Annotated in this window: 115 protein-coding genes, 3 tRNA genes and 1 pseudogene (2 of these 119 only partly in view); 37 read left to right on the top strand and 82 right to left on the bottom strand. The window is 69.2% G+C overall.

Translation table 11 applies throughout. The annotated features are described in order from the left end of the window. The 20 genes from AC1DS4_RS07590 to AC1DS4_RS07685 all read right to left on the bottom strand — a co-directional run. A protein-coding gene (locus tag AC1DS4_RS07590; protein WP_477624075.1) for an MCE family protein crosses the window boundary here: on the bottom strand, positions 1-358 show its 5' end (the start). 614 nt of this gene lie to the left of the window's left edge; the window shows 358 of its 972 coding nt (coding positions 1-358); its start codon is at positions 356-358; its stop codon lies off the left edge, out of view. Continuing rightward, entirely contained in the window at positions 355-1,404 is a 1,050-nt protein-coding gene (locus AC1DS4_RS07595; RefSeq protein ID WP_477632334.1) for an MCE family protein, read from the bottom strand. Before AC1DS4_RS07595 ends, AC1DS4_RS07590 begins: the two co-directional genes overlap by 4 nt. Then, complete coding sequence (locus tag AC1DS4_RS07600; protein ID WP_477632333.1) at positions 1,401-2,720, bottom strand: MCE family protein; 1,320 nt, start codon at positions 2,718-2,720, stop codon at positions 1,401-1,403. Before AC1DS4_RS07600 ends, AC1DS4_RS07595 begins: the two co-directional genes overlap by 4 nt. Before the next feature lie 3 nt (positions 2,721-2,723). Then, a complete protein-coding gene (locus AC1DS4_RS07605) occupies positions 2,724-3,551 on the bottom strand; it encodes an MlaE family ABC transporter permease (RefSeq protein WP_477613532.1) in 828 nt (275 codons plus the stop codon). Between the two features lie 16 nt (positions 3,552-3,567). After that, a complete protein-coding gene (locus AC1DS4_RS07610; RefSeq protein ID WP_477613533.1) occupies positions 3,568-4,338 on the bottom strand; it encodes an MlaE family ABC transporter permease in 771 nt (256 codons plus the stop codon). Continuing rightward, a complete protein-coding gene (locus AC1DS4_RS07615) occupies positions 4,339-5,337 on the bottom strand; it encodes an ABC transporter ATP-binding protein (RefSeq protein ID WP_477613534.1) in 999 nt (332 codons plus the stop codon). A 176-nt stretch (positions 5,338-5,513) separates the two neighbouring features. Beyond that, a complete protein-coding gene (locus AC1DS4_RS07620) occupies positions 5,514-5,789 on the bottom strand; it encodes a hypothetical protein (protein ID WP_477632332.1) in 276 nt (91 codons plus the stop codon). 260 nt (positions 5,790-6,049) lie between these two features. Continuing rightward, entirely contained in the window at positions 6,050-7,261 is a 1,212-nt protein-coding gene (locus tag AC1DS4_RS07625) for a hypothetical protein (protein WP_477632331.1), read from the bottom strand. Beyond that, positions 7,258-7,989 carry an ABC transporter ATP-binding protein gene (locus tag AC1DS4_RS07630; RefSeq protein WP_477632330.1) on the bottom strand — a complete coding sequence of 244 codons (732 nt, stop codon included), beginning with the start codon at positions 7,987-7,989 and terminating at the stop codon, positions 7,258-7,260. The genes AC1DS4_RS07625 and AC1DS4_RS07630 overlap by 4 nt, the downstream gene beginning before the upstream one ends. Before the next feature lie 223 nt (positions 7,990-8,212). Next, positions 8,213-8,599, bottom strand: a complete 387-nt coding sequence (gene rplL / locus AC1DS4_RS07635; protein WP_477613539.1) for a 50S ribosomal protein L7/L12 — start codon at positions 8,597-8,599, stop codon at positions 8,213-8,215. An 86-nt stretch (positions 8,600-8,685) separates the two neighbouring features. Then, on the bottom strand, positions 8,686-9,354 hold the full coding sequence (gene rplJ / locus AC1DS4_RS07640) for a 50S ribosomal protein L10 (protein ID WP_477613540.1): 669 nt from the start codon (positions 9,352-9,354) through the stop codon (positions 8,686-8,688). 293 nt (positions 9,355-9,647) lie between these two features. Beyond that, complete coding sequence (locus AC1DS4_RS07645; RefSeq protein ID WP_477632329.1) at positions 9,648-10,427, bottom strand: hypothetical protein; 780 nt, start codon at positions 10,425-10,427, stop codon at positions 9,648-9,650. Positions 10,428-10,580: 153 nt separating this feature from the next. Then, positions 10,581-11,300, bottom strand: coding sequence for a 50S ribosomal protein L1 (gene rplA, locus AC1DS4_RS07650; RefSeq protein ID WP_477613542.1), 720 nt, complete (start codon positions 11,298-11,300; stop codon positions 10,581-10,583). A gap of 126 nt (positions 11,301-11,426) precedes the next feature. Continuing rightward, positions 11,427-11,861, bottom strand: coding sequence for a 50S ribosomal protein L11 (rplK, locus tag AC1DS4_RS07655; protein WP_056924021.1), 435 nt, complete (start codon positions 11,859-11,861; stop codon positions 11,427-11,429). Between the two features lie 92 nt (positions 11,862-11,953). Beyond that, positions 11,954-12,871 carry a transcription termination/antitermination protein NusG gene (nusG, locus tag AC1DS4_RS07660; protein WP_477624236.1) on the bottom strand — a complete coding sequence of 306 codons (918 nt, stop codon included), beginning with the start codon at positions 12,869-12,871 and terminating at the stop codon, positions 11,954-11,956. A 59-nt stretch (positions 12,872-12,930) separates the two neighbouring features. After that, positions 12,931-13,200: a preprotein translocase subunit SecE gene (gene secE, locus AC1DS4_RS07665; RefSeq protein WP_477613544.1), complete on the bottom strand. Its 270-nt coding sequence runs from the start codon at positions 13,198-13,200 to the stop codon at positions 12,931-12,933. 59 nt (positions 13,201-13,259) lie between these two features. Next, positions 13,260-13,332: transfer RNA gene (locus AC1DS4_RS07670), tRNA-Trp, on the bottom strand. Between the two features lie 200 nt (positions 13,333-13,532). Next, entirely contained in the window at positions 13,533-16,118 is a 2,586-nt protein-coding gene (locus AC1DS4_RS07675; RefSeq protein ID WP_477632328.1) for an AAA family ATPase, read from the bottom strand. Between the two features lie 179 nt (positions 16,119-16,297). Then, the gene (locus tag AC1DS4_RS07680) at positions 16,298-16,438 is read right to left on the bottom strand and encodes a hypothetical protein (protein ID WP_477624067.1); all 141 of its coding nucleotides are present in this window, start codon (positions 16,436-16,438) and stop codon (positions 16,298-16,300) included. After that, entirely contained in the window at positions 16,435-16,740 is a 306-nt protein-coding gene (locus tag AC1DS4_RS07685; protein ID WP_477632327.1) for a DUF4242 domain-containing protein, read from the bottom strand. The genes AC1DS4_RS07680 and AC1DS4_RS07685 overlap by 4 nt, the downstream gene beginning before the upstream one ends. A 270-nt stretch (positions 16,741-17,010) precedes the next feature. On the opposite strand from AC1DS4_RS07685, the gene AC1DS4_RS07690 reads away from it, so the two are divergent. The 5 genes from AC1DS4_RS07690 (at position 17,011) to AC1DS4_RS07710 (ending at position 22,359) form a co-directional block, all read left to right on the top strand. Then, positions 17,011-18,312, top strand: coding sequence for an aspartate aminotransferase type Ic (locus AC1DS4_RS07690; RefSeq protein WP_477632326.1), 1,302 nt, complete (start codon positions 17,011-17,013; stop codon positions 18,310-18,312). A gap of 107 nt (positions 18,313-18,419) precedes the next feature. Continuing rightward, on the top strand, positions 18,420-19,751 hold the full coding sequence (locus AC1DS4_RS07695) for an MFS transporter (protein WP_477632325.1): 1,332 nt from the start codon (positions 18,420-18,422) through the stop codon (positions 19,749-19,751). Further along, positions 19,748-20,761 carry a TolB family protein gene (locus AC1DS4_RS07700; protein WP_477624063.1) on the top strand — a complete coding sequence of 338 codons (1,014 nt, stop codon included), beginning with the start codon at positions 19,748-19,750 and terminating at the stop codon, positions 20,759-20,761. Before AC1DS4_RS07695 ends, AC1DS4_RS07700 begins: the two co-directional genes overlap by 4 nt. A gap of 52 nt (positions 20,762-20,813) precedes the next feature. Beyond that, on the top strand, positions 20,814-21,311 hold the full coding sequence (locus AC1DS4_RS07705) for a DUF5709 domain-containing protein (RefSeq protein ID WP_477624062.1): 498 nt from the start codon (positions 20,814-20,816) through the stop codon (positions 21,309-21,311). Positions 21,312-21,330: 19 nt separating this feature from the next. Then, complete coding sequence (locus AC1DS4_RS07710) at positions 21,331-22,359, top strand: adenosine deaminase (RefSeq protein WP_477624061.1); 1,029 nt, start codon at positions 21,331-21,333, stop codon at positions 22,357-22,359. A gap of 80 nt (positions 22,360-22,439) precedes the next feature. On the opposite strand, the gene AC1DS4_RS07715 is transcribed toward AC1DS4_RS07710, so the two are convergent. The 18 genes from AC1DS4_RS07715 to AC1DS4_RS07800 form a co-directional block, all read right to left on the bottom strand. After that, positions 22,440-23,516, bottom strand: a complete 1,077-nt coding sequence (locus AC1DS4_RS07715; RefSeq protein WP_477624060.1) for a UDP-N-acetylmuramate dehydrogenase — start codon at positions 23,514-23,516, stop codon at positions 22,440-22,442. A 10-nt stretch (positions 23,517-23,526) separates the two neighbouring features. Further along, positions 23,527-23,949: a MaoC family dehydratase gene (locus AC1DS4_RS07720; RefSeq protein WP_477624059.1), complete on the bottom strand. Its 423-nt coding sequence runs from the start codon at positions 23,947-23,949 to the stop codon at positions 23,527-23,529. A 2-nt stretch (positions 23,950-23,951) separates the two neighbouring features. Continuing rightward, positions 23,952-24,398, bottom strand: coding sequence for an FAS1-like dehydratase domain-containing protein (locus tag AC1DS4_RS07725; RefSeq protein ID WP_477613554.1), 447 nt, complete (start codon positions 24,396-24,398; stop codon positions 23,952-23,954). 108 nt (positions 24,399-24,506) lie between these two features. After that, positions 24,507-24,677, bottom strand: coding sequence for a 50S ribosomal protein L33 (gene rpmG / locus AC1DS4_RS07730; protein ID WP_270887403.1), 171 nt, complete (start codon positions 24,675-24,677; stop codon positions 24,507-24,509). A gap of 130 nt (positions 24,678-24,807) precedes the next feature. Beyond that, positions 24,808-24,881, bottom strand: a tRNA-Met gene (locus tag AC1DS4_RS07735). Between the two features lie 32 nt (positions 24,882-24,913). Then, positions 24,914-24,986: transfer RNA gene (locus AC1DS4_RS07740), tRNA-Thr, on the bottom strand. Between the two features lie 138 nt (positions 24,987-25,124). Beyond that, positions 25,125-26,324 carry an acyl-CoA dehydrogenase family protein gene (locus AC1DS4_RS07745; protein WP_477624058.1) on the bottom strand — a complete coding sequence of 400 codons (1,200 nt, stop codon included), beginning with the start codon at positions 26,322-26,324 and terminating at the stop codon, positions 25,125-25,127. A 50-nt stretch (positions 26,325-26,374) separates the two neighbouring features. After that, positions 26,375-26,824 (bottom strand): type II 3-dehydroquinate dehydratase, encoded by a 450-nt coding sequence (aroQ, locus tag AC1DS4_RS07750; protein ID WP_477624057.1) that lies wholly within the window; start codon positions 26,822-26,824, stop codon positions 26,375-26,377. 157 nt (positions 26,825-26,981) lie between these two features. Continuing rightward, on the bottom strand, positions 26,982-27,692 hold the full coding sequence (locus AC1DS4_RS07755; RefSeq protein WP_477632324.1) for an SRPBCC family protein: 711 nt from the start codon (positions 27,690-27,692) through the stop codon (positions 26,982-26,984). A 4-nt stretch (positions 27,693-27,696) separates the two neighbouring features. After that, entirely contained in the window at positions 27,697-28,551 is an 855-nt protein-coding gene (locus AC1DS4_RS07760; RefSeq protein ID WP_477632323.1) for an FAD binding domain-containing protein, read from the bottom strand. Then, a complete protein-coding gene (locus AC1DS4_RS07765; RefSeq protein WP_477632322.1) occupies positions 28,548-31,034 on the bottom strand; it encodes a xanthine dehydrogenase family protein molybdopterin-binding subunit in 2,487 nt (828 codons plus the stop codon). Before AC1DS4_RS07765 ends, AC1DS4_RS07760 begins: the two co-directional genes overlap by 4 nt. Then, on the bottom strand, positions 31,031-31,528 hold the full coding sequence (locus AC1DS4_RS07770) for a (2Fe-2S)-binding protein (protein WP_477624053.1): 498 nt from the start codon (positions 31,526-31,528) through the stop codon (positions 31,031-31,033). Before AC1DS4_RS07770 ends, AC1DS4_RS07765 begins: the two co-directional genes overlap by 4 nt. A 97-nt stretch (positions 31,529-31,625) precedes the next feature. Then, a complete protein-coding gene (locus tag AC1DS4_RS07775; RefSeq protein ID WP_477632321.1) occupies positions 31,626-32,843 on the bottom strand; it encodes an XdhC family protein in 1,218 nt (405 codons plus the stop codon). Then, complete coding sequence (locus tag AC1DS4_RS07780) at positions 32,836-33,981, bottom strand: vWA domain-containing protein (RefSeq protein ID WP_477632320.1); 1,146 nt, start codon at positions 33,979-33,981, stop codon at positions 32,836-32,838. Before AC1DS4_RS07780 ends, AC1DS4_RS07775 begins: the two co-directional genes overlap by 8 nt. Then, the gene (locus AC1DS4_RS07785; protein ID WP_477624050.1) at positions 33,978-34,868 is read right to left on the bottom strand and encodes an AAA family ATPase; all 891 of its coding nucleotides are present in this window, start codon (positions 34,866-34,868) and stop codon (positions 33,978-33,980) included. Before AC1DS4_RS07785 ends, AC1DS4_RS07780 begins: the two co-directional genes overlap by 4 nt. Before the next feature lie 48 nt (positions 34,869-34,916). Then, positions 34,917-35,489: a nucleotidyltransferase family protein gene (locus AC1DS4_RS07790; protein ID WP_477632319.1), complete on the bottom strand. Its 573-nt coding sequence runs from the start codon at positions 35,487-35,489 to the stop codon at positions 34,917-34,919. Positions 35,490-35,542: 53 nt separating this feature from the next. Then, positions 35,543-35,815, bottom strand: a complete 273-nt coding sequence (locus tag AC1DS4_RS07795; RefSeq protein WP_477613565.1) for a hypothetical protein — start codon at positions 35,813-35,815, stop codon at positions 35,543-35,545. A gap of 73 nt (positions 35,816-35,888) precedes the next feature. Then, on the bottom strand, positions 35,889-41,414 hold the full coding sequence (locus tag AC1DS4_RS07800; protein WP_477632318.1) for an ATP-binding protein: 5,526 nt from the start codon (positions 41,412-41,414) through the stop codon (positions 35,889-35,891). A gap of 197 nt (positions 41,415-41,611) precedes the next feature. On the opposite strand from AC1DS4_RS07800, the gene paaA reads away from it, so the two are divergent. The 7 genes from paaA to AC1DS4_RS07835 are packed head-to-tail and all read left to right on the top strand — an operon-like array spanning position 41,612 to position 47,671. Next, entirely contained in the window at positions 41,612-42,586 is a 975-nt protein-coding gene (paaA, locus tag AC1DS4_RS07805; protein WP_477632317.1) for a 1,2-phenylacetyl-CoA epoxidase subunit PaaA, read from the top strand. Further along, positions 42,583-42,897, top strand: coding sequence for a 1,2-phenylacetyl-CoA epoxidase subunit PaaB (gene paaB / locus AC1DS4_RS07810; protein WP_477613568.1), 315 nt, complete (start codon positions 42,583-42,585; stop codon positions 42,895-42,897). The genes paaA and paaB overlap by 4 nt, the downstream gene beginning before the upstream one ends. 11 nt (positions 42,898-42,908) lie before the next feature. Next, a complete protein-coding gene (gene paaC, locus AC1DS4_RS07815; protein ID WP_477632316.1) occupies positions 42,909-43,934 on the top strand; it encodes a 1,2-phenylacetyl-CoA epoxidase subunit PaaC in 1,026 nt (341 codons plus the stop codon). A gap of 2 nt (positions 43,935-43,936) precedes the next feature. Beyond that, positions 43,937-44,512 (top strand): 1,2-phenylacetyl-CoA epoxidase subunit PaaD, encoded by a 576-nt coding sequence (paaD, locus tag AC1DS4_RS07820; RefSeq protein ID WP_477632315.1) that lies wholly within the window; start codon positions 43,937-43,939, stop codon positions 44,510-44,512. Next, on the top strand, positions 44,513-45,613 hold the full coding sequence (gene paaE, locus AC1DS4_RS07825; protein ID WP_477624044.1) for a 1,2-phenylacetyl-CoA epoxidase subunit PaaE: 1,101 nt from the start codon (positions 44,513-44,515) through the stop codon (positions 45,611-45,613). A 28-nt stretch (positions 45,614-45,641) separates the two neighbouring features. After that, positions 45,642-46,820, top strand: a complete 1,179-nt coding sequence (locus AC1DS4_RS07830; RefSeq protein WP_477613572.1) for a thiolase family protein — start codon at positions 45,642-45,644, stop codon at positions 46,818-46,820. Beyond that, the gene (locus AC1DS4_RS07835; RefSeq protein WP_477624042.1) at positions 46,817-47,671 is read left to right on the top strand and encodes a 3-hydroxyacyl-CoA dehydrogenase family protein; all 855 of its coding nucleotides are present in this window, start codon (positions 46,817-46,819) and stop codon (positions 47,669-47,671) included. The genes AC1DS4_RS07830 and AC1DS4_RS07835 overlap by 4 nt, the downstream gene beginning before the upstream one ends. Here the strand turns inward: AC1DS4_RS07835 and AC1DS4_RS07840 are convergent. Continuing rightward, on the bottom strand, positions 47,659-48,285 hold the full coding sequence (locus tag AC1DS4_RS07840) for a TetR/AcrR family transcriptional regulator (protein WP_477624041.1): 627 nt from the start codon (positions 48,283-48,285) through the stop codon (positions 47,659-47,661). The two genes, AC1DS4_RS07835 and AC1DS4_RS07840, sit on opposite strands and share 13 nt — an antisense overlap. Positions 48,286-48,313: 28 nt before the next feature. Then, the gene (locus AC1DS4_RS07845; protein WP_477632314.1) at positions 48,314-49,549 is read right to left on the bottom strand and encodes a D-arabinono-1,4-lactone oxidase; all 1,236 of its coding nucleotides are present in this window, start codon (positions 49,547-49,549) and stop codon (positions 48,314-48,316) included. Positions 49,550-49,623: 74 nt separating this feature from the next. Here AC1DS4_RS07845 and AC1DS4_RS07850 point away from each other — a divergent pair, with 74 nt between their 5' ends. Then, a complete protein-coding gene (locus tag AC1DS4_RS07850; RefSeq protein ID WP_477632313.1) occupies positions 49,624-50,091 on the top strand; it encodes an SRPBCC family protein in 468 nt (155 codons plus the stop codon). A 1-nt stretch (position 50,092) separates the two neighbouring features. Here AC1DS4_RS07850 and AC1DS4_RS07855 read toward each other — a convergent pair whose 3' ends face one another. The 4 genes from AC1DS4_RS07855 to AC1DS4_RS07870 form a co-directional block, all read right to left on the bottom strand. Then, positions 50,093-51,076: an NAD(P)H-binding protein gene (locus AC1DS4_RS07855; protein ID WP_477632312.1), complete on the bottom strand. Its 984-nt coding sequence runs from the start codon at positions 51,074-51,076 to the stop codon at positions 50,093-50,095. A 91-nt stretch (positions 51,077-51,167) separates the two neighbouring features. Beyond that, on the bottom strand, positions 51,168-52,730 hold the full coding sequence (locus AC1DS4_RS07860; RefSeq protein ID WP_477632311.1) for a GntP family permease: 1,563 nt from the start codon (positions 52,728-52,730) through the stop codon (positions 51,168-51,170). Then, positions 52,727-53,272, bottom strand: coding sequence for a gluconokinase (locus AC1DS4_RS07865; RefSeq protein ID WP_477613579.1), 546 nt, complete (start codon positions 53,270-53,272; stop codon positions 52,727-52,729). Before AC1DS4_RS07865 ends, AC1DS4_RS07860 begins: the two co-directional genes overlap by 4 nt. Before the next feature lie 77 nt (positions 53,273-53,349). Beyond that, entirely contained in the window at positions 53,350-54,243 is an 894-nt protein-coding gene (locus AC1DS4_RS07870) for a helix-turn-helix transcriptional regulator (protein WP_477613902.1), read from the bottom strand. A 110-nt stretch (positions 54,244-54,353) separates the two neighbouring features. Between AC1DS4_RS07870 and AC1DS4_RS07875 the strand changes: the two genes are divergently transcribed. The 4 genes from AC1DS4_RS07875 to AC1DS4_RS07890 are packed head-to-tail and all read left to right on the top strand — an operon-like array spanning position 54,354 to position 58,187. Then, a complete protein-coding gene (locus tag AC1DS4_RS07875) occupies positions 54,354-55,403 on the top strand; it encodes an alcohol dehydrogenase catalytic domain-containing protein (RefSeq protein WP_477632310.1) in 1,050 nt (349 codons plus the stop codon). After that, positions 55,400-56,896, top strand: a complete 1,497-nt coding sequence (locus tag AC1DS4_RS07880) for an MFS transporter (RefSeq protein ID WP_477632309.1) — start codon at positions 55,400-55,402, stop codon at positions 56,894-56,896. The genes AC1DS4_RS07875 and AC1DS4_RS07880 overlap by 4 nt, the downstream gene beginning before the upstream one ends. After that, on the top strand, positions 56,893-57,777 hold the full coding sequence (locus tag AC1DS4_RS07885) for an aldo/keto reductase (RefSeq protein ID WP_477632308.1): 885 nt from the start codon (positions 56,893-56,895) through the stop codon (positions 57,775-57,777). Before AC1DS4_RS07880 ends, AC1DS4_RS07885 begins: the two co-directional genes overlap by 4 nt. An 11-nt stretch (positions 57,778-57,788) precedes the next feature. Continuing rightward, the gene (locus tag AC1DS4_RS07890) at positions 57,789-58,187 is read left to right on the top strand and encodes a (R)-mandelonitrile lyase (RefSeq protein WP_477613583.1); all 399 of its coding nucleotides are present in this window, start codon (positions 57,789-57,791) and stop codon (positions 58,185-58,187) included. A 50-nt stretch (positions 58,188-58,237) separates the two neighbouring features. Here AC1DS4_RS07890 and mmsB read toward each other — a convergent pair whose 3' ends face one another. From mmsB to AC1DS4_RS07925, 7 genes and pseudogenes are all read right to left on the bottom strand, one after another. Continuing rightward, positions 58,238-59,656 carry a multiple monosaccharide ABC transporter permease gene (gene mmsB, locus AC1DS4_RS07895; protein WP_477613584.1) on the bottom strand — a complete coding sequence of 473 codons (1,419 nt, stop codon included), beginning with the start codon at positions 59,654-59,656 and terminating at the stop codon, positions 58,238-58,240. Position 59,657: 1 nt separating this feature from the next. Then, positions 59,658-61,190, bottom strand: coding sequence for a multiple monosaccharide ABC transporter ATP-binding protein (gene mmsA / locus AC1DS4_RS07900; RefSeq protein WP_477632307.1), 1,533 nt, complete (start codon positions 61,188-61,190; stop codon positions 59,658-59,660). 189 nt (positions 61,191-61,379) lie between these two features. Further along, positions 61,380-62,327 (bottom strand): annotated as a pseudogene (locus tag AC1DS4_RS07905) (substrate-binding domain-containing protein); the annotation flags it as partial. A gap of 84 nt (positions 62,328-62,411) precedes the next feature. Next, positions 62,412-63,911 carry an L-arabinose isomerase gene (araA, locus tag AC1DS4_RS07910; protein ID WP_477632305.1) on the bottom strand — a complete coding sequence of 500 codons (1,500 nt, stop codon included), beginning with the start codon at positions 63,909-63,911 and terminating at the stop codon, positions 62,412-62,414. After that, complete coding sequence (locus AC1DS4_RS07915) at positions 63,908-64,606, bottom strand: L-ribulose-5-phosphate 4-epimerase (protein WP_477632304.1); 699 nt, start codon at positions 64,604-64,606, stop codon at positions 63,908-63,910. The genes araA and AC1DS4_RS07915 overlap by 4 nt, the downstream gene beginning before the upstream one ends. Beyond that, complete coding sequence (araB, locus tag AC1DS4_RS07920; RefSeq protein WP_477632303.1) at positions 64,603-66,273, bottom strand: ribulokinase; 1,671 nt, start codon at positions 66,271-66,273, stop codon at positions 64,603-64,605. The genes AC1DS4_RS07915 and araB overlap by 4 nt, the downstream gene beginning before the upstream one ends. 139 nt (positions 66,274-66,412) lie before the next feature. Next, positions 66,413-67,426: a LacI family DNA-binding transcriptional regulator gene (locus AC1DS4_RS07925; protein WP_477632302.1), complete on the bottom strand. Its 1,014-nt coding sequence runs from the start codon at positions 67,424-67,426 to the stop codon at positions 66,413-66,415. Positions 67,427-67,608: 182 nt separating this feature from the next. Between AC1DS4_RS07925 and AC1DS4_RS07930 the strand changes: the two genes are divergently transcribed. After that, positions 67,609-67,764 (top strand): DUF6131 family protein, encoded by a 156-nt coding sequence (locus AC1DS4_RS07930; RefSeq protein WP_477613591.1) that lies wholly within the window; start codon positions 67,609-67,611, stop codon positions 67,762-67,764. Positions 67,765-67,920: 156 nt separating this feature from the next. Further along, positions 67,921-68,370, top strand: a complete 450-nt coding sequence (locus tag AC1DS4_RS07935; RefSeq protein ID WP_477624029.1) for a hemerythrin domain-containing protein — start codon at positions 67,921-67,923, stop codon at positions 68,368-68,370. Between the two features lie 48 nt (positions 68,371-68,418). Here the strand turns inward: AC1DS4_RS07935 and AC1DS4_RS07940 are convergent, their stop codons facing one another. The 6 genes from AC1DS4_RS07940 to AC1DS4_RS07965 all read right to left on the bottom strand — a co-directional run bounded on the left by AC1DS4_RS07940 (position 68,419) and on the right by AC1DS4_RS07965 (position 73,188). Further along, positions 68,419-69,237 (bottom strand): hypothetical protein, encoded by an 819-nt coding sequence (locus tag AC1DS4_RS07940; RefSeq protein ID WP_477632301.1) that lies wholly within the window; start codon positions 69,235-69,237, stop codon positions 68,419-68,421. Then, positions 69,237-70,466: an Nramp family divalent metal transporter gene (locus AC1DS4_RS07945; protein WP_477624027.1), complete on the bottom strand. Its 1,230-nt coding sequence runs from the start codon at positions 70,464-70,466 to the stop codon at positions 69,237-69,239. The genes AC1DS4_RS07940 and AC1DS4_RS07945 overlap by 1 nt, the downstream gene beginning before the upstream one ends. A 16-nt stretch (positions 70,467-70,482) precedes the next feature. Further along, positions 70,483-70,926, bottom strand: coding sequence for a hypothetical protein (locus AC1DS4_RS07950; protein WP_477624026.1), 444 nt, complete (start codon positions 70,924-70,926; stop codon positions 70,483-70,485). A 133-nt stretch (positions 70,927-71,059) separates the two neighbouring features. After that, the gene (locus AC1DS4_RS07955) at positions 71,060-72,013 is read right to left on the bottom strand and encodes a TIGR03557 family F420-dependent LLM class oxidoreductase (RefSeq protein ID WP_477624025.1); all 954 of its coding nucleotides are present in this window, start codon (positions 72,011-72,013) and stop codon (positions 71,060-71,062) included. 51 nt (positions 72,014-72,064) lie between these two features. Further along, the gene (locus AC1DS4_RS07960) at positions 72,065-72,868 is read right to left on the bottom strand and encodes a sigma-70 family RNA polymerase sigma factor (RefSeq protein ID WP_477624024.1); all 804 of its coding nucleotides are present in this window, start codon (positions 72,866-72,868) and stop codon (positions 72,065-72,067) included. A 122-nt stretch (positions 72,869-72,990) separates the two neighbouring features. Next, positions 72,991-73,188, bottom strand: a complete 198-nt coding sequence (locus tag AC1DS4_RS07965) for a hypothetical protein (RefSeq protein ID WP_477624023.1) — start codon at positions 73,186-73,188, stop codon at positions 72,991-72,993. A gap of 563 nt (positions 73,189-73,751) precedes the next feature. Here AC1DS4_RS07965 and AC1DS4_RS07970 point away from each other — a divergent pair. The 7 genes from AC1DS4_RS07970 (at position 73,752) to AC1DS4_RS08000 (ending at position 79,536) form a co-directional block, all read left to right on the top strand. Further along, entirely contained in the window at positions 73,752-74,639 is an 888-nt protein-coding gene (locus AC1DS4_RS07970) for a DUF72 domain-containing protein (protein ID WP_477632300.1), read from the top strand. A gap of 100 nt (positions 74,640-74,739) precedes the next feature. After that, on the top strand, positions 74,740-75,678 hold the full coding sequence (locus AC1DS4_RS07975) for a hypothetical protein (RefSeq protein WP_477624021.1): 939 nt from the start codon (positions 74,740-74,742) through the stop codon (positions 75,676-75,678). Next, on the top strand, positions 75,675-76,094 hold the full coding sequence (locus tag AC1DS4_RS07980; protein WP_477624020.1) for a phage holin family protein: 420 nt from the start codon (positions 75,675-75,677) through the stop codon (positions 76,092-76,094). The genes AC1DS4_RS07975 and AC1DS4_RS07980 overlap by 4 nt, the downstream gene beginning before the upstream one ends. Next, positions 76,091-76,669, top strand: a complete 579-nt coding sequence (locus AC1DS4_RS07985) for a DUF3618 domain-containing protein (RefSeq protein WP_477613602.1) — start codon at positions 76,091-76,093, stop codon at positions 76,667-76,669. Before AC1DS4_RS07980 ends, AC1DS4_RS07985 begins: the two co-directional genes overlap by 4 nt. 123 nt (positions 76,670-76,792) lie before the next feature. Further along, positions 76,793-77,092, top strand: coding sequence for a hypothetical protein (locus AC1DS4_RS07990; RefSeq protein ID WP_477613603.1), 300 nt, complete (start codon positions 76,793-76,795; stop codon positions 77,090-77,092). Positions 77,093-77,590: 498 nt separating this feature from the next. Continuing rightward, positions 77,591-78,202, top strand: coding sequence for a polysaccharide deacetylase family protein (locus tag AC1DS4_RS07995; protein ID WP_477624019.1), 612 nt, complete (start codon positions 77,591-77,593; stop codon positions 78,200-78,202). A gap of 47 nt (positions 78,203-78,249) precedes the next feature. Then, complete coding sequence (locus AC1DS4_RS08000) at positions 78,250-79,536, top strand: YncE family protein (RefSeq protein ID WP_477633420.1); 1,287 nt, start codon at positions 78,250-78,252, stop codon at positions 79,534-79,536. 182 nt (positions 79,537-79,718) lie between these two features. Here AC1DS4_RS08000 and AC1DS4_RS08005 read toward each other — a convergent pair whose 3' ends face one another. Both AC1DS4_RS08005 and AC1DS4_RS08010 read right to left on the bottom strand, forming a co-directional pair. Then, the gene (locus tag AC1DS4_RS08005) at positions 79,719-80,381 is read right to left on the bottom strand and encodes a hypothetical protein (protein ID WP_477624017.1); all 663 of its coding nucleotides are present in this window, start codon (positions 80,379-80,381) and stop codon (positions 79,719-79,721) included. A gap of 191 nt (positions 80,382-80,572) precedes the next feature. Next, on the bottom strand, positions 80,573-81,427 hold the full coding sequence (locus tag AC1DS4_RS08010) for a universal stress protein (RefSeq protein ID WP_477624016.1): 855 nt from the start codon (positions 81,425-81,427) through the stop codon (positions 80,573-80,575). A 215-nt stretch (positions 81,428-81,642) separates the two neighbouring features. Here AC1DS4_RS08010 and AC1DS4_RS08015 point away from each other — a divergent pair, with 215 nt between their 5' ends. The 4 genes from AC1DS4_RS08015 (at position 81,643) to AC1DS4_RS08030 (ending at position 85,103) form a co-directional block, all read left to right on the top strand. Continuing rightward, the gene (locus tag AC1DS4_RS08015) at positions 81,643-82,074 is read left to right on the top strand and encodes a hypothetical protein (protein WP_477624015.1); all 432 of its coding nucleotides are present in this window, start codon (positions 81,643-81,645) and stop codon (positions 82,072-82,074) included. Positions 82,075-82,227: 153 nt separating this feature from the next. Beyond that, a complete protein-coding gene (locus AC1DS4_RS08020; RefSeq protein ID WP_477624014.1) occupies positions 82,228-83,217 on the top strand; it encodes a universal stress protein in 990 nt (329 codons plus the stop codon). Positions 83,218-83,429: 212 nt separating this feature from the next. Further along, positions 83,430-84,002, top strand: a complete 573-nt coding sequence (locus tag AC1DS4_RS08025; protein WP_477613607.1) for a DoxX family protein — start codon at positions 83,430-83,432, stop codon at positions 84,000-84,002. Positions 84,003-84,371: 369 nt separating this feature from the next. Then, positions 84,372-85,103 (top strand): sulfite exporter TauE/SafE family protein, encoded by a 732-nt coding sequence (locus AC1DS4_RS08030; RefSeq protein ID WP_477624013.1) that lies wholly within the window; start codon positions 84,372-84,374, stop codon positions 85,101-85,103. A gap of 29 nt (positions 85,104-85,132) precedes the next feature. On the opposite strand, the gene AC1DS4_RS08035 is transcribed toward AC1DS4_RS08030, so the two are convergent. Next, positions 85,133-86,302, bottom strand: a complete 1,170-nt coding sequence (locus AC1DS4_RS08035; protein ID WP_477624012.1) for an alpha/beta hydrolase family protein — start codon at positions 86,300-86,302, stop codon at positions 85,133-85,135. A gap of 138 nt (positions 86,303-86,440) precedes the next feature. Between AC1DS4_RS08035 and AC1DS4_RS08040 the strand changes: the two genes are divergently transcribed. From AC1DS4_RS08040 to AC1DS4_RS08055, 4 genes are all read left to right on the top strand, one after another. After that, positions 86,441-87,523, top strand: a complete 1,083-nt coding sequence (locus tag AC1DS4_RS08040; RefSeq protein WP_477624011.1) for a sugar phosphate isomerase/epimerase family protein — start codon at positions 86,441-86,443, stop codon at positions 87,521-87,523. 3 nt (positions 87,524-87,526) lie between these two features. Then, positions 87,527-87,934: a C-glycoside deglycosidase beta subunit domain-containing protein gene (locus AC1DS4_RS08045; protein ID WP_477624010.1), complete on the top strand. Its 408-nt coding sequence runs from the start codon at positions 87,527-87,529 to the stop codon at positions 87,932-87,934. Positions 87,935-87,942: 8 nt separating this feature from the next. Continuing rightward, positions 87,943-88,977, top strand: coding sequence for a restriction endonuclease subunit R (locus tag AC1DS4_RS08050; protein WP_477624009.1), 1,035 nt, complete (start codon positions 87,943-87,945; stop codon positions 88,975-88,977). A gap of 151 nt (positions 88,978-89,128) precedes the next feature. After that, entirely contained in the window at positions 89,129-89,395 is a 267-nt protein-coding gene (locus tag AC1DS4_RS08055) for a hypothetical protein (protein ID WP_477624008.1), read from the top strand. A gap of 8 nt (positions 89,396-89,403) precedes the next feature. Here the strand turns inward: AC1DS4_RS08055 and AC1DS4_RS08060 are convergent, their stop codons facing one another. From AC1DS4_RS08060 to AC1DS4_RS08085, 6 genes are all read right to left on the bottom strand, one after another. Then, a complete protein-coding gene (locus AC1DS4_RS08060; RefSeq protein WP_477624007.1) occupies positions 89,404-90,318 on the bottom strand; it encodes a fumarylacetoacetate hydrolase family protein in 915 nt (304 codons plus the stop codon). Between the two features lie 3 nt (positions 90,319-90,321). Next, on the bottom strand, positions 90,322-91,272 hold the full coding sequence (locus AC1DS4_RS08065) for a VOC family protein (protein WP_477624006.1): 951 nt from the start codon (positions 91,270-91,272) through the stop codon (positions 90,322-90,324). Further along, a complete protein-coding gene (locus AC1DS4_RS08070; RefSeq protein WP_477624005.1) occupies positions 91,269-92,369 on the bottom strand; it encodes a fumarylacetoacetate hydrolase family protein in 1,101 nt (366 codons plus the stop codon). Before AC1DS4_RS08070 ends, AC1DS4_RS08065 begins: the two co-directional genes overlap by 4 nt. Positions 92,370-92,459: 90 nt before the next feature. Beyond that, positions 92,460-93,590, bottom strand: a complete 1,131-nt coding sequence (locus tag AC1DS4_RS08075; protein ID WP_477624004.1) for an FAD-dependent monooxygenase — start codon at positions 93,588-93,590, stop codon at positions 92,460-92,462. A 129-nt stretch (positions 93,591-93,719) separates the two neighbouring features. Further along, positions 93,720-94,562, bottom strand: a complete 843-nt coding sequence (locus AC1DS4_RS08080; protein WP_477624003.1) for a carbohydrate ABC transporter permease — start codon at positions 94,560-94,562, stop codon at positions 93,720-93,722. A gap of 9 nt (positions 94,563-94,571) precedes the next feature. Next, the gene (locus AC1DS4_RS08085; RefSeq protein WP_477624002.1) at positions 94,572-95,507 is read right to left on the bottom strand and encodes a carbohydrate ABC transporter permease; all 936 of its coding nucleotides are present in this window, start codon (positions 95,505-95,507) and stop codon (positions 94,572-94,574) included. 266 nt (positions 95,508-95,773) lie between these two features. Between AC1DS4_RS08085 and AC1DS4_RS08090 the strand changes: the two genes are divergently transcribed. From AC1DS4_RS08090 to AC1DS4_RS08100, 3 genes are all read left to right on the top strand, one after another. Further along, a complete protein-coding gene (locus AC1DS4_RS08090) occupies positions 95,774-96,760 on the top strand; it encodes a sugar phosphate isomerase/epimerase family protein (RefSeq protein ID WP_477624001.1) in 987 nt (328 codons plus the stop codon). Positions 96,761-96,778: 18 nt separating this feature from the next. Next, positions 96,779-97,165, top strand: a complete 387-nt coding sequence (locus tag AC1DS4_RS08095) for a C-glycoside deglycosidase beta subunit domain-containing protein (RefSeq protein ID WP_477624000.1) — start codon at positions 96,779-96,781, stop codon at positions 97,163-97,165. A gap of 127 nt (positions 97,166-97,292) precedes the next feature. Further along, the gene (locus tag AC1DS4_RS08100; protein WP_477623999.1) at positions 97,293-98,198 is read left to right on the top strand and encodes a LysR family transcriptional regulator; all 906 of its coding nucleotides are present in this window, start codon (positions 97,293-97,295) and stop codon (positions 98,196-98,198) included. An 85-nt stretch (positions 98,199-98,283) separates the two neighbouring features. Here the strand turns inward: AC1DS4_RS08100 and AC1DS4_RS08105 are convergent, their stop codons facing one another. The 16 genes from AC1DS4_RS08105 to AC1DS4_RS08180 all read right to left on the bottom strand — a co-directional run. Continuing rightward, a complete protein-coding gene (locus AC1DS4_RS08105; RefSeq protein ID WP_477623998.1) occupies positions 98,284-99,570 on the bottom strand; it encodes an ABC transporter substrate-binding protein in 1,287 nt (428 codons plus the stop codon). A gap of 209 nt (positions 99,571-99,779) precedes the next feature. Beyond that, positions 99,780-100,775, bottom strand: coding sequence for a sugar phosphate isomerase/epimerase family protein (locus AC1DS4_RS08110; protein ID WP_477623997.1), 996 nt, complete (start codon positions 100,773-100,775; stop codon positions 99,780-99,782). Continuing rightward, entirely contained in the window at positions 100,772-101,170 is a 399-nt protein-coding gene (locus tag AC1DS4_RS08115) for a C-glycoside deglycosidase beta subunit domain-containing protein (RefSeq protein WP_477623995.1), read from the bottom strand. The genes AC1DS4_RS08110 and AC1DS4_RS08115 overlap by 4 nt, the downstream gene beginning before the upstream one ends. 28 nt (positions 101,171-101,198) lie before the next feature. Next, complete coding sequence (locus tag AC1DS4_RS08120) at positions 101,199-101,972, bottom strand: TIM barrel protein (RefSeq protein ID WP_477623994.1); 774 nt, start codon at positions 101,970-101,972, stop codon at positions 101,199-101,201. A gap of 74 nt (positions 101,973-102,046) precedes the next feature. Continuing rightward, positions 102,047-103,036 (bottom strand): sugar phosphate isomerase/epimerase family protein, encoded by a 990-nt coding sequence (locus tag AC1DS4_RS08125; RefSeq protein ID WP_477623993.1) that lies wholly within the window; start codon positions 103,034-103,036, stop codon positions 102,047-102,049. Beyond that, positions 103,033-103,995, bottom strand: coding sequence for a sugar phosphate isomerase/epimerase family protein (locus tag AC1DS4_RS08130; RefSeq protein WP_477623992.1), 963 nt, complete (start codon positions 103,993-103,995; stop codon positions 103,033-103,035). The genes AC1DS4_RS08125 and AC1DS4_RS08130 overlap by 4 nt, the downstream gene beginning before the upstream one ends. Then, on the bottom strand, positions 103,992-104,795 hold the full coding sequence (locus AC1DS4_RS08135; RefSeq protein WP_477633418.1) for a TIM barrel protein: 804 nt from the start codon (positions 104,793-104,795) through the stop codon (positions 103,992-103,994). The genes AC1DS4_RS08130 and AC1DS4_RS08135 overlap by 4 nt, the downstream gene beginning before the upstream one ends. Further along, a complete protein-coding gene (locus AC1DS4_RS08140; protein WP_477623990.1) occupies positions 104,792-105,571 on the bottom strand; it encodes a nuclear transport factor 2 family protein in 780 nt (259 codons plus the stop codon). The genes AC1DS4_RS08135 and AC1DS4_RS08140 overlap by 4 nt, the downstream gene beginning before the upstream one ends. After that, on the bottom strand, positions 105,568-107,115 hold the full coding sequence (locus tag AC1DS4_RS08145) for a GMC oxidoreductase (RefSeq protein ID WP_477623989.1): 1,548 nt from the start codon (positions 107,113-107,115) through the stop codon (positions 105,568-105,570). The genes AC1DS4_RS08140 and AC1DS4_RS08145 overlap by 4 nt, the downstream gene beginning before the upstream one ends. Then, positions 107,112-107,309 carry a hypothetical protein gene (locus AC1DS4_RS08150; RefSeq protein WP_477623988.1) on the bottom strand — a complete coding sequence of 66 codons (198 nt, stop codon included), beginning with the start codon at positions 107,307-107,309 and terminating at the stop codon, positions 107,112-107,114. Before AC1DS4_RS08150 ends, AC1DS4_RS08145 begins: the two co-directional genes overlap by 4 nt. Positions 107,310-107,311: 2 nt before the next feature. After that, a complete protein-coding gene (locus AC1DS4_RS08155; RefSeq protein WP_477623987.1) occupies positions 107,312-108,319 on the bottom strand; it encodes a sugar phosphate isomerase/epimerase family protein in 1,008 nt (335 codons plus the stop codon). Between the two features lie 17 nt (positions 108,320-108,336). After that, the gene (locus AC1DS4_RS08160; RefSeq protein WP_477624235.1) at positions 108,337-109,479 is read right to left on the bottom strand and encodes a Gfo/Idh/MocA family protein; all 1,143 of its coding nucleotides are present in this window, start codon (positions 109,477-109,479) and stop codon (positions 108,337-108,339) included. Between the two features lie 35 nt (positions 109,480-109,514). Then, positions 109,515-111,032 (bottom strand): GMC oxidoreductase, encoded by a 1,518-nt coding sequence (locus tag AC1DS4_RS08165; protein ID WP_477623986.1) that lies wholly within the window; start codon positions 111,030-111,032, stop codon positions 109,515-109,517. 22 nt (positions 111,033-111,054) lie between these two features. Then, complete coding sequence (locus AC1DS4_RS08170; RefSeq protein WP_477623985.1) at positions 111,055-111,969, bottom strand: thioredoxin family protein; 915 nt, start codon at positions 111,967-111,969, stop codon at positions 111,055-111,057. A gap of 120 nt (positions 111,970-112,089) precedes the next feature. Beyond that, positions 112,090-112,731, bottom strand: coding sequence for a TetR/AcrR family transcriptional regulator (locus AC1DS4_RS08175; RefSeq protein WP_477623984.1), 642 nt, complete (start codon positions 112,729-112,731; stop codon positions 112,090-112,092). 9 nt (positions 112,732-112,740) lie between these two features. Beyond that, positions 112,741-112,840, bottom strand: partial view of a sugar phosphate isomerase/epimerase family protein gene (locus tag AC1DS4_RS08180; protein ID WP_477623983.1) — the final stretch only. 1,010 nt of this gene lie beyond the right edge of the window; only the last 100 of its 1,110 coding nucleotides appear in the window; the start codon falls outside the window, past its right edge — the gene reads right to left on this strand; the stop codon is at positions 112,741-112,743.

Consider the following 112,840-nt stretch of genomic DNA (forward strand, 5'->3'; position numbering starts at 1 on the left):
GCTGGCCACCACCGGCGGGCTCCAGGGCGAGGAACTTCGAACCCAGCAAGGTCCGCATCCGGATGCTGGCACCGGTCCGGGTGCCGAAGGCTGCCGGTTCGGTGACCTTGAAGTCGACGACCACGTGGTTGCCCGCGAGGTCGACCTTCTCCACCTTGCCGACCTTGACCCCGGCGATCCGCACGTCGTCGCCCTTGATCAGGCCGCCCGCCTCGCTGAACGAAGCGCGGTAGTGGTCGCCGCCCCCGAGGAACGGGATGCTCTGGACGTTGAACGCGAGGAACAGCACCAGCGCGATGGACGCCAGCCCGGCAGCGCCGATCGGGACGGGGTTGCGCTCGCGGAAGGGGGTACTCATGACGAGCACCTCGCTGCGGAGAGCCCAGCCGGCTTGTCGACCGGGATCTTGATGGCCGGGGCACCCTTGGTCGGCGACGGCACGACGATCGTCCCGCTGAAGTCGCACATGTAGAAGTTGAACCAGGAGCCGTAGGTCGCGGTCCGCGTGATCGTGTTGATCTTGCCCGGCGAGGTCGACAGGAACTTCTCGAAAACGGCGGTGTTCGACGGCTTGTTGAGGTTCGTGCTGAGCGCACGGAGGTTGCTGATGTCCGCCTTGATCGAGGGACGGGTGACCTTCAGCAGGTCGGCAGTCTCCGCGGTCAGGGAGTTGATGTTGGTCAACGAGGCACCGATCGTCGTGCGGTCGGCGGCCAGGCCGGAGATGAAGCGCTGGAGCTGGTCGATCAGCGCCTTGAGGGCGGAGTCGTGGGCATCCACGGTGCCGAGCACCGCGTTGAGGTTGGAGATGGTCCGACCAATGACCTCGTCGCGGTCCGCGAGGGTCGAGGTCAGCGACGCCGTCTTGGACAGCAGCGAGTTGATGTTGCCGCCCTCGCCCTGAAGGACGCTGATGATGTTGGCCGACAGCTCGTTGACGTCCTTGGGCGACAGGGCCGCGAACAACGGCTTGAAGCCGTTGAACAAGACCGTGAGGTCCAGCGCGGACTGGGTGTGGTCCAGTCCGATCGTGGCCCCGTCCTTCAGGGGCGTGGCACTGCCGACGTCCTGGGTGAGGGCGATGTAGCGCTCACCGATGAGGTTGCGGTACTTGATGGTCGCCTTGGTCCCTTGCGTGAGCACACTGGTCTTCAGCACGTTGAACTCGACGTCCGCGTGCACGCGGTCGCTGGCGACCTTGATGGACTTCACCTCACCCACGCGCACGCCGGCGATCCGCACCTCCTGGCCCGGAGCGAGGCCGGTCACGTCGTTGAACATGCCGCGATACGTCGCCTTGTCACCGAACTGGGTGTTGGAGATGGTGGCCGCGAGGGTGCCCGTGGCGAACAGCGTCGCCGCCACGAAGATCAGGAACTTCACCAGGCTGGATCGGGTGCTCACTGTTGGTTCACCACCGTTCCGCGCAGCATCGGGCCCGCGAGGAGCGTCGTGATGGCTGAGGGGCGACCGTCTCGCGATAGGAGAGCGGCCACGACGGCCTGTTCCTGCTCGGTTCCGGCCAGACCGGAGTCGGCCTCAGCGATGCTCTGCCCCGACAGCCCGGAGAACATCGACGGCAACGCACTGCCCGCCGCCCGCGAGCCCGAGTGGTTGGTGCCGTCACTGAAGTGGTTGCCCTTCCAGGGGTTCGCCTGGGTGCCGACGCGGCCTGGCAGGCCCTGGCAGCTCGGGGCACGCCGCTCGCCCCACCGGGGTTCCTCGCCGGGCTTGTAGCCCTGGCGCTGCTGGGTGACCTCGACCGTGATGTGGAAGGTCTTGTCCCGCCAGGCCTGGTCGATCCGCGGCAGCCAGTTCACCATCGCCGTGGCGACACAGGGGTACTGCGATGAGTACTTCGCCAGCACCTCGACGGTCGGTCGCTGCACGCGACCCACCTGGATGATCCGCTGGCCATTGGCGTCCAGGAAGTCCGCGGTCGTGTTCGCGAAGCCCGCCGTCCCCGCCAGGAAGCCGGCCAGCTCGTCCTTCTTGGCCACGATCGTCGTGCTCGTGGTGATCAACGCCGTCGCCGCGCGCACGAGATCCGGCGCCGCCACGGCATACGTGGAGGCAAGGTCGGCCAGCCCGCTGATGTCCGCCTTGATCACGGGCAGCTTGGGGTTGATCTCCTTGAAGTAGCTGTCGACCAGGACCAGGTTCTGGCCGAGGCGGGTCCCCCGCCCGTCCAGCGCCGACGCCAGCGCGTTCAACGTCATCGCCAGCTTCTCCGGCTGCACGGTGCGCAGCAACGGCAACAGGTCGTCGAAGACCTTCTCGAGCTCGATCGCCACCGACGTGCGGTCCTGACCGATGGTGTCGCCCTTGGCGATGTGCCGCCCCACGGCACCGGTCGTCGGCGTCACCAGGTCGACGTACCGCTCACCGAACAACGTCTTCGGGAGCAGGCGGGCCGACACGTTGGCCGGGATCAGGTCGACCATCTCCGGCTTCAGGGCCAGCTTGAGCGTCGCGCCGTTGCCGGTGGTCTCGATCGACCGCACCTCACCGACGATCAACCCACGGATCTTGACGTCGGACGCCGTCTGCAGCTGGGACCCGATCCGGTCGGTCAGCAGGTTGACCATCACCACGGGGGTGAACCGCTTCTGGAACGACGCCACCGACAGACCGATGAGCAGGCCCACGATGACGATGAAGCCGACCCCGTAGGCACGGTTGCCCAGGCGTGACATGAAACCGCTCGACGAGTCAGCCATGCGCTAACCCGCGATCCGTACGGTCGTCGTGGCGCCCCACACCGCCAGGGAGAAGAAGAAGTCCACGATGTTGATGGCGACGATGGAGGTCCGCACGGCCTTGCCGACGGCAACGCCCACGCCTGCCGGACCTCCGGACGCGTTGTAGCCGTAGTAGCAGTGGATGAGGATGATCACGACCGCGAACACCATCACCTTGAGGAACGAGAAGAGGACGTCGATCGGCGGCAGGAACAGGTGGAAGTAGTGGTCGTAGGTGCCGGCCGACTGCCCGAAGTAGTGCACGACGATGAAGCGGGTCGCGCCGTAGGACGAGAGCAGGCCCAGGACGTAGAGCGGGACGACCGCCACGAAGCCGGCGATCATCCGGGTCGTCACGAGGAACGGCAGCGAGGGGATCCCCATGACCTCGAGTGCGTCGACCTCCTCGGAGATGCGCATCGCACCGAGCTGGGCGGTGAACCCACACCCGACCGTCGCCGCGAGCGCCAGCCCCGCGACCAGCGGGGCGATCTCGCGGGTGTTGAGGTAGGCGGAGACGAAGCCGGTGAGGGCGCCGGTCCCGAGCTGGTTCAGCGAGGAGTAGCCCTGGAGGCCGACCTGGCTCCCGGTGAAGAAGGCGAGGAAGGCGATGACCCCCACGGTGCCTGCGATGACGGCGAGGGCACCCGAACCGAGCGAGACCTCCGCCAGCAGCCGCAGGATCTCCTTCTTGTAGCGGCGCAGGGTGCGCGGGCTCCAGGCGAGCGAGCGGACGTAGAACCGCATCTGCTCACCGAGGCTGTCGAGCGCCTCGACAGGCCGACCCGCGAGGTCCAGGACTTTGCTCACTGGGACTGCACCTCCTTCAGATCTTCTGGGGGACGACTTGGAAGTACACGGCGCTGGCGACGAAGTTCACGACGAACAGGAACATGAAGGTGATGACCACGCTCTGGTTCACTGCGTCGCCGACGCCCTTGGGGCCGCCGCCCGCGGTGAGGCCCTTGTACGAGGCCACGACCGCGGCGATGAAGCCGAAGATGAGGGCCTTGATCTCGCTGGTCCACAGGTCCGCCAGCTGGGCGAGCGCGGTGAACGAGGCGATGTAGGCGCCGGGGGTGCCGCCCTGGATGATGACGTTGAAGAAGTAGCCACCCGCGACGCCGACGACCGACACCAGCCCGTTGAGCAGCAGCGCGACGACCATGGCAGCCAGCACCCGGGGCACGACGAGGCGCTGGATGGGGCTGATCCCGAGGACCTCCATCGCGTCGATCTCCTCGCGGATCTTGCGCGAGCCGAGGTCTGCGCAGATCGCCGACCCGCCGGCACCGGCGATCAGCAGGGCCGTCACGATGGGTGAGGCCTCACGGATGACGGCGAGCACCGAGGCCGCTCCGGTGAAGGACTGGGCGCCGAGCTGGCGGGTCAGGGTGCCGAGCTGCAGGGCGATGACCGCACCGAAGGGGATGGAGACCAGGGCCGTCGGGACGATCGTCACCGAGGCGATGAACCAGCACTGCTGGATGAACTCCTTGGTCTGGAACGGCCGCTTCGGCAGGGACCGTCCGACGTCGAGGACGAGCGCGAAGAGCGATCCGCTCTGGCGCAGCGCACCAATAGCTGGATTGCCCATCTAGATCGCCGCCTCAGCAGACTGAGTGGGCTCGGTGTGGCGGACACCGGGAACGCCGGCGTTGTGCGACTGGAACGACCCGGGGGGCGGCGTGATGCCGTTCGCGCGGCACCAGTCCCCCGCCGGACGCTCGCCGCGGCGGGGGGTGCCGTCGCTGGTGCCGAGCTGGAGCGGGATGGGCGGCAGGGGCGGCAGCTCCTGGCCGGACTTCGCCTCGGCCGCGAGCTCGTCGGCGTCCTTCTCCTCGGACATGCCGATGGGGCCGATCGTCTGGGCGTTCAGGAACTGGCGCACCACCGGCTCCTCCGAGCTCAGCAGCATCTCGCGCGGCCCGAACATGGCGAGGTGCTTGTGGTACAGCAGCCCGATGTTGTCGGGCACCGTGCGCGTCGAGTTGATGTCGTGGGTGACGATGAGGAAGGTCGCGTCGATCTGCGCGTTGAGGTCGATGAACAGCTGGTTGATGTAGGACGTGCGGACCGGGTCCAGGCCGGAGTCCGGCTCGTCGATCAGCAGGATCTCGGGGTCGAGCACCAGCGCACGGGCCAGGCCGGCCCTCTTGCGCATGCCACCCGAGATCTCGCCGGGCAGCTTGGACTCGGCGCCGGTCAGCCCGACCAGGTCCATCTTCTCGAGGACGATGGTGCGGATGTCCGACTCGGACTTCTTGGTGTGCTCACGCAGGGGGAACGCCACGTTGTCGTAGAGGTTCATCGAGCCGAACAGTGCGCCGTCCTGGAACAGCACCCCGAACAGCTTGCGCACCTCGTAGAGCTCGCGCTCGCGCATCTGGGTCAGGTCGCGGTCCTGGATCCAGATCGCGCCCGCCTCCGGCTTGAGCAGGCCGACCAGCGTCTTGAGGAACACAGACTTGCCGGTACCCGACGGCCCCAGCATCACGGAGATCTCGCCCGCAGGAAGGGTCAGCGAGACGTCGTTCCAGATCACCTGCGACCCAAATCGCTTGGTCAGGCCTTCGACCCTGATCTCAACGCCCACAGCTCCACCTCGTCGTGAATGTCCACGCCCGCCACACATGGCGGGCCCCGGTTCGCAGGGCTCAACGAGGCGGGCAAGCCGAAGTTACGCCCCGGTATGCCACGGCAGCCGGTGCACACGCGGCATACGGGCGCTTTTCTGGCATGCGAAAGCGGGCCCGACTGGGTGGGTTGGAGTCAGCGATGGCGTGGGGTCAGGACGACGAAAGCGACCGCACACGCGGCATAGAGTGCTAGCGCGGCGGCCAGGGGGAGTCTCCCGACGGTCCGGCTGATCGGAGCCAGAGCGGTCATGAACTCGAGGCCGACGGAGACCATGCCAAGCCCCAGCACCACGGCCGGCCCCTGGTTGACTGTGATTGTGGGCGCGACGACCCCGCCCGCCGCCAACAGCACGAACCACGTGAGGAAGGCGGCGTTCGCGTAGAAGGCGTGGTCAACCGTGGCCGTCAAACCAAGCAATGTCGTGGTCAGGCCCAGACTCCAGGCACGGACCTGCCGTGCGCGCACCGCACCGCCCCCGAGCGCCCCGAACGCGCCTCCGAGTGGCACCACCGCGAAAGCCACTTGGAGCGCGGCCAACGGCCAAACCAGTGGGAGGGGCTGCCTCAGCGCCGACACCACATGACTCCCCGCCGCCACCGCTGCGAGGGCCGTGCACACGACTCCCAGCCCCGCAGCTTTCGCTCGGTGCGCCTTCGCGAGTGTTCCGATCACGTGAGGTCGCCGCGCATGACGTGGCACGACAGGATCGCCTCGAAGGCTGAGGTGACGTCCGAGGGAACCGGCTTGGGTGGGGTTTGTCCGACGAGTACTGCGACCAACCAGCCTTGGACGACGTCCTGCGCATCGAGGAGGGGGCCAGCCTCCTTCGCGGAGTAGAGCTCGGCACACTGGTGTGGCCGGGCCAGCGCGCGTGCCGTCGCCTGGGGAGAGTAGCCCTGCGCCGTCAGGTTCGCGGGGTCGAAGTCCAGCGGGGCCGCGGATCCCAGCTTCGCGTACTGGTCGAGTCGAGCGACGGTGAAGCGTTGGGGAGCGACGAACTGAGTCCCGTCCAGCGTGTGGTAGCTGTCGGCCAGAGACGTCTGGACGGGCTCGAGCAGCGGCAGTCGAGATGTGGGTCCACACACAGCAGGGTGCCGGCCAACGCACCGCACCTGTTCCGTGGAGACCTCGTAGACCTGGCTGTCCAACGGCCACGCGGCAGGCAGGACCACAGCCACGGCGACGACAGGGGCGAGGAGAACCCACAGGAAGCTCCTCGGTCGACGCACCGCGGTCAGCCAGCTGGAGGCGAGAACCAGACCACCGCCCAGGACCAGCAGTCCGGCGAGCGAGAGCATGGCCCGCGATGGCGTCCGCTGCAGGCCAGTCAACGTCCCGTACGTGGTGACCGCCTCGAACGGGCCGCGGCCAAACGGTGCCGCGATGACAAGCGTGGCCAGCACTGCCAGCACGGCCGCCGGCGCGGCCAGGAAGCCGTCGACCACGAGGCCGACGCACGCCCCCACCAACGACGAGACAAGGATCGGGAGGAGCACCTCGGCATACACCCAGTAGTCCGTCGGACCGACTCCGCCGCGGCGGAGCACGGCGACGGCGACGGCCAGCCAGGTCAGCACGTACGCGGCACCAGCGCAGAGGGCCACGGCGAGCGCGGGCGCCAGCGCCTGGCTCCCGCGCCGCGCCGAGGCCTTGGCCAGCTCGGCCACGGTCGGTCGATACCGTCTCGCGGTGTCGTGGGCCGCGGCGGCGGCAACCAGCGGGCAGGCGATGATCACGCTGGCGGCCGACAGTCTCGTGCCCCAGTCCCACTCGACCTGCCAGTGGCCTTGGCTGAAGACAGTGGTGAGGGTGAAGCCCGCCAGGGCCACGGCCACCGGAGCCCCCGCACCGCGACGGATCCACAGTGCGATGCCGTTCACGCCGGGACCGGCTCCTCGATGACGCGGAAGAAGCCTGACTCGATCGCGCTGCGCCGAGACCCGGCCGGGGCGAGGTCCGCGAGGTCCGCGACCGTGCCGGAGAAGCGAAGTCGACCGGCGTGGATCACCAGGACGTCGCCTGCGAGGTCGGCAACGTCTTCCACGACGTGGCTGCTCAGAAGCACCGTGCAGTCCAACCCCCTGATCAGCTCGACCATTGCCCTTCGCTGAGCCGGATCGAGACCCGTGGTCGGCTCGTCCAGGAGAAGCACCTCCGGCTCTGATGCAAGGGCCTGGGCGAAGGCCACCCGGCGAACCATGCCTCCAGAGAGGCTCGACAGTCGGCGAGCGGCGACGTCGGCGAGGCCCACAGCCGCCAGGCATTCGTCGGCACGCGACTGGGCCTTTCTCGTGGGCAGGCCCTTGAGCCACGCGAGGTACGACACCACTTCCCGGGGCGTCAGCCGACCCGGGAAGCTCGCCCCTTGAGGCATCAGCGCCACGAGCGGGAGGGCCTCGCGTCGGGTCGCCCGCGCATAGAGGTCCCTCCCGCCGACAGCGACCGATCCGGAGGTGGGTTCGAGGATGCCCGCGGCGCACGACAGGAGCGTGGACTTGCCGGCGCCGTTGACCCCCAGCAGGGCCGTCACGCCACGCCCCAGAGTGAACGAGACCTCGCTGAGGGCGGTCTCCCGCCCGTAGGCGTGTGTGACGTCCTGCACCTGCATGACGGACCGGCTAGGGGTAGCGAGATAGTCATCCGAGCAGGGATCGCTCAGCGTCACCGTCTTCAAGCGCAAGACCTCTCTCCAAGACCGTGTCGTCTGACCTTGAGACTCGAGAGAGGGCCGGGCGTGACGCGGCCTGCCGGGCGGACACGCGGAAGCGGGCCCGACCTGGTGGTCGGACCCGCTTCGCAGCAGTGCTGGTGCTCCCCGAGGGGAGCTCAGATCACTTGAGGGTGACGGTGGCGCCGGCGGCCTCGAGGGCCTCCTTGGCCTTGTCGGCCGCAGCCTTGTCAACCTTCTCGAGGACGGGCTTGGGGGCGCCGTCGACGAGGTCCTTGGCTTCCTTCAGGCCGAGGGAGGTCAGCGCGCGGACCTCCTTGATGACCTGGATCTTCTTGTCGCCAGCAGCCTCGAGGACGACGTCGAACTCGTCCTGCTCCTCGGCGGCAGCGGTGTCGCCACCGGCCGGGGCGCCGGCCGCGGCAACGGCCACGGGGGCAGCAGCGGTGACGTTGAAGGTGTCCTCGAACTGCTTCACGAACTCAGAGAGCTCGATGAGGGTCATTTCCTTGAAGGCCTCAAGGAGCTCGTCGGTGGAGAGCTTCGCCATGATGGGCGTCCTTTCTAATTCTTGGTATGCCGTGAGTGGCGTCTTGGTGTGTGAGCGGGCTCGGTGCGGGGTTGCCCCCGACCGGGTCAGCTCTCGTCGCCACCCTCGGCGACGTCTGCGGTTGCCTCGGCCACGGGGGCCTCGGCGGACGCGTCGGCTGCGGGAGCCTCGGCGGTGTTGTCGTCAGCCTCGGCAACCTCGGCCTCGGCGGCGGGAGCGGCGGCAGCAGCCACCGGGCCCTCGGCCTCGACCTTGGCGCGCAGCGCGTCGACGACCCGAGCGGTCTGCGACAGCGGTGCGGCGAAGAGGTAGACAGCCTGGCTGAGCGACGCCTGAAGGGCACCGGCCAGCTTGGCCAGGAGAACCTCGCGGGACTCGAGGTCCGCGAGCTTCGTGATCTCCGCGGGAGTCAGGGCCTTGCCGTCGAGGACGCCGCCCTTGATCACGAGGAGGGGGTTCGCCTTGGCGAAGTCACGCAGGCCCTTGGCGGCCTCGACCGGGTCGCCATCGACGAATGCGATGGCGGACGGTCCGACGAGCTGGCCGTCGAACGCCGTGACTCCGGCGTCCTTGGCAGCAAGCTCGGTGAGCGTGTTCTTCACGACGGCGAAGGTGGCGTTTCCGCGCAACGAGTTGCGGAGATCGGTGATCTGCTTCACCGAAAGCCCGCGGTACTCGGTCAGCACGGCCGCGCCGGAGTTGCGGAACTTGTCCGACAGCTCGGCGATGGCGGCAGCCTTGTCAGCCTTGGCCATGGGGCCTCCCTTCCGTGTGTTCGACCGTCCGGAGCTGGAGGCCACACGGAAAGAGCCCCATGCACAGGGCACGGGGCTCGCACGCGGGCAGGCTCTGGGAGCCGGCACTGCGGGTGAATCGTGGCCTGCGCTGGACGCCCACCGGAGTGGAACCTTCGGTCACGTGCTGCCTATTGCGGTGGCACGCGACAACCGAGCGGTCTTTGGTCAGGGTCCAGAGTACGGGTGGGCGGGCCCCCGACCAAATCGCGGTCTCCCGGCGCCCCCCGGCACCGCCCGGTCGACCCGTCGGCTCACGGGACCTTGAAGGTGCCCACCTGACTGGCGGGTGGTGCGGTGATGGTGACCGGCTTCCCCCAGCCGCCGAACGTGCCGCCGACGGTCTGTCCCTCGACCTCGACAGTCATCGAGACGGGCCTGTCCTTGGCGTCCAGGACGTAGCGGGTGGTGACCGGGGCCATCGACGGCACCGCGCCCTGGCCGGCTTCGCCGAGGAGCTTGGCCGGGTCGATCGACACCTCGTAGGTCGTCCCGGTGGCCGACGAGCTCACGACCGTGGCCTCCGCGCCGACCATCGCGTCGGCGAACTGGCGGGGACTGCCCATCTGGCCCAGCATCCCGGAGAACAGCTGGCTGGACGGGTCCTTGGCCTTGGGGTCGATCTTCACCCAGGGCTTGGTCGAACCGGGCAGGCCCTTGATGTAGAGCACGCCGTCGATCGACACGATCTCCATCCGGACGCCCTCGAGCGCCATGACCATCCGCTGGCGCATCGTGCCCTTCCTCATGATGAAGGAACCGCTGGCCGTGCCCCCGGCGCCGACGTTCATGGTCATCGTGCCGGAGCCGGCCTTCACCATCGCCGCGAGCATGCGAGTACCGAGGTCGCCCCCGTCGACCGTGGTGCCAACAGCGAGACCGGCAGCGGAGGCAGAGCTCGACGCGGTGGTCGAGCTGCTCGAGCTGGTCGACGGTGTCGAGCCGGCGTTCGACACGGCAGGCGTGGTGCTGCCGCAGGCGCCGAGCGCGAGGGTCGCGGCAAGGGCGAGGGCGGCGCACGAGATGGTCTTCACAAGAATCCCCCAGGACGGGCACGTGGGGCACGTCCCCGACGGCTGCGTCCACGCTACCCCGACAGCCACGCCCGGCGCCGGGATTCGGGCAGACGAGMGCCCGCCCCCGGKGCGGGKGGCGGGCTCTCGGCAGGACTGCGGCGAGGCTGGGACTCAGGCGGTGGCCTCGTCCTCGACCAGCAGGTTGCGGGTGCGGGTGTAGTCCAGCGGGATGCCGGGGCCCATCGTCGTCGACAGGGTGGCCTTCTCGATGTAGCGGCCCTTGGAGGAGGACGGCTTCAGGCGCAGGATCTCGTCCAGCGCGGTCGCGTAGTTCTCGACCAGCGACTTCTCGTCGAAGGAGGCCTTGCCGATGATGAAGTGGAGGTTCGCGTGCTTGTCGACACGGAACTCGATCTTGCCGCCCTTGATGTCGGTCACGGCCTTGGCCGTGTCCATCGTGACCGTGCCGGTCTTCGGGTTGGGCATGAGACCACGCGGGCCCAGGACCTTGCCGAGACGACCGACCTTGCCCATCATGTCCGGCGTCGCGACGACCGAGTCGAAGTCGAGCCAGCCGCCGGCAACCTTCTCGAGCAGCTCGTCGGAACCGACGAAGTCGGCGCCGGCCTCACGGGCGGCCTCGGCCTTGTCGCCGTTGGCGAACACGAGGACGCGGGCGGTCTTGCCCGTGCCGTGTGGCAGGTTGACGGTGCCACGGACCATCTGGTCGGCCTTGCGGGGGTCAACGCCGAGTCGCATCGCGACCTCGACCGTCTCGTCGTACTTGGCCTTGGCGGACGCCTTGGCGAGGCGGACGGCCTCGAGGGGGGCGTAGCTCTTGGTCGCGTCGATCTTGTCCGCGGCCTCGCGGTAAGCCTTGCTGCGCTTCATTTCTGCTCCTTGGTCTTTCAATGGTGCTGCCTGGGTGTTTCGGTGGAGTTGTGGTCTGTACGGACCAGCGCGGTCCTGCCACGTACCCCGGTATGCCGCGTGGGCGGCATACCGGGGTTGTTTCCCTTAGAGGGTGGTGTCGATGCCCATGCTGCGGGCGGTGCCGGCGATGATCTTCATCGCCTGGTCGATGTCGTTGGCGTTCAGGTCTTCCATCTTCTGCTCGGCGATGGCGCGGACCTGGTCGGCCGACAGCTTGGCGACCTTGGTCTTGTGCGGCTCGCCGGAACCCTTGGGCACACCCGCGGCCTTCTTGATCAGCTCGGCGGCCGGCGGCGTCTTGGTGATGAAGGTGAAGGAACGGTCTTCGTAGACCGTGATCTCCACGGGGATGACGTTGCCGCGCTGGGACTCGGTCGCAGCGTTGTACGCCTTGACGAACTCCATGATGTTGACGCCGTGCTGGCCGAGGGCCGGACCGACGGGCGGGGCGGGCGTGGCCGCGCCGGCCTGGATCTGCAGCTTGATGAAGCCGGAGATCTTCTTGCTCTTGGGAGGCATTGCTGTGTTCCTTCTGTTGTGGTGGGCCTACGCCGTGGGCGATGACCCGGTTGCATGCTCCCGGGGTGCCGGGAACAGGTGCTGTCGTGCGCTCAGATCTTGGCGACCTGGTTGAACGACAGCTCGACCGGGGTCTCCCGGCCGAAGATGGAGACGAGCACCTTGAGCTTCTGGGTGTCGGGGTTGATCTCGGAGATCGTCGCGGGAAGGGTCTCGAACGGCCCCTCCATGACGGTGACGGACTCGCCGACCTCGAAGTCGACGACCGCGGCTTCCTTGGCCTTGCCCGCGCCACCCCCGGCGGCGCCGGCAGTCGCCGGGCTCTCCAGGTCGGCCGGAGCGAGCATGGTGAAGACCTCGTCGAGGCTCAGCGGCACCGGCTGGTGGGCGTTGCCGACGAAGCCGGTGACGCCGGGCGTGTGGCGCACGGCGCCCCACGACTCGTCGGTGAGGTCCATGCGGACGAGCACGTATCCGGGCATCCGGACGCGGCGCACGAGCTTCTTCTGGCCGTTCTTGATCTCGGTGACCTCTTCCATGGGCACCTCGGCCTCGAAGATGAAGTCCTCCATGTTGAGGGAGGTCGTGCGGTTCTCGAGGTTGGCCTTCACGCGGTTCTCGTAGCCGGCGTAGGAGTGCACGACGTACCAGTCGCCGAACTTGGCGGCGAGGGCGTCCTTGAACTCCTGCACGGGGTCGGCCGGCGGGGCGTCGACGTCCTCGGTCAGGGCGTCGGAGTCGTCAGCCGAGTCGCCCTCGGTGGCGTCGGCCGGCGCGTCGTCGTCGGAGGCCGCGTCGTTGGAGGCTGCGTCGTCGGAGGCTGCGTCTCCGGAGAACGTCAGGCTCGACACCTGCGGCTGGTGGGCCTCGCTGTCGGCGGCGTCGGTCTCGTCGCGCTCGACCTCCAGGTCGGACTGGGGGTCGGCGTCCTCTGCGGCAGCACCGTCAGCCGCGACCTCATCGGTCTCGGGCTCGGCGTTCTCGGTGGTCCACTGGTCGGACACGCTGATGACCTACTTCCTTCTGGTATTCGCCGGGTGACCCCGGGGTGTCTGTGGCAGGACGGCGGTCAGCCGCCGAAGACCCACAGCACGAGCTTGGTGAAGCCGAAGTCCACGGACGCGACCAACGCCATCACGAACGTCACGAACACGATCACGACGATCGTGTAGTTGACCAGTTCGGACCGCGTCGGCCGGACGACCTTGCGGAGCTCGTCGAGGATCTGGCTGACGAAGAGGGACATCGAGCGGAAGAACCGCGAAATCGGGTTGCCGCCCTTGTCACTCTTGCGGCCGGTGCGACCAGAGCCGCGGGTGTCCGCGCTCACGTCCGTCACGATGCCTCTGCTTTCACTCATGTATGCCGTGACCGGGTCCGGTCACAGGTCCTGCTACGCAGGGCAGGAGGGACTCGAACCCCCAACCGCCGGTTTTGGAGACCGGAGCTCTACCAATTGAGCCACTGCCCTACGGAACTCTCCGCGGGGGCGGTGGGTTCCGGGAGGCTGACCTGACCCGTTCGCGGGCATGCCAGAAGCATGGCCAATGTCAACCGAGGAGAAAGCATACGTGAGGCCCGCTGCCGAACGCGAACTCGCCGGTGAGGCCCGCGAGCGCGACTCCTGCCACCCACCCGCGGCGCGCCGCCGCCGACGCGGTGGCGGCACCTCTAGACCAGGCCCAGCTCCGAGGCTCGCCGCACGACGTCGCGCCGTGTCCCCAGCCCCAGCTTCGTGAGCACGGCGGAGACGTGGTGGTCGGCAGTGCGCGGGGAGATGTAGAGCTTGTCCGCGAGCTCGGCGTTCGTGAGCCCCAGCGCCACCAGTCGGGCGACGTCGAGCTGGCGGGAGGTCAGCCCGGACGGGTTGGCGACGGTGGTCGCGCGCCGACGCGCGGGCACCCTGGACAGGCCGCGCTCGCGCAGCACGCCACGGGCCCGGTCCGCGGCTGCCCACGCACCCATCGTCTCGAGGTCGGTGAGGGCACCGACCGCCACCTGCTCGTCGGGCGACCCGATCCGCGCCAGCGCGGACTCGTAGGGCGCTCCCAGGGTCCGCCACTGCTCCGCCGCCTCCTCGTACCTCCCGTCCAGCTCCAACGCACTCGGCTCCGCGACCACGGCTCCGGCCAGTGCGTCGCCGACGGCGTCGGGGTCCAGCCGGTGCAGCCACACGGCGAGGCGCCCGGTGGACCACTGCACCCCGGGCAGCCTGCCCACCTCACGCAGCAGGGCACCGGCCTCGTGCACCACGGCGTCGGCGGCGGCCGGCGCCGGTTCGTGCGTGTCCAGCAGCCAGGCCCGCTCCGCCTCGGCCGCCATCACGGCCAGCAGCGCCAGGGGCTCGTGCATCTGCTCGGCGAGGATGCGCGCCTGCCCCAGGTGGTCCTCGCTCTCCCGCGCGGCCTCGCCGCGACGGAGGGCCACCAGGCCCGCCACCAGGTGCGGCCACAGGCTGGCGATCGGCGCCCCGCCGTCGAGCACGGTCCGCGCGTCCTCGAGGCCGGCCTCCCACCGACCGCGCTCGAACTGCAGCCGCGACCGCACCCCGGTCTGCCACTGCTCGCAGATCGGGATGTCACGGTCGACGGTGAAGGGGATGGACTGCTCCAGTAGCCTCTCGGCGTCGCGGAACCGTCGCTGCTCCACGTCGATGGCGACCAGCTGGGACCACCCGGTCGAGGCCGTCTCGTCGAAGAGCCGCGCGGCCGCGTCATGGACCAGCGTGAGCAGCCGGTCCCGCGCGGCGAGGTCGTCGCCCATCAGGAGGTCGCCGGCGGTGCCGAGGATCTCCGATCGCACCAAGAGCTCGTCATCCGACCGCTCCTGCGCCAGCGAGCGGGTGACCGCCCTGCCCTCCGCGGTGGCGTCGGCGTCGTTGCGACGGAACGCCAGCAGCATCTCCAGGGACAGCGCTGCCCCGTATGCCGGGGCGTCGCGGTGTCCCAGGGCCAGCTCGACGTGGTGCTCGGCCGCGGACCTCCGGGCCGAGTAGTACTCGATGAGGGCGCGCCTGCTGTGCGCTGCCGCGACTCCGTCGTCGTCGCGGGCCTCCGCCCACAGGCGGGCGGCCTCGGTGATCGAGGAGACGGCTTCGGACAGCCGGCTCACCATGTACTGCTGGAAGCTGAGCCGCTCCAGCAGCGCGGCCCGCTGGGCCTGGTCGCCTCCGGGGGCTGCACGAGCCAGCTCCAGGAACGAGACGGCCTCGCGGTGCGACCCAGCCTGCGCAGCCTCGGCGGCTGCCCGGTCGGCGTAGGCGCGCGTCCGCTCGGAGTCACCTGCCGCATGGGCGTGGTGGGCCAGCACGGCCGCATCGGCGCCCACGCCCTCCAGAGCATCGAGCACCCGCGCGTGCAGCCGGGCGGCCACCCCGGGCGCGATGGAGTCCTCGACGGCCCGGCGTGCCAGCTCGTGGCGGTATCCGACGCCGCGACGCGACCGTTCCAGGAGACCCGTGGCCTCGAGCCTGCGCAGCTGGGGCATGTCGATGGCCAGCCTGGGCAGCACGCGGTCGTCGAGGGAGTCAGGGGCCGTGGCGATCACCTGGAGCACCTCCAGGTCGGCGCCGCCGACCGCGCTCGTGCTGGCGAGCACGGCGTCGCGGACCGACGTGGGCAGCTCCTCCCCCGGGTGCCGGGCGATCTCGGTGACGAAGAAGGGGTTGCCGCCGGTCAGCGCGAGCACCGACGGCGGGTCGATCCCCGTGCCCTCGAGGACCGCGCGGATGGCGCCGATCGACAGACCCTTCAACGTGATGGTGCTGCCGGCGTCGAGCCGGGCGATGTCACCGAGCAGCGGACGGAGGGCATGGTCGGGTCCGACCTCGGCGTCGCGGTAGGTGAGGAGGACGACGAGGGGCAGGGTCTCCACGCGTCGGGCCACGAAGCGCAGCACCTCGACCGACGCCTCGTCCACCCACTGGGCGTCCTCGATGACGAGGGTGGTCGGCTCACCCGCCACCGCGCCGAGCAGCCGTTCGGCCAGCGGCACCGGTGACCCCGGGTCCGCCCCCACCTCGACCCCGAGGTCGGCCAGCACGTCACGCAGCGGCCCGAGCGGTCGCGGGGTCTCCAGGGGATCGCAGAGCCCCCGCGCGACCCGGGTCCACCGTTGCCCTGTTGTCGCCACCCTGACGAGGGCGGACTTGCCGGCGCCAGCCTCCCCGGCCACGGCGACCACGCACCCTTGGGTGCGGCTGCGCTCCAGGGCCGCACGCAGATGCTCCAGCTGCGGCTCCCGCTCCACGAGCTCCACCCCGACAGGGTACGAGCCGCCGGTTGCGTCCCGAAAGCCCTCCGAGCCGGCCGGACGACTCGGGGTGGTGGGCCTGTGGGCGCCGGGAGACGCCGACCGGGGACGGGCGGGCTGGGTGGCCGTTCCGTCCCCGGTGGCGGTGCCGCGACGGTCAGGGCGACCGACGACGGCGAGGCGGGTCACCGGGATTCGGCCCGGCGCCGGCGACGGACGTCGAGGACGATCCGGCGGGCGCTGCGCGGTCCGACCGGCCGCATCGCCCCCCTCCGGCCTGCGTCGGCCACGTCGTTGAGGAAGACATGCATCTGGGCGTCGATCATGCCGTCGCCCCCGCTCGTGCGCGTTCGAGCTCGGCCGCGGTGTGTGACCCGAACTCGGCCACGACCTCGGCGACCACCTCGCACGGAAACCCGCCCCGGCGGGCGTGCTCGCGGACGGTCTCGGCGTCCTCGGCCTCGTGGACGCAGTAGATCTTGTCGCCCGCGACGTAGCTGGTCACCCAGGTGTAGGGCACTCCCAGCGACTCCACGGCCGCGTTGGACGTCCGGGAGATCTCGGCGAGCTGCTCGTGCGTGAGCTCACTTGCACCCTGGACGTGGCGCTCGATCAGAAAACGCTTCATTGGACTGTTCCTTCTTCTCGTGAGGTGCAACGGCCTCGTGCCGCCGCCCTCCAAGAGTCCGGTCGGGAGTGCCTCCCGGGCATCGGTACCCACTGCCCATCTGTCCTCCGCTCACCTGCCCACGTTCCCGACCCGCCCGGCGCCCCGACCCGCGTGGCGCCCCGACCCGCCCGGCGCCCCGCCCCGGCTGCCGCACCCCGCCCCGCCCGCGGTGACCGGGCTGCGGACGGTGCCTTCGCGGCATACCGGGGCTCTGGGAGCATGGGAGGCGTGACCGAGCAGACCGCCACCGCCACCACCCCCCTCGCCGAGCGTTCACCGCAGGAGCTCGAGGCCTTCGCCGCCGAACAGCAGGAGGCGTATGCCGCGCTGAAGGCGCGCGGCCTGTCACTGGACCTCACGCGTGGCAAGCCCGCCGCGGCCCAGCTCGACCTGGCCGACGACCTGCTCAGCCTGCCCAAGGGCGTCAAGGACGCGAGCGGCGTCGACACCCGCAACTACGGCGGGCTCGAGGGGATCAAGGAGCTGCGCGAGATGTTCGCCGAGCTGCTGTGGGTGGAGCCCGAGCAGGTCGTGGCCGGCGGCAACTCCAGCCTGGTGATGATGCGCGACGTGCTGGTCGACCTGTGGCTGCACGGGGCCGTCGACAGCGAGCGCCCCTGGAGCCAGGAGGAGAAGGTCACCTTCATCTGCCCGGTACCCGGGTACGACCGGCACTTCACCCTGCTCGAGTGGTTCGGCATCGACATGGTGACCGTGCCCATGCACGAGGACGGGCCCGATGTCGAGGCCGTGGCGAGGTTGGCGGCGAGCGACCCGAGCATCAAGGGCATGTGGCTGGTGCCGACCTACGCCAACCCGACCGGGTCTGTCGTCACCCAGGAGATCGCCGCCCGGCTGGCCGCGATGGAGACGGCCGCACCCGACTTCAAGATCTTCTGGGACAACGCCTACGCGTTCCACCACCTCACCGAGGACGAGGCCAAGAGCGCCGACATCCTCACCCTGGCTGCCGCCGCCGGACACCCGCACCGGCCGATCATGTTCGCCTCGACCTCCAAGATCACCCTGGCCGGCGCCGGTGTCGCGTTCCTGGCCGGGTCGGTCGAGACCGTGAAGTGGTACACCGGCCACCTGGGCAAGGGCGCGATCGGCCCCGACAAGGTCAACCAGCTGCGGCACGCGCAGTTCTTCGGCTCACCGCAGGGCGTCCGCGACCACATGGCCAAGCACCGCAAGGTCATCGCCCCGAAGTTCGCCGAGGTCGAGCGGATCCTGACCGAGCGGCTCGGCGGCCTGGGGGTCGCGACCTGGACCCGGCCGACAGGGGGCTACTTCGTCAGCCTCGACGTGCTCGACGGCACCGCCTCCCGAGTGGTGCAGCTGGCCAAGGAGGCCGGGATCGCCCTCACACCCGCCGGTGCCTCGTTCCCCCACGGGACCGACCCCCGCGACCGCAACATCCGCCTCGCCCCGACCTTCCCCCCGCTGGAGCAGGTCAGCGAAGCCATGGAGGCCGTGGCCACCTGCGTCCTGCTCGCCTCCGTGGAGAAGGTGCGCGGCGAGGGGTGATGGCTGGGCGCCGCCTGTGAATCACGCAAAAGCTCCGGCGGTGCCCGCACGGCATACCTAGAATTGGCGGAACTGGCCGGGCCGACTCCGGCGCCGAGGGGGCGCGCGTGTATCTCAGCGACCGGCCGCGGGACGCGGCCGGCACCGAACGCCCCGCTGCCGCGCCCGAGAGCGGGCTCACGAACGAGCCCACGAGCGGGCCCACGAGCCCGTCCACGCGCACGTCCACGACAGGGCGCCGCGTGGGGTCGACCGTCATCCTGCTCGGCTTCGTCAGCCTGCTCACCGACATCTCGTCGGAGTCGCTGTCGGCGGTGCTGCCGCTCTACCTGACCGCCGTCCTCGGCCTGTCGCCACTGGCGTACGGCTTCGTCGACGGGCTCTACCAGGGGGTCAGCGCGCTGGTCCGGATCCTCGGTGGATGGCTGTCGGACCGGGCGGACAGGCCCAAGTGGATCGCCTTCCTGGGCTACGGGCTCTCGGCCGTCACCAAGGCCCTGCTCATCCCGGCGCAGGGGCTGGCCGCCGTCACCGCCGTGATCACGGTGGACCGGCTCGGCAAGGGTCTTCGCACCGCACCGCGAGACGCGATCATCGCCGCGTCGACCCCTGAGCAGTCGTTGGGCCGCGCGTTCGGCGTGCATCGGGCGCTGGACACGACCGGGGCGGCGATCGGACCGCTGATGGCGTTCTCGATCCTCTGGCTCGTGCCCGGCGACTACCGCGCGGTCTTCATCGCCTCGCTGGCCGCGGCGTTGTTCGGGCTGGCGCTCCTGGGCCTGATGGTTCCCGACGTGCGACCCCGACGGGCCGCGCGACGGGCTGCCGCCCCGCCCGTCGCACCGTCCTGGCGCAGCCTGGCCGACCCTCGGTTCGGTCGCGTCGTGGCGGCGTCCGCGGTGCTGGGGGTGCTCACGATCAGCGACGGCTTCCTCTACCTCTCGTTGCAGCAGCGGGACGACTTCGCCGGCACGTGGTTCCCCCTCCTGTTCGTGGGCACCAACCTCGCCTACCTGTCGCTGGCCGTTCCCTTCGGCCGCCTGTCCGACCGGCTCGGTCGGGCCAAGGTGCTCGTCGGCGGCCACCTCCTGCTCGTCGGCGCCTACCTGTGCGCAGCCCTGCCGACCGGGGGGCTGGGGCTGACCGTCGCCTGCCTGCTCCTGCTCGGCGGGTTCTACGCGTGCACGGACGGCGTGCTGGCCGCGCTGACCTCCACGCTCGTGCCCGCGCCGATGCGAGCCAGCGGCATCGCGACGGCCCAGACCGTCGTGGCGCTGGCCCGGTTCGCGTCCTCCCTGGTCTTCGGTGCCCTCTGGACGGGGCTGGGTCGTTCGACCGCCGTGTATGCCGTGGCGGCAGCCTTGGTCGTGGCGGTGGCCGTCGCGTGGTGGTTGCTCCGCGGCGTCGACCGGACCGCGCAGGAGCTGGTGGCGGCATGAGCCTGCGACAGCGCGTGGTCGCCCTGGTCGCCGTCGGTGTGCTCCTGGTCGGCGGGACGACCGCCTACCTCGTGCTGTCGCGGGCCACGCAGCAGGAGGCTGTTCGCAGCGCCACACCACAGAGCACGGTGTCGTTGGCCCAGGTGGCCAGCAGCCCACGCATCGTGTTCCGCAACACCGCGATCGGCCCGGTCTACGGTCGCGTGGCGATGGTTCCGCTCACCGATCCCTCAGGTCCCCGCGCCGTGACGGCGACCTCCTGCGACCGGGTCTTCGTCGCCCGCACCCGCACCCTCTGCCTGGCCTCCGACGCCGGCATCGTCACGACCTACACGGCCAAGACCTTCGTCGACGCCGAGGGGCCGGTGCAGGACCTGCCGCTCACCGGCATACCCAGTCGGGCTCGGTTGTCCGACGACGCGTCGCTGGCCGCGACGACGAGCTTCGTGTCGGGCGACTCCTACGCCTCTGCCAGCTTCTCCACCCGCACGGTCGTCTCCCAGATCGGCACCGACCGCAGCTACGACCTCGAGAACTTCCGGCTGGTCCACCGGGGCAAGGCCATCGCCCCGTCCGACCGCAACTACTGGGGCGTGACGTTCGCGAGCGACGACGACGCCTTCTACGTCACGGTGAAGTTCGGGAAGACGACCTGGCTCGCCTCGGGTCGGCTCTCGACCAGGACCGTCCAGACCCTCCGCTCGGACGCAGAGTGCCCCTCCCTGTCCCCGGACGGGACCAAGGTTGCCTACAAGAAGCTCGGCACCCGCGGTCCCGGTGACTGGCGCCTGGCGGTGATGGACATCGCGACGGGCACGGAGGTCGCGCTGACCGAGCAGCACAGCGTCGACGACCAGGTCGAGTGGCTGGACGACCACCAGATCCTCTACGGGTTGCCGGGTGAGGGCACCCACGCCGCCGAGACCAACGTCTGGGTGGTGCCCGCCGACGGCACCGGGGCGCCGCGGCTGCTGATCGCGAAGGCGTGGTCACCGGCCGTCGTCCGCTGAGGCCCCCACCCACCGCCTTGCGGTGCCGGCCGCGCTGTCGCAGGGTGGGGACATGAGCGATCAGCCGGGCACGGAAAGCTTCGAGGACGACCTGGGCAGTGTCAGCCTGGACGACGGCGTGGACGCCGGCAGCGGTCAGGACCAGCTGCTCGACTCCAGCGAGGGCGACAACGAACCGTCCTCACCGCCCGACCTCCAGCCGCGCGCGACCGAGTGGGGCACGACGGCCTCCGAGCAGGGCCAGGAGGAGAGCATCGAGCAGCGCATCCGGCAGGAGGTGCCGGACCCGGACTCCGCCTACGGCGCCCCGGACGACGAGGGCGGCCTCGACGCCGAAGCCCGCGTGGGTGGCGCGGACCCCGACTCCATCGCGGCGGAGGACGACTACCTCAGCGACGACGCCGTGGGGGACGCGAGCGTCGGACAGCTGACCGATCCCGACGAGGGGGACCGTCCGGACGAGGAGAGCGAGCTCGTCGGCGACGAGTCGAGCCCCAGTGGCGATCTGCAGAGCCCGGAAGAGGCAGCCATGCACATCGTGGAGGACTAGCCCTGCCAGACTGCTCCGCATGCGCCCGGTGACCGCCCTCCCGAAGGCGCACCTGCACCTGCACTTCACCGGTTCGATGCGCGTGGAGACGGTGCGTGACCTCGCGCAGAAGCACGCCCTCCACCTCCCCGAGGCCCTGACGACCGGGTACCCGCCGCAGTTGAGCGGACGGGACGAGCGCGGCTGGTTCCGGTTCCAGCGCCTGTACGACGCTGCTCGCGCGTGTGTGCGCGACGAGTCCGACCTGCGCCGGATCGTGCGTGAGGCAGCGCAGGACGATGCTGCCGAGGGCTCGCGGTGGCTCGAGATCCAGGTCGACCCGACGTCGTACGCGCCCTTCGTCGGGGGCATCACCCCCGCCCTCGAGATCGTCCTCGACGAGGCGGCGGCCGCCTCCTGCGAGGAGTCCACGCAGGTGGCGGTCGTGGTGGCAGCGAGTCGGATCCGCCACCCGCTCGACGCCAGGACGCTGGCCCGCCTCGCGGCGCACCACGCCGGCGAGGGGGCGGGCACCGTCGTGGGTTTCGGACTCAGCAACGACGAGCGGCGCGGTCAGACGTCCGACTTCGCGCCGGCCTTCGAGATCGCCCGGCGCGCCGGACTGGCCCTGGTGCCGCACGCTGGGGAGCTCCTCGGCCCGGCGGCGGTCGAGGCGACACTCGAGGCCATCCACCCCGACCGGATCGGCCACGGCGTCCGCAGCGTGGAGGACCCGCGGGTGCTCGACCTCGTCGCGGAGTCCGGGGTCGCCCTGGAGGTCTGCCCGCGCAGCAACATCGCGTTGGGGGTCTACGACAGCCCCGCGCAGGTGCCGCTCCGCACGATCGTGGAGCACGGCATACCCGTGGCGTTGGGCGCCGACGACCCGCTGCTGTTCGACTCACGACTGGCCGACCAGTACGAGCTGGCGCGCACCGCCCTCGGCTTCACCGATGACGAGCTGGCCGAGCTGGCCCGGGGCTCGGTGACCGCGTCGAGCGCGCCGACAGCGGTGCAGAAGGCGGCGCTGGACGACATCGACGCCTGGCTCGCGGCCCCGACTGCCTGACTGCCTGACTGCCTGACTGCCTGACTGCTGCGAGTTTGCAGGATCCTCCGGGTCAGGACGCGGCGGATCCTGCAAACTCACTACAGCTCGTGGCCCACGAACACCGGCTCGTTGACCAGGGTGACCCCGAACGCGTCGTGGACGCCCTGCTGGAGGTGCCGCGCCAGGGCCGCGACGTCGTATGCCGTGGCCTCACCACGGTTGGTGATGGCCAGGGTGTGCTTGGTCGACAGGGCGGCCCCGCTGCCGGGCAGTGCGAAGCCCTTGCTGAAGCCGGCCTTGTCGATCAGCCAGGCCGCCGAGGTCTTGACGTTGCCGTCCGGGTCCGAGAAGCGAGGGGGCGCCGACGCCTCTGGTCCGAGCCGGGACGCTGCCCGGGTCTCCAGGGCTGCGAACCGCTGGGCCGACAAGACCGGGTTGGTGAAGAACGACCCGCAGGACCAGGTGTCGTGGTCGTCGGCGTCCAGGACCATGCCCCGCAGCCGCCGCTGCGCCAGGACTGCCTCGCGCGCGTCCGCCAGCGGCACCCGCTCCCCCGGTGACACACCGAGCTGACGGGCCAGGTCGGCATACCCGATCGGCTGGCTGAGCTCGCTGGGGACGAGCTGGAAGAGCACGTCGAGCACGACGAAGCGCGTCGTGGCCTTGAAGGCGGAGTGGCGATAGGTGAAGGCGCAGTCCGCGGCCGCCAGGGTGCGGACCTGCTGCTGGGCGCGGTCGTAGACCCTGACCGAGGCGATGGTCTGGGCGACCTCCTGGCCGTAGGCGCCGACGTTCTGGACCGGGGTGGCGCCGCTCGACCCGGGGATCCCGGACAGCGCCTCCACGCCGGACCAGCCCTCGGCCACGGCTCGCTCGACGAAGTCGTCCCACACCACACCGGCAGCCACGCGCACCATCACCCCGCCGCACAGGTCGGCGGACTCGACGGTGACGCCGTCGGTGGCCAGTCGCACCACACTGCCGGCGAAGCCGGCGTCGGCGACGACGAGGTTCGAACCGCCGCCGATGACCAGCAGCGGCTCGTCGGCGTCGTCGACCTCGCGGACGGCGTCGACGACCTCGTCGATGGTCTGGGCGGTGACGAGGCGGGCAGCGGGACCGCCGACCCGCATGGTCGTCAGGGACGCCAGGGTGACGTCGTGCTCGTCGTGCATCGAGGGCCGGTCAGTCGAGCTGGACGACGGCGATGCACCGGCCGAGCACCTTGGCGCCCTCGCTCGTCGCGGTGAGCTCGACGGTGGCACGCCGGGTGTCCTCGTCCACTGCTTTGACGACCCCGGTGACCTCGACCTCGCCACCGGCCTGAGGGACGACGACCGGCTTGGTGAAGCGGGTGCCGAACTCGACGACCCGGCCTCCGTCGCCGGCCCACTCCTCGACGACCGAGCCGACGGCTCCCATCGTCCACATGCCGTGGGCGATGACGTCGGGCAGACCGACGGACTTGGCGAAGGCCTCGTCCTGGTGGATGGGGTTCTGGTCGCCCGAGGCGTCGGCGTAGGCCACGAGGGTCTCGCGCGCGACGGTGAGCCTCAGCGGTCCGATGGTGTCGCCGACGGTCGCCTCGGCCAGGGTCCGTGCGCCCACGATCACTCCCCTCCCCGGATGACGATGGTGGACGTGGAGGTGCACAGCGCCTCACCGTCCCGCGTCGCCAGCTCCGTGCGCGTGGTGACCATCGCGTGGCCACCGGCCTCGCGCACCGAGTCGACCGTCAGGATGCCGAGCACGGAGTCGCCCGCCGTGATGGGTCGGTGGTGGACGAAGCGCTGCTCGCCGTGCACCACCCGGGTGTAGTCGATGCCCGCCTCGGGATCCTGGACGAACACCGCGTCGCACTGCTGCGCGAGGGTGACGGCAAAGGTGGGCGGCGCGATCACGTCGCGGTAGCCGGCGGCCCGGGCTGCCTCGCTCGAGGTGTGCACGGGATCGGTCGAACCCACCGCCGAGGCGAACGCCGCGATGGTCGCCGCGTCCACGGCATACGGGCCACTGGGCGGGTAGCTGCGCCCTGCGAAGTCTGCGTTGACGGCCATGGCGACCACTCTATTGGTGCCCGACGACGACGCGACCAGGCCGCCACCGGGGACACGACAAAGCCGCCCGGGGACCGAAGTCCGGGGCGGCCGTCGAGGCGCGTCAGGTCAGCGGGTCTCGCGGTGGACCGTGTGCTTGCCGTCGCGGGGGCAGAACTTCTTCATCTCCAGGCGGTCGGGGTTGTTCCGACGGTTCTTCTTGGTGATGTAGTTGCGCTCCTTGCAATCCACGCACGCCAAGGTGATCTTGGGGCGGACATCGGTGCTCTTGCTAGCCACGGGGCAACCTGCTCTCGGAACTGACTGGTGGTCTGTCTTGGTTCAAACAGAATGATGAGGAGCGCACCGATGAAGGCGCGACGACGCATCAGAATACGCGAATCCAGGGGTAATCCTGAAATCGCGGTTGTAGCGGGAGCGGGGCTCGATCCCGCGACCTCACGATTATGAGTCGTGCGCTCTAACCAGCTGAGCTACCCCGCCATGGGGTGTGCGCCTCACGACGCCGTTCCCAGAGCCCCCTGTCGGAATCGAACCGACGACCTTTTCCTTACCATGGAAACGCTCTACCGACTGAGCTAAGGGGGCCTGCCCACCCGGGGCTCGTGAGAGCCGCGCGGAAGTGCGACGGTGAGACTACACGGTCTTGAGCCTCCACCGAAAATCGAGGGTATGCCGCGTGGCCGGCCCCGCGCGACGGCTTTCCTGACACCGGTCCACCGGGGTCTAGCGGAAGGCCTGCTGGCCGGTCATCGCCTGTCCGATGACGAGGGTGTGCATCTCCACGGTGCCCTCGTAGGTGAGGACCGACTCGAGGTTGTTCATGTGCCGGATGATCGGGAACTCGAGGCTGATTCCGTTGGCGCCCAAGATGGTTCGGGAGGTGCGGCAGATGTCGAGGGCTTCCCGGATGTTGTTGAGCTTGCCGAGGCTGACCTGCTCGGGGCGAAGCGTCCCGGCGTCCTTGCGACGTCCCAGGTGCAGGGCGAGCAGCTGGCCCTTGACGAGCTCCAGGGCCATGTCGGCGAGCTTCTGCTGGGTCAGCTGGAAGCCGGCCAGCGGGCGACCGAACTGGTGCCGCTCCATCGAGTAGCGGCGGGCGGTGTCGAGGCTCGACCGAGCGGCGCCGAGGGAGCCCCAGACGATGCCGTAGCGCGCCTCCGACAGGCAGGCCAGTGGCCCCTTGAGGCCGGTCACGTCGGGGAACACCGCGTCGGCGGGAAGCCGGACCCCGTCGAGGACGAGCTCGCTGGTCACCGAGGCGCGCAGCGACAGCTTGTGCTTGATCTCGGGGGCCGAGAACCCGGGGGTGTCGGTGGGCACCACGAAGCCCCGGATGACGCTGTTGCCGTCCCCGGACTCGTCGACCTGGGCCCAGACCACGGCGACGTCGGCGATCGAGCCGTTGGTGATCCACAGCTTCGAGCCGTCCAGGACCCAGTCGTCGCCGTCCCGACGGGCGCGGGTGCGCATCGAGGCGGGGTCGGAGCCGTGGTCGGGCTCGGTCAGGCCGAAGCAGCCGATCGCCTCACCGGCCGCCATCCGTGGCAGCCACTCCTGCTTGTGCTCCTCCGTGCCCCAGCGGTGGATCGCGAACATCGCGAGCGACCCCTGCACGGAGACCAGGCTGCGCACGCCGGAGTCGGTGGCTTCGAGCTCGAGGCAGGCCAGGCCGTAGTCCACAGCGCTCATCCCGGCGCAGCCGTACCCCTCGAGGTGCATGCCGAGCAGCCCGAGGGCGCCGAGCTCTCGGGTCAGTCCGCGGACGTCGTCGATCTCACCGCGTTCGAACCAGTCCGCGACGAACGGCTCGACACGCTTGTCGAGGAAGGCGCGGACGGTGCCGCGGATCGCCTTCTCCTCGTCGGTGAGCAGGTCGTCGATGCCGGCGAGGTCCATCGGGTCGAGCGCAGACGGCGGGGTCATGCGCGCCAGTCTGGCAGGCCGGGTCGCGCTGGTGGATGGGCGCAGGCGACTCAGTGGCGGTCGTCGATGAGCTCGGAGATCCGGGCGATCGCGTAGGCGTAGCCGCTGGGGCCGCAGCCGCAGATGACACCGTCGGAGACGGCGGACAGGTAGGAGTGGTGCCGGAACTCCTCCCGCCTGTGCACGTTGCTGAGGTGCACCTCGAAGACGGGGATGCTCACCGCGGCGAGCGCGTCACGCAGGGCGATCGAGGTGTGGGTGTAGGCGCCGGCGTTGATGACGATGCCGACCGCGCTCTTGCGGACCTCGTGGACGGCGTCGATCAGGGCACCCTCGTGGTTGCTCTGCCGGAAGTCGACGTCGAGGCCGGCCAGGCCCGCCGCCTTGCGGCACAGCGCCTCGATCTCGGCCAGGGTGTCGGAGCCATAGATCTCGGGCTCGCGCTCGCCGAGCAGGTTGAGGTTCGGTCCGTTCAGGACGACGACGGTCTGCTGGCTCATCGTGGGCGCTCCTGTGCGTGCGGTATGCCGTGTGACCGCGGCTCTGCGGGTGCGGCCACCTTGCCATGCGGCCGGTCACTTTCAGGGTAGGCCACCTCAGGTCCGCATGACCGGCTGATCCGGTCATCGTCCGTTTGGCGGGGAGGCGGCCGGACCCCTAACCGCTCATCGCCCGCCAGATCACGATCACGGCCACCACCACGACGACGCCGACGGCTATCTGCTTGCCGTAGGACCTGAGGAGCACGGGCAGGACGGTGCCCCCGAGGTCGAGCGCGTCGTCCGTGCTCGCGGGTGCAGCTTTCGTTCCGATGGGGTGAGATGCCTGCGGTTCAGGGGCCACCGGGGCTTCCGGCTCGGGATGGGGCTCGCCAGTGGGCTCCCCGAGGGGCGGGACCTCAGTGGGCTGCCCCACGGGCGGGACCTCGCCGATCCTGCCCTCGATGCAGCCGATGAACTGGCCGAGCAGCTTGTCGGACACGTCCTGCATGACGCCGCGGCCGAACTGCGCGGGCTTGCCGGTCACGGCGAGGTCGGTCTGCACGTCGGCGCGGGTCGACCCGTCCCCGACGTCCGTGAGCTGGACCGTCACGGTGGCACCCGCCGTGCCGTTGCCCCGCTTGTCCTTGCCCTTGGCCTCGATGACCGCCCGGTGGGCGCCGTCGTCACGCTCGACGAAGGCGCCCGTGCCGGAGTAGACCAACGCGATCGGGCCGAGCTTGACCTTCACCGTGCCCGCAAAGCCTTCCTCGGTCACCTCCGTGACCGTGGCGCCGGGGAAGCAGCCGCCGACCAGGGGCAGGTCCATGAAGGTCGCCCAGGTCCGGTCGACCGTGGCGGGCACGGTGAAGGAGTGGCTCAGCTCCACGGGCTCAGCCTCCCGCCGCCGACAGGACGGCCCGTCGGGTGAGCACCGTCGCGAGGTGCTTGCGGTAGTCGCTGTCGCCGTTGAGGTCGGACGGCGGGTTGGTGCCGTCGGCAGCGGCGGCGCACGCGTCCCGCACCGCCTCGTCGGTGGCCGCCTTGCCCACCAACGCCTGCTCCACCGTCGTGGCGCGCAGCGGTGTGGACCCCATGTTGGTCAGTCCGATGCGCGCCTCGGCAATCGTGCCGCCGTCGACGCGCACCGTCGCCGCCACGGCGACGATGGACCACTGGTGCGACACCCGCACGAACTTCTCGTAGCGGTGGCCCCACCCGGTGTGCTTGGGGATCCGGATGGCGGTGAGCAGCTCGCCCTCCCCGACGGCCGTCTCGAACAGGTCCCGGAAGAAGTCGCCGGCGGCCACGGTGCGTTCGCCGCCACTGCCGGCGATGACGAACTCGGTGTCGAGCGCGAGCGCCGGAGCACCCACGTCACCAGCCGGGTCGGCGTGGACGAGCGCTCCGCCGACCGTGCCCCGGTGGCGGATCTGCGGGTCGGCCACCTCGGCGATGGCGTCGGTGAGCAGCCCCGCGTGCTGACGGACGAGATCGCTCGCCAGCACATCGGCATACGTGGTCATGGCACCGATGACGAGGTGGTCACCGTCCTCGGTGACCCCCTTGAGCTCCTCGATCCGGCCGAGGTCGATGACCTTCTCCGGGGCGTTGAGGCGCATCCGCAGGATGGGCAAGAGGCTCTGGCCACCGGCCAGCACCTTGGCGTCGTCGCCGGCCTCGGCGAGGGCCCCCAGGGCGTCGGCCACGGACGTGGGTGCGACGTAGTCGAACGATGCGGGGATCACTGGTCTGCTCCGTTCGTCGAGGCACCGGTCGGGCCGGCGTCCTGGTTGGGCGCATCCGCGTCGAAGTGCGGCTGCGCCTGGTCCGTGGTGGCCTCGGCCTGGTTGGACCCGGCCGACTGGATGGCCCTCCAGACCCGCTCCGGGGTGCACGGCATCTGGATGTCGCTGATGCCCAACGGTCGCAGCGCATCGACGATGGCATTGACGACTGCGGGTGTGGAGGCGATGCAGCCCGCCTCGCCGACACCCTTGGTGCCGAGCGTGTTCGTCGTCGACGGGGAGGTGGTGTTCTCCGAGACGAAGCTGATCGTGTCGGCGGCCGTCGGGAGGGTGTAGTCGACGAACGACCCCGTGACCAACGTGCCCTGGTCGTCGAAGACGGCCTCCTCCCACAGCGCTTGCGCGATGCCCTGGAGCACGCCACCGTGGACCTGGCCCTCGACGATGAGCGGGTTGATGATCTGCCCGACGTCGTCGACGCTGACGTACTTGCGCATGGTGACCTGGCCGGTCTCGGTGTCGACCTCCATGGCGCACAGGTGCGTGCCGTGGGGGAACGAGAAGTCGTCGGGGTCGAAGGTGGCGTCGGCGTCGATGCCGGACTCGACACCGGGCGGTAGGTTGTGCGACGTGAACTGGGCGGTCGCCACCTCCGTGATGCCGATGCCGTTGTCCGTGCCGCGGACGGTGAACCGGCCCGAGGAGAACTCCAGGTCGTCGACGCTCGCCTCCAACAGGTGGGCGGCGACGACCTTGGCCTTCTCGACGACCTTGTCGGCGGCACGCACGACCGCCTCGCCGCCCACGACGAGCGACCGCGAGCCGTAGGTGTCGAGCCCACGGGGTGCGATCTGGGTGTCGCCGTGCAGCACCTCGATGTCCTCGAAGGGCACCCCGAGGCGATCCGCCGCGATCTGGCTCCACGCCGTCTCGTGGCCCTGGCCGTGGGGTGAGGTGCCGGTGATGACCTCGACCTTGCCGGTCGCCAGCATCCGGATCGAGGCGTGCTCCCACCCGCCGGCGCCGTAGTTGAGGGCGCCGAGGATCCGTGAGGGTGCGAGGCCGCACATCTCGGTGAAGGTGGAGACGCCGATCCCGAGCTGGACCGGGTCCTTGCGCTCCCGGCGTTCGCGCTGCTCACGCCGCAGCCCTTCGTAGTCGAAGAGCTCGACGGCGCGGGCCGTCGCTGCCTCGTAGTTGCCCGAGTCGTACGTCATGCCCGCCACCGAGGTGAACGGGAACTCGTCGCTCTTGATCCAGTTCTGCTCGCGGATCTGCAGGGGGTCGACCCCCACCTCCGCCGCCAGGTCGTCCATCAGCCGTTCGATGGCGTAGGTGGCCTCGGGGCGGCCGGCGCCGCGGTAGGCGTCCACCCAGGTGGTGTTGGTGAGCACCGTCTGCACCGTGAACCGGTAGGCACGGAACTTGTAGATGGCGTTGTACATCCACGCGCCGAGCACGGGGACACCGCCTCCGACCAGACCGACGTACGCGCCGAGGTTGGCGATGAGGTCGACCTTCAGGGCCGTGACCGTGCCGTCCTTGGTCGCCGCGAGGGTGAGCGTCTGGTACTGGTCGCGGCCGTGGTGGCCGGAGACGAGCGACTCCGACCGGGTCTCGGTGTACTTGACGGGCTTGCCGACGTGGCGGGCGGCGGCCAGCGTCGCGAACTCCTCGGCCGTCGTCTGCAGCTTGCCGCCGAACCCGCCGCCGACGTCGGGTGCGATGACCCTCACCTTCGACTCCGGTATGCCGGTCGTGGCAGCGATGAGGAACCGCAGGATGTGCGGGACCTGGGTCGAGGTCCACACCGTGATCTGTTCACCCGTGGGGTCGACCACGGTCGACCGGGGCTCCATGAAGGCCGGGATCAGTCGTTGCTGGCGGATCTCCCGCTCGATGACGATGCCGTCGGCGCGAGCCTTGGCGATCTCGTCGTCGACGGAGGTGCCACTGCCCTGGTCGGCGGAGTCGAGCCGCCACAGTGCCGACTTGTTGGTGCCGAGGTCCGGGTGGGCGAGCACCGCGTCCTCGACCGCCTCCTTGGCGTCGAGTACCGCCGGGAGCTCGTCGTAGTCCACGTCCACGAGCTCCGCGGCGTCGCGGGCCTGGGCCGCGGTGCGTGCCACGACGACGGCCACGATCTCGCCGGCGCAGGCGACGTGGTCGACCACGATCGGCAGGTGGGCGGGCGCCTTCTGGTCGGTGGTGATGGGCCACGCGTTGGCCACGGCGCCCTGGCCGTCCTTGACGTCCGCTCCGGTGACGACCGCCATCACCCCGGGAGCCTTGCGGGCCGCTGCCGTGTCGATGCCCCTGATCATGGCGTGGGCGTGCGGGCTGCGGACCATGGCGGCGTGGAGCATGCCCGGCAGGACGATGTTGTCGGTCCAGCGGGTGCGACCGGTGATGAGGCGCTGGTCCTCCTTGCGCAGGCGCCGGCTGCCGATCTCGGCGGCCGGACGCGTCTCGACGGCGGTCATGCCTGGCCTCCGTCCGAGCCCGAGCCCCCAGCGGCGGAGGCCCCCGCGGCCTGCTGCACCGCCTTGACGATGTTGACGTAGCCGGTGCAGCGGCACAGGTTGCCCTCGAGCCCGACCCGGATCTCCTGCTCGGTGGCGTTCGGGTTCTCGTTGAGCACGTCGATGGCCTGCATGATCATCCCGGGTGTGCAGTAGCCGCACTGCAGCGCGTGGCACTGGTGGAACGCCTCCTGCATCGGGTGCAGCTCGCCGTTGGTGGACAGACCCTCGATGGTGGTCACGTCGTGGCCGTCGGCCTGGACCGCGAGCACGTTGCACGACTTCACGCTGCGCCCGTCGAGGTGCACGGTGCACGCCCCGCAGTTGCTCGTGTCGCACCCGACGACCGTGCCGGTCTTGCCCAGCTGTTCCCTCAGGTAGTGGACGAGGAGCGTCCGCGGCTCCACCTCGTCCGAGTAGTCGACTCCGTCGACCGTGACGCTGATGCGGGTCATTCGCTCACCTCTCTGTGACGAAACACCTGTGACAAACGCTGGGCTCGGCCGCCGCCGCACTTCGGATACTTGTCGTCAGGACAAGTGCTGGCAACGGTCAATCCGGGTGGTTTCCGGTGACCTCCTCCATTCCGGTGGATGCCCCCACCAACCCCGTCGCATGGTGGTGGATCGGCCCCTCGCGGTGGCCCAGCCGATCTCCTCGGCCTCCCCACTGGAGCGCGATGATCTCCGCCGCGATGCTCACGGCGGTCTCCTCGGGAGTGCGCGCCCCGAGGTCGAGACCGACCGGGCTCGAGAGCCTGGCCAGCTCGTCCTCCGTGAGGCCGGCCTCCCGCAGGCGGGCCATCCGGTCGTCGTGGGTGCGGCGCGATCCCATCGCCCCGACGTAGCCCACCTCGGGCAGGCGCAGGGCGAGCTCGAGGACCGGCACGTCGAACTTCGGGTCGTGGGTCAGCACGCAGATCACCGTGCGGGCGTCGATCCGGCCGGCGTCCCGCTCCGCCGCGAGGTAGCGGTGCGGCCAGTCCACGACGACCTCGTCGGCGGACGGGAACCGCGACGCCGTGGCGAAGACCGGTCGGGCGTCACAGACCGTGACCTGGTAGCCGAGGAAGTGGCCCTGGTGCGCCACCGCCGCGGCGAAGTCGATGGCTCCGAAGACCAGCATCCGGGGCCTGGGGGCGAAGGAGGAGACGAAGACCCGCATGCCCTCGCCGCGGCGCTCCCCGTCCGGGCCGTAGGTGAGGGTCTCGGTGCGACCGGAGGCCAGCAAGCCGCGCGCGTCGTCGGTGACCGCGTCGTCGGCTCGCGACGACCCCAGCGTCCCCGTGTCCCCGGCGGCGCCGTTGACTCCCGCGGGTCCAGGGGCATCGGACTCCGGACGGACGACCAGCCGTCGCCCGAGCCACGCCGGGTCGGGGTGCTCGATGACCGTCGCCACGGCAACGGGGCGACCCGCCTCGATGTCCTCGGCCACCGCTCCCAGCTCGGGGAAGGTCTCACGGCTCACCTGCTCGACGAAGACGTCGAGGATCCCTCCACAGGTCAGCCCCACGGCATACGCGTCGTCGTCACTGACGCCGTAGCGCTGCAGGACCGGAACACCGTCGGCGACCACCCCCTGCGCGAGCTCGTAGACGGCGCCCTCGACGCACCCGCCGCTGACCGACCCCACGGCCTCGCCCCCGGGACCCACGAGCATGGCGGCTCCCGCCGGGCGGGGCGCCGAGCGCCACGTGGCGACCACGGTGCCCACCCCGACCGTGGCACCGGCCCGCCACCAGCGGAGCAGCTCGGGGAGCACCTCACGCACGCGCAACCACCTCCACGAGCTCCTCGAACGTCGCCATCGAGTGACCTGCCACGAAGTCGTCGACGTGCGGGAGCGCAGCGACGATGCCCTGCTGGACGGGCTCGTAGCCCGGCTTGCCGCGATGCGGGTTGACCCACACGACCCGGTGGGCCAGCGCACTCAGCCGGCGCATCTGCTCGCCGAGCGCCGCGGGCTCGTCGCGTTCCCAGCCGTCGCTGAAGAGCACGACCACCGCGCCCCGGGCCATCCCTCGTCGGCCCCACCTGTCGAGGAAGGCTCCGATCCCCTCGGCCAGCCTGGTGCCGCCCGACCAGTCGGGGACGCAGGCACCGCAGGCGACGATCGCCCGCTCTGGGTCGCGCTGTCGGAGCGGGCGCGTGACGTGCGTCAGCCGCGTTCCGAGGGTGAACACCTCGACCGGCAGACCGCTGGCGGCGTAGGTGTGTGCCAGCCGCAGCAGGGCGTCGGCGTACGCGCTCATCGAACCGGACACATCCACGAGCAGGACCACCCGGCGAGGGCGGGTTCCCTTGTGCCGCCACGCGATCGGGCCCGGCTCCCCCATCCGTCTCAGCTGTTCCCTCAGCGTCCGGCGGGCATCGACGCCGCCCCTCCGCGACGGGGTGTGCCGGTGGGCCGGACGGCGCGGCGCGCGTGGCCGCAGGGCCGCGAACATGGCCGCGAGCCGGGCACGGTCGGCGTTGCTGAGGGAAGCCACGTCGCGGTGGCGGAGCACCTCCAGGGCGCTGGCCGACGCGCGCACGAGGTCCTGGGGCGACTCCAGGTTCTCACCCTGCCCCTGCCCCGCGTCGAGGGGCGCGTGGGCGACGGTGTGGGGCGTGTCGCGCCGCGCGCGCCGCGTGGCACGCTCGAGGCCGAACCACGCGGCATACACCTGGTCGTAGCGCTCGAGGTCCGCCGGTGAGGCGCACAGGGTGGCACGCCCCGCCCAGTAGGCGCCGGACTCGTCCCCCAACCCGACGGCGGCCACCGCGTCGAGGAGGGTGCGCTCGCGGTCGGCCGTGACGTTGACGCCCGCGGCCCTCACCGCCCGGGCGAAGCCCAGGAGGATCTCGTCCGCGGCGTGAGCGGGTGCGGCAGGCGACGGGGCAGCCATCGGCGTCGGCGAGGCCGTCATCGGGCCAGGATCCGGTCGAGCGCCGCGCGGACCTTCTCGGCGTCCTCGCGGTACTTCACGGCGACGCCAAGGCTCGCCGACGCGGTGTCGAAGTCGAGGTCGGACGCACCCAGCTCCTGCAGCGCGCGAGCCCAGTCGAGGGTCTCCGCGACGCCGGGAGGCTTGATCAGGTCTTGCTCGTCGCGCAACCGGTGGACAGTCGAAACCACTTGCGCGGCAAGGGATTCTGAGACTTCCGGAGCGCGCGTCCTCACGATCTCCAGTTCGCGCTCGAGGCTGGGGTGGTCGATCCAGTGGTAGAGGCATCGACGCTTGAGCGCATCGTGGAGCTCGCGCGTGCGGTTGGAGGTGAGGACCACGATCGGCGGCGTCGCGGCCGTCACGGTCCCCAGCTCGGGGATGGTCACCTGCCACGTCGAGAGCACCTCGAGCAGGAACGCCTCGAACTCATCGTCGGCCCGGTCGATCTCGTCCACGAGCAGGACGACCGGCGACTCGCGCAGGGCACGCAGCACCGGCCGGGCGAGGAGGAACCGCTGGTCGAACAGCTGCGCCTCGACCTCGGCCAGGTCCTGCCCACCCGCCGCCACGGCCTCGACGGCTCGCAGGTGCAGGATCTGGCGGGGGAAGTCCCAGTCATAGAGCGCCTGGGTCGCGTCGATGCCCTCGTAGCACTGCAGCCGGATCAGCGGCAGGTCGAGCGCTGCCGCGATGCCCTCCGCGAGCGCGGTCTTGCCGGTGCCGGGCTCGCCCTCGAGCAGCAGCGGGCGCTGGAGTCGCAGCGCGAGCCAGGCAACCGTGGCGAGGGCGTCGTCGGCGAGGTATCCCGTGTCGGCAAGCCCCTGCGTCAGCTCCCCCGCGGACTCAAAGGCCTCGCGTGGCTCCATGTCCACAGCATCACCCATGCCGGCGACTAATTGAAGGGGCAACCCCGGTCACAGGTCGTCAGGGGTGTCGACGTCGTGCCCCGAGGCGAGGTGACCGACCTCGACGACCGCGTGGGGGTGGGTGGCGAGGTAGTCACGGGCGCCGCGGTCGCCGGTGGCACTGTCGGCGATCGCGCTCCAGTGGTCGCGCCCGATCACCACCGGGTGCCCGGGCACTCCTCGGTATGCCGCGCGCGCCAGGGCGCTCGGCGCGTCACCTGCGGCGGTGAGCACCGTCGCGACGACGTCGGCGCCCACGTCGGGGAGGTCGACGAGCAGGACGCAGGCCACCTCGGCGTCCGTGGAGTGGAGGGCGTCGATGCCGCGGCGCAGCGAGGCACTCTGGCCCTGTGCCCAGTCGGCGGCCTCGACGACCAGGTCCGCTCCCGCCGCGTTCGCCAGTGCTGCCGCGCGCTCGCCCTCCGCGCCCACCACGACGACGACCGGCGCGCAGCCTCCGTCGCGCAGCACCCGAACGCCCCGCTCGACGAACGTGCCACCGGTGGGGTCCCCGAGCACCGCCTTGGGGGTGCCCATGCGGCGGCCTCCCCCGGCAGCGAGGAGCAGCCCTGCGGGTTTCACCCGGCCAGACTGCCACGGGACCGCACCGGAGCGCCGGAGGGCGCGGGCGCACGTCAGACGGGGGGCTCGGCCTGGCGGACGTCCTCGACGTAGCGGTGACCGACGGAGAGTCGCTCCGCGACGGTCTCGACCCAGCGTGGCGGCTGCTCCCCGATCCCCCTCGCGGCGAGACCGGCGGTCAGGTCGGCCTGAACGTCGAGCGGGTCGCGGCCCTCCGCACCAGGGGCGAGTGCGTCGATCACCTCCTGGATCACCGACTGCACGACCCGGTGGCGGTCGACGTCACCCTCGTCCATCGACGCGAGGTCACGGTTCTGCTCACTCATCGTTCCTCCTGCGGTTAGAGGGGTGTTCACCCGTCTCGTACCCACAGCCGGGTCGCGGCATGCGTCAGGCCGGTCAGCTGCTGCGCGCCAGCCCTGCCTCGATCGCGGCGATGATGCGGGGCCGCAGCTCGTGCGGGTCGATGACGGCGTCGACCGATCCGACGCTGACCGCGCGGTGGATGCTGTGCACGCCGTCGAACTCCGAGGCGACCTCGCCGAGCTTCTCGCTGCGCACCGCGGTGCGCAGCTCGGCGAGCTCGGTGGACAGTCGGGCGCGCTCGGCGCCCCATGCCTCGCCGAGCCGTGCCTCGAGGTCCTTGACCCGCGGGTCCGCGGCGGTGCGGGCGTCGACGTCGCGGGAGAAGACGACCGCTGCTGCGGGCGCGCCACCGATGACCGACGCGAACGACCCCTCGACGGCCAGGACGGTCATGTTCGGGTTGAGCGCCTTGGAGAACACGACGAACGCCCCACCGTGGTAGCGGCTCACGACGCAGAACACGATCGGACCCTCGAAGTTGACGATGGCCCGGCCGATCTCCGCGCCGTACTCGAGCTGCAGGCTGCGCATCGACTCGGGCGACCCGTCGAAGCCGGACAGGTTGGCGAGCACGACGACGGGACGGTTGCCGCTCGCGGCGTTGATCGCCCGCGCGGTCTTCTTGGACGAGCGCGGGAAGAGGGTGCCCGCGGTGTAGGTGTCGGGTCCGTCGGTGGGTGGGAAGCCCCGTCGCGCAACGGTTTTGGACTCGATGCCGATGAGGCAGACGGGGATCCCGCCGAGGTGTGCGTCCTGCACGACCGAGGTCTCTGCATCGGCCATGCCGGCCCAGCGCTCGAGCGTCGCGTGGTCCTGGTCAGCCACCGCCGCCATCAGGATGCGGATGTCGAAGGCCTTCTTGCGGTCCGGGTTCGTGGCGGCCGAGAAGATGTCACCCACCGTCGTGAAGCCGGAGTCCGGCATGACGTGCGGGTATGCCGTGACGTCGCGGGCGACGTCGTCGCTGGACTTCGCGCGACGTGGCCCGGCCTCACCCGGGTGCACGTAGGTGTGGTCGTAGTGGGCCATCAGGACGCCGTAGGCGCCGGCGAGGTCGCGCGCCCAGTACTGCGCCTGGCCGTTCGGCCCCATGACCCGGTCGTAGCCGCCAATGCCGAAGTTGTCCTCGGCCGACACCCCGCCGGAGAAGTCGAGCGACTGCTTGCCGGTCAACACCATGGCGCTGTCCGGGGTCATCACGAGGATGCCCTTGGTGTGCATGAGCATCGTCGCCTCGGCGTTCCAGTAGGGCTGGGCGCCGACGTTGATCCCGGCGACCACGATGTTGATCTCGCCGCCGGCCTGGGTGAACTCGATGATCCGCTTGAGGGCCTTGGCGACCCAGTCCATGTTCTCCGTGCCGGAGTCCATCGAGATCCGGGCGCCGGCGGACAGGGCGAACCACTCGACCGGCACCTCCATCCGCTCGGCCAGGTCGAGGGCCGCGATGACACGCGCGCACTCGGCCTCGGAGACTGCACCGAGGGCCTTGAGCGGGTCGCCGCAGAGCAGCACCCGGGTCATTCCCTCGGGATAGCGCTCGGTGGGCGTGGTGATGACACCCGCGATGATGCCCGCCTTGTTGAGGCCGTAGGGCCGGTCGACGGGGACGAGCGCTCCGGCGTCGTCCAGGTCGTACTCGGTGGCGGTCCCACCGGGTCCGGCGATCATGGCCTGCAGCTCGTAGGGGTAGACGACCCCACGACGACGGGCACGCACGACCTTCTGCGCGTAGTCGTCCAGCGGCTTGAGGCGGGTGGTCGGCGGCTCCTCGACGGAGGTCACGACGCCCGACCCGGGCTGGTAGTGGAACCGTGCCGCGAGAGGCGCGCTGGCACCGTCGGGCGTCGCGATCCGGCCCTGGACCAGGACCTCCTCGATGCCTGCACCGGCGGTCAGCGGGGCGATCCGGGCCTGGAGGGCGGTCAGCTGGTTGAGGTCCGCCTCGATGGGTGGCCAGATGTGGACCCACACGTGGTTCATGTCGAGCCGGGCACCGGCCGCTCCACGAGCCGACCGCGCCCGGCGGATGGCCTCGAGGCAGTTGGCGATGGCGCGCTCGGCGTGGGGCAGGGCCGTCACCCGGCCCTGCTCGTCGCGGACGACCACGAGCTGACGGACCTGTGCCAGCGCGACGAGGCGCTGGTCGGCCTCGTTGCCCGGGGCGGTGCACAGGTAGAGCAGGACGTCCTCGGGGGCTTCGAGACGGGTCACGTCGAAGTCGCGAAGCCGCCAGAGGTTGAGGCGCCGCCCGACCATGGGGTGCACCCCGCGCACGAGCCGGTCCTCGACCATGGCGCCCTCGCCGTCGGGACGGAAGGTGAAGTACGCCACCGGTCGTCCGGCACCGGGGCAGACGGCGACGGCCACGCGGCGCACCCGCTGCGCGAACGGCATACCGGCGAGGAGGTGACCCAGGCGGTCGGAGGCGTCCTCGGGCGACTCCGGCTCGTCGGGCCACGACAGGTAGAGGTCGACCACGCCGTCGGAGCCCGCGGCGCTCTCGTCGAGCTGGGCCGACACGGCCTCGGCGAGCTCGCCGTCAGCCGTGAGCTCGTCGACCCGGCCGACACTGGTGACCAGGTGCGTGGGCCGACCGTCGAGCGTGTAGTCGGCGATCGCGAAAGGCCTTGTGCCAACTGAGATCTCGCGCAGGGCGGTCAGGTCGTGGTCGCGGTAGTGACGCTTGATGAGGACGGCCAGCATCGGCTCGCGCCGAGGCACGCCCCGGTCCAGCCGCTCCGCGAGGAACTGCACGATCTGCTCGGGGATGGCGGCGAGGGCGTCGATCCGACGGGCGCGCTCCTCGCTCTCGGGCATTGCCTCCAGGGCGGTCAACTCGTCGCTGACGCCACCGAGGATGCTGGCCCGGTCGGCGTCGACCAGGGGCTGGTCGAACCAGCGGAACCGCACGCTGCGGGCGAGGTCGCCCACGACCGGGAAGCGCAGCTGCGTCGCGACGACGAGCCGGTCGAGGACCTCTCGGGCGGCGCTGTCGAGAGGGGCTTCGGGGCAGGGCTCGACCATCCAGCGCTGCAGCAGTGACGTCGCGAGCGCGACATCAGGAGCTGACCGCTGCTGCGAGAGGAAGACCCGGAAGACCGCCTGCTCCAGCTCGGCGGTGCGGTCCAGGCTGTCGATGCCGTAGTGCCGCACGACGTTCGACAGCTTGGCGCGGAACTGCTCGGGCAGCGCCCCGCGATCGGGGTCGAGGCTCTGGAGGTAGGTGTGGAAGTGCTCGCGGGGGCTGTGCACCCGGTTCTCGACATGGGTCTCCTCGCCGGCCGGCCGGTTGCGGCTCAGCTCGGCGAAGTCGGCGAACACCTCGAGCACGGCGACCTCGGCACAGACCTGCGAGACACCCTGCACGGTCAGCTCGTCGCGGGCCTCGAGGTAGGTCGCCAGGGTGCTGCCCTCGTCGCGCTGGTCGAGGTCGTAACCGAGGAGCATCGCGGCCAGGGCGGATCGGGCGTGATCCGCGGAGGCGGCAGCACCGTCGCCCGTGGTGGAGTCTTCGGGCAGGTCGAGGTCCACGGCCTCGTCGGCGTCGCCGGCGTCCGCCGCCTCGTCAGCGTCTCCCACCGGTTCCAGCCGGACCAGGGGCGTGCCGGTCTCGACCTGGCTGCCGGCCGACACCAGGAGCTCCTTGACCCGGCCGGCGAACGGCGCGGGCAGGACGGTCTCCATCTTCATCGACTCGAGCACGAGCACCGGCGCGCCTGCCGCGACCTCGGCGCCGACGGCGACAGGGGTGGCGACGACGAGCGCCGGAGCCGGCGAGCGCAGCACGCCGCCCTCGTCCCGGCTGACGCGGTGCGTGACCCCGTCGACCTCCACGAGCTGGACCGGGCCATGGGTGGCGGTGATGAGTCGATGCGTGCGCCCGGAGATCGTGAGGCGGCTGGTGTACTCGTCGAGACGGTCGAGGTCGGCATCGACGGTCTGCTCGACGGCGCCGGCGGCGAGGGCCACACGGAACTTGTGCGGCCCGATCCGCCACACCGTGACCTTGTAGGCCGTGCCGCGCAGCTTGAGGTCGATGGCCCGTCCGGTGCGGTGCTGCACCTGGGGCCGCCCACCCCGGGAGGTCTCGAGCAGGCGGGTGCGCTCGACCTCCTCCTCGTCCTCGTAGCCCTCGATACCCGCGGCGACGAGGGCCACGCCCGAGTGGCGGTGCGAGACCAGCCGGCCCTCGGCCCGGACCCGGTCGATCCATCCCGTGTCGGCGCTGCCGTCGATGATCTCGGGCTGGTCGAGCAGGTCGAGGATGAAGCTCTTGTTGGTCGAACCCCCCTCGATGACGACAGTGGTCTCGCCCATGGCGCGACGCAACCGGGCCAACGCCTCGTCACGGTCACGCCCAACCGCGATGATCTTGGCGATCATCGAGTCGAAGTCGGCGGGGATCGAGTCTCCTTCTCCCACACCGGTGTCCACCCGGATGCCGGGGCCGCTGGGGAGCTGCAGCAGGGCGATCCGACCCGGCGACGGGGCGAAGTCACGGTCGGGGTCCTCGGCGTTGAGGCGCGCCTCCACGGCGTGGCCCTCTTCGCGCGGGCGCTCACCCTCGAGCCTGCCGCCGGCGGCCACGTGGATCTGGAGCTTGACCAGGTCGGTGTCGGTGGTGACCTCGGTGATCGGGTGCTCGACCTGGAGGCGGGTGTTGACCTCGAGGAAGGCAAAGAACTTGTCGCCCGGGTGGTAGAGGAACTCGACGGTGCCGGCCCCGGCATACCCCACTGCGACGGCGAGGCGCTCGGCACTGGCCTTCACCTCTGCCACCTGCTCGGGGGCGAGGACGGGCGACGCGGACTCCTCGATGACCTTCTGGTTGCGTCGCTGCACAGAGCAGTCGCGGACGCCGATCGCCCAGGCGGTGCCCTGCCCGTCGGCGATGACCTGCACCTCGACGTGGCGGGCGCCGGTCACCAGCCGTTCGAGGAACACGACGCCGGAGCCGAACGCGCGCTGGGCCTCGTCGCGCGTGCGCTCGTAGGCGTCGGTGAGGTCGGCGTCGGAGGCGACCATCCGGATGCCCCGTCCGCCACCGCCGGCTGTCGCCTTGAGCATGAGGGGGTAGCCGATCCGGGCGGCCGCGGCCTTGGCGTCCTCGAGGGTGCCGACCCCGCCGCCGCTCCACGGGGCCACCGGGACGCCGACCTCCTCAGCGATGATCTTGGAGCCGATCTTGTCCCCGAGCTTGCGCATCGCCTCGGGACTCGGGCCGATGAACGTGACGCCGATCCGGGCGCAGACCTCGGCGAAGTTCGGGTCCTCGGCGACGAAGCCCCAGCCAACCCAGGCGGCATCCGCTCGGGTCTCGGCCAGCGCCTTCTCGAGGACGGCGTAGTCGAGGTAGGGGCGGTTGGCCGCCGGTCCGAGGTTGTAGGCGTGGTCGGCCTCGCGGACGAACATGGCCCGCTTCTCGCCCTCGGTGTGCAGGGCGATGGTCTCGATGCGGTGCCCGTCAGCCCCCGCCTGCGCGTTGAGGTCGCGCACCGCGTGGATGAGCCGCATGGCGGCCTCGCCGCGGTTGACGATGGCGATGCGCGAGAACATCGGGTGGGCCTCCCAGCGACGACGGACTGCGGAACGGTGCCGAGCCTGCCACCGATCACGGGTGACGCGCGAGTAATGCGATGCGTCGGCACGCGGCATACCGTGGTTGCCACCTGCTTGCTTGCCAACACCCGACGGCACCTGAGACACTATTACAGACCGTTCGGTCAGTTATTGGCCCCACCGCGGAGGGTTGCATGACGGACACCACCACTGCCCCGGCCACGCCGGGTGGCGAGGCCGACCTCCTGGCCGGGTTCGAGGCGACGATCAGCCACAACGACCGCATCGAACCCCGCGACTGGATGCCCGAGGGATACCGCAAGACGCTCATCCGCCAGGTCGCCCAGCACGCGCACTCCGAGATCATCGGCATGCAGCCGGAGGGCAACTGGATCGGCCGCGCGCCCTCGCTGCGCCGCAAGGCGATCCTGCTCGCCAAGGTCCAGGACGAGGCCGGCCACGGGCTCTACCTCTACTCGGCTTGCGAGACGCTCGGCGTCAGCCGCGGCCAGCTCACCGAGATGCTCATCGAGGGCCGCCAGAAGTACTCCTCGATCTTCAACTACCCGACCCTGTCCTACGCCGACGTCGGCACCATCGGGTGGCTCGTCGACGGCGCCGCGATCTGCAACCAGGTGCCGCTGTGCCGGACGTCGTTCGGGCCCTACGGCCGCGCGATGATCCGCATCTGCAAGGAGGAGTCCTTCCACCAGCGGCAGGGCTTCGAGCTGCTCATGACGATGATGCGCGGCACCGACGAACAACGCGCGATGGTGCAGGAGTCGGTCAACCGGTTCTGGTGGCCGGCGCTGATGATGTTCGGCCCGCCCGACGACGAGTCCCCCAACTCGGCCCAGTCGATGGCGTGGGGCATCAAGCGCAACACCAACGACGACCTGCGCCAGCGGTTCGTCGACATGTCCGTGCCGCAGGCGAAGGTGCTCGGTGTGACCTTCCCCGACCCCGAGCTGCGCTGGAACGAAGAGCGCCAGGCCCACGACTTCGGCCAGCCCGACTGGGACGAGTTCATGCAGGTCGTCAAGGGCAACGGCCCGTGCAACACCCAGCGGATCGCCCACCGGCGGGCCGCGCACGAGGACGGCGCCTGGGTCCGCGAGGCAGCGACCGCGTATGCCGCGCAGCAGCTTTCCGAGGAAGGCATGGCATGAGCGACGCACTGTCCCCCGACGAGCGGGTGCGCGCCGAGTGGCCGCTGTACGAGGTCTTCGTCCGCGGGAAGCGCGGGCTGAACCACGTCCACGTCGGCTCGCTGCACGCGGCCGACGACCAGATGGCACTGCGGCACGCCCGCGACGTCTACACCCGTCGCAACGAGGGTGTGAGCATCTGGGTGGTGAAGTCGCAGGACATCGCCGCCTCGAGCCCGGACGAGAAGGACCCGATGTTCGCTCCGAGCGGCGACAAGGTCTACCGGCACCCGACGTTCTACGAGATCCCCGACAACGTCCCCCACATGTGAGCTGCTGACCCATGCCTGACCACAACGTGTCGCACGAGAGCGCGCTGCCCGACGGGCTCGATGCCCTCCAGTCGGTGGCCGACGACGTCGTCCACCAACCATCCCACCCGGCGCCCGACCCCAACGACGCTCACGGGTCGGTCTACGACGGTCTCCTCGGGGGCGACCCGTCGCACTGGGCGTTCGGCACCGACTTCGAGGACCCGCTCGCCGGGGTCGACACGACGATGCCCGACGGCGTGGAGGCCGCGGACCTCGGTGCCTACTGCGTGATGCTCGCCGACGATGCGCTGATCGCCTCGCAGCGGCTCTCCGAGTGGTGCAGCCGCGCGCCCGACCTCGAGGACGACATCGCGCTGTCCAACATCGCGCTCGACCTGCTCGGCCAGGCCCGGCTGCTCCTCGCCCGCGCGGCCGCGGCCGACCCCTCGCTCGTGCCCACGCTGCCCGACGGGTCGCCTGTCCCGCCCGAGGACGCCCTGGCCTTCTTCCGCGACGCGGGGCAGTTCCGCAACGTGCGCCTCGTCGAGCTCGACAACGGCGACTTCGCCGTGACGATCGTCAAGCTGCTGCTGCACTCCAGCGCGCGCATCGCGATCTTCGAGCAGCTCGTCGACAGCCGCGACCACGTGTTGGCAGCGGTCGCGGCCAAGGGCGTCAAGGAGCTGACCTACCACCGCGACTACGCCGGGCGCTGGTTCCTCACGCTCGCCCGCGGCACGCAGGAGTCCCGGCGGCGGCTCGAGGACGCCCTCGACGCGGTGTGGCCGCTGCACGCAGAGCTGTTCAGGACGCACGACGTCGAGGCGCGGGTTGCGGCCGCGGGCGTCGGCGTCGACCCGGCGACGGTCGCCGACGGCGTGGCCGTCGTCCTCGCGCAGGTGTTCGCCCTCAGCGGCGTCGAGCAGCCGACCCGGGCGCCGCTCGCCGCGGTCCAGGGCCGACAGGGGCGCGACGGCATGCACACGGAGGCCCTGAGCCGGATCGTCGGCGAGATGCAGGTCGTCGCCCGAGCCCACCCGATGGGTCAGTGGTGACCATGACATCGACCACCCAGACCTCTCGGCGGTTCGATCTGGACGGGCCCGGCGATCCCGGCGCGTCTGCATCGAACCGGGAGCTGCGGAAGCGCGCGCACGCCGTGGCCCGCACCGTGACCGACCCCGAGATGCCGATGCTGACCCTCGACGACCTCGGGGTGCTGCGCTCCGTCGAGGTGTCGGACGCCGGAGCCGTGACGGTGGCGATCACGCCGACCTACACCGGGTGCCCCGCGATGGCCACCATGCGTGACGACCTCGTCCGCGTGCTCCGTGAGTCCGGCTTTGCGGACGTGACGATCCGGGTGTCCCTCTCCCCCGCCTGGTCGAGCGACTGGATCACCGATCGTGGCCGGCAGGCGCTCGTCGACCACGGCCTGTCAGCCCCCGGCCCCGTGCCGGCCCGCTCTGGACCGATCGCCTTGTCCCTCAAGCCGATCCGACGCGCGCTCCACTGCCCCCAGTGCGGATCCGGCGCCGTCGAGCTGACCTCCGAGTTCGGGCCGACGGCCTGCAAGGCGCTGTACCGGTGCTCGACCTGCCTCGAGCCGTTCGAGCACGTGAAGGAGATCTGAGTGACCGCCGCCACCGGCTCGTTGCTGCTCCCGAAGACCAAGCGCACCGCGCCCACCTTCCACACCCTGACCGTCCACTCCGTCGAGCAGCTGACTGACGATGCCGTGGCGGTGAGCTTCGACGTCCCGGCCGAGCTTGCCGCGGCATACGACTTCGTCGCGGGGCAGTCGCTGACGCTGCGGCGCACCATCGACGGGCAGGAGCACCGCCGCACCTACTCGATCTGCGCCGCCGTCGGCGAGCGCCCGCGCATCGGCGTGCGCGAGATCCCCGACGGGCTCTTCTCGCGCTGGCTGGTCCGCGAGGTGCGGCCAGGGACCGAGATCGAGGTGCAGACGCCGTCGGGGAGCTTCCGGGCCGACCCTGCCACCGGCGGACGTCACCTGTGCATCGCTGCCGGTTCGGGCATCACGCCGATGCTGTCGATCGCCAGCACCATGCTGAGCAACCCGGCGGCCGAGGTCACCCTGATCTACGGCAACCGCACCACCGGCTCGGTGATGTTCGCCGAGGAGCTCGCCGACCTCAAGAACCGTTACGGCGCAAGGCTTCAGCTCATCCACGTGCTCTCCCGCGAACCCCGCGACGTCGAGCTGTTCTCCGGCCGCATCGACGCCGACCGGCTGCGCAGGCTGCTCGCCGTGCTGGTGCCGGTGGACGACATCGACGATGTGTGGCTCTGCGGGCCGTTCGCCATGATCGGTGCCGCCCGCGAGGTGCTCGCCGAGGTCGGCGTCGCCGAGGACCGCGTGCACTTCGAGCTCTTCTACGTCGACGAGCCCCCACCGGAGCTCCACCGTGCCGTCGCCGTCGTCGAGGGAGAGACCAGCGACGTCACCGTCGTGCTCGACGGGCTCAGCTCGACCACGCCGATGCCACGGGGCCAGTCGATCCTCGACGCCGCCCAGGCCTCCCGCACCGACCTGCCATTCGCCTGCAAGGGCGGCGTCTGCGGCACCTGTCGGGCCCTGGTCCGCGAGGGCGACGTCGACATGCGGCGCAACTACGCCCTGGAGGAGGCAGAGGTCGCCGAGGGCTTCGTCCTCACGTGCCAGTCCTACCCTGTCAGCGACACCGTGACCGTCGACTTCGACGCCTGACCGTCCCCCCAGAACCAAGGAGCAGAGCGTGACCGAAGCCTTCATCGTGGACGGCGTGCGCACCCCCATCGGCCGGTATGCCGGTGGGCTGGCTTCCGTGCGCGCCGACGACCTCGCGGCCCTCGTGGTCCGCGAAGCCGTCACGCGCGCCGGTGTCGACCCGGAGCTCATCGACGAGGTGGTGTTCGGCGCGGCCAACCAGGCCGGTGAGGACAACCGCAACGTCGCACGGATGGCGGTCCTGCTCGCGGGGCTCCCCCAGTCGGTGCCGGGCTTCACCGTCAACCGGCTCTGCGCCTCGGGCCTGACCGCCATCGCCACTGCGCGCCAGATGATCGCCGCGGGCGACGCCGACCTCGTGGTGGCCGGCGGCGTCGAGTCGATGACCCGGGCACCTTGGGTCACCGAGAAACCCACGAAGGCGTTCGCCCGACCCGGCGCGACCTTCGACACCTCGATCGGGTGGCGGTTCACCAACCCGCGCTTCGACGCCGACACGACGTTGACCATGCCGCAGACCGCCGAACGCGTTGCGCAGCAGTGGAACCTGACGCGTGAGGAGCTCGACGCCTTTGCCCTTCGGTCGCACGAGCGTGCGCTCGACGCGATCAAGAACGGCCGCTTCGAGGCCGAGACCGTCGCCGTGCCACTGCGTGACGGCGAGTTCACGACCGACGAGGGACCTCGGGCCGACACGAGCCTCGAGCGCCTCGCCGCCCTTCGCCCCTTGCACGGTCCCCACGGGCTGGTGACGGCCGGAAACTCCAGTGGCCTCAACGACGGTGCAGCCGCGGTGGTGGTGGCGAGCGAGCGGTTCATCGCCGAGCACGGCCTCACCCCGCGAGCGCGGATCGTCGCTGCCGCGAGCGCCGGAGTGGCTCCCGAGATCATGGGCATCGGCCCCGTCCCCGCGACGCGCAAGGCCCTGAACCGCGCTGGCTGGACCGTCGAGGACCTCGAGGCCGTCGAGCTCAACGAGGCCTTCGCCTCCCAGTCCCTCGCCTGCATCCGCGACCTCGGGCTGCACGAGGACCTGGTCAACGCCGACGGCGGCGCGATCGCCCTCGGCCACCCGCTCGGCTGCTCCGGCACCCGCATCGTCGTCACCCTGCTGGGCAGGCTCGAGCGGGCGAACGCCCGGCGAGGCCTGGCCACCATGTGCGTCGGCGTCGGCCAGGGCAGCGCCCTGCTCCTCGAGCGCCCATGACGAGCCACGAAGGCTCGCTGCCGACGCGTGTCGGCGTCTACGGCGGCGGCCGCATGGGCGCCGGGATCGCGCACACCTTCCTCGCGGCGGGCTGCACGGTCGTGGTCGTCGAGAGCGACGAGCCGACGGCCCAGGCCGCGCGGGAGCGGGTCGTCACCAGTCTGGGCAAGGCCGCCGAACGTGGCCTGCTCGCTGACGTCGACGCAGCCGCGGCGCGCCTCACCACCACCAGCGACACCGCTCACCTCGGCGACGTCGAGCTGGTCGTCGAGGCAGTCCCGGAGGACGCCGCCCTCAAGCTGGCCGTCTTCCAGCGGGTCGAGCGGGTCGCACCCGAAGCGGTCCTGGCCACCAACACCAGCTCGCTGTCGATCGGCACCATCGCCTCGGGGCTGCGGGCGCCGGAGCGGTTCATCGGCCTGCACTTCTTCAACCCCGTCCCCGCCAGCGACCTGGTCGAGGTCGTGGTGGGTGAGCACACGGCATACGCCCTCGTGGAGCAGGCTCGCGGCTGGGTGGCGGCGCTGGGCAAGACGGCGATCACGGTCAAGGACTCACCGGGCTTCGCGAGCAGTCGGCTCGGGGTGGCCATCGCGCTCGAGGCGATGCGGATGGTGCAGGAGGGCGTGGCGTCCGCCGAGGACATCGACACCGCGATGACGCTGGGTTACCGGCACCCCGTCGGACCGCTCAAGACCACCGACATCGTCGGCCTCGACGTCCGGCTGGCCATCGCCGAGCACCTGGCGCGCGAGCTCGGGCCCCGGTTCGAACCTCCTCAGCTGCTGCGCGACAAGGTGGCGGCGGGCGAGCTGGGTCGCAAGAGCGGGCGCGGCTTCTACGTCTGGTGAGGCGGCCTGATTGCCAGGCCGTCGAAGGCGATGGTCGTGATCGCCTCGGACAGCTGTGCCCCATCGACCCCGCCACCAGCGCGGTGCCACTCGACGAGCGAGTTCACCATGCCGAAGAGCAGCCGGCTGACCAGCGCCGGAGCCACGTCGGTGCGCAGCGAACCCTCGTCGATGGCTTCCTTGACCAGCGCCGCAAGGCGCGCGTCGATCTCGCGGCGGCGGCCGAGCGCGGCAAGCTCCACCTCGCTGTTGCCGCGCACCCGCAGCAGGAGCGTGACGGCCGGCTGGTGCTCGACCAGCACCTCGACGCTCTTGTGCACCGCCTGACGCAGCCGTTCGTATGCCGTGCGGCCCGCAGCGTCGCTGCTCGCCTCCTCGATCACCTGGGTGAGCCCGTCCAGGGCCTCGTCGAGGGCGAGGGACAGCAGGTGGGTCTTGCTCGGGACGTGGTGGTAGATGGCGGACTTGGTAAAGCCGAGCTCGCGGGCGAGATCACCCATGCTGGTGCCGTCGTAGCCCTGCTCGTTGAAGAGCTCGATCGCGCGGCGCAGCACCGTCGCCTGGTCGTAGCCCGGACGACCCCGGCGGGGGGTCACCGGCGCGGTGTCGCTCACGCTGGTCAGACTCTCACAGGGTCGCCGCTCAGCCGACCACCTTGTCGAGGAACGCGTTGCCGAACTTGCCCTCGGGGTCGGCGCCGGCCCGCAGCTGCCGGAAGTCATCCCAGCGCGGGTAGAGCGCAGCAAGGTCGTCGGCGGTCGCCACGAAGCACTTGCCCCAGTGCGGCCGAGCACCCAACGGCAGCAGGGCGGCCTCGATGGCCGGCAGCACGGCATACACCCGTTCTTCGTCGAGCTGCCAGGTGAAGTGGAACCCCACCGTCGGCCGCCCGTAGGAGCTGCTGAGCCACAGGTCGTCGGCGGCAACGGTGCGGATCTCGACACTCTGCAGGACCGGGGCGAGCACTGGCTGGAGTCGCCGCAGGGCTGCCAGGGTGTCCAACGCCGCAGACCTGTCGACGAGGTACTCGCTCTGCAGCTCCTCACCCCGGCTGGGGGTGAACTCGCGGCGGAAGTGTGGCAGGCGGTCAAGCCATGCGCCGGCCACGCCGCTCTGGTCGGTGACGGAGTCGGTCGGGGCGCCGTCGAGCATGTGCAGCGGCTCCGTGGCCCGCGGCGACCCCAACAGGTCGCCGGGGGCCTGGGCCGACCGGCTCTTGCACCAGACCTGGAGGACACCGCGATCGTCCAGTCGGGTGAACAGGCTGACGCTGTCGGCGGCGCTCGTGATGGCGTCGAGCTCGGATTCGACCACGTGCCAAGGCATCTCGGTGTAGACGTCCTGGCGCATCGAGTAGCTGGGTTCGACGTCGAGCGTCAGCCGGGTGACGATGCCCAGGGCGCCGAGGGCCACGACACTGCCCTCGAAGCCGGCGTCGCCGCGCGCGACCGTCCGCAGCTCGCCGTCGGGACCTACCAGCTCGACGGCCGCCACCGCGGCGGCCAGCGAGCTGAGCTCGTCGCCAGAGCCGTGGGTGCCCGTCGCGACGGCCCCCGCAACGCTGATGTGCGGCAACGACGCGAGGTTGCCCAGCGCCCAGCCGCGCGCCTCGATGGCAGCGGCCACGGTGCCGTAGTCCTGGGCCGCGCAGACGGTGGCGGTGCCGGCTGCCTCGTCGACCTCCAGCACCTGCGGCACCTGCGAGAGCTCCACGAGGATGCCGTCGGTGTCGGTCAGCCCGGTGAACGAGTGCCGGGACCCCAGGGCCCGGATCCGCGCAGCCCCGGCCACCAGGTCCTGGAGCTCCGCGACGCTGGTTGGTCGCGCTACCCGCTGCGCCCCGTAGGTGATGTTGCCCGCCCACTTCCGCTCGACCATGGCACCAGTCTGGCGCTGCGGGGCCGTTCGCATCCCGGCGGGCCACTGGCGGAACCATGGACCAGACTCAGGGCATGTCGGTCTTCTCAGCCTCCAAGCGGTCCACTGCCGTCGTACCCCATCCCCGGGACGCGGTGTGGGCCGTCCTGACCGATGCGAAGCTGGTGGCGAAGCTGACGCCGATGGTCCGCTCGATCGAGGACCACGGCGAGACCTGGCTGTGGAAACTCGCTCCCATCGAGGTCCTCGGCAAGAGCGTCGGGCTCTCCTTCACCGAGCGCATGGACTTCAGGCCGCAGGAGCGGATCAGCTACACCCATGCGCCCAAGGGCGACGAGCGCGCGGGCGTCGAGGGTGTCTACGTCCTGGCGGACAGCGGCGAGGGCACCCGGCTGTCCATCGAGCTCGGCGTCGACGTCGACCTGCCCTTCCCGAGGCTGGCCAAGCCGGCCGTCCAGGCCTCGATGCAGGCAGTGATCGCGGCGATGGGCGTCGGGTTCGCGCACAACCTCGAGCGACAGCTCAAGCTGCGGCGCTCCTGAGTCAGCCGGCCACCGAGCCGACCCAGGTCGCGTCCGAGGTCAGCGGTCCGATGACGTCACGCTCCCGGTCTGGCACTGCCGCGTCCGGCACGGCGAGCGCGCGGTCGAGGGCGTCGGCCACGGGGGTGAGCGAGTGCCCCCTGGGCATCAGCTGCACCACGAAGTCCTGCCGTCCGCAGACCATGTCGTGGCGCAGGCTCTCGACGAGCGACTGCACGGTCGACGCCGGGGCCCGGGTCAGGATCGGGGCGAGCCTGGACACCAGGCCGGTCGGCAACCCGGGCACGCTCACCTGGACCCGCCGCAGACCGGCACGGTCGGCGTAGAGCCGCAGCAACGCGGCATACGCCATCCGCTCCCCGCTGCCGAGGTCGAAGGCCCGGCTGCGCGGCGGGGCGGAGAGCGCGCCGACCAGGGCGATGAGGACATCGGTGACCGCCACGGGTTCGACCTGGCTGTCCATCCACCTCGGCAGCACCTGGACAGGCAGGCGCTCGCTCATCTGGCGCATGATCTCGAACGACGTGGAACCGCTGCCGACGATCATCGCCGCACGGAGCGCCAGGGTCGGCACCCCGGAGTCGGTGAGCACCTGCTCGACCTCGAGCCGGGACCTCAGGTGAGGCGACAGCTCGCGGTCCGGCACGTCCGGGACCAGTCCCCCGAGGTAGACGATGCGCTCCAGGCCCGCGCGGACTGCGGCGTGCGCCGCGTTGTAGGCGCCCTCGCGGTCACTGGTGGCGAAGTCGTCACCGCCGAGCCCGTGGACGAGGTAGTACAGCGCCTGGGCACCTTTGCACGCCGCCCGCACGGAGGGCCGGTCGAGGACGTCCACCTCGACGACGTCGACCTCGTCCGACCACCAGAAGCGACCCGCCGACGAGGCATCAGTGAAGGTCGCCGTGACCGCGTGGCCCTGCGCGAGGAGCGCCGGCACCAGCCGACTGCCGACATAACCGCCCGCGCCGATGACCACGACTCGCACCAGCGACCCCCGGTTTCGGAACGGCTAAGGACGGCAAAGGACGGCTCTGACTGGGCCGCCGACGGCGTCCCACGGTGGTTCGACGGGCGCGCTAGACGATGACGCTCATCAGCATGACCAGGGCGAAGCCTACGACGGAGATCACGGTCTCCATCACCGACCACGACTTGATGGTCTCTCCGACCGTCAGGCCGAAGTACTCCTTGACCAGCCAGAAGCCTGCGTCGTTGACGTGGCTGAAGAAGAGGGAGCCGCAGCCGATCGCCAGGACGAGCAGCGCGAGGTGGTTCGCGCTCAGGCTCGCGCCCAGCGGTCCGACGATGCCCGCCGCGGTGATGGTGGCCACCGTCGCGGAGCCGGTGCCCAGCCTGATGAGGACGGCGACCAGCCAGCCGAGCAGGAGGACCGAGATGTTGACGCCTTCTGCCCAGTTCTTGATGACGTCGCCGACGCCGGCGTCCACGAGGGTCTGCTTGAAGCCACCGCCGGCGGCGACGATGAGGATGATCCCGGCGATGCCGGGCAGGCTCGCACCGAAGGAGTCGCTGACCTGGGAACGGTTCATGCCGGTGGCCAGGCCGAGGGCGAAGTAGCAGAAGATCACGGCGATGAGCAGGGCGACGACGGGAGTGCCCAGGAAGTCGGTCACCTTCCGGAAGCCGGACTCCTCGTCGGTGACCACGAGCTTGGCGATCGCGTCGATGAGCATCAGCAGGACGGGCAGGGTGATGGCGATCAGGGCGGAGGAGAACGGCACCTGACGGCGCCCCGGCGGCATGGCCTGCGTCGCCTGCGTCTCACCGGTTCGGTCGCCCCGGTCGTCGACCCGCACGCCCGCCCGCTCGTCGGTACGGCCGCCGGCACGGCCGCCGGCACGCTCGTCGTGCACCTCGGCCGCTCGCTCGAGTGGCGTCCCGGCGCCTCCGCCCGGTGCTCCCGCGCCGGCATACGCAAGATCGGTGGCGTGCTTGGGCACCCAGTTGTGCACGAAGCGCGCCAGCACCGGGCCGGCGATCACGACGGTGGGGATCGCGATGATGATGCCGAACAGCAGCGTCAGGCTCAGGTCGGCCTTGAGGAGTCCGATCGCGGTCAGTGGCCCCGGGTGCGGCGGCACGAGCCCGTGCAGCACGGACAGGCCGGCCAGCGCCGGAATGCCCACGTGCATGAGCGACAGGCCGGTGCGTCGGGCGACCATGACCACCACCGGGACCAGGAGGACGACGCCGACCTCGAAGAACAGCGGCAGGCCGAGGATGGCCGCGATGGCGGCCATCATCCACGGCAGCCCGTTGCGTCCGACCCGGGCGATCATGGTGGTGACGATCTTGTTCGCGCCTCCGGAGTCCTCGAGCATCTTGCCGATCATCGCGCCCAGCGCGATGAGCACGCCGACGGAGCCCGTGGTGTTGCCGAAGCCCTTGATGAAGCTGGCGACGATGTCGGCCGGGGGCATGGTGGCGATGGCGCCGAGCACCGCCGACCCGAGCATCAGCGAGAGGAACGGGTGGAGCTTTGCCACGGTGATGAGGAGCACCACCGCCAGGATGCCCAGGACGCACGCGACGACGAGCACGCCGTCACCGGCATACGGCTCGTCTGCCGCCGCGAGGGAGATGGTTCCGGACAGGGCATGCTGCAAGGACGCGGTCATTGGTGTTCCTTCCTGAGGCCCAGGGCAGACAGCGCGCGGTCCAGGACCACGGCAGCCGTCCCCTCATTGGTGATGGCGACCCCGGGCTCGTCGGGCTGCAACGGCTCGAGCGTGGCAAGCTGGCTGGGCAGCAACGAGGCGGGCATGTAGTGGCCCGGACGGTGTTCCATCCGGTCCCGGATGACATCGGTGTGCGCGGTGACATGGAGGAACCGCACATGCGGCCGGTCCTTGCACAGCACGTCGCGGTAGGCGCGTCTCAGCGCCGAGCAGGTGATGACCGCGGACTCCCCGGCCTGTTCCTTGGAGCTGATCCAGGCCCCGATCGCTTCGAGCCACGGCCAGCGGTCCTCGTCGGTCAGCGGGTCCCCGGCCCGCATCTTGGCGACGTTGGCGTCCGAGTGGAAGGCATCTCCTTCAGCGAACTCCCAACCGGTGACGGTCGAAATCCCTTTCGCCACAGTCGACTTGCCCGAACCCGACACGCCCATGACCACCACGTGGTCGGGTGTCGTCGCTCCGGTCGGCGCAGGATCGCCCATGCCGCGACTGTAGCCCTGAGGATGGCGGCGGGCATCCGCAAGCGCCCGTCCGGCTCAGGGCAAGGCCGTGGACGTCCTCAGGAACGCTCGGGTCCGACTGCGGATGGTTGCACGCGGTCGGGCTCGTGGGTGGCGGCCCAGGACGCGAGGAGCTTGAGGGCGTCGGACGTGGGCGTTCCCTCGGCGGCCGTGTAGATGTTGAGCTGCAGGCCCGGCTCGGAGGGGAGCTCCATCGCCTCGAAGTCGAGGTCCAGCTGGCCGACGACCGGGTGACGGAGCCTCTTGCGGCCGCTGCGGTGGTAGCGCACGTCCTGGGATGCCCAGCGTTGGCGGAACAGCTCGCTGCGGGTGGAGAGCTCGCCGACCAGCTCGATGAGCGCCTTGTCGTGGGGGTTGCGGCCCGCCTCGAGCCGGAGCATGGCCGCCGCGTCGCGGGCGATCTGGTCGTAGTCGACGAACAGCTCACGCGCTTCTTCGGGGTGCAGGTAGACGAACCGCGTCGTGTTGGCCGGGCGGCGGGGATCGGCCAGGACCGGGGCGTAGAGCGCTCGCGCGAGGTCGTTCATCGCGAGGATGTCGTGCCGGCCGTTGCGAACCCAGGCCGGCGCGTCGGTGACGGCGTCCAGCACCTGCTGGACCGCGGGTCGCACCGTGGGCGTGGCGCTCCTGCGGCGGCGGGCCGACCCGGCACCGGACTCCCGGGCGAGCGAGTAGAGGTGGTCGCGCTCGGCCTCCTCGAGGTGAAGGGCGTTGGCCAGCGCGTCGAGGACGCTCTCGGACGCGCCACCGAGGCTGCCACGCTCCATCCGAACGTAGTAGTCGACCGAGACCCCGGCGAGCATGGCGACCTCTTCGCGGCGCAGCCCCTTCACACGGCGGTTGCCCCCGTAGGCAGGCAGGCCAGCCTCCTCGGGGGTGATCCGAGCCCGGCGCGAGCGCAGGAACTCCCGGATCTCGTTGCGCAGGTCCATTGATGCCATGGCTCCACGGTAGGTGCGTTCCCGCACCGGTGGGAGGCACTGCCGGTACCCGGAACGAGCGGGACTCCCGCATCCCGCCGGAGTCGCGTGCACTGGTGGACATGAGAGCAACCCACATCTTCGGCGCGGGCGACATCCGCGTCATCGACGCCCCTGACCCGACGATCCAACAGCCCACCGACGCGCTGGTGCGAGTGACCCGCGCCTGTGTCTGCGGCAGCGACCTGCACCCCTACCACTCGCTGGCCCCCACGACCCGGGGAGCGTCCATCGGACACGAGTTCGTCGGCGTGGTCGAGGAGGTCGGGACCGACGTCGCCACCGTCCGTCCCGGCGACTTCGTGATCGCTCCCTTCGCGGTCTCGTGCGGCGTCTGCGAGTTCTGCCGCGCCGGCCTGCAGACCTCCTGCGTCAACGGGGGGTTCTGGAACGACGCCCGGCTCGGGACAGGCGGCGGCCAGGCGGAGGCGGTCCGGGTACCCCTCGCCGACGGAACGCTCGTCGCCGTCCCTGACGTGACGCCCGAGACCGGCGAAGCGATGCTCGCGTCCCTGCTCACCCTCTCCGACGTGTACGGCACCGGCTGGCACGCCGCCGTCCGGGGCGGCGTGACGCCGGGCAGCACCGTCACCGTGATCGGGGACGGCGCGGTCGGCTTGCTCGCCGTCCTGTCCGCCAAGCAGCTGGGTGCGGACCGAGTCGTCCTGATGGGACGGCACCAGCAGCGGACCGAGCTCGGCGGCGAGTTCGGCGCCACCGACGTGGTCGCCGCCCGCGGTGCCGAAGGGATCGCGGAGGTCCGTGACCTGACCGACGGCGGCAGCCCGATCGTGCTCGAGGCCGTGGGACACCTGCCCGCCTACGAGCAGGCGCTCGGGATCGTGCGGCCGGGTGGGGTGATCAGCCGGGTCGGCGTGCCGCAGTACGAAGAGGCACCGGTCGGCTTCGGCACCCTCTTCGGCCCCAACGTCACCCTCACCGGCGGCCCGGCCCCGGTGAGGGCGTACATCGAGCACCTCCTGCCTGCCGTCCTCGACGGCAGCGTGCAGCCCGGCCGCGTCTTCGACCGCACGGTCGCGCTCGACGACACGCCCGCGGCATACCAGGCGATGGATGCCCGGCAGGCGCTCAAGGTGATGGTGCGGCCATGAGGCGTGCGCCGCCGCGCACACCCACGGACGTCCGGCGCGGGCCCATCCTGGCGATCATCCTGATCAGCTACTTCATGATCCTGCTCGACAACTCGGTCGTGTTCACCGGACTGCCGAGCATCCGGGCCGACCTCGACCTGTCGGCCACGGAGCTGTCGTGGGTCCAGGACGCGTACACGTTGGTGTTCGGTGGTCTGCTCCTCCTCGGCGCCCGAGCGGGAGACATCCTGGGCCGACGGCGGCTGTTCGTCTCGGGGCTGGTTGTCTTCGGTGTCGCGTCCGCGCTGATCGGCCTCGCGCCGACGGGGTGGTGGATCGTCTCCGCGCGCGCCCTGCAGGGCATCGGCGCCGCAATCGTCGCCCCGACCTCCCTGGCTCTGGTCACCGCCTACTTCGACGGCGAGGCCCGTGCCAAGGCGGTGGCTTGGTATGCCGCGACGGCGGGCATCGGGGCGAGCCTCGGCCTGTTGGTCGGGGGTGCGCTGACAGACCTCATCTCGTGGCGGGCGGCGTTCCTCGTCAACCTCCCCATCGCGGTCGCCATGGTCATCGGCGCCCGCGCTGTGCTCGTCGAGACGCCACGTCGGCCGGGACGTTTCGACGTCACCGGCGCAGTCTGCGCGACGCTTGGTGTGGGTGCGCTGGTGTTCGGGACGATCGAGTCCGCCGACTCCGGTTGGGGGTCCCCTCGGGTCCTCGCGGCGTTCGCCGTGGCCCTCCTCCTGCTGGTGGCCTTGGTGGTCAACGAGCGACGGGTGCCGCACCCGATCCTGGCCTTGCGGCTGTTCGCCAGCCGCGAGCGCAGCGGGGCGTATGCCGCGCGGATGCTGTATCTGGGCGCCATGATCGGCTTCTTCTACTTCACCACCCAGCTGATACAGGACGGCTTCGGTTTCACCCCGCTGCAGGCCGGCCTCGGCTTCCTCCCGATGACGGTGGTCAACTTCGCCGTCGCACTGGCCATCCCTCGGCTCAGCCGGGTCGCGCCCACCTCCGTCCTGCTCGCCGCCGGCACGGCGACGACACTCGTCGGGATGGCCTGGGTGAGTCACGCCGGGTCAGGGGGCCACTACCTCGTGACCGTAGCGGCCCCCATGGTCCTCATCGGGGTGGGCCAGGGACTGGCTTTCGCGCCCCTCACCAGCTCGGGGATCGCAGGCGTCGACCCCGCGGACGCGGGTGCGGCCTCCGGGGTCGTCAACACGGCGCACCAGCTCGGGATGGCGCTCGGCCTGGGCGTGCTCGTCACCGTCTCGGCCCACGCGGGGAACCACCGTGGGGGTCCCGCCGCCGTGGCGGACCGGGTTGGTCTCGCCCTGACAGGCAGCACTTTCCTTGTGGCCGCTGCCCTGCTGGTGATCCTGGCTCTGGTCATACCGGCACAGCGCCAGGCAGCCAACCTGGCGAGGCGACGTTCCAGGGAGGCACTGCCGGTACCCGTCTCGACAGGGACTCCCGGGACGCCCGCAACCTGCCTAGCGTGGAAGCCATGACGACTCCCACGGTCACCCTCCACAACGGCCTCGCGATGCCCGTCCTCGGCTTCGGTGTCTTCCAGACCCCGCCCGACGAGACCCTGTCCGCCGTCAGTGCTGCCCTCGACACGGGCTACCGCCACATCGACACCGCCGCCGCCTACGGCAACGAGCGCGAAGTCGGTGAGGCGATCCGCCGCTCCCACGTGCCCCGCGACGAGCTCTTCGTCGAGACCAAGGTGTGGATCAGCGACTACGGCTACGACGCCACCCTGCACGCGTTCGACAAGAGTGCCGGCAAGCTCGGCCTCGAACAGCTCGACCTGTTCATCCTCCACCAGGCCCTGCCGGGCGAGTTCGACCTCACGATCGAGGCGTACCGGGCGCTGGAGACGCTCCTCGCGGACGGCTCGGTCCGTGCGATCGGCGTCAGCAACTTCATGCCCGACCACCTCGAACGGCTCCTCCAGGAGACCACCGTGGTGCCCGCCGTCAACCAGGTCGAGGTCCACCCCTACTTCCGCCAGCCGGACGTCCTCGCCGCCAACTCGGCGCACGGCATCCTGTCGCAGGCCTGGTCGCCCATCGGCGGCATCACGTTCTACCGCGACGGCTCACACGGCTCCACGTTGCAGGACCGCACCATCGCCTCGATCGCCGAGGCACACGACAAGTCCCTGGCCCAGGTGATGCTGCGCTGGCACCTGCAGGAGGGACGGCAGGCGATCCCCAAGTCCGTGACGCCCTCGCGCATCGCGGAGAACTTCGACATCTTCGACTTCGAGCTCACGGTTGCCGAGCTCGCCGCGATCGACGGGCTCGACACCGGAGTCCGCGGCGGCCCCGAGCCCCATGCCATCACCCGCGAGACCTTCGGCCGCGCCATCCCCGAGGCCTGACAGGAGCCACCATGCAGATCGACCCCCGGACCCCCACGACCAAGAACCCGCCCGAGCAGTTCACCGGCGACGTGTGGCTCGACCCCATCGCCCACCCGCGCGAGGACGGACAGTCGATGTTCGTCGCCAAGGTCCGCTTCGCCCCGGGCGCCCGCACCGCCTGGCACTCACACGCCCGAGGCCAGACCCTTCACGTCACCCAGGGCATCGCGTGGGTCCAGTCCCGCGGCAGCGACAAGGTCGAGGCCCATGCCGGGCAGACGCTCTACTGCCCCTCGGGCCAGGAACACTGGCACGGCGCCGCACCCGACTCCTTCATGGAACACCTCGCCATGCTCGACCAGGCCGATGACCCTGCCACCAGCACGACCTGGCTCGAGCACGTCAGCGACGAGGAGTACCTCGCCTGACCGGCGAGGTACTCCTCGAAACCTGGCTACCCGGTCACCCGGCCAGCGCGCTACCCGGTCGAGGGTTGGGCGCTCTGCGCGGCTCCACGCTCCGCGATGCCGGTGTGCGAGCGACTGGCGTTGCGGAAGCCGGCGCCCTCCTCCCCCTCGGAAACCGGAGTCGAGGGACCGGTGCCCCCGGTGGGGCCGCTCGGACCGTCGCCTCCTCGACCACGTTGCACACCCCTGAGGATCATCCCGATGAAGCTCGGCTTGCCCTGGCTCTTGGAGTACACGTCGAACGCCACGGCGCCGAGGAGTACGAGGCCCTTGATGATCTGGACGAAGTTGCTGTCCACACTCATGTTGGCCAGGCCCAGGTTGAGCACGCCCATGACGAGGCCACCGATCATCGACCCCGTCACGGTGCCGACGCCGCCGGCCACCGCCGCGCCGCCGACGAAGACGGCCGCGATCGCGTCGAGTTCGAAGTTGACGCCGTCCTTGGGGTTCGCGGCGTTGAGGTATGCCGTGAACACCATGCCCGCGACCGCGGCCAGGAAGCCCATGTTGACCATGACGAACAGGTCGATGCGTCGCGTGTCCACGCCGGAGAGGCGAGCCGCGTTGGAGTTGCCACCGACCGCGTAGATGTGACGACCGAGAACGGTGCGCTGGGTGATGAACGTGTAGAGGACGACGAGGCCACCGAGGATCAGGCCGACGACCGGCACTCCCTTGTAGGACGCCAGCAGGAGGCCGAAGCCGAGCAGCAGCCCGCAGATGACGACGAGCTTGATCACGCTCAGGGTCAGCCGGGGCACGTCCATGCCGTAGCGGCGAAGGTCGGACCGGCGCCGCAGCTCGAGGTAGACGATCACGGCGACGGCCAGCAGCGTCAGGACGAGCGTGGGGTTGTGGTAGCCGGTCACCGGCCCCACCTCGGGCAGGTAGCCGTTGGCGATCTTCTGGAAGCTCTCCGGCACCGGGATGGACTCGGCGTTGAGGATCATCAGGTCCAGGCCGCGGAAGAGCAACATGCCGGCCAGGGTCACGATGAAGGCGGGGATGCCCACGTAGGCGACCCAGAAGCCCTGCCAGATCCCGACCAGGATGCCCAGCGCCAGCCCGAGGAGGATGGCGGCCGGCCAGGGCAGGTCGAGCTTGGCCATCGACAGAGCCACGGTGGCACCGACGAAGGCGCTCACCGAGCCGACCGACAGGTCGATGTGGCCGGCGATGATCACCATGACCATGCCGATGGCGAGGATGAGGATGTAGCCGTTCTGCACCAGCAGCGACGTGACGTTCCGGGGCTGGAGGAACAGGCCGTCGGTGAGCACCTGGAACATGAGCACCAGCAGCAGCAGCGCGATCATCATCCCGTACTGGCGGATGTTGCCGCTGAGGGCCTTGCGCATCTCGCTCACCAGTGACTGGGTGGGCGGCGGCGCGGGGGCCGTGGGCGCGGGGGCGATGTCGGTCGCCATGTCAGTCTGCCTTTCGCTGGGTCATGTAACGCATGAGGACTTCCTGGTCTGCTTGGGCGCGGGGGACGTCGGCCGTGATGACACCGGCGCTGAGGGTGTAGATGCGGTCGCACAGCCCGAGCAGCTCGGGCAGCTCGGAGGAGATCACGAGCACGCCGCGTCCGCTGTCGGCGAGGCGGTTGATGATCTCGTAGATCTCGTACTTGGCGCCGACGTCGATGCCCCGGGTGGGCTCGTCGAGGATGAGCACGTCCGGCTCGGTGAACATCCACTTGCCGAGGACGACCTTCTGCTGGTTGCCGCCGGACAGCTTGGCGACACCCTCCTCGATGCTCGGGGTCTTGATGTTCATGCTCTTGCGGTAGCGCTCTGCGGCGAGGACCTCCTCGCGCTCGTCGACGACGCCACGCCGCCGGATCTTCCGGAGCCCGGCAGCCGTGATGGACACCTTGATCGTGTCCAGCAGGTTCAGGCCCAGGCTCTTGCGGTCCTCGGTGACGTAGGCCAGCCCGGCGTCGATCGCCTTCTGGACGGTGTTCGCCTTGAGCGACCGGCCGTCCTTGACCAGCTGGCCGCCGACCTTGTGGCCGTAGGACTCACCGAAGACGCTGCGGGCCAGCTCGGTGCGACCTGCGCCCATCAGACCCGCGAGGCCGACGATCTCGCCCCGGCGGATGCTGAGGTTGGCGTTCTTGACGACGAGCCGGGAGGCGTCGTGGGGGTGGCCGACGGTCCAGTCCCGGATCTCCAGGAGCACCTCACCGATTGTCGGCTCGTGCGGGGGGAACCGGTGGTCCAGGTCGCGGCCGACCATGCCGCGGATGATCCGGTCCTCGTTCACCTCACCCTTGGTGATGTCCAGCGTCTCGATGGTGCGGCCGTCCCGGATGATCGTGATCGAGTCGGACACCTCCTCGATCTCGCCCAGCTTGTGGCTGATCATGATCGAGGTGATGCCCTTGGCCTTGAGGCCCAGGAGGAGGTCCAGGAGGTGTCGGCTGTCGGTGTCGTTGAGGGCGGCCGTCGGCTCGTCGAGGATCAGCAGCTTGACGTCCTTGGCCAGCGCCTTGGCGATCTCGACGAGCTGCTGCTTGCCGATGCCGATGTTCTTGACCTGGCTGTTCGGGTCCTCGTCCAGGCCCACCCGGGCGAGCAGGTCGAGGGCGCGCTGTCGCGCGACCGGCCAGTTGATGACGCCTGCCTTGCCCTGCTCGTTGCCGAGGAAGAGGTTCTCCACGATCGACAGCTCCGGGATGAGCGCGAGCTCCTGGTGGATGATGACGATGCCCGCGGACTCGCTGTCGCGAATCCCCTTGAACTGCATCTCGCTGCCCTCGAAGACGATGTCGCCGAGGTAGGTGCCGTGCGGGTAGACACCGGAGAGGACCTTCATGAGGGTCGACTTCCCGGCACCGTTCTCACCACAGATGCTGTGGATCTCGCCGCGCTGCACCGACAGGTTCACGTCCGAGAGCGCCTTGACGCCCGGGAACTCCTTGGTGATGTCGCGCATCGTGAGGATCGGGGTGGACATCCGCTCAGCCTCCGTGGGTGTTCTGGGTCCCGTTGGGTTTCGGGTCTTCGTGAGGTTCGTGCAGGGTGCAGGACAACTGCCCCTGCTTGGTGTCCGTGGCGGCGGACGGTGGTCCGTCTGGGTCGGGACCTTCTTGACGCCGTTGTCGTAGGACTCCGTGTCGTTGACCGTCACGGTCTTCTTGCCGGCGATCTCGGTGATCATCGTGACGGTGGCCTGGGCCAGGTCACGCGTGTTCTTGAAGACCGTCGAGTACTGCTCGTCGGCGAGGATCGACTTGACCGACTCGAGCTCGGCGTCCTGGCCGGTGACGACCGGCAGCTTCTTGCCACCGGTGCCGTAACCGCTGCCCTTGAGGGCGGCGAGGATGCCACGGGACAGACCGTCGTAGGGCGACAGCACGCCGTTCACGTCAGCCTTGGAGTACGACTTCGTCAGCACGTTCTCCATGCGCTTCTTCGCCACGGCCGCGTCCCACCGCAGGGTCGCCACTGTCTTGAAGTTGGTCTCACCGGACGCGATCTTGATGTCGCCGGCGTCGATCTTCGGCTGCAGGACCTCCATGGCCCCGTTGAAGAAGAACGTGGCGTTGTTGTCGTCCGGGGACCCGGCGAAGAGCTCGACGTTCCACGGCTTGGGAGCGCCGCTGGCCGCAAGGCCGGCGAGCAGGGACTCGGCCTGCAGCTTGCCCACCTTCAGGTTGTCGAAGGTCGTGTAGTAGTCGACGGCATCGGTGTCACGAAGCAGGCGGTCGTAGGCGATCACGGGGATGCCCGCGTCCTTGGCCTCCTTGAGGGCACCCTTCAGGGCAGTGCCGTCGATGGAGGCGATCACCAGGACCTGGTTCTGCTTGGTCACCATGTCGTTGACCTGGGTGACCTGGGTCGGGATGTCGTCGTTGGCGTACTGGAGGTTCACCTTGTAGCCGGCGGCCTCGAGCTGCTGCTTGATGTAGTCACCGTCCTTGATCCACCGCTCGGACGTCTTGGTCGGCATGGCCACCCCGATGGTGCCCTTGACGTTGGAAGCGCTGCTGCCGGACGAGGCGTTGTCCGTCTGGCGACCGCAGGCGCTGAGGCCGACTGCGAGGAGGCCGACGGCAGCTGCCGCGATGATTCTGCGCACTGTGTGCTCCATTCCATGGATGTCAACCTGCGAAGGTGCCGGCTGAGGTACTGACGGGTGTTCGGGTATTCAGTTGTGCGCCAACGGCGCGGCGCCTCACAGGCCTTGGGCCAGCCGGTGGTAAGCGGTGTTCCACCGCAGCTCGCGAACGAAGCCGCGGGTGGTCGTGTGGGCGTCGATGAGGGCCAGCTCGAGGCCCGTCATCTCGGCGAAGTCGTGCAGGTGCTCGGCCGTCAGGGCGGTCGACAGCACCGTGTGGTGCGGACCCCCAGCGACCAGCCAGGACTCGGTGGATGTGCGCAGGTCGGGACGCGGGCTCCAGACCGCTCGCGCGACCGGGAGGTTGGGAAGCGCGGCCAGCGGTGGCACGACGTCGATCTCGTTGGCTGTCAGCCGGAACCGGTCGCCCAGGTCGGAGATGCCGACCACGATGCCTTCCCCTGCAGCGGCGGTGAACACCAGCCGCACCGGGTCCTCGCGACCTCCGATGCCGAGCGGGTGGATCTCGAGGCTTGGCCGTTCGGCCGCGATCGAGGGACAGACCTCGAGCATGTGCGCGCCGAGGATCAGCTCGCGACCGGGCTCAAGGTGGTACGTGTAGTCCTCCATGAACGAGGTGCCGCCGGGCAGTCCCCGCGCCATCACCTTGAGGGTGCGGAGCATGACCGCGGTCTTCCAGTCCCCTTCGCCACCGAAGCCGTAGCCGTCGGCCATGAGGCGCTGAACGGCCAGCCCGGGCAGCTGGCGCAGCCCGCCGAGGTCCTCGAAGTTGGTGGTGAAGGCGCCGTAGCCGCCCTCCTCCAGGAACGTCCGCAGCCCGAGCTCGATCCGCGCTCCGTAGCGCAGGGACTCGTGCCGCCCGCCGTCCGAGCGCAGGTCCGCTGCCACGGCATACAGGTCCTCGTACTCCTTCACGAGCGTGTCGATGTCGGCGTCGGCCACCTGGTCCACGACGGCCACCAGGTCGTTGACGCCGTACGTGTTGACCGAGACGCCGAGGCGCAGCTCGGCCTCGACCTTGTCGCCGTCCGTGACGGCGACGTCGCGCATGTTGTCGCCGAAGCGCACGACCCGGAGCGTGCGCAGGGAGGCCCGGGCGACCGCTGCACGGGCCCACGTCGCGATGCGTTCGACGGTGGTGGGATCGCTGACGTGTCCGGTCACCGTCTTGCGCGTGACCCCGACCCTGGTCTGGATGTAGCCGAACTCCCGGTCGCCGTGGGCGGCCTGGTTGAGGTTCATGAAGTCCATGTCGATCGTGGCCCACGGGAGGTCCCGCCCCGCTTGCGTGTGCAGGTGCAGCAGCGGTTTCGCGAGGGCATCGAGCCCGGAGATCCACATCTTCGCCGGGGAGAAGGTGTGCATCCACGCGATGACTCCGACCACGTCGTCGTCACCGTTGGCATCGAGCATCACGCGGCGGATGGACGCGGCATCGGTCAGGATCGGCTTGGCCACCACCTCGGCGGTGAGGGTCCCCGCGGACTGGAGGGCATCGGAGATCACCGCTGACTGTGCGGCGACCTGGCGCAGGACGTCCTCGCCATAGAGGCCCTGGCTGCCCGTGAGGAACCAGATCTTCGGCTGAGTGGTCATGAGGCGGGAGTTCCCTTCTGCCCGTATACGTTCTGGTAGCGGTCGTAGAGCCGGTCGATGTCTGCCTGGTCCAGCCGCCAGGGGTTCCCGAGCTGGCTGGCGACGTGCACGGTGCGGGCGACGTCCTCGAGCATCACGGCCGTCTTGACGGCCGCTCGGGCGTCGGGCCCCACCGTGAAGGGGCCGTGCCCGCCCATGAGAACCGCCTTCGACCTGCTGCTCGCCAAGGTCTGGACCAGGCCCCGGCCGATCGAGTCGTCCCCGATCAGGGCGAACGGGCCCACGGGGATGTCCCCGCCGAACTCGTCGGCGATCATCGTGAGCACGCAGGGGATCGACTCGCGCCGGGCGCACCAGGCCGTGGCGTAGGTGGAGTGCGTGTGCACCACTCCTCCGACCTCGGGGAGGTGGGCGTAGACGTAGGCGTGCGCGGCCGTGTCGGACGACGGAGCGTGCGACCCCTCGACCAGTCGACCCTCGAAGTCGGTCACCACCATCGCGTCCGCGCTGAGCTGGTCGTAGGCGACCCCGGACGGCTTGATGACGAGCAGCTCCTCGCCCGGCACCCGCGCGGAGACGTTGCCCGCGGTCCAGGCGACGAGGGCGTTGCGCGTGAGCTCGCTGTGCAGGTCGGCGACCGAGGCGCGCAGCTCGTCCACGGCTTCCCGGACTGCAGGGAGGGCGAGGGCGTTCATGACAGGGCCTTGCGGCGGATCGCCTTGAGCCGGCGCATGACGTCGTTGCCGCCCCGTCCGAAGTGGTCGTGGAGCGCGAGGTACTCGGCGTACAGCTCGTCGTAGGCGGCCACGTTCTGCGGGACCGGGACGAAGGCAGCGACCGTGCGGCCGCCCATCGCCTGCGCGGCCTTGCGGATGTCGGGGTAGGCCCCCGCCGCCACGGCCGCGTGGATGGCCGAGCCGAGCGCCGGGCCCTGCTCCGACCGGACCGCGGACAGGGGGAGGTTGAGGACGTCCGCATAGATCTGCATCAGCAGCGGGTTGCGCAGCAGGCCACCCGCGACGACGAACTCCGTGACCGGCACGCCGGACCCCTCGAAGGCCTCGACGATGACCCGGGCGCCGAACGCGGTGGACTCGAGCAGTGCGCGGTAGGTGTCCTCAGGGGCGGTCGCGAGCGTCTGTCCGACGACGAGACCGGACAGCTCGTGGTCCACCAGGGTCGACCGGTTGCCGCTGTGCCAGTCGAGCGCGACCAGGCCGTGCCCCCCGATCGGCTGGGCCGCAGCAAGCGCGGTGAGGTGCTCGTGAACCGAGACCCCTGCCTGGGCGGCCGCCTCGTGGTACTCCGGGGGAACGCACGAGCTCACGAACCAGCCGAAGATGTCGCCCACTCCCGACTGACCGGCTTCGTACCCCCAGAGCCCCGGGATGATGCCCCCGTCGACGACACCGCACATCCCGGGGACGTCGCGCAGGACGGTGCTGCTGAGAACGTGGCAGGTCGACGTGCCCATGATCGCGACGAGCTGCCCCGGCTCGACCGCCTGGGCAGCGGGTGCCGAGACGTGCGCATCGACGTTGCCGACCGCCACCACGATGCCCTCCGGCAGCCCGGTCCAGGCTGCCGCCTGCGCCGTCAGCCGCCCGGCAGGGTCACCCAGCTGTCCGATGCGGTGGGCGAGCTTGTCGTCGACGAAGCCGGCGAAGCCCGGGTTGAGAGCGGCGAGGAAGTCGCGGCTCGGGTACTCCCCGTCCTGGTAGATCCCCTTGTATCCGGCCGTGCAGGCGTTGCGCACGTACTCCCCGCACAGCTGCCACACGATCCAGTCCGCAAGCTCCACGAAGTGGGCCATGGCGGCATACACCTCGGGGGCCTCCTCGAGGATCTGCAGGCCCTTGGCGAACTCCCACTCCGAGGAGATGAGGCCGCCGTAGCGACCCAGCCACGGCTCGGCGCGCTTGGCGGCGAGGGCGTTGATGCGATCGGCCTGTCCCTGGGCCGCGTGGTGGCGCCACAGCTTGACGTAGGCGTGCGGCGAGGAGGCGAAGCCGGCGGTCTCGCTGAGCGGGGTGCCGTCCGCGAGCGTGGGCACCATCGTGCACGCCGTGAAGTCGGTCCCGATGCCGACGACCCGTTCGGGGGCGATCCCCGCGGCGCGGACGGCTTCGGGAACCGCGGTGCGCAGCACGTGGACGTAGTCCGTCGGGACCTGGAGCGCCCACTCAGGAGGGAGCCGCTCGCCCGTCCCCGGGAGTGCCTCGTCGATGACAGCGTGCGGGTAGACCGACACCGCGCTGCCCAGCTCGGCCCCGTCGCTGACGCGTACCACCACCGCACGGCCGGACAGGGTCCCGAAGTCGACGCCGACGACGTAGCTGTCGTCGCTGTCCTCGTTCGTCATCGAACGCTCCTCGTGCTGTTGGTTCGCCAGTGAGCCAATGCGCCCGCCACGGGGTTCGTGTTAGCGCTAACAGCAGATGTTAGCGCTAACACTTGCCTTGTCAAGACCTCGCCCCAAGAAACCTCCGACCGTGCTCGACTCAGCCGGGAGGACGACCGGTCGAGGCACGCACCACGAGCTTGGGCGGCACGGTGACGGTGCCCTCCTCCAGCTCGCCACGGATCGCCGAGGTGAGCAGGCCCATGGCCCCGCGACCCAGGGCCACGAAGTTCTGCCGGACCGTCGTGAGCGGCGGCGTGAAGTACTCGGACTCCGGAAGGTCGTCGAAACCGACGATGCTGACGTCGCCGGGCACCGTGCGACCGGCCTCGGCCAGGGCGCGCAGCACGCCGATGGACATCTGGTCGTTGGCGACGAAGATGCCCGTCACCTCCGACTGCGCGGCCAGCTGACGCCCGAGGCGGTACCCACTCGAGGCGGTCCAGTCCCCCACCAGGGGTTCGGGGGTCCCCAGCCCGGCATCCTCCAGCGCGCCGCGCCAGCCGAGCGTGCGGGCTTCGGCCTGGTACCAGTCCGACGGACCACTGAGGTGGGCGATGTGGCGGTGCCCGAGGTCGATCAGGTGCTGGGTGGCCAACCGTGCCCCGGCCTCGTGGTCCACTCCAACCGACAGGCGCGCGCGCACGGGGTTCGCGTCCAGGACCACGACGGGAACCGGCAGCCGCGACCGGACACCCAGGTCGAGGCCGGTGTCGACAGGAGCGATCAGCACGATGGCCTCGACCGACTCGCCGACCAGGTGGTCGAGGGCGTCCTGGGTTGCCTGCTGGGTCACCTCGCGCAGGGAGGCGAGCACCATGCCGTAGCCCTCGGCGCGAGCCGCCAGCTCCAGGCCCACCACGGTGCTGGACGGGCCGAAGAAGCCAAGCCCCGCCACGACGACCCCGACCACACCGCTCTTCTGGGTGGCGAGCGCCTTGGCCGCGCTGTTGCCGCGGTATCCGAGCTCGGCGACCGCCTCGAGCACCCGGGCGCGGGTGGCCGGCGCCACGCGCGCGGACCCGTTGACGACCCGCGAGACCGTCTGGTGCGACACCCCGGCAACGCGCGCGACGTCCTCCAGACGAGGGGCCGTCCGAGGTGCCGAACTCATGAGGACGCTCCCTCGACAGGGTCGGCCAGCACCATGACGGACGCAGGCGACGGGTTCACGTCTCGGATTGTGCCACCCGCCCTGTGGGCGACCGCGCCCCAGGCCGCACCAGCCGGTCCCGGACGTTTGAAAGGCGCTCGGTCCGGGCAGTATCTTGGCGGCACGGGACGAAGGAGGTACCCATGATCATCCTCGGCCTCATCCTGGTCGTCATCGGCTACTTGGCCGATATCCCCGTCCTCATCACCATCGGCGTCATCCTGGCGGTCATCGGGCTGGTGCTCCTGCTGCTCGGCTCGACCGGCCGCGCCATCGGCGGCCGCCGACACTGGTACTGACCGCCGTCGCGGCACACGCCACCTCGAGTCCGGCCATCGCCGGCGCCATTCTCCAACCGGGTGAACCCGGGCGCCGGTTGAGGGTGTACTTGTCCGTCGACTGGGTAAGCAGCAGGGGCACGCTCATCGCAAGCCGCCTCGACGGATGGAGTTTTCATGCCCGGTGTCATCACGCTCATCAAGGACGACCACAAGACGCTCGAGTCGGTGTTCAAGCAGCTCGAGAAGGCCGAACCCGCGGACATACCCGGCTTGCTCCAGCAGGTCGCCGAGCTGCTGATCCCCCACTCCAAGGCCGAGGAGCAGGTGGTGTACCCGGCCATCAAGGCGACCGTGCCGGACGAAGGCACGGACGTGGACGACGGTCTCGCCGAACACCACCACGTGGAGCAGACCCTGCAGCAGCTCCTGGAGGCGGACCCCGAGGCGCCGGGCGTGGACGGGCTGATCGCAGCCATGATCGGAGAGGTGCGCCACCACGTGGAGGAGGAGGAGCAGGAGATCCTGCCTGCCTTCGCCGCGAGCGCCTCCAACCAGGAGCTGTCAGACCTCGGCGACCGCTTCACCGCAGCCAAGGAGCAGGCCCTGGCGGCGCTGCAGTCCTGAACGGAGCGCAGCCGTTGACCCGAACCTGAACGCGGCGTCCACACACTGCTAGCCGCCTGGCTCCGCAGCGTGTAGATGTCGCCAGTTCTGGCCTGCCCGGAGCGTGACCCGTTGCTCGGCCCAGTCGATGTGGGCGACGTCATCCCAGGTGGCCTCGCGGTCGTCACGGTGCCACCAGCCGAAGGAGCGTGCGAGCAGCCATGGGCCCTGGTCGGTCAAGGTGGTGTAGCCCAGCTCGCCACCGAGAGCCCGCGGCCCGAACACGATACTGGTCACGCGCAGCCGGCCGACCTCGAGGCCGGTCTGCTCGAACGGCAGCCCGCGAAGCTCCAGGACCGCACCCAGGGACCCACCGGTGTCATCGACGACCTCTGCTCCGAGCAGGTCACTCACCAGGTGGGAGCCCTTGGGTGGCGTGAGCTCGTCGTGGTCGACTGGTTGGCCCACGGTCGTCCCGGCCAGCCGATCGTCGCCGGCTGTCGCCCCGGGGATGGCCGAGATGACGTGGCGACGTAGCCATTGCTCGAGCCCTGCGGCGCCCTGAAGGACGCCCTCTGCATAGTCACTCACGGTGATCGCCGATCCGATGCTGCGCAGGTGGGACATGGGCACCATGAGCGGGCTGGGGTCCTCGCCCGGGTTGAGGCGTTTCCACACGGCGACGATCCACCGCCCGAGCAGCCCCGGCTGGCGTGGCCCGAACCCACCCGGCCCACTGAGCACCCCCATGATGAACAGCTCGTCCTTCTCCTGACGCACGACGAGGTTGTCGACGTTTCCCAGGAGCGCACCGCTGGGGCCGACGAGCTGGTGGTCCATCACCCTGAGGGTCACGTCGATGCTGTCGGCCCGAGATGTCCTGGGCATCATTGCCCCGCCTTTGTCAGGACCATCAGGGGAATGGCGGCTACCGACGCCACGATGACCAGGACCAGATAGACCATGCCCAAGGAGTTCGCCAACCGCCCGTTGGCATGTCTACCCATGTACGTGCGGTCGTTGGCGACAACCAGGATGGGAAAGTACGTCAGGGGCAGGGCGATGGCACTGAAGACCACTGAGTACTCCGTGAGCATGATGGGGTCGACCGTGGTCAGGAGCAGGGCCACACCGCCGATGCACGACAGCAGCAGGACCGTGTGGAAGCGGGCAGCACGAAGGGGTGCCACGTACTTGCCCCACTGCCAACCCAGGTACTGGGCGACGCTGTAGCCGACGGACAGGCCGGTCTCGCACGCAGCGCCGAAGGTGGCGGCGAAGAATCCCAGCAGCAGGAACGCGAGTCCGAGCTTTCCGACGGCGAGGACCACTGGCAGTCCTGTCTGTCCGAGCGTGTCGACGCTGATGCCGTGCGGCAGGAACACCAGGGAGGTGCAGGCGGCGATCGCCACGGACAGGATGCCGCCCAGTGGGAACCCGATGAACACGTTGGCCCTCATGGTGCCCAGGTCCTTCGCCGTCCACTTCTCCTCGACCCCGCCGGAGCTGAAGAAGAACACTTCGTAGGGGGTCATGGCGGCGCCGAACAAGGCGATCGCGTAGTAGAAGTACACGGTGTGCGACTCGTTCGGCGGCACCGTCGGGTTGAACGCGTGCTGGGCCAGCGAGCTCCAGTCAGGGCTGAGCTTCCACACCGCGACAGCGAACACGACGAGGGACAAGCCTGCCAGCCCGAAGGCGTTCTCGAGGACGGCGAACTTCACCCGCCACAGCACCAACCACACCGCGGCGCCGGCCACGGGCATCCACAGGAACCGGTTCACGCTGGTTGCCAGCTCCATGGCCAGCGCGACACCGCCTATCTCGGCGGCGAGGGTCAGGAACGTGACCAGCATGGACGCGACCAGGTTGGTCAGCCCGACCCGCGGACCGAGTCGCTCGCGGATCAGGTCGAATGTCCCGCGTCCGCTGACGGCGGCGACCCGACCGCTCATCTCCGCGAAGACGCAGATGCCGACCACCCCGACGAGGACCACCCAGACCAGGGACAGCCCGAACCGGGACCCGACGAGGGCGTTGGTGATCAGGTCGCCGATGTCGACGAACCCGCCGATGGCGGTCAAGATGCCCAGCGCGACCGCGAAGACCTTCTTCACGAAGACTCGTCCCCGTTCACTTGAGGTCTGCCCTGGCTGACTCCAGGTGGGAGCTGACGTCGTCAAGCTCCTTGCGGGCGTCCGTCAGCGAGGACACGTCGCCGCGACGGATCGCAATCCGGGCATGGGCCAAGGCGTCGTCGGCGTCTCCGAGCAGGGTGAGTACCTGGTCGCGCAGCTCGTCCTGGGTCGGGGTGGGCGGGTCGACGACACCGAAGCTCGTCTCGATGCCCCCCATGGCGTTCTCGCTGTCGGTGACCACGGTGTCGGCGTAGGCGTTCGTGGCCTTGCCGGACAGCAGGACGTCCACTGCGATCTGCGCCGTCGAGGTCTCACTGGCCGCCGACTCCAGGGCGCTCTTGGCGTTCTGCTCGAAGGCGCCCCGGTCCAGGGCGGGAGCGATGCAACCGCCCACGATGAGTGCCGAGCCGAGGACCAGCAGGATCCGTGCCGCCCGCATCACGGGCGTTTGCGCAGGATCGTGAACACCAGCACGGCCAGCATCGCCAGGAAGAGCCACCAGGCGATGCCCAGTGCCCAGCCGTCACTCATGTCTGCATCACTCCTCCTCTTGCCCACACCGACTCAACCCGTCACGACAGCTGGGGGAGCACCTCCTCGCCGTAGAACGCGATCATCTCCCTCCACCGGGGGCCCATGTTCGCGACGTACACCTCGTCGAAACCCGCCTTCTCGAACGGGTCGAACGCTGCGCGGTGCTCCCCCGCGTCACTGCCGCACACGACCGACTCCCCTGTCGACTCCTTCGTCACCAGGGTCGCCGCCTGTTCGAAGTGCTGCGGGGAAGGAAGCACCTGAGCGAGCTCGCCCGGTAGCCCGGAGTTGGCCCACAACCGATGAGCATGGTCGCGCCCCTCCTCGGCCGTCGCGGCATACGCCACCTTGAAGCCGGCCATGGCCGGCGCCTGGTCGTCGCCCTTGAGCCGTCGGAACTGAGCCACCGCATCACCGTCCGGCTTGGTGGTGATGAACCCGTCACCGATGCGCGCCGCCACTTCCAACGCCTTGGGCCCGAAGGCGGAGACGTAGACCGGCGGGGGTTGCTCAGGGAGGGTGTAGATCCGTGCGGTGTCGACCGTGTAGTGCCGTCCCTCGTGCGAGACCACCTCACCGGTCCACAGGGCACGCATCACCTCGACGGCCTCCTCCAACATCTCCAGCCGCCGTTCGGCGTGCGGCCACGGTTGCCCGAGCACGTGCTCGTTGAGCGCCTCGCCCGAGCCGACCCCGAGGACGAAACGCCCACCGAGCATCACGGCCGAGGTCGCCGCAGCCTGCGCAACCACGGCCGGGTGCACCCGAACGGTGGGGCACGTGACAGCTGTGGTGACCGGCAGGGAGCAGGCCTGCGAGATCGCACCGATCACCGACCAGACGAAGGGGCTCTGTCCCTGCTCGTCGTTCCAGGGGTGGTAGTGGTCGCTGATCCAGAGCCGCGTGAACCCCGACTTCTCCGCGAGCACAGCCTGCTCGACGAGCTCGTGGGGACCGTACTCCTCACACGACAGGAAGTAGCCGATCTTCATGCCTGTCCTCCTCCACGCTTGTCCCGGCGGCAGCCGCCCACCGGGTTGGGTTCATGCAGCAGGTGCCAGCAGGTCGCTGCGAAGCTTTCCGAGGATGACGGCAAGGAGCCGGGAGACCTGCATCTGGCTGACACCGAGCACGACCCCGATTTGCGACTGGGTCTGTTCCTCGACGAACCGCAGCCTCAGGATGAGCCGCTCGCGGTCACTCAGGCCCTCGAGCGCCCGCGCGAGCAGGTCCCGGTCGGCGATGAGGTCATCGACGCCGGGCTCGTCGTCGACCACGTCCGGCACCCCAGCCCCCGGCGGTAGGTCGAGGGACACGGCCCGATAGGCCCGTGAACACGCGTGGGCATCACGCACGTCGGAGCTGGGCAGCCCGAGGCTCTGGGCGAGCTCTGCCTCGGTCGGCTCGCGGAGCAGCAGGTGCCGCAGGTGATCCTCTTCGCGGACGAGCTCGGCGCGCAGCTCTTGCAGCCGCCGTGGCGGCCGGACCGCCCAGGCGTTGTCGCGGAAGTGTCGTTTGATCTCGCCGGCGATCGTGGGGACGGCGTATGCCGCGAAGCTGCTCCCGTAGCCGCACCGGTAGGCGTGGGCAGCCTTCAGCAGGGCCACCCGACCCACCTGGACGAGGTCCTCGACGTCCATCCCCCGGCCCCTGAAGCGGCGAGCGACCCCGTCGGCCAGGTCCAGGGTGAGGACGACGGCTTGGCGTCGCAGCTCGTCCCGCCGGTCGGGGTCCGAACAGTCCTGGACCTCGGCGAGGAGCGCTTCGGCGCGCTCGTGGTCCTGAACGGTCGATGCCGGCTCGGCGAACGAAGCGGTATGGGAAGTAAGGACAAGCGGTGCTGACACGGTGCATCCCCTCGAGTTCGAGTTGGGGACAAGGCACCACTGCTGGACCGGTTGTCTTTCCCCCAGACAACCACCGCACCCGAGCAAGCGCAACAGCAGGCCTCGCCTCGCGCCGTGGGAGCTCAGCCGGCGGGAGTGCCGTCCTCGCTCTCGGCATCCTCGGGGATGCCACCGCTCGCGGGGTCGTTGGCGGCGCCACCCGTCTGGTCCTCGGTGTGGGACCCGGGGCCTCCGTCCTGAGCGTCGGTGGATGCCGGGGCACCCGAGCCCTGATCGCCTTGGGGACTCGTAGCGGTGCCGGCGCTGTCGGGCTTGCCCATGGACTGCCTCCTCGGTGACGCGGCACAACTCGGTGTTGCGCTCGCGACGTGCCGTACCCACTTGCCGGCCGCGGCAAACCGCCCGACCCATTCGAGTCACCGCCGCGCGTTTGTCCGCCGTCCGTCCTGGGTACCCAGTCCTTGGGTACCCAGTCGTTGACGGAGGACAATTGGTCCGCGAAGCGTTGGGACAGTAGGTCCGCGAAAGGGTTGGAGACTGTATGTCCGCGAAAGGTGACACGGTGAGAGTCGGGGTGCTCGTACGGCATACCTGCACGGCGGGCGGCCGGTAGATGGGCACGCACGTGTGCCCGCAGTGCGGAAGCGACAGGGCGACGACCGTGATGCTGCCAGGGCCGGCTGGTTCCAAGGACTCGCGCCTGCACCCCGCGTTCCGGTGCATGGTCTGTGACACGCAGTGGACTGTCGACCAGGCGCGCAGCCGGGCCGCCGACCCGACGAGTGCGAGCGACAGCCAGGCGCCGCCGTCTCGGTCAGGTGGTTAGGGGCAGGGCTTGCCTGCATCTCGCGAGTGCGCCCGAGAACCACATGCATCCAGCGGTATGACGCCACGCGTCACCTCTTCCCACCAGGGCGAGCCAGGTCCTCGACCGGGCGAGATCCGCGTGGGCACCTCCGGCTGGCGTTACCCGTCATGGCGCGGGGACTTCTACCCGGCCGGCCTGCGCCAGCGTGACGAGCTCAGCCACCTCTCCAGGGAGCTGACGGCGGTCGAGGTCAACGGCTCCTTCTACTCGCTGCAGCGACCCAGCAGCTATGCCGCCTGGGCAGCGCAGGCGCCGGAGGGCTTCGTGTTCGCCGTCAAGGGCGGTCGCTTCATCACCCACATGCGCCGCCTGGTGGACGTGGAGACCCCGCTCGCGAACTTCTTCGCCTCCGGGGTGCTCGCCCTGGGCGACAAGCTCGGCCCCGTGCTGTGGCAGCTGCCTGCCCGCCTGGCGTTCGACGAGGAGCGGCTGGAAGCCTTCTTCGACCTGTTGCCACGCACGACCGAGGCTGCGGCCGACCTGGCATCGAGACACGACGAGAAGGTGGGGGCGGACCGCGCCCTCACGACACCCCTCGTCAGCGCACCGCTTCGGCACGCCCTCGAGCCGCGCCACGAGAGCTTTCACTCATCACGTGCTCGAGAAGTGCTGCAGCGCAACGACATCGCCATGGTGATCTCGGACAGTGCCGGCACATGGCCTCAGTTCGAGGTCGTCACCTCCGACCTCGTCTACGTCCGGCTGCACGGGGACACCGCGCTCTACCGAAGCGGGTACTCACGCGACGCGCTGGAGTCGTGGGGCCGTCGCATCCGGCGGTGGGCGCACGCCGGGCTGAATGTGCACGTGTACTTCGACAACGACGCCCGCGGACACGCACCCCACGACGCCCGCGCTCTGCTCGGGCTCCTCCAGAGCGGCCCGGCACCCCGTCGGAAATAGCCACATTGCGACGTTTGGGCAGGTCAGACGCGGGTAAGCCCCCCGTAGCGGCGGTGGACACACCGCCGGTCCAGCACTCGTTGACAGGACAGGAATGGACATGAGCGAGACCTACGGAAGCGCCCGCACGCAGGACGACGACGCCACCCGCGAGCTCGGCACGGTCGAGACCTCCCCCGCCGCCGGCACCGACACCTACGGCACCGACAGCCACGGCACCGACAGCCCCATCAGCACGAGTTCCACGACCCCGAGCGGTGGTGCTGGCAGGGATGGCGGCACGGGCGGCGGCACGGGCGGCCCGGGGGCGACCCCGGGCGGCGGCACGGGTGGCCCGGGGGCGACCCCGGGCTCCACCGACACGAAAGAGGTCGCCAAGGACGAGGCACGAGCCACGGGCGAGCAGGCCAAGGAAGGCGCCCGCCACGTGGCCGAGGTCGGCAAGGAGGAAGCCAAGAACGTGGCGCAGGAGACCAGCCAGCAGGCCAAGGAGCTGTGGCAGCAGACCCGCAACCAGCTGATCGACCAGAGCGCCCAGCAGCAGACCAAGGTCGCCGAAGGCCTGCGGTCGCTCAGCCAGGAGCTGTCCAGCATGGCTCACGGCTCGGACCAGCAGGGCGTCGCCAGCGACCTGGCCCATCAGGCCTCGCAGCGCATCGGCGATGTCGCCGGCTGGCTCGACCAGCGGGACCCGGGCTCGCTGGTCTCGGAGGTGAAGCAGTTCGCCCGGCAGCGTCCCGGCACATTCCTCGCCACGGCCGCCCTCGTCGGGTTGGTCGGAGGCCGTCTGAGCCGCGGCCTGGTCGCGGACCACCAGGACCGATCCGACACGGCTGGCCCCACGGGTGGTGCGGGCGCCGCCCCTTCGCCGGTGGATCACAGCACTGCCGGCTACTCCGCGTACGGCTCTGCCAGCGGGACCAGCACCGCCACCGGCAGCCATCCCGTCAGCGACACGCCCAGCGACGCAGGAGGCGTTCACGGCGGGACCGCGCCGATCAGTGGGAGCGGGGCCGACGCGAGCGGGCTCCCCCGATGAGCCAGGACCCCCGGCTCGACGAGACGCCGACACGGTCGCTCAGCAATGTCGGCGAGCTGTTCGCCGACATCAGCCGCGACCTGTCGACGCTCATCCGCCAGGAGACGGAGCTCGCCAAGGCCGAGCTGCGCCAGTCGGCCACTCAGGCCGGCAAGGGCGCCGGGATGCTCGGCGGTGCCGGTGTCGCCGGCCACTTCGTGCTGATCTTCCTGTCGGTCGCCCTGTGGTGGGGGCTAGGCAACGCGACCGGCCGGGCCTGGTCGGCCCTGGTCGTGGCGGCCATCTGGGCACTCGTGGCCGCGGTACTGGCCGCCACCGGACGCCGGGAGCTCAAGCAGGTCAAGGGAATTCCGCAGACGACAGAGACGGCGCGGGAGATCCCCGACGCGCTCAAAGGGAACGAGGACAAGCGATGACGAACACCCCAGATGAGATCCGCCGGGACATCGAGGACACCCGGGGCCGGTTGAGCAACGATGTCAACGCGCTCACAGAGACGGTCAGCCCCTCCAACGTCGCACGCCGTCAGGCCGACAAGGTGGCTGGTGTCGCGACCTCGGTCAAGGACCGGGTGATGGGCACGGCCGACGACCTGCGCGCCACAGGTTCCGACGCCGCGTCCACGGTCGCCGACGCGCCGGGGGCCGCTGCCGACAAGGCTCGCAGCAAGACGCAGGGCAACCCCCTCGCGGCAGGGCTGATCGCCCTCGGTGCCGGGTGGCTGGTCGGCTCGATGCTGCCGGCCTCCGAGAAGGAGAAGCAGGCCGCCAGCGCGCTCAAGGACAAGGCGCAGCCCGTCGTCGAAGAGGCCAAGAGCGTGGCGCAGGACACCGCGCAGGAGCTCAAGGAGCCCGCGAAGCAAGCGGCTCAGAGCGTGAAGGACACCGCGATGGAGGCCAAGGACAACGTCGCCCAGGAGGGAAGGTCCACCGCCGAGGACGTCAGGACCCAGGCCCAGTCCTCAGTGGAGAACGTGCGCGCCACCCAGTAGCTCGGCGGGGGCAACTGGGTCGAGGGGCGGGAGGCCTGCTTCCGCCCCTCGTCAGCGCCCGCAGGTCGACGCGTGGGCGTGCCAAGGACGAATGAAATCGGCGGGCGTGGGTACGGGGCGGCCATGAGCGATGCACAGCCGCCAGTCACCGTCACCGAGGTCGAGCGCGTCACCAACCAACGTCGCACGACCGCCGGAGTGGCGCACGACGTCCACGTCACCCTCACGGGCCCGCTCACGGTGGACCAGGCGGAGGAACGACTGCGTGCGGACTGGCCGCACCAGTCCAGCTGGCCGCTGACCTTCGAGTCGGCCGGGGCCGACGCGGCTCCGAAGGTGGTCCTGCGTTGGGTGCCTGACGACCGGCAGGACGAGGCCGTGGAGGCCCTCCGCGACGCTCTGGACCGGCTGCAGCGGTCCTGAGATCGACCCACTGCAAGACCGGACCACCTGGTCGCACCCTGGGCGCGTCGCGGTCCGGGTCCGTGCCGAGTCCGCGTCGGGTCCCGGATCGCCGGGTCCTCGGAGCCCTGAACGTCCACTCAGCTGAGGCGGCCATGGCTTGCATTGGCTCCCGCCGCCCCTACCATTGAATGTCGCCTGCCCGGACCCGCAGGTCACGGTCGATGGCCACCGTCCGGGTCCAACAGCGTGGCTCAGGTCCTAGGCCATCCGGGCGACGTCCCGCTTTCAAGGGGAAGTCCGACGACGTCGACCGAAGCGGTGCCCCCCCCCCCCCGGGGGGGGGCGCCCCAGCGCCTTGCGCCAGGTACCAGCCCGCCCTCCGCCAGGGTGCCGAGCCGGGACGCGCAGGGCCCGAGCCAGCAGCCGCCGTCGAGCGGATCGCCCTCCCGCGCTGCGGGACACACCTCCCCGACCGCCGGTTCGGCTACTCACCCCGATGGACCGCCGCGCCTGGCCATGACATCCGGGCCTGACATCACCCACGGACCCACCACCGCCCGCCAGGTGGCCCTCACCTTCCACGGCCAGGGTCCCGTCGGGATGGCCCGCGAGATCCTCAGCGCATGCGCCCGTGCCGATGCCGCCGTGACGGTGTTCGCCGTTGGCACCTGGCTGGACCAGAACCCGCACCTCGGCGCCGAGATCGTGGCGGCCGGGCACGAGCTCGGCAACCACACCTGGAGCCACCAGCAGATGAAGCAGCTGACCCGGGCGCAGGCTGTGGCTGAGGCCGTGCGCGGAGCCCAGGCCTTGGAGGCAGCCGTGGGCACCGCCGGCTGGTGGTTCCGCCCGTCCGGAACCCAGCACAGCACCGCCACCATCCGCGCTGCCGCAGCCGCAGCCGGCTACCACCGCTGCGTCTCCTACGACGTGGACCCCGAGGACTTTCGAGACCCCGGCGCCACAGCCGTTCGGGACCGCACGCTCAGGTCCGTGCGCCCGGGCTCGATCGTGAGCCTGCACTTCGGCCACCGCGGCACGGTGGACGCGCTTCCCGCCATCCTGACCGGCTTGCGCACCAAGGGCCTTCACGCCGTCACCCTGTCGACCCTGCTGCGGGACGCATGATGCGAGCCGAGCCTGCGGTGGGACCCCGACCTCGGGCCCTCCGATCCATGGCCCACCGAATCACCCTGATCAGCAGCGCCCTGACCCTGGCGCTGGTCATCGTCACAGGGGTGGCGGCCTGCGCCTCCCGCCCAGCCACGCGGCATACCTCGTCGTCCCTCGTGGGGGCCACCGTCTCGTCGTCTCGCGCCACAGGCGCGGCCCCCAGGGCAACCGCCCCGGTCGATGCCAACGGCGGGACGCCCCCTGCCGCAGCTCTACCCAATGTGTATGCCGCGGCCGGCGCCGGGGCGCTCGGTCCAGCGGCCCTCGCTGCGCGGCCGATGGTCTACGTTCCGAACACGTTGAGCAACACCGTGCAGCTGATCGACCCCCGCACGTACCGGGTCGTCGGACGGTTCCGCACGCCGCGGGAGCCGCAACACGTGGTGCCGTCGTGGGACCTGAAGACGTTGTGGGTCAACGCGGACCAGGGCAACAGCCTGACCCCGGTCAGTCCGGTGACGGGGACGGCGGGCCGACCGGTGCACGTCGCGGACCCCTACAACCTGTACTTCACCCCGGACGGGAAGCACGCGCTCGTCATGGCAGAACGGCTGCACCGCATCGACGTCCGCGACGCCCACACCATGAGGCTCCAACGCTCGCTCGCGGTGCCGTGCGCCGGCATCAATCACGCCGACTACTCGGCCGACTTGTCGTTCCTCGTGGCGAGCTGCGAGTTCAGCGGCAAGCTCGTCGTCATCGACAAGGCGGCGACCAGGGTCCGGCAGGTCATCGACCTCAACACCGTGAAGACGCCCGGAGCCACGTCACCTGGCGAGGCGATGGCGATGCCGGGCAGCCCCAAGAACGGGTTGCGCCCCGGTGCCAGCTCAATGCCCCAGGACGTCCGGCTCGCCCCTGACGGCCAGCACTTCCTCGTTGCTGACATGCTGCGCAACGGCGTGTGGGTGGTCGATGCCCGCACCCTCAAGGTCGCGCGGTTCATCCACACCGGGCTGGGCGCGCACGGCTTGTACCCTTCGCGCGACGGCAAGCAGGTCTACGTCTCCAACCGCGACGCGGGCACGATCACGGTCCTCGACGCCGTCACGCTCGCGACCGCGGCCGTGTGGAGGATTCCCGGGGGCGGGTCGCCGGACATGGGCGGGGTGACGGCCGACGGGTCGCAGCTGTGGCTCGCAGGGCGCTACGACGCCGTGGTCTACGTATTCGACACCAGCACGGGCAGGCTCCTGCACACGATCGCCGTCGACTCAGGACCACACGGCCTGTGCGTCTGGCCGCAGCCCGGCTTGTTCAGCCTGGGCCACACCGGCAACATGCGTTGACCGTTGACCCGGCTTTTCGCGATGGATCTACAGTCCTGCGTATGCCGCCCCCGCCCGCGAAGTCGCGGGAAGGCGGCGGACTTCGCCGCAATTTCCCCGCGGATAGTAGACGCCGGTCGGGGCCTTTCGGGCACACCCAGGCGATCCGACGTGTTGATCAGCGCACGCGGCACTCCTCCGCGTCAGTGCGCCCAGAAGGAAGCGGCATCAGCCTGGGGCGCTTCAGAAGTGCTTCGCGGGGTCGGGCTTGACAGGGATGGGGTGCCGAGCCTTGGTCGGGGAGTGACATGTCGGCGCCCGAGAAGGCGTTGCAGGGCCAGACCCGTGACGAGTGCGACAGCGGTCGCCATCGCTCCCGCCGCGACTAATCCGACGAGGACCACCACAGCAGGTCGCTGGCCTGGGTGCCACAAGGGCGTGGCGATGAGTAGGAAGGCAACGAGACCCGCGAGCCAAGCAACCGCCGTGGTCGCGATCCACGTCCAAGCTCTGCCGACGTGTCGCCGCAGCTCCAGCCATTGGGCGGTGCCGATGGAGGCAAGCAGGACGAGCGCGGCGACCGTGCCGACCAGCACGACCGGCACGCGTGGCGCCTCCGTCAGCCGAGCCCCCATTGCGGACGGCAACATGCCGAGCATGTAGGCGAGTGCAGCCGCGGCGGCGGTCAGGAGGGCGAACCGCACTGTGCGCAACCTCGGAACGCAGGGGGCCAACGCGTGCGCTTGGGCAGCGCCGAGCAGCAGACCTTCCACAGCTCCAGCCGCCACCATCGTCGGGAGGGCCGCTCGGGGCGCCCATTCGGCGCTGACCACGCCGAGTACGGCGGGCGCGACGAAGCCGGCCATCTCCCCTGTGACAGTCCACCGAACCCACCGCCCGAGCAGCCGATGCGCGGAGCCTGGTGGGTGTGCTGCGACTGTCGGAAACGGGATCCCGCGCCCGCCCGCAAGCCTTCGGCGAGGGGGCGCCTCACTGGAATACCCAGAAGACACGCCGGGTATGACGCTGCTGCTGTTTCGGCCCCCTCGACTGCTGGTCACGTCGAGCACTGTGGGACGACCACGACCGGACATCCGGCCTCACGGAGCACCTTGCGGATGGTCGGTGAGCCGGCGAGATCCGGGCGCGGCCTGGGATGGCGAGAGCCGAGCACGATGAGCGCGGCGTCACGGGCCACCGCAAGAATGGCTGTGGCGGAAGGCTTGCGGATTGACACCCGGTTGACTTCGACGTCGGGGTACTTCTCCGTCCAGCCGGCCAGGGACTCAGCCGTGGCCGCCTCTTCGTTGCCGATCAGGGTGCGCCACTTGTCAGCGGGCGCGATGTTGCCAGCGAGTCCGATTCGGTCCGAGGGGTGCCATGCGTGCACAGCTGTCAGTCGCACGCGACGAAGGTCTGCTTGCTCGAACGCGAACCCGATTGCGTCATGGCAACCCCAGGACTCGTCGACCCCGACCACGATGCGCCGGGGGTATTCGCCTCCCGGGTCCGAGCGAGGGACGACGACAACCGGGCAGCGGGCCGACGCGGCCACGGCGCGTGCGGTGGATCCGAGCAGGGCGGCGGGCACCAGCCCTCCTGTCCCGTGGGCTCCGACGCACACCAATGCAGCCAGCCTGGAGGCGGAAATCAGCGCGGACGCGCCAGTCCCGGCGATGTCCGCCACGCGCACCCGCAGGCCTGGGGCCGTGACAGCGGCTCTCTGCGTGGCCCCCTCGATGATGGCCGCCCCGGCCTCATGCGAGCCCCGACGGCGCCCATGCGCGTGAACCAGGTGCAGGCCACGCCTTTCGAGCTGAGCGGTTTCGATCGCCCAGTCGAGGGCACTCAGCGACTGCTCGGAGCCGTCGAGCCCCACAACGACTGCTCTCTGTGCCACGGGCATGTTCATGTTTGTGTCCTGACCTGTCTGGTCGCGCGCCTTGTGGTGCGTTCAAGCCACCCTTCTGCTTCCGCTCTCAATGGCACAGGGCTTTTGGTCCCGGAGCTGTCCGTGCTCGCCGGAGCCGGGCTGATCCTCTTCGAAGCAGCTCGACGGCGGGATCCGCTCGGCTTGAAGGACGTTCGCCTCTGCCGATGCCGCCGAGCACGCCGGACCCTTGACCCATGACACCGGTCCGAACACGAACGTTGACCGCAGCCAACGCCGCGGCCCTGACGAACGGTCTCGCCAACCGGTTCCTGATCCCGCTGCTCAACAGCAGAGCAGGGGCACGCATTGGGCGTCGGCTGGCCGTCCTTGAGTACAGGGGGCGCCGCACTGGTCGGCACCACCGGCTCGTCGCGATCTACGGCACCGAGGGGCAGACCGTCCGCATCACCGTGGGCATGGCCGAGCACAAGACCTGGTGGCGCAACTTCGAGACCCCCCATCCTCTACGGCTGCGGCTGGCGGGCGTCGACCACGCCGCGTTCGCGCACGTGGTGCGCTACCGGGACCAGGTGACGGTCGTTGCCGAGCTGATGGAGCCCAACGATTCAAGGGGAGCCACTGGGCCTGGGGAAGGCGTCGGGGCGGACGGTCACGATCGTCGCTGACGAGCATCGGCAGGCCCGTGGGGTGCCGAACGTGTGCAGTATCCACACAGCATCACCTGCGAACAGGCCGCGGCACGGGGACGTATGGCCCTGTGCCCGCATCGGCCGTCAGGGCAGGTTGAAGGTCAACGCCCCCAGAATCAGGAGTGCACCATGAATCCCATCTCCCGCCCCATCATCGTCGGAGTCGACCTGTCCGGCACGAGTGACCTTGCCCTGGATTGGGCCGCCGCTGAAGCCGCACGACGCGCAGCTCCCCTCGTGGTCGTGCACGCCTACTCACCGCCGCCCTACCCCGCTATGCGCGCCGGAGCACCGGGCGGTACGGCGATCACCGGCCTGGACGAGACCTTCAAGAACGTCGCCGAGCGGGCGGTAGCCGCGGGCGCCGACCGAGCCCGGACTGCTCATCCGGGTCTGGCAGTCCAAACGATCATCCGCCTCGGACTTCCCGGCATGATCCTGGTCGAGGCCTCCAGCGACGCCGAGATGGTCGTCGTAGGGGCCCGCGGACTTGGTGCAGTCAAAGGCATCCTGTTCGGCTCGGTCTCAACTCATGTCTGCGCCCATGCCCACGCTCCTGTCATCGTCGTGCAGGAAGCCGCCTCCCACACCATCACCGACGCGCGGGTGGTGGTTGGCGTGGACGGGTCCGAGACGTCACAGGCGGCCTTGGCCTTTGCCTTCGCTCAGGCCTCCTCTCGCGGTGTCGGGCTCACCGCCGTGCACACCTGGCTGGTCGACGGGGTTGAGGGAGCTTCGGCCTCCTTGACGTGGTCGGTCGACGGGGCACAGCTCGAGGAGCAGGAGCGTTCCGTTGCCGCCGAAGCCCTGGCCGGGTTTGGCGAGCAGTACCCCGACGTCGATGTGAGACGCCACGTCGCCCAGGGTCACCCCGCCGCCGAACTCGGACGGCTGAGCGAGAACGCCGCACTGCTCGTGGTCGGCACCCGCGGACGCGGCACGGTGTCGGGGTGGCTCAAGGGGTCCGTGTCGCAGGCGGCCCTGCGCGCAGCGCGCTGCCCGGTCGCGGTGGTCCACGCGGAGACCCCTGAGGACAGCCACACCAACGAGCGCCAAGGCGGGGGCCGCGAACGCCACGGCCTGCACCTGCCTGTGCCTCCCGTGCGAGAACGCGTCTGAGCCGGCCCTGATCAAACCAACAGCTCCCGCCGGAGAAGCCCACCGGCAGCTGCGGCTTTGGTCTTCCACGCCCAAGGCGATCACCCGACGAAGGACCCGTGGCACCCGGATGTCGGGACCTACGACCCTGCTGCGCGGCTTCCGATGGTCGCAGAGTGGAGCTGTCAGCACACCGCAGTCAGCGGCGAGCGGCCCCAGTTGGGAGAGCCACCATGAGCACCATCAGCCGATCGCAGACCGATCAGGAGCGCGGCACCACGAGCCAACCGCTGGTGGCCAACGCCGACACGACGGTCAGCTCGCAAGTCCTGCCCTACGTCCTGGGCGCCATCCGCCTCAGCCTCGGCTGGGTCTTCCTCTGGGCCTTCCTGGACAAGGTCTTCGGACTCGGCCACGGGACGCCCACCAAGGGTGCTTGGATCAACGGCGGACACCCGACCATGGGCTTCCTGAAGAATGCGGCGACCGGACCGTTCGCCGACTTCTACCACGGCATCGCCGGCGCAGCGTGGGCAGACTGGCTGTTCATGCTCGGCCTGCTCGGCATCGGTGTGGCCCTCATGGCTGGCGTGGCCATGCGGTTCGCCGCCTTCGCCGGAGCCCTGCTCCTGGTCCTGATGTGGACCGCGGTCCTGCCCCCCGAGAACAACCTCTTCATGGATGACCACCTCATCTACGCCATGACCCTCGTGGCGCTCATGTTGCTCGGCGCCGGCAAGGCGCTCGGGTTCGGCCAGCAGTGGGAGCAGCTGCCGATCGTGCGCCGCTACGCCTTCCTGCGCTGAACGCACCCCTCCCCGCGCACCTCCTGAGCCCGCAGCTCCGGAGGTGCGCGGTCGTTCCTCGTACAGCTCGGAAGTACAGCAGCGATGCGGGCCCTGCTGATGCGGTCGGACACCCGTCTCCGCGCAGGTCATCGGCGTGGGGGTCCGACCGTCACGGCCTTCGGCACCTGCATTTGCCCACTGATCATCGACGCCGGCCGGCGTGAGTCATGGCGGGTCCGCGTCTCCTGGGCCGGACTCGCGCGCACCGGATCGCGCGCGTCTGTAAGTTCCAGAGATGTCATGTCGCCACCCTGTCCCGGCGCACCTCGGGGCGTCGCCGGAGGGGCAGCGCCGCACGCGTCGAAATCGACTCTGCGGGAGTGAGCGGTGGCATTGAGCTGGACGCTCATGGTCGTGGCAGCCCTGTTGGTCGGGTTCGCCAAGACGTCCATCGGTGGCGTGGCCACGATCGCCGTCGCGTTGTTCGCCTTCTCGCTCCCGACGCGGGAGTCGACTGCAGCCCTGCTCCTGCTGCTGCTCGTCGGTGACTGCGTGGCCGTGTGGCACTACCGCCATGCTGCCGACCTGCGGCTCCTGCGGACACTGATCCCCGCCGTCTTGCCGGGACTGGTGCTCGGGTCCCTGTTCCTCAGCGCTGTGGACGACGCCGTCCTTCGTCACGGCATCGGAGTGATGCTCTTTGTCCTCGGCTTGCTGCAGCTGGTGATCCATCGCGCGGAACGAGAGTTCGCGACACACGCGTCGTCCAGGTGGGCCAGCCTGTCGACCGGCCTGGCTGCGGGCTTCACCACCATGACGGCGAATGCGGCAGGGGCGGTCATGACCCTCTACCTGGTGGCGAGAGGAGTCGACAAGCGACGCTTCCTGGGGACCAACGCGGTGTTCTTCCTCGTGATCAACGTGTGCAAGGTGCCGTTCAGCGCCGGTCTTGGCCTGTTTTCGGGGGCAACCCTGGTGCGATCCCTCGTCCTTGCTCCGGCGGTGTTGCTGGGCACCTGGGTTGGACTTCGGACTGCCCGGCGCCTGAGCCAAGCCCACTTCGACAGGGCGGTCCTGGTGGCAACCCTGGTCTCGGCGACTGTCTTGATCGTTGCCTAGGCCGAGACGAGAGTCCGGTCGCTCACCCGTCAGGTGGATGGTGCGGAGTCGAGCCTGGTGAGGACATCCTCGATCCAGTCGGCGGTGTAGGCGCCGACGTGCGGGAGGTGGTCCAGCCCGATGTGCTCGGTCGCACCCTCGTCCGGTGTGAAGACGCGCAGCGTGCGCGACGAAGCATTGGTGGCCTGCTCGTAGGAGCGGTAGGCGAGCTCAGCAGGGATCTGTCGGTCGTTCTCCCCGTGGGTGATCAACAGGTGGCAGCGAATCTGTTCGACCACACCCTCGAGGGTGACTCCTTCTGCGTAGTCGATGAACGTGGGGATGTCCGAGTGTCCCCAAACCCACAGCACGTGCTCCCAGTAGTGGGGCACGGGGTTCTCGCCCTCTCGCTCCAGTCGACGCTTCTGCACGCCACCCCAGTTGTGGTTCGCCCCCCAGGCCACGGCGAAGGCCAGACGGTGCTCGAACGCTGCCGCCCGCGGGACGTAGTAGCCCCCCAAGGACCAGCCGACGAGTCCGATGCGGTCAGAGCGTACGTCGGCGCGGGTCTCCAGGTAGTCGACGCACGCCGACGCCCAACCCTCGGTCTCGATGCGGGCCGTGAGGCCTTGGAGGCGCAGCGCCTCCCCAGATCCCGGGCAGTCGACCTGGAGTACCGAGATACCTCGTGCAGCCATCTCGCTAGGCCACCCGGAGCAGTACATGTGCTCCTTGGTCGAGTCCAGCCCGTTCCACATGATCACGGTGGGCACCGGTGAACCGTCCGTGCTGGCGTTCGTGAAGTATGCCGGCAGGGTGGTCCCCTCGAACGGCACCTCCACTCGGGTGGTGGCGGGGTCGACCAGCTCGAAGGAGCGCTCCATCACCTCGAGGAGGTGCTTGTAGGTGGGGATGCGGTCGGGGGACGAGTTCGACAGCATCCGCTCGGCCTGGCAGAGATAGGCAGCCGAGCGGAAGTACTTCTGCCCTGCTGTGCGCTCGTGCCCGGCTGCCTCTGCCGCCTTGGCCTGGGACTCGAGCTGGTCAGCCACTGCGCGCCACGACGCCATGAACTGCTGTGTCCCGACGTCCGCACCCTTGTCGGCCAGGTCGCGGATCGGGCGGCAGGCGCGGTCCACCTCGTCGATCATCCCGCCCGAGTTGAGCGTGGCGACGACGCCGAGGTTCCAGATGTAGTTGCCAGGGAAGTACTCGAACACGGGTGTCCTCGTCTAGGTCGGTAGGAGTCTTACCCCGACTCTGCCGGTGCCACACGCTTGCGAAAACCCTGCATTGCTGATGCCCGGCATCGGTGACTCGTGGTTCCCGACCAAGCGAACCTCGGCTTGGCTGTGGACATGACCGAGACCCTGACCTCCTCCAAGTCAGCCATCAGCAACTCCGACGTGGCCGGCACGGGCATTTCGCTTGGCATCACGCTCTACTCACTGACCTCTGAGTGGGCCGCTGGTCAGTACACGTTCGAATCCCTGCTCGAGGAGGTCTCGCGGCAAGGCCTCGGACCCGGCGTCGAGTTCAACGCGGCGCAGATGCTGCGCACATACCCGGATGTCGACGAGGAGTTCGTCACGCTCTGGCACTCCACGATGGAGCGGCTCGAGCTGGAACCCAGCGCGATGGGTACCAACCTCGACATGGGACGTCGGGCCGACCGCGACATGACGCCGGACGAGGAGTACGACTTCCTGTCGATCCAGCTCAAGACCGCCCATCGCCTCGGTTTCAACCGGGTGGTCATCCGAAACGCAGGTCGAGAGCTCCTGCGGCGGCTGCTCCCCCTTGCGGAGAAGTACGACCAGCGACTGGGGTACGAGCTCCACGCGCCGGCAGGCCCCAACGACCCCAAGATCCTCGCCATCCGGGAGACCTACGAGGAACTCGGCTCGGACAGGCTCGGGTTCACCGCCGACTTCAGCTCCACCATGCACAGCCTCTCCCCCACCCTGTTCAGGACCCTGCGCACGATGGGCCTCGAGGATGAGCACCTCCAGGCCATGCAGGAGTTCTGGCGGGCGCCGCTGCCGATGCACGAGCGCAACGAGGCCTTCGAGGAGTACCTGCGGTCGCAGGGTGTCGACCCCAAGAGCCTGGGCCCGTTCTCGCGCCTCGCGTTCAACATGCACGGCTTGGTCCCACCGGAAGAGTGGCAGGACATCATGCCGATCATCTTCCACGTGCACACGAAGTTCTTCGACATCGACGAGCACGGCAACGAGCCGGCGATGGACCTCCCGCGAATCATCAAGCAGTTCGTGGACGGTGACTTCAAGGGCTACCTCTCGAGCGAGTGGGAGGGTCACGCCTTCGCCGACCTCGGCGAGTCGGACCCCATCGACCTGGTCAAGAAGCAGCACCACCTGATCCGGCGGTCCATCGAACAAGCCGTCGCCGACCGCAACGCCAACGAAACGCCGAGGTGACCCGTGGCCACTCACAACACCCTCTTCCAGCCCAACGACGTCAGGCTGCACCCCGACGGCCTCGCCATCTCGGTACAGCTGCCCTGGTACCGCTCCCTGTGGCTCTCGGCCGTCAAAGACGTCGCTGTCCGCGTCGACGGCCAGGACGTCCCGCGTGAGGACCTTCGGTTCGTCCTCCTCGACAGGGCCTACCGGGTCGACGAGCTCCCGGAGCAGTCGGAGACCCTCTGGTTCCTGCAGGACCGTGTCGATGTGGTGATTCCCTGGGAGCCGAGGACCCAGCCCTTCTCCCTCGAGCTCACCCTTGAGCTGCGACTCCTCTACATGCAGATCGCGCCCGGTCGCTACGTCCCCAACAGGGTCGTGGTCGAGAAGACGATCGATCCGGCAGCTCTCACGTCAGCGGCCTGAGGACTTCCGTGCCACATCGCGCGGGCGAGTGGGTCCTCGCTGCCAGCTCGTTCAACTGGACGCGTGACATCCTCCGCGCCTTCGAGTCGCCGTTGGACATCGTCGCGGGGACTGTGGAAACTCAGGTCTGCCCGGTCCTCGAGATCGAGGCGGGCCAGTGCTTCCGGTCGTTCCCCTCGATGGATCCGCACGAGGTGGGCCAGATGCGGCACTCTGTGGAAGCCGCAGGCGCTCGTGTCAGCATCGTGGGACTCGGTCTCGACGACTGGCTGACGCCCACGGAGCGCCGCACCGAACCCGAGCGGGCGGCATACCTGACTCCTCAGCTCCGCGCGGCGAAGCAGCTCGGTGCTTTCGGCGTGCGGCTGCCGTTCGGCCAACCGAGCCGCCCACTTCTCGTCGAGCTGCTCCCGCTCCTGCACGAGCTGGACCTGGTGCTGTACCAGGAGATCCAAGGGTCGCAGGGCCCCGGCACGGCCGGGTACGACGACGCCATGGAGACACTCGATTCGCTGGACGACTCGCGACTGGGCATCGTCCTCGACACCAGCATGGTCACACCTCGACTACCGGTGAGCTACCTGGAGGCCTTGGGTCGGGCCGACCTGCCCGCCGGCTTGCTCGAGCGGGTCACGACGGAGTGGGGAAGCCCAGAAACCACAGCCGCCGTCCGGGACTGCCTGGCCGCGGGACAGGTCCCGCCTCACGCGATGGCGCTGTACATGACCATGGTCTTCCGCTTCGGGACGTGGACGGTCGGCGATCTCGAACCATTCCTGCCCCACGTCGGTGCCGTCCAGCTGAAGTTCTGGGACCTGGACGACGCCGACGGCAGGGTGACGCGTCCCATTGCCGAGCTCGGCGTCGCCCTGGACCGGCACGGGTTCGCCGGCACGTTGTGCAGTGAGTGGGGTGGGCACGACTGGTGGGACGGACCCGAAGCTGCAACCGAGATGACCCTGAAACACCTGGATCTCGTCGCCGACGTCCTAGACCTACCCACGGCGGCAACGGGACATCGACCCCAGGCGGAGCGGGTCTGAGATGGGTTGGGAGCTTCGCGAGGACGCACTCGGTGTCGACCCCAGTGGGTTCTCGCTGCGAGTCGGCCTTCCCTGGATGAGGTCTCTTCCGGTGTCCTGTGTGTTGCACCTCGCCGTAACGATCGCCGAGCAACCCGTGAGGGTTGAGGACTTGCAGGTTCGCATCGGAGGACAGGACCGAGACCTGGTCGACCTGCCACGCTCGGACCAGTGGTGGTTCCTCCAGGACCGACTCGTGATCACCGGGCCGGTGGAGGTACAGCCCGGGCACGAGTACGAAGTCGAGGTGTCGATGCAGCTCCTGCTGCCGTACCTGAGCGCGGGCCCGGGGAAGGCTGCGGTCCTCCCGTTCCATCTGCGCAGACGACTCCGGGTGGGCGACGGCACAAACCCGGGCACCTTCCGCGACGTCTCCTGAAGGGCGCTCTAAGCTGGCTGGGCGACGCTGCCCACGAGGACGCCAAGGCGTTCGACGTCGATCCGAACCTCATCGGCGGGCTCCAGCGGAGGCGGGTCCTGGCGGCCGCGACGACCCCACAGCTCCGCCAAGCAACCGCCACCACCCGTGGTCCCGGACGCCAGCAGGTCGCCGGGTACGACCAGCGAGTCGCGTGAGGCGTAGGCGACCATCTGGGCGAAGGTCCAGTTCATGTTCGACAGGCGGTCGTGCCCTACCGGTATGCCGTTGACCGTGACCTTGCAGTCGAGGTCCAGGAACCCCGCCGGGGTGTGCAGTTCGTCGACCTCATCGGCGGTGACGACCCACGGCCCGATGGAGGTTGCGAAGTCCTTGCCCTTGGCCGGCCCGAGACCGACCTTCATCTCGCGGGACTGGATGTCGCGCGCAGACCAGTCGTTCATGATCGTGTACCCGAAGATCGAGTCGTGCGCCTGCAACTCGTCGAGATCGGTCCCGCCTCGGCCAAGGACGCACGCCACCTCCAGCTCGAAGTCCAGGGCCTTGCAGTCCTTCGGCCTGGGGATGGCCGCACCAGGGCCGTAGAGAGCGTGCGGGTTCGTGAAGTAGAACGTCGGGGCGTCGTACCAGGCGTCCGGGACCCCCGACACGCCGTCGACGCTCTTGCGAACGCCCTCCACGTGGGCCTCGAAGGTGACGAAGTCCCGGATGCTCGGTGGCCGATAGGGGAGCTGCAGGGTCACCGTGTCGAGGCGCACGCCGGCCCCGCGCCGCGCCTCGGCACCGATCGCCAACGCGGGCTCCAGTCCTCCGGCAATGAGGGCACCCACGGATGGGCCGTCGGGGAGCGGGAACACCATGTCATCGTCGACGACCGCCGCCACGGTCGGCCCGTGCGGCAGCCGGACGCTGGCCAGCTTCACGCGTCAGACCGGCGGGGGGACGAAGACACCGTGGTCAGGATCGTTGAACGACTCCCGGGCGATCAGCTCGCTCATCGGGTCAGCGGTGCCCCACTGGTCCTGGTTCTTGGGGTCTGAGATGTCGTAGACGCTGGGGTGCCACTCATCCGTCTCCAGTCTCTCGAGCTCGGTGGTGTACTCCATCGTGTTGCCACTCGGATCCAGGAAGTAGGAGAACGTGTTGTTCCCGGCGAGGTGGCGACCCGGACCCCAGACCTTCTTGATGCCAGCTCGCATGACACGGCCCGTGCCACGCATGTACTCGTCCAGGCCACGCAGCTCGAAGGAGACATGGTGGACGGAGGTGTGGGGGCCGCGAGCGATCGCCAGCGAGTGGTGCCAGTCGTTGCACCGCATGAAATGCATCATCTCGCCCATGTGGGGACTCGACAGGCTGTCGCTGTGCTTGAAGCCGAGATGCGTTTCGTACCAGGTCTTTGTGGCTTCGATGTCATTGCTGTTGACGACGAAGTGGGAGAGGCGGACGGGGATGGCCTCTCCTTCCTCGATCGCCCGGTGCTGCCGCGTCTCGACGTCGGTCGAGATCTCGACCGTACGGCCGTCCCCATCGAAGAAGCGAAACCCGTACCCGGAGCCGGCGGTCTGCAGCTCGCCCGGCTCACCCACCAGCTGGACGCCTGCGGACCCGAGCTTCGCGGCGAGCGCGTCAACGGCCTCACGGGACTCTGCCCCGAACGCCATCAGATCCAAGCGCTTCTCCGTCGAACGACGAAGCCGCACGACGTACTGCTCGGGCGAGCCTTCCGCCGCCAGGTATGAGAGGTCCCCATCGGTGCCGACCTCGCTGAGGCCCCAGGTGTCGCGGTAGAACGCCCGCTGGGTGTCGTAGTCCGGCACCGCGAGGTCGACGTGGCGCAGGTGGGTGATGCCGAATTCGTTGACGTTTCCGCTCATGGCTGGGGATCCTTCTCGATCGTTGCGGGCCGGGGGGTGTCGCTGGTGGGGCGGCGTGGGTTGGGCCCCTGCGCAAGGCCGGCCAGATCGGCTGCGCGGGCAGCCTGACGCGGTACGCGGAGGTCCCGTGGGACCCGTCGCCGTACGCCTTGGACGGGGGGAACCGATCCGTATCGTCGAACGATGCGGTTCTGGATGCTGCCTATGCCCTCGATGGTCATCTCGACGACGTCGCCGATCCTCAATGCGGGCGGTTCGATGTGGCCTGCTCTGGCCCAGGCCTCGGCCAAGGATCCGGAGGAGCACGTGCCGGACGTCAGCACCTCTCCCCTCTTGACCCAGGACGCACGAGACGCGTGGGAGACCAGCTGCTCGAACGTCCAGCTCATGTGCCCGGACACGTCCGCCCCGACACGCCTTCCGTTGACGCTGACCGACATGGCAAGGTCCAGGAACCCTTCGCCGTCAAGGTGCTGCTCGAGCTCGTCCGCCGTGACCACCCAGGGGCCGACCGTGGTCGCGAAGTCCTTTCCCTTGCTGGGGCCGAAGTTCACCCGCATCTCGGACCGCTGGACGTCCCGAGCCGACCAGTCGTTGACCACGCAGTAGCCCCCGATTGCGCTTCGCGCCTTCTCGGGCGTTTCGTTACGGACGTCGCGGCACACGATGGCGCCGAGCGACAAGCCGAAGTCGAGCAGCTCGGTCCCGGGTGGATAGGGGACGTCGTCGTATGGCCCCACCACTGAGTGGGGGGCCATGAACTGGAACACCGGGGCGGCATACCACTCTTCGGGGACCCCAGGTGTTCCCAGGGCGAGCTGCATGCCCTCGACGTGTGACTCGAAGGTCAGGAAGCCGCGCATCGCGGTCGGGTAGACCGGGGGCAGCAGCACGACCTCGTCAGGGCGCAAGCCGTCAGCCTGGGCGGCCTCATCGGCAGCCGATTCGCGCTCCTCCAGGTCGGCGGCCAACAGGGGAACGAGTTCCACCCCCTCGGGGAACGGGTGAAGCCACCACTGTCGACCGTCGCCGACGACGAGCCCGACGCGACGAGTCGTCTCGGCGTCCTCGACATACCTAAACGCAGCAAGTTTCACGGCTTCGGCTCTTCATGTCGTGCCTCGGTTCCACCACGGTGCGGACGGGTACGGAGGCTGTTTGTCGTTGGGGTTGTTCGTGTTTCATCGTCAAGCAGGGCTGCTGAGCAAGTGAGCGACCTGCGCCATCAGGCCAGGCACATCACCGCGCTCATGGTTCAAGAGCCACTGGGAAAGCTGCAGTGACGCCTCCACGATGGTTTTCGCTCGGGGCAGTCGACGCTCGACGAACTGGTTCCAGAGCTCTTCCGTGACGGCATCAGAAGCCAGAAGCAGCTCGGCCAGTACGGCCGCGTCCTCGAGCGCCTGGGCTGCGCCCTGGGCGAGCGTGGGGGGGCAGGTGTGCACTGCATCCCCGATGAGGACGACGCGGCCCCGGTTCCAGGGAGCGGCCAGGACATGCGTCTCGAATGCCGTGTAGTTGACCCGAGACGGATCGGTCATCCCGGCGCGGATGTCGTCCCAGGGGCCGTGGTAGGCCTCGGACAGCCCGCGCATCACGTCAAGTGACTCCTCTGGGGTCAGACCCGAGCGGTCCTGCCAGTCCTCTACCAGGTAGGCGTACAGCGTTCCCTCACCCGTGGGGCAGTAGCCGGCGATGTAGCACGGGCCTCCGTAGACGAGGTCGGTACGCGTCACTGATGGGGGTCGCGGAGCGAAGACCCGCCAGATGCCCATCCCGGTGCCTCGAGGCTCCAGCTCGATCCCGAGTGCCTTGCGAGTGGCCGACCGGACGCCGTCGGCCCCCACGACGACGTCGTACCTTCCGGCTGACCCGTCCGAGAACGTGACGTTCACGCCAGCTCCGTCGTCCACCAGCTCGGTGAAGGTCACGCCGAAGCGAACCTTGACTCCGACGTCGGTCGCCCTGTCGACCAGGATCTTCGCGAGCTCGGGCCGGTACATTCCGACGGTGGCTGGAAGGTCGGCTCCTCCCGTGCGGACGTCCTCGAGCTCCGCGACCAGGGTGCCGTTCGGATCCGGTGCACGGAGGCCCAGAGTGTCGAACGCGTAGCCGTGCTCGCCGACCTCGTCCCACACACCGAGTTCGCGCAGCACGCGAAGGGCGTTGCCCTGGAGGGTGATGCCGGAACCGAGGGCGCTGACGTCGGGCTTGACGTCCACCAGGTCGACCGACACGCCCCCCTCCGCCAGGAGGATCGAGACGGCCGTTCCGGCAGCGCCTGCTCCGATGACCAGCACGTTGGAAACGGCAGGCAATGTTCTTCTCCTTCGTGAGAGTGGCGGTTCGCAGACCAGCGTCGGGCCGATCAGAAGATGCAGGAAGAGGATGGTTGCGATGCGGGTCATTCGTCCCACTGATCGAGCGTCACTCGCTGGGAGCGTCGGTCAGCTCTTGATGCCGCCGCTGAAGCCCTGGATGAACTTCTTCTGGGCGAACACGTAGAAGATCAGGATCGGAACCATGGAGATGAGCACCACGGCGAAGATGAGGTTCCACTGGGAGACCAGCGATCCGACGAAGTTGTACATGACCACCGGCAGGGTTTGCGCGTCGGAGCCGTTGAGGAAGATCAAGGGCGTGAAGAAGTCGTTCCAGACGATCAGCCCCGCCAAGATCGCGACCGTCCCCGTTGCCGGCCCCATCAGAGGGAAGACGACCTTCGTGAAGACTTGGAAGGGAGACGCGCCATCGAGCATCGCGGACTCCTCGTAGTCCCTGGGTAGCTCACGGAAGAACCCGGCATACAGGAAGACTGCAAGCGGGAGGAGAACCCCCCAGTAGATGAGGATCATCCCGATCCGCGAGCCGACGAGCCCGACCTGTTGCGCGCCGACGTACAGGGGCAGCACGCCGAGCTGGGTCGGCAGGACGATGGCCACCAGGAAGAGGTAGAAGGCCCTCCTGCTCCAGCGGCTCGTACTCCGGATGAGGACGTAGGCGGTGAGCGACCCCAGTCCCACCAGGCCGGCGATGCTGCCCGCAGTGATGATCAGGCTGCTGAGCAGTCCCTTGAGAATCTGGCCAGATGCGCTGCTCGAGGGCGACAGCAGGGTTTGGAAGTTCTCCAGCGTCGGAGACTTGGGAGGTGCGATCGCCGCCGAGGTGAGGATCTCCTCCCCGGGCTTCAGGGACGTCGTGACCAGGATCCAGAACGGCATCAACAAGGCCAGGGCAGCCAGCACGACGACAATCTCGAGCGCCAGGGTGCGTTTGGTGTAGCGGAACATGGCTGCTGCTCACGCCCTCTCACGAGTGGCGAACTGCTGCAGAACCGAGAACACGAGGATCAGCAGGCTTAGCAGGAGCGCAAGCGCTGCTCCGAAGCCGAACTTCCCGAAGGCAAACGTCTGCTTGTAGACCTGCGTGGCAAGGGTCTCCGTCGCCCCGGCAGGCCCACCCCCCGTGAGGGCCATGACCTGGTCGAAGACACGCAGGCCCTGGATCAGGGTGAGGGTCGTCGCGATGCCGACAGCCGGCCGGATCGTCGGCAGCACGACGTGCCGTAGACGCTGCCAACGGGTGGCACCATCGAGCGCTGCCGCCTCCTCGATCTCGATCGGGACCGTTGCCAGACCGGCCAGGTACACGACCATGACGAAACCGATGTTCTGCCAGATCATCACCGTCAGGATCGAGCCTTTGGCAAGGAGTGGCTCCGCGAGCCATTGGTGCTGCAACGACGTGAGGCCGATGGACCCGAGCAGCTGGTTGAGTGGGCCGTCGAAGGCAAAGATGAATCCCCAGACGTACGACACCGAGATGGGCGCGAGGACGACCGGCATGAAGAGCAGGGTTCGAAGGAGGTAGCGGGTCTTGAGGTTGCGGTTGAGGGCCAGCGCAAAGGCCAGACCGAGCACATTCGAGATGACGAGGAACCCGAACGCGAAGATGAGCGTGTTGGCCAGCGACGAGAGGAGCTCGGTCCGCTGGAAGATCTCGCGGAAGTTGTCGAGACCGATGAAGTTGAACGACCCGACGCCCGACCAGTCGGTGAACGCGAAGAACGCCCCGCTGAGGGTGGTGAGGTAGATCGTCGCGATCAGCAGACCCACGCCGGGGGCGGCCCACCACCAGCGGCCGAACGTCAGGCCCTGGTTGCCTTGCCTCTGACGGGTTTGCCTGCGGGACGGCTTGGGCGCCGTCCGTGCAGGGGTGCTGGTGGACATCGTCATGCTCTCGGAACTCCTCGACGGAACGTCAGCTCGGCGCGGCATCTGCCGGCGCCGCCGTGCGGGAATGAAGGTGCGACTCGATTCACTGTGACCCAGCCACTGCGTTCCGGAAAGGCCAGACCTGCGATCCAGCACATCACCGCGGCTGATGCGAGGACCGGCATCCGCTGCACTGATGCTGTTGATCGGCCGTCCGGCCTTCCCTCCAGCGCGCGGGGACGGCACAGTCGGGGGCGTTCGCAGCCGGTGAAACAAGGAGGAGCTCGATGCCCACCACGATCAAGCGTGGCGTCAGCCTGTACAGCTACCAGGAGGAGTTCTTCCTGAGGCAGATGTCGCTCGAGGACTGCGTGGCTCACGTCGCCGCGGTCGGTGGAACAGGCGTCGAGATCATCCCGGAACAGTCGATTGTCGGTTACCCGCAGCTCAGCCCGGAGTTCCTGGAGCAGTGGCATGGCTGGCTGGAACGCTACCGAGTCGAGACGAGCGCCACCGACCTGTTCCTCGACACCAAGCGCGTCCCCGGTCAGTGGCTCACGCGCGATGAGCAGGTCGCTTCGGTGCGCCAGGACGTCGACATCGCGGTCGCCCTCGGAGCACCAGTCATCCGCGCGATCATCAACACCCCGCCGGAGGTGATGCGCGACGCGGCCTCGTACGCCGCGGACCACGGGGTCCGGCTCCTGCTCGAGGTTCACGCGCCGTTCCACTATGAGCACCCGTGGATCCTCGAGCACCTCGAGGTGATGCATGCTGAAGGAGGTCAGGCCCTCGGCCTGATGCCGGACATGGGGACCTTCGTCGAGCGGTTCCCCCGAGTCGTCTCTGAGCGCGCGCTGCGCGACGGGGCGCGACCCGACCTCGTCCAGTACATCGTCGACCTCTACGACGACCACGGCGACACCCACGCGTTGATGGACATCGTTCACTACCGGGGCGGCGGTCCCGTGGAGATGGGCCTGGCCAGGCAGGCCACCCACTTCATCTTCCGCGACCCGCGGGAGCTGCTTCCGCACATGCCGCTCATCGGTCACATCCAGGCGAAGTTCTACGAGATGACCGACGACGCCACCGAATACAGCATCCCCTACGACCGGATCATCCCCGTGCTTGTCGAGGGCGCCTATGACGGCTATCTGTCCAGCGAGTACGAAGGCAACCGCCACATCCAGGATGCCTTCGAGGTCGACAGCCGCGAACAGGTTCGACGGCAGCACGCGATGTTTGCGCAGCTGCTCGGCGAGAACGACTGACACGAGGAGGCAGGCACCATGTTCGACAAGTACATCATCTGCGAGGACAGCCTTCGCCCCACCCAGACGCCGCAGCCGGGTGCGCAGGTCGAGGTCCGCCTCCCCTACTACCGCGGGCTGGGCCTGTCGATGGTCGAGGCGGTGGACGTGAGCGTTGACGGAGAAGCAGTCGACCCCCAGGTCACCACCTTCACAGTCCACGGCCAGACCTACCCGTTCTCCGACCTGGGCGCAGTCCTGGACGACCGCTGGGAGATGGGCGAGCGCGCCACCGTTGCCTTCCCGCTCGACCGGCCTCTCGCGTCCGGAGCTCACGACGTCGACGTGGCAATCCGCCTGCGCATCTCGTACATGCCGGTCCCCGGCGGGGGCCGCGACCGCAAGCGCCTCACGCTGCAGGACTGAGCCGGTGCGGCACCTGCCGCACCAGACGTGGGTCGTCGCCGGCGTTCGGTGCGCAGCGCCAGATGCTGCCTGTACCGTGCGAGTTGTGAACGTCGACTGCGGCCAAGCAGACTTGGAGTGTTGACCCTTGCCACGCAACGTCGATCTCAACCTGCTCCCGGCCCTGCAGGCCATCTTGGAAGAGCAGAGCGTCACCCGGGGAGCAGCCCGGCTGGGTCTCAGCCAGCCGGCAATGAGCGCCAGCCTGGGAAAACTGCGCCGTCACTTCCGTGACGAGCTGCTGACCCGTAACGGCAACGTCTACGAGCTGACACCACTGGCTCAGCAGTTGGTCGAGCCGACCCACACGGCAGTGCGCGCCGTCGGTCGCCTCTTCGCGAACGAAGGAGAGTTCGACCCGGCCACGGCCGAACGCGAGTTCACCGTCGTCATGTCCGACTACGCCACGGAGGCCTTGGCGCCGACCGTTTCCCGCTTGCTGCGTGCGGCCTCCCCAGGTTCTCGATTGCACATCAACTCGATCACTCCTCAGATCGTCGACACCGCGCCTGACTCCATGCGGACCCGTGACCTGATCGTCATGCCACACGGATTCCTCACGGGCCTCTCGCATCGTGATCTCTATGAGGATGACTGGGTCTGCATCGTCTCTGCAGACGACGAGTCCGCTTCGAGGCAGCTGACCATGGACGACCTGGCCAACCGCCCCTGGGCGGTCACCTTTCACCAGCGCACCGCCTTCACGACGTCGGTCCAACAGCTCAGGATGCAGGGCGTCGAGCCGAACGTGGAGGTGGTGACGGAGAACTACCTGACTCTCGGCAGTCTCGTGGCCGGCACCAACCGGATCGCAGTGGTCCAGGAACGACTCGGTCGGATCCTGGAGCGCAAGGGAGAGGTACGGGTCCTGCCGCCACCTTTCGCCGCGGACCCGCTCGTGGAGACCATGTGGTGGCACCCGACCTACGACAACGACGCGGCGCACAAGTGGTTCCGCGATCTCTTCATCACTGCCGGCATCGAGATCACCTGAACAACCGAGATCACCTGACCAACAACGAGCCGGTGGGACAGGTCACTGTCCCACCGGCTTGGTTGGTTGCTGCGAGGGGTTCGACTCAGCCCCAGGCCTTGTCGAGGTCGTTCAGGACGTCGTCCACGGACTTCTGTCCCGTGAGCAGGCCGGTCACTCCGGACCCGAGCGCGTCGTAGACCTCGCCGTTTGGCCAGTCGAGCTGCGGGTAGTTGGCGATGTGCTTGGCGTCGAGGATGCTCTTGATCCCGTCGTACTGTGGCAGGACGGCCGACGTGTCGATGTCGCCCACGGGCAGGTCACCAGCAGCTTCCGCGGCCGTCTTGGCCTGAGCGGGCTGTGTCATCCACGAGAGGAAGTCCTTGACCAGCTTGGGGCTCTTGGTCTTGGCGTTTCCGGCGACAGCATCCGGCGTGCCGGCCATCAGGAAGGTGTCGACCCCCGCGCCGGGCATCGGGAGGACGACCAGCTTCACGGCCCCGTGCGTGGAGTCCATGATGTCCTTCGCGGCACCACCGGGGGCGGCAAAGCCAAACACCTTCCCCTGACCCATGCCGTTGGTCAGTGCGTCGAACCCGGCACCAGCAGCACCGTCCTGGAAGCACTTCTGGTCGTACAGCTTCTTGACGGTCTCGAGCGCGGTGCGCCAGCCGTCGCTGGTGGCGAACTTGACCTGGCCGGCCTTTCGCTTCTTGTTCCAGTCAGGGTCGACACCGTAGACCGTCGACGCCGCAACTGCCGTGGTGAAGATGCCCGTGTTGGGCGACATGGCGCCAGCAACGGCGAGCAGGGCCTTGCCCTTCTCGCGTGCCTTGCCGCACTGCGCGATCAGGTCGTCCATCGTCGAGGTCCCGGTCAGCACGACGCCGGCCTCCTTGGCGGCCACGTCGTTGTAGATGAGCCCAGCCGGCGCCAGGTAGACGGGGACGGCAAACGTCTTGTTGTTGAAGACGAAGAGGCTCTTGGCGTTCGCAGGGATGAACTTCGGGTCGATGTTGGCGGAGATGTCCAGGAGCTTGTTGGCCTTCTGGAGGGGCTCGACGGAGGCGGTCTGACCGCTGCCGGCGTTGATGAAGAAGACGTCCGGGCCGCTTCCGGCCGTCAGCTGCGTGGTGAGCGTCTGGTTGTACGACGCGAGGTTGATCGGGTTCGTCTTGATCGTGACGCCCTTGTGCGAAGCGACGTACTGCTCCGCAAGGGTCTGGTAGACGCTCTTGGCGTTCGGGTTGGCGATCTGGTACGAGAAGGTGATCGCCTGTGGTTCGGCTGCATTGGCCGCTGAGCCGTTGGAGGAGCTGCAGCCAGCCACGAAGGCCCCGAGGAGGACCGGGAGCGCGGCGGCGATGACGCGTCGTGAGTTCGGAGGTGTCATGAGGGTCTTCCTGGCTAGCTGTCAGCCGCTTCGAAGCGGTCAGACATGTGGGTGGTTGTGGCCACTGTCACAGAACACGGGTGGCGCTGGGAACTCCGGACTTGCGATCATCCACATCACTGACACTGATGTCGCAGTCGAGCTCAAGGGGAAGCGAATCACGTTGTCCTACAATGGTTTTCAAGAGAACCATCTCTCCGGCGAAACGCCTACGAGCCGCCCATCATGCGATGGCACATGGCGTGGTGCCGAGCGACCATCTCGAAGGCGTCCTGGTCCTCCACGTCGAGGTAGGCGTGCCCCTCCCATTCACTCGACATGGTGATCTCGCGGTCGGTCTCGGCGAAGACGTCGAGGACGGCCTGGTAGTCGATCGACGGCGAGGTGAGGTCGTCATCCACGTCATAGAACTTCCCGTGGACATGCCTCACCTGGGGCAGCACCTCGCGCCAGTCCTCCAGGTTCTCCCTGCCGAACATGGTGAAGACGAGCCTCGCCTGTCCCACGGGCAGCTCCGGCTCTCCGAGTGCCTTTGCCTCCTCGGCGAAGGCGCCGTACCTCTGGAAAGGCGGCCCCGGCGACTCCCAGGCACTGACGAGGGCATCGACGCCTTCCTCGGACAGACCCGCTGCACGGAGCTTGTCGAGCATTCCCGGCGGGATGGCCCGCATGCACGAGCTGAAGTCCGGAATGAAGCCGAGGTGCTCCGACCCGATCCGGTCGTAGGCTTCGCGGGCGGCCAGGACCTTGGGGGTGTTCGGGCCTTCCGGGGCGTGCACCTCCATACCCAGGTGAACGCCGGCCTTGGCCGCGATGGGTTCGAGCAGCTCGAGGACCGCGGGGGTCAGGCCCACCTGGGTACGAACGACCGGGAAGCCGAGCTCGCCGGCGAGCTCGATCTGCGGCCTCATGTACTCGACGCTTTCCTGGGTGTCCATCCAAGCGCCGGCACGACGGGCCACGTCGGCGTTGGAGGCAAGGGACGTGGGTTTGAGCTCGTTGCGGTCCAAGGCCTCCCTGAGCGTCTTGAGCTCAGCCTTGTCGACCTTGCCCGGAAAACCACGCAGGCTCTGGAAGCCGATGAGCTCCAGGCCGGGGCCGAGTCCGCGCCGGCCCACCTCGTCGACGAGCTCCGGCAGGGTGAAACGCCCCGCAAGCCACTCGTTCGTCATCGAGTAGAGGGTGACGCCCAGGACGATGCTCATTGGACCACGACCTTTCGCTCAACACGGGTCCGTTGTACGAGGGCTGTCTCCGGGCCGATGATGATGTAGGGGATTCGGGTGGCGAGGGTCAGCTCGACATCGAGTGCGTGGCCTGCGGGCAGTCTGTCCGGCTTGGCAACCAGGACCTCCAGCGCGTCCTGGACGAACCACTGCTCGTCGACCAGCTCCGCCAACTCGTCCAGCATGAGTTCGCGACCATCGTGCCGAACCCTCAGGTGCGCCCGGTCAACGACGTCGACTCCCAGGCGAAGGCTGATGTCTTCGAGGCACGACAACGGCAGGGACCGATACCACGGGAGGTGGACATCGATCTGATAGCCCTCTGGTGTGGCGTGCACGGCCTCACGCCGGAGCACACTGGCTTCAAGGGTCATGGTTGCCTCCTTGGTGGCGTCGAAGGACTCACGCGTGGGCCGCGACGGAGCGGATGTGCTTGACCGACTCCCCCGAGGGCACGGTGGGGAAGTACTCGAGCCCGATGGGGCCGGCATACCCCGAGGTGCGCAGCACGGCGAGCTGTGCCGCCCAGTCGACATCGCCGCTTCCCGGTTCTCCCCGGCCCGGGGAATCCGCGATCTGCACGTAGTCGATGAGGCCTGCGGCGTTGGCCAGCTCGGTCGCCGGGTCCTCGCCTTCGGTGATCGAGTGGTACAGGTCGTAGAGGATCCCGAAGGAGTCGGAACCCACTCCGCGAGCGACGACGACGGCGTCCGCCGTTCGGTCCGTCAGGGCGCCTGGGTGGTCGACGCGCGTGTTCACCGGCTCGAGGACCAGCTTCACGCCTGAGTCCTTCGTTCGCTCGACTGCCTGGGAGAAGACCTCGATGAGACGGGCGAGGTTCTGAGTCCGCTTCTGGCCCGGGAATCCGACCCCGGACCCGAGGACGATTCGCGGGCATCCGAGCTGGCGCGCATGTTCGATCCCGCGGTCGAGCCCCTCGAAGAAGGCGTCCAGCGTCTCCCAGGGAAGGGCGAAGTTCGTTCGCGGCTCAGCGATCACGGAGGTGAGGCTCACACCGGTCTCAGCCAGCGCCTTGCCCAGCGCGTCGACATCCACGGTGGACGTGCCCCACATCTCGACGGCGTCGAAGCCGGCTGCCGCCGCGGCGCGCACTCGCTCGGGGTGTTCGCCGGCTTCGGTGAACAGGAGTTCGATGTTAGGAGAGAGCTGGTACACGGTGGAGCCTTTCGTTGGACGCGCGAACGCGCGGGGTGTCGTTGACGGCACGGTTGGGTATGCCGTGGGTTCTCTCAGGCATCGGCAGCTCGCTCCCCTTCGACCATCGGTCGCAGCTCACGCTGCACGAGGTACCCGGCCAGCAGGGCGCTGGCGGCAGGGTGCGGGCTCTGGTCACTTTCGACGACGATCCAGCCCGAGTATCCGGTCCGGATCAGGGCCTGCGTGACTGCGGGGAAGTCGACCAGACCGCCGTCGGCCCCGGGCTCGGCGAACCACCGCGGAACCTCGCGTTCGCCACCGCGCACCCGGACCGTCCAGTGGGCATGGGGTGCCAGGTACTCCTCACCCTCGTCGACGGCCAGGGCATCCTTGAACTGCACGTGGACCACGCGCTCAGGGTGCTTCTCGATGACGGCGACTGGATCCAGGCCCGCAGCGGTGAGCTCGCCGGTGTCGACGACGAGTCCGACGAGCTTCGGATCAGTGAGCTCGAGCAGCTTGTCGAGGGCATCTCCGCGACGAAGGGCCGACAGGAAGTCGACGTGCAGCGCAGTGCGTATGCCGTGCTTCGCTGAGGCCGCGCCGACCGCCTCCCAGCAGTGAGCCAGCCGTGCGAGCCCGACGTCGTCGAGAGGGTCGGTGTCGCCGGCGCCGGGGACGGGGCGCACCAGCAGGACCGACCCACCGAGCTCGGCCAACGCCTCGGCGAACCACGCCGCCCGTTCGATCATGACGGGAACGTCAGCCTCGACGAGAGGCGACAGCGGACCGGTCAGGTGCTCCATCGAACGTTCCTGTGGATCCCAGTACCAGCTGGACACGGCGTCAATGGCGCAGTCGTCCAACAGGTGTCGAAGGCCGGCGACCGACCCGAAGTTCGCCGCGAGCTGCTGAGGGTTCCCCAGCGGTTCCCAGCGCCCGGTCCCTGCAGTGAGCTCGACGCCCTCGAAGCCTGCGATCGAGATGGTCTTGAGTGCGCGCTCGTGCTGCTCCCGGCGGACGAAGTCGTCGAACTGTGGCTTCCACTGGTTGATGGCATAAGCCCATCTGATCGCGGTCATGAGTAGATCCGTTCCAAGACGTTGCTCGCGTACCAGCGGGAGACTGCGGTGCTCTCGGAGTAGTCGCCGCCTTCCTTGTTCGCCTTGTCGTGCTCGACCGAGATCCAGCCCCGGTAGTCGTTGTCCCTGACTGCGGTCATCATCGACTCGAAGTCCACGAGGCCCTGCGACGTGCCCATCTCGTAGAACCACTTGCCGGTCGTGGGCGCCATAATCTCCGAGTCGGGACGCTGTCGGTGGTCGTCGCCGACTGCCACGTTGTGGGTGTCCTTGAAGTGGAACCCGCTCACCCGGTCGGCGTGCCTCTTGTAGAGCGCGACCGGATCGACCCCCGCGATGCAGTGCTGGGCCGTGTCGACGAAGAGCGACACGTACTGCGGGTCGGTGTGCGAGTAGAAGGTGTCGATGTCAGCTTCACTCTGGATGCCGCAGAAGAACTCGTGGTGGCACGTGAGTCGCACACCGTGGCTCGCGGTGATCTCCCCGACCTTGTTCCACAGCTCGGCTGTGGTCTTGAGCTTGTCCTCGGTGACGGGCTCCATGTCGTAGTAGAGCGTGGCGGGCATGACGATGATGTTGTCCAGCTGGATCTCCGACCAGCGCCCCATGGTGACGCGGAAGTCCTCGAGGATGTTCTCGTGCGTCTCCGCCAGGTGGGGAGCGTAGGTGCGGGTGTCGTAGTCAGCCGCGTGGAAAGTGTTGACGATGCGCTCGAGGCCGTGGTCCTGCACCATCTGCTGGTACTTCGCAGGGCCGCCGTAGTCGCCATACATCTGCCAGATGCGGAAGTCGAACGTGTCGATCGCGTCGAAGCCGGTTGCCTTGATCTGCTTGAGGAACGCCGACATGGTCTTGTGCGAGTGCCACTGGTCCACCGGACCAGTAGGGCCGTTGCTCCGCCAGTGGTCCATGTAGCTCCACTTGATGCGGCGTTCCCCTGCGCCATCCTCGTGCGTCATCGCGCCACGACCTGTTCGCCGGCGGCCACCTGTCGCAGGTACCCGAGCGCATCGGCTGTCGACGCGATGGTGGGGTAGCACTCGACGCCAACCGCGCCGGCATACCCGGCCTGGTCGAGCAGCGCGAAGGCAGCCGGCCAGTCGATGGCGCCGCTCCCCGGCTCCCCCCTGCCGGGGGCATCCGCGATCTGCACGTGGGCGACCACGTCGATGACCGCGGGAAGCACGACGTTCGGGTCCTCGCCCTCGACGACGGAGTGGTAGAGGTCGTAGAGGACGCGGGCGTGCGGTGAGTCGACCCCACGGACGACGGCCACCGAGTCGGACGTCATGCTGGTCAGCACGCCCGGGTGGTCCATCCGGGTGTTGACGGCCTCGACGAGGAGAGTGACGTCAGCGTCCGCCGCGATCTCTGCCGCGCGGGCGACCGCCTCCGTCATGATCCCGATCTGGACCGGTCGCTTGAGATAGGGAACGGCAGGGCCGGACCCCACGACGACATACGGACACATCAGCCTCACCGCATCGGCGACGGTCCGTCGAACGTCGTCGAGGAAGCCCTCATGAGTGTCCTTGAGGACGAGCCGCGTTGTCCTCGGGTCGACGAGCACCGTCCACAGCTGGACACCCGTCTCGTCCAGGGCAGCCTCGAGCGCGTCGAGGTCCTTGTCGTGGGTCCAGAAGATCTCGGCCTTGGTGAACCCGGCTTCGGCAGCGGCCCGCACCCTGGCGGCGAGGTCTTCTCCGGCCTCGTGGAACATGTACTCCAGGTTGACCGAGAGGGAGTCGAGCCGGTTCACCGGAACGAGTCCTCGAACGTGCCGTACGGTCGCGGCGGTTCGGGGTCGAGCTTCTGGGCGGTGTCGTTGGCGTACGGCTCGTACTTCTGTGTCACGATCGGGCCGTCCACCGTGGGAAGGAAGACCGGCTTGCCGTCGTCGCCGAACCATGCGAGCTGCGAGTCGTGGCTGTGCTGGTTGTCCTTGGCAAAGCTGATCCAGTCGCGGTTGAACGGCGCCCTCGCCACCTCGTAGCAACGGAAGTGCCAGATTCGCCATTCGCCGTCCTGCTTGATGAAGTCGACGCCGTACTTGCACCACACCCAGTGGGCCCACACCGGCTTGCCATCGACCTCGCCGCCGGAGAACACGTACGGAGGGGCTTCCTTGGCGATCTCGGGATCCATGAGCCCGGACTCCAGGCCCGCCATGATCCAGATGCCCTTGGCCGTGGTGCCGTCGGCGGAGACCTCGACCACCGGAGTGGTCGTGTAGTGGAACAAGAGCTTGCCGACCGGTCGCGGACGTCCGCGGTGGTATGCCGTGACCGACTCGTACGTCGAGTACTCCCCGACGTTGTTGTAGCGGGATCGGATCCCTTCGGTACGCGGCTTGGCCCACAGCTCGTCGATGATCCGCTCGTCCTCGTAGGCGTTGTGGTAGTGCATGTAGCGGTTGAAGACGTTCTCGACTGCGCCGCGGTCGGACGCTCGAACGGCCTCGAGCTCGGTCGCCTCGACTCGGGCCTCCAGCTCGGCCAGGCGCTGGATCAGGGTGGTGTCGTCAATGGTGGTCATCGTGTCTCTTCCGTCGGTGCCGGGTCTGGGGTGCTGGCAAGGCGCTCGATCAGCGCATCGGCCCCGCGCACAGCGAGGGCAACGCTGGTGAGCGTCGGGTTGCAGGAGTTCGCCGTGGGAATCAGGCCGTTGCCGGCGAGGACGAGCCCCGGCACCCCCCACACCCGGGAGTCGGGGTCGCAGACGCTGGTGCCGTCGTCGAGGGGCCCCATCCGAACGGTGCCCATGTAGTGCAGGGAGCTTCCGGGTGGCATCACGACGGGCATCCCGTCGATGAAGGTTCCCAAGGCGGCTGCAGCGCGGGCCAGGAACTCCCGCGCGTGGTCGAGTTCCGCCTCCTCGCGCTCGGTGACCTCGTAGGCGATCCTGATCCCTGGCAGCTGGTTCTCGTCGGGATCATCGTCAGCGAACAGGAGTCGGTCCTCGGCGCGCGGCCACTTCCTGACCCCCCAGCCCATGCCGACGTAGCCTCCGACGTTGCCGATGAAGGGGCTGTCCGGTGGGAGCGGGATCGGGCAGACCGGGCTGTAGATGAGCTGTGCGTGGAAGGGGTGAAGGTCCTGGTCGAACCGGATCCCCACCACCACGCGAACGGGGTCGATCGGAGCATCCGTGGCAGCGACGGGCGGGAGCAGTCCTTCCTTCACTGCCACGACACCGAAGATGAGCGGGTGTTCGGTCAGGTACCGACCCAGCGCCTGGGGCCTGATCCCCGATGCCCACAGCAGCTGTGGGGTACGCAGGGCGTCTGCCGCCACGACCACTTCGTCAGCCCTCTCCTGGGATTCGTCTCCAGTGGCGAGGTCCCGCAGGACGGCACCCACGACGTTGCCGTCCTCGACAAGGAGGCGCACGGCAAGGGTTCCCGTCCGGAGTTCGAAGCGACCCGCCTTCGCACCCGGTGTAGAGAGCTCCCCCAGCACGACATCCGTGCCAGACCAACGCATCGAGCCGTCGGCCCGGGGATCGCCGGCAACGGGGAGCGGCTGGACGAGCAGGCCGTCGTCAGCGAACTCGTCTGCGACGAGTCCCAGAAGTGCCGCCGCCTGCGGGGCCCCGCTGAACGCTTCATGCGTGGTGTGCAGGAGTCGCTCGGCCTCGTCGAGCAGCCCGTCCAGCTCCGCGTCGAGGAAGTCGATGCGCTCGGTTCCTATCGGCCGGGGGGTTGCGCACGTCCAGTGGGCCCCTTGACCTCCGACACACGTCGCAGCCGCAGCTGCCGGCATACCTGTGCTTCCCTCAGCAGCGCGACCAACCAGGTGGGTTCCCTGCCGTGCCGTGACCGTGCCCTCCATGCCCCCCGTGGGGATACCGGCCAGCCCGGCGCGACCAGCTGCGGGCCCTTGCGATGCGAGCTTGGCTGCCGTCTGCTCCGCCTTGTCTTCGATGTTGCGCACGTTCATGCCGAGGGGGTCACTGAGCGCGGGACCGGCCTCGACCATCAGCACCGAGACGGATTCGCTTCGCTCCATTAGACGACGGGCGTACACGGCTCCCGTTGGTCCGGATCCGATGACGATGACCTTGCGGTGGTCGCTGCTCATGCGCGGCTCTCCCTAGCCCCCGCCAGCCAGCTGCGGAGCTCCTTTCGATCACGGCGGATGCAGCTGACGATGTTGCCGATGACGACTCCGAGCGCGGCAGGTCCCGCGGACGGGCCGGCGTTGACGAGCAGTGAGGTGAGCTGGCGTTCGTCGAACTCTGCGGTCAGGACTGCCTGCCGGATGGTGGAGATCATGGTCACTCCCCCGACGAGAAGGCTGCGTCGAACGAGGCTGAAGGCGCGTCGAAGGCGAGCCGGCGCACGAAGTCCAGTGCCTCGGGAGCACCGACGAGGCGGTCCATACCGGCGTCCTCCCACTCGACGGAGATCGGTCCGTCGTAGCCGATGGTGTTGAGCATGCGGAAGCACTGCTCCCACGGCACGTCACCGTGACCGGTGGACACGAAGTCCCAGCCGCGGCGGGGGTCTGCCCAGGGGAGGTGGGACCCGAGGCGTCCGTTGCGGCCGTTGCCCACCAGCCGCTTGGCGTCCTTGCAGTCGACGTGGTAGATGCGGTCCTTGAAGTCCCACAGGAAGCCCACGGGGTCGAGGTCCTGCCACACGAAGTGACTGGGGTCCCAGTTGAGTCCGAACGCCTCACGGTGGCCGATGGCCTCGAGGGTGCGGACTGTGGTCCAGTAGTCGTAGGCGATCTCCGACGGGTGCACCTCGTGGGCAAACCGAACGCCGCACTCGTCGAAGACGTCGAGGATCGGGTTCCACCGGTCGGCGAAGTCCTGGTAGCCGGCGTCCACCATCTCGGTGGACGCGGGCGGGAACATCGCGACGTACTTCCAGATCGCCGAACCGGTGAATCCGATGACGGTGGAGACCCCGAGTCGCTGAGCCGCGCGGGCCGTCATCTTCATCTCCTCGGCAGCGCGTTGGCGGACGCCCTCGGCGTCACCATCGCCCCAGATTCGGGACGAGAGAATGCCCTGATGACGGGCGTCGATCGGGTCGTCGCAGACGGCCTGCCCTGTGAGGTGGTTGGAGATCGCAAACACCTTCAGGTCGTACCGGGCCAACAGGTCCAGCTTGGCCTGGACGTACTCGTCGTCCTCGGCGGCCTTCCACGGGTCGAGGTGGTCCCCCCAACAGGCGATCTCCAGTCCGTCGTAACCCCATTCGGAGGCGAGTCGGGCGACCTCTTCGAAGGGCAGGTCGGCCCATTGACCGGTAAAGAGGGTGACAGGGCGAGTCATGGTTGTTCCTTACGTCTTCAGGCGGGGACGGTCTGCCAGGCCCGCGAAGCGGAGCTGGTCTCGACCGCATCGAGGACACGCTGTACTTGGAGGCCGTCGTCGAACGAGGGCGTGGGGTCATCACCGGCGGCGATGGCTGACACCAGGTCGACCACCTGGTGACTGAAGCCGTGCTCGTAACCCAGGCCGTGCCCCGCCGGCCACCACGCGGCGACGTACGGATGCTCCGGCTCGGTGACGAGGATGCGGCGAAAGCCCGCCGTGTCCGAGGACTCGGCTGCGTCGTAGAACTCGAGGACATTCATGTCCTCGAAGTCGAAGGCGAGGCTTCCCTTGGACCCGTTGACCTCGATGCGTAGTGCGTTCTTGCGCCCGTAGGCGAAGCGCGTCGCTTCGAACACACCCATGGCGCCGCCGGCGAACTGGGCCAGGAAGCTCGCTGCATCGTCGACGGTCACCGGTCCCCGCTCGGACCCTGCTGTGCCCGCCAGGCCCGCGTGGTCGCTCGCGATGGGGCGTTCGGTGACGAAGGTCCGCAGGTTTCCCGAGACGTCCGTGACGGTGTCGCCCGTCAGAAACTGGGCGAGGTCCAGCGCGTGCGCTCCGATGTCTCCCAGCGCCCCCGAACCAGCCTTCTCCTTGTCGAGCCGCCAGGAGAGGGGTGCTTCGGGATCCGCGATCCAGTCCTGGAGGTACTGAGCCCGAACGTGGCGCACCTGGCCGATGCGCCCCTGATCGACAAGTCGCTTGGCGAGCGCGATCGCCGGCACCCGGCGATACGTGAAGCCGACCATCGACCGCACACCACGTTCGCGCGCCACTCGAGCTGCGTCAGCCATCCGTTCTGCCTCGTCGACGGAGTTCGCCAACGGCTTCTCGCAGAGGACGTGCTTGCCGGCCTGCAGCGCAGCGATGGCGATCTCGGCGTGGGTGTCACCGGGCGTACAGATGTCGATGAGGTCGACGTCGTCCCGTTCGACCACGCGGCGCCAGTCGGTCTCGGTGGTTGCCCAGCCCATCCTCCGGGCCGCGGCGGCGACGCGGTGCTCATCACGGCCGACGAGGACGGACATCTGGGGAGCGAGTGGGAGGTCGAACATCCGGGGCGCGGTCCGCCAGGCCTGCGAGTGCGCGGTACCCATGAAGGCATAGCCCACCATGGCCACGCGGAGGGGTCTCTGGGTCGGGTGCTCCGTCACGGGACGGTTCCTTCCTGCTTCGGATAGGTGCTGGCGATGTCGCGAGCACCTGCCACGGCCAGCGCGACCGAGGTCAGGGTGGGATTGCATGCCGTGGACGTGGGGATCAACCCGTTCCCGGCCACCCTGAGGCCGTCGACACCCCAGACCCGGGACAGCGGGTCGCACACCGAGGTGCCGTCGTCGGTGGTCCCCATGCGCACGGTGCCCTGGTAGTGCAAGGACGCGCCGGAAGGCAGCGTGATCGGGTCTGCGTCGAGAGGTTCACCGAGCGCCTCAGCCGCCTTTCGAACGAGCTGGCGGGCCTGTTCGAGCGCTGCCAGGTCCTTGTCCGTGAGCGTGTAATGGACACGGATGGCCGGCATTCCGAATGCATCCGTGCTGTCATCGTCGAACTCGAGTCGGTCTGTCTCCTGGAGGTCCTTGGCACAGAACCAGCCCAGGCCGACGATGCTGCCGGGCTCGACCACGTCATCGGCCGCGAGCGGCACGGGTGAGGCGTCCAGCTGCATGACCTGGCCGTGGAACGGCTCCGCATCCGTGAAGGGAACCCAGCTGACACCGCTTTGACGGGCGATTCTGGGCTTCTGCGAGTCGCCGCCCTGCAACGCGTCCCCAGCGACCACATCGCGGAGCCGTGCCGCGAAGATGACCTGGGCCTGGTCGTTGAGGTAGCGGCCCAGAGCCGGCGGACGGATACCCGACGCCCACAGCAGCTGCGGGGTACGGACCGCATCAGCCGCCACGACGACCTGGCCGACCGCCACCTGGTGCTCGGTCCCGTCCTGGAGGTCGCGGACCACGACGCTTGACACGCCACCGTCCTCCAGCCGGAGCACACGAACCTGCGCTTCGGGGAAGAGGATGTGTCGCGGGTTGGACCGCGTGGCCTCGCCGTAGACCACGTCGGATCCCGACCAGGTCACCCGGCCGTCACCGTGCGTCTGTACCGCCAGGGGCATCGGCTGGACCTTGCGACCCCCAGGGCGTGAGTCGTTGAAGACAGTGCCAAGCCGGGCTCGCACTTCGTCCGTGAAAGGAGCCCCATCGAAGGCGTGGGTTGACACACCGAGGAGGCGCTCTGCTTCATCGAGGAGCTCGTCGAGGTTGTCGACGAACCCGATGACCTCGCTGTCGCCTGGCCGCGGACACGCCGCGGTCCAGTGCGCGCCCATGCCGCCGACATTGCTCGACATCGCGAGCGACGGTATGCCGTCCTCGCCCGGCTGTTGGAAGCCGTCGGGAAGCAGGTGGGTGCCAGGTCGCCGGAGCCGCCGGTCCTCAGAGTCCGCGCCGACGAGGCCTTCTGAGCGGCGCTGCGCGGACGTCCTCTCCTCCGCATCGATGATGTTCTTGACATGGATCCCGGGCGGGTCTGCCAACAGCGGTCCCACCTCGAAGGTGACGAGGTCAAGGTCTGGGCGCAGCTCGCTGAGGACGCGCGCGTAGGCAGCACCGGTGGGACCACTTCCGACGATGGCGACATCCACGCGTGAGGGGAACTTCCGCGACATTGGGGATTCCTCGATGGTGGGCTCAGGCGCCCGCGGTGGAGCTGGAGGCGGCGCGGAAGTCGCGCCAGCCGGGCAGATCCCACGGTCGGGCGAGCGAGTCCCGAAGGTGGGCGACGAGTTCGTCCTTGGCCGGGAGGGGAGAGATTCGTCCGTCCGGGTGGCGGTAGGTCCGACAGGCGAGCGCGGAGGGAGCTTCGACGGTGAAGAGGTCGCTGCCGCCAACCTGGAAGGTGGGGGAGCCAGGGAAGGACCGACTGGCTGCCTGCTCAGGGCTGCTGACCTGGACCCGCTCCACACGGACGTCTGTGCGGCCGATCTCGGCGAGGCAATTGGTCAACAGGATCTCGGCGGCTCCGTGGCTGGGGCAGCCGTCGTACCAGAGCAGCTCGACCCGCCACTTGACCGAGCAACCCGCCGGCGAGGTGGTGGGTCGCTGCACCGGCTCGCCCGCCAGCACGCTTTCGAGGGCGTCGCGGACGAACCGGGCGTTCTGGGTGGGGTCGTCGTGGTCCCCGTCAGGTGCGCCGTGGTAGCGAATCACTCCATCGGCGTCCACCACAAAGACCTCGGGGGTCGCCGTGGCACCGAAGGACGCGGTGACCGACTGCTGAACATCCTTCAGGTAGGCGCCGGCGACCTCACCCGCGGCGACGCGTGCCTGCATTCCTTCGAGAGAGTCCTTCGGCTGGAGCTCCTCGTCGTTGCTCACGATCTGGACGAGCTGGACGCCACGCCCCGCGTAGTCGGCGGCGATCTTCTGGATGCGGTCGTGCCACGCGAGGGCATAGGGGCAACCGTTCGAGGTGAAGACCACGACGGTGGCCGAGTTCGCGGAGTAGTCCGCGCTGACGGTCTGTCCCTGGGAGTCCGGGAGGCTGATGCTGGGGGCACCATCCCCGGCAGTCCTCCTGCGGACCTTCGTGGTCGTGTCGGACACCGGGTCTCCTCTCGACGTCCCACCACTGCGGTGGGCACTCGTGGAGAGTCTTCATCCTCCGGAACTAAAACAACAGTTCTAGTTCGTGATGCGGGGCATCGCTGGGAACGATGCCCCGCATCAACCCGGGCTCAGATATGCAGCCACCATCTCGACGAGGACGGCCAACAGTTCTTCCCACGGTTGATCCATGGCCGCTTCTGGGTCACTGCCCAGGCCCAACTGCCTGGCGAGGACGCTGTAGACCACCGTGCAGGACCACGTGACGGCCGCCTCCGGATCCGGGCGGGTGATGGCATCGCCGGCGGACAGCAGCGCCTTGGAGAAGGCCGACACCATGTCCTCGTGCGCGATCTTGCCTCCCGCGGCGATCACCGGGTCGTTGTGGGCGAGCCGCATGAAGGGTGCCAGCTCATCGGCGTGCCTGCGCAACAGCTCCGCGAGCGCGCGAACCGCGCGCCCCACCAAGGCATGCAACGTCTCCTGGGACGAGGCATCCAAGCTCAGGGCGCGATGGGTCTCGATCGCGAGGCGTTCCATCAGCCGTGCATGGGCAACCCGAATGAGGTCGTCCTTGCTGGCGACGCGAGCGTAGATGGAGCCGGTGGAGACCCCCGAGCGCGCGGCGACCTCGGCAACCGTGATCGCGCCAGAGCGCCGCTCCACCATCAGCGACATGGCACCCTCGACCGCCCGGTCGAAGGACTGACGGCTGCGCTCCTGCTTGGGTTTCTTGACGAGTTCGCCACCAGGGGGCGTCATGCGCCGAGCCTACTGAACCGCGCCCCGCACCGATCCGTGATGGGCGTTCAGCTGCTCACGGGCCTCGGCTGCGGACGTGACCATGCGCGATCCAGCGAACTCGGCCGCC

The sequence above is a fragment of the Pedococcus sp. P3_C7 genome (assembly GCF_056402615.1).

Bases quoted from the DNA above. Each gene is read 5' to 3' on its own strand.
- AC1DS4_RS07600 (WP_477632333.1), bottom strand. From the start codon at position 2,720: ATGGCTGACTCGTCGAGCGGTTTCATGTCACGCCTGGGCAACCGTGCC.
- AC1DS4_RS07610 (WP_477613533.1), bottom strand. From the start codon at position 4,338: ATGGGCAATCCAGCTATTGGTGCGCTGCGCCAGAGCGGATCGCTCTTC.
- AC1DS4_RS07630 (WP_477632330.1), bottom strand. From the start codon at position 7,989: ATGCAGGTGCAGGACGTCACACACGCCTACGGGCGGGAGACCGCCCTC.
- rplL (WP_477613539.1), bottom strand. From the start codon at position 8,599: ATGGCGAAGCTCTCCACCGACGAGCTCCTTGAGGCCTTCAAGGAAATG.
- rplJ (WP_477613540.1), bottom strand. From the start codon at position 9,354: ATGGCCAAGGCTGACAAGGCTGCCGCCATCGCCGAGCTGTCGGACAAG.
- rplA (WP_477613542.1), bottom strand. From the start codon at position 11,300: ATGAAGCGCAGCAAGGCTTACCGCGAGGCCGCGGACAAGATCGACGCG.
- rplK (WP_056924021.1), bottom strand. From the start codon at position 11,861: ATGCCTCCCAAGAGCAAGAAGATCTCCGGCTTCATCAAGCTGCAGATC.
- AC1DS4_RS07680 (WP_477624067.1), bottom strand. From the start codon at position 16,438: ATGATCGACGCCCAGATGCATGTCTTCCTCAACGACGTGGCCGACGCA.
- AC1DS4_RS07685 (WP_477632327.1), bottom strand. From the start codon at position 16,740: ATGAAGCGTTTTCTGATCGAGCGCCACGTCCAGGGTGCAAGTGAGCTC.
- AC1DS4_RS07700 (WP_477624063.1), top strand. From the start codon at position 19,748: ATGAGCCTGCGACAGCGCGTGGTCGCCCTGGTCGCCGTCGGTGTGCTC.
- AC1DS4_RS07705 (WP_477624062.1), top strand. From the start codon at position 20,814: ATGAGCGATCAGCCGGGCACGGAAAGCTTCGAGGACGACCTGGGCAGT.
- AC1DS4_RS07710 (WP_477624061.1), top strand. From the start codon at position 21,331: ATGCGCCCGGTGACCGCCCTCCCGAAGGCGCACCTGCACCTGCACTTC.
- AC1DS4_RS07715 (WP_477624060.1), bottom strand. From the start codon at position 23,516: ATGCACGACGAGCACGACGTCACCCTGGCGTCCCTGACGACCATGCGG.
- AC1DS4_RS07725 (WP_477613554.1), bottom strand. From the start codon at position 24,398: ATGGCCGTCAACGCAGACTTCGCAGGGCGCAGCTACCCGCCCAGTGGC.
- AC1DS4_RS07745 (WP_477624058.1), bottom strand. From the start codon at position 26,324: ATGACCCCGCCGTCTGCGCTCGACCCGATGGACCTCGCCGGCATCGAC.
- aroQ (WP_477624057.1), bottom strand. From the start codon at position 26,824: ATGAGCCAGCAGACCGTCGTCGTCCTGAACGGACCGAACCTCAACCTG.
- AC1DS4_RS07765 (WP_477632322.1), bottom strand. From the start codon at position 31,034: ATGACCGCCGTCGAGACGCGTCCGGCCGCCGAGATCGGCAGCCGGCGC.
- AC1DS4_RS07770 (WP_477624053.1), bottom strand. From the start codon at position 31,528: ATGACCCGCATCAGCGTCACGGTCGACGGAGTCGACTACTCGGACGAG.
- AC1DS4_RS07780 (WP_477632320.1), bottom strand. From the start codon at position 33,981: ATGACGGCCTCGCCGACGCCGATGGCTGCCCCGTCGCCTGCCGCACCC.
- AC1DS4_RS07785 (WP_477624050.1), bottom strand. From the start codon at position 34,868: ATGGAGCCACGCGAGGCCTTTGAGTCCGCGGGGGAGCTGACGCAGGGG.
- AC1DS4_RS07795 (WP_477613565.1), bottom strand. From the start codon at position 35,815: ATGAGTGAGCAGAACCGTGACCTCGCGTCGATGGACGAGGGTGACGTC.
- AC1DS4_RS07800 (WP_477632318.1), bottom strand. From the start codon at position 41,414: ATGTTCTCGCGCATCGCCATCGTCAACCGCGGCGAGGCCGCCATGCGG.
- paaA (WP_477632317.1), top strand. From the start codon at position 41,612: ATGACGGACACCACCACTGCCCCGGCCACGCCGGGTGGCGAGGCCGAC.
- paaB (WP_477613568.1), top strand. From the start codon at position 42,583: ATGAGCGACGCACTGTCCCCCGACGAGCGGGTGCGCGCCGAGTGGCCG.
- paaC (WP_477632316.1), top strand. From the start codon at position 42,909: ATGCCTGACCACAACGTGTCGCACGAGAGCGCGCTGCCCGACGGGCTC.
- paaD (WP_477632315.1), top strand. From the start codon at position 43,937: ATGACATCGACCACCCAGACCTCTCGGCGGTTCGATCTGGACGGGCCC.
- AC1DS4_RS07835 (WP_477624042.1), top strand. From the start codon at position 46,817: ATGACGAGCCACGAAGGCTCGCTGCCGACGCGTGTCGGCGTCTACGGC.
- AC1DS4_RS07845 (WP_477632314.1), bottom strand. From the start codon at position 49,549: ATGGTCGAGCGGAAGTGGGCGGGCAACATCACCTACGGGGCGCAGCGG.
- AC1DS4_RS07850 (WP_477632313.1), top strand. From the start codon at position 49,624: ATGTCGGTCTTCTCAGCCTCCAAGCGGTCCACTGCCGTCGTACCCCAT.
- AC1DS4_RS07860 (WP_477632311.1), bottom strand. From the start codon at position 52,730: ATGACCGCGTCCTTGCAGCATGCCCTGTCCGGAACCATCTCCCTCGCG.
- AC1DS4_RS07865 (WP_477613579.1), bottom strand. From the start codon at position 53,272: ATGGGCGATCCTGCGCCGACCGGAGCGACGACACCCGACCACGTGGTG.
- AC1DS4_RS07870 (WP_477613902.1), bottom strand. From the start codon at position 54,243: ATGGACCTGCGCAACGAGATCCGGGAGTTCCTGCGCTCGCGCCGGGCT.
- AC1DS4_RS07875 (WP_477632310.1), top strand. From the start codon at position 54,354: ATGAGAGCAACCCACATCTTCGGCGCGGGCGACATCCGCGTCATCGAC.
- AC1DS4_RS07880 (WP_477632309.1), top strand. From the start codon at position 55,400: ATGAGGCGTGCGCCGCCGCGCACACCCACGGACGTCCGGCGCGGGCCC.
- AC1DS4_RS07885 (WP_477632308.1), top strand. From the start codon at position 56,893: ATGACGACTCCCACGGTCACCCTCCACAACGGCCTCGCGATGCCCGTC.
- AC1DS4_RS07890 (WP_477613583.1), top strand. From the start codon at position 57,789: ATGCAGATCGACCCCCGGACCCCCACGACCAAGAACCCGCCCGAGCAG.
- mmsB (WP_477613584.1), bottom strand. From the start codon at position 59,656: ATGGCGACCGACATCGCCCCCGCGCCCACGGCCCCCGCGCCGCCGCCC.
- mmsA (WP_477632307.1), bottom strand. From the start codon at position 61,190: ATGTCCACCCCGATCCTCACGATGCGCGACATCACCAAGGAGTTCCCG.
- araA (WP_477632305.1), bottom strand. From the start codon at position 63,911: ATGACCACTCAGCCGAAGATCTGGTTCCTCACGGGCAGCCAGGGCCTC.
- AC1DS4_RS07915 (WP_477632304.1), bottom strand. From the start codon at position 64,606: ATGAACGCCCTCGCCCTCCCTGCAGTCCGGGAAGCCGTGGACGAGCTG.
- araB (WP_477632303.1), bottom strand. From the start codon at position 66,273: ATGACGAACGAGGACAGCGACGACAGCTACGTCGTCGGCGTCGACTTC.
- AC1DS4_RS07925 (WP_477632302.1), bottom strand. From the start codon at position 67,426: ATGAGTTCGGCACCTCGGACGGCCCCTCGTCTGGAGGACGTCGCGCGC.
- AC1DS4_RS07930 (WP_477613591.1), top strand. From the start codon at position 67,609: ATGATCATCCTCGGCCTCATCCTGGTCGTCATCGGCTACTTGGCCGAT.
- AC1DS4_RS07935 (WP_477624029.1), top strand. From the start codon at position 67,921: ATGCCCGGTGTCATCACGCTCATCAAGGACGACCACAAGACGCTCGAG.
- AC1DS4_RS07940 (WP_477632301.1), bottom strand. From the start codon at position 69,237: ATGCCCAGGACATCTCGGGCCGACAGCATCGACGTGACCCTCAGGGTG.
- AC1DS4_RS07950 (WP_477624026.1), bottom strand. From the start codon at position 70,926: ATGCGGGCGGCACGGATCCTGCTGGTCCTCGGCTCGGCACTCATCGTG.
- AC1DS4_RS07955 (WP_477624025.1), bottom strand. From the start codon at position 72,013: ATGAAGATCGGCTACTTCCTGTCGTGTGAGGAGTACGGTCCCCACGAG.
- AC1DS4_RS07965 (WP_477624023.1), bottom strand. From the start codon at position 73,188: ATGGGCAAGCCCGACAGCGCCGGCACCGCTACGAGTCCCCAAGGCGAT.
- AC1DS4_RS07970 (WP_477632300.1), top strand. From the start codon at position 73,752: ATGACGCCACGCGTCACCTCTTCCCACCAGGGCGAGCCAGGTCCTCGA.
- AC1DS4_RS07975 (WP_477624021.1), top strand. From the start codon at position 74,740: ATGAGCGAGACCTACGGAAGCGCCCGCACGCAGGACGACGACGCCACC.
- AC1DS4_RS07980 (WP_477624020.1), top strand. From the start codon at position 75,675: ATGAGCCAGGACCCCCGGCTCGACGAGACGCCGACACGGTCGCTCAGC.
- AC1DS4_RS07985 (WP_477613602.1), top strand. From the start codon at position 76,091: ATGACGAACACCCCAGATGAGATCCGCCGGGACATCGAGGACACCCGG.
- AC1DS4_RS07990 (WP_477613603.1), top strand. From the start codon at position 76,793: ATGAGCGATGCACAGCCGCCAGTCACCGTCACCGAGGTCGAGCGCGTC.
- AC1DS4_RS07995 (WP_477624019.1), top strand. From the start codon at position 77,591: ATGACATCCGGGCCTGACATCACCCACGGACCCACCACCGCCCGCCAG.
- AC1DS4_RS08000 (WP_477633420.1), top strand. From the start codon at position 78,250: ATGGCCCACCGAATCACCCTGATCAGCAGCGCCCTGACCCTGGCGCTG.
- AC1DS4_RS08005 (WP_477624017.1), bottom strand. From the start codon at position 80,381: ATGGCCGGCTTCGTCGCGCCCGCCGTACTCGGCGTGGTCAGCGCCGAA.
- AC1DS4_RS08010 (WP_477624016.1), bottom strand. From the start codon at position 81,427: ATGAACATGCCCGTGGCACAGAGAGCAGTCGTTGTGGGGCTCGACGGC.
- AC1DS4_RS08015 (WP_477624015.1), top strand. From the start codon at position 81,643: ATGACACCGGTCCGAACACGAACGTTGACCGCAGCCAACGCCGCGGCC.
- AC1DS4_RS08020 (WP_477624014.1), top strand. From the start codon at position 82,228: ATGAATCCCATCTCCCGCCCCATCATCGTCGGAGTCGACCTGTCCGGC.
- AC1DS4_RS08025 (WP_477613607.1), top strand. From the start codon at position 83,430: ATGAGCACCATCAGCCGATCGCAGACCGATCAGGAGCGCGGCACCACG.
- AC1DS4_RS08040 (WP_477624011.1), top strand. From the start codon at position 86,441: ATGACCGAGACCCTGACCTCCTCCAAGTCAGCCATCAGCAACTCCGAC.
- AC1DS4_RS08065 (WP_477624006.1), bottom strand. From the start codon at position 91,272: ATGAGCGGAAACGTCAACGAATTCGGCATCACCCACCTGCGCCACGTC.
- AC1DS4_RS08080 (WP_477624003.1), bottom strand. From the start codon at position 94,562: ATGTTCCGCTACACCAAACGCACCCTGGCGCTCGAGATTGTCGTCGTG.
- AC1DS4_RS08085 (WP_477624002.1), bottom strand. From the start codon at position 95,507: ATGACGATGTCCACCAGCACCCCTGCACGGACGGCGCCCAAGCCGTCC.
- AC1DS4_RS08090 (WP_477624001.1), top strand. From the start codon at position 95,774: ATGCCCACCACGATCAAGCGTGGCGTCAGCCTGTACAGCTACCAGGAG.
- AC1DS4_RS08095 (WP_477624000.1), top strand. From the start codon at position 96,779: ATGTTCGACAAGTACATCATCTGCGAGGACAGCCTTCGCCCCACCCAG.
- AC1DS4_RS08105 (WP_477623998.1), bottom strand. From the start codon at position 99,570: ATGACACCTCCGAACTCACGACGCGTCATCGCCGCCGCGCTCCCGGTC.
- AC1DS4_RS08110 (WP_477623997.1), bottom strand. From the start codon at position 100,775: ATGAGCATCGTCCTGGGCGTCACCCTCTACTCGATGACGAACGAGTGG.
- AC1DS4_RS08115 (WP_477623995.1), bottom strand. From the start codon at position 101,170: ATGACCCTTGAAGCCAGTGTGCTCCGGCGTGAGGCCGTGCACGCCACA.
- AC1DS4_RS08125 (WP_477623993.1), bottom strand. From the start codon at position 103,036: ATGACCGCGATCAGATGGGCTTATGCCATCAACCAGTGGAAGCCACAG.
- AC1DS4_RS08130 (WP_477623992.1), bottom strand. From the start codon at position 103,995: ATGACGCACGAGGATGGCGCAGGGGAACGCCGCATCAAGTGGAGCTAC.
- AC1DS4_RS08140 (WP_477623990.1), bottom strand. From the start codon at position 105,571: ATGACCACCATTGACGACACCACCCTGATCCAGCGCCTGGCCGAGCTG.
- AC1DS4_RS08145 (WP_477623989.1), bottom strand. From the start codon at position 107,115: ATGAGCAGCGACCACCGCAAGGTCATCGTCATCGGATCCGGACCAACG.
- AC1DS4_RS08150 (WP_477623988.1), bottom strand. From the start codon at position 107,309: ATGATCTCCACCATCCGGCAGGCAGTCCTGACCGCAGAGTTCGACGAA.
- AC1DS4_RS08155 (WP_477623987.1), bottom strand. From the start codon at position 108,319: ATGACTCGCCCTGTCACCCTCTTTACCGGTCAATGGGCCGACCTGCCC.
- AC1DS4_RS08160 (WP_477624235.1), bottom strand. From the start codon at position 109,479: ATGGTGGGCTATGCCTTCATGGGTACCGCGCACTCGCAGGCCTGGCGG.
- AC1DS4_RS08165 (WP_477623986.1), bottom strand. From the start codon at position 111,032: ATGTCGCGGAAGTTCCCCTCACGCGTGGATGTCGCCATCGTCGGAAGT.
- AC1DS4_RS08175 (WP_477623984.1), bottom strand. From the start codon at position 112,731: ATGACGCCCCCTGGTGGCGAACTCGTCAAGAAACCCAAGCAGGAGCGC.